Raw genomic sequence first — 111,138 nt, 5'->3', positions numbered from 1 at the left:
GTTCGCCACCTTGCACCTGTCCGTCTCGGACGCCACCGGTGACAGCGCCATCTTCGAATACATAGACGGCGAGTTGAGGATCCACCACGATCGCGAGTATCAGGTGATGACGAACTCCCCGCCGTTCGACCAGCAACTCCCACTCGAGGCGTACTGGTCGGAGATCGGCGGTACAGTCATGTTACCGGGAACGAATCGCCCGGCCGATAGATTTGTCCGCGCAAGTTTTTATGTGGGTTCGATTCCTCAAACCGAGGATCGCCGAACCGCAACAGCGAGTGTCTTCGGCGCGATCCGCAACGTCTCCGTACCCTACGGAATCAGTACGCCGGACGAACCCCATATCTCTTCGACACGTTGGCGCACCGTTGCCGATCACCGGGACCGACGCTACTACTTCGAGTCGGCGCTCTCACCGAATGTCTTCTGGCTAGACCTCGACAACATCGACTTTGCCGCCGATTCCAGCGTTCGATCACTGGCGCTCGGTGAGCATCAGGCGAACGTCTTTGCGGGGAATGTTGACGACGATCTCGTCGAGACCGAGCCATTCGAGTTTCTTGGTGTCCCCGTTTCACCAGGAGGATCATAGTTTCTCGAGTTGACATCCTCCCCGCGCTAAAGCGCGAGGCTTTCGCCTCGAATTTCCCGTAATCTCCAGCGAGTGCGTCCGATCAGTGGGAGTTGCGGAAGGCCACTCCTAGATAAAAATAAACGAGCAGTCAACTGGGGCACGTGCACGGAGCGATACGGTCGGGAACCAATCATTGTACTCTCGGCTGAACGATGGTACACCGATCGGTGATACATCGTCTTCTCCGACCGTATGAATCGGTGGCCTCGGCACTCATAGGGATCGTCACAAAGCGGTGCCACCCGCTCTCGGATCGGTACGTATCGTCATCGGCCATCTGCAACTACACGCAACGAACAAAAGATGGTTGTGGTTGTGTACTTCCGATCGATCGCCCAGCAACAACATACGATAAAAATACCATCCACGCACACAGAGATTCATATCAAATACGGCCGCTTATGCCCAAAATACGTACGTAGAACAGCCAGACCTATCGAATTTGGTGAATCACGACTATGGCGATCAAACCGAAATAGGTCACTTGTGAACACCCATGACTGATCGACACGAGACCAAAATCACGGCCGAACAGCTGTCACACGAAGTGATTGATACCGAAGTGGTTGCGACGACACTCATTGAGCAAACATTAGTCGCTCGTCAAATCGTCGGTGCCGATGTTGCAGCGATCGGCAACCAGCCACCAGTTGACCGCCAAGCGGAGGAACAGAGCTATGAGGCGCACGAACACCGCGGGATGGGTGCTGCATCTCATATCGAGGATGAACAGAGACATCGCGAAATGGGCGCAGAAACCCACAGCGAGAGAGGGCAAGAGGATCAAGGGATGGATGCGGGAGCACACACCGAATCAGATTCAGGTGTTGATCCGGCGAAACCACTATTCGAAGAGCCGTCGGGAAATTATCCGGTGACAGAGCCACCTGATTCAGGCAGCGGTAGTGGTCCGGCGGACCGACCAGAGACGACCGCTGATGGGATTGCGCTCGATCGACCAACGATCGATATTGCAGCTCAAATTACGCTTGACGTTGACGAAACGGTGCAGCTCCAAACTGAATTAACGGAACAAACAGTGGTTGAGACGACAATCTCACCAAGAGCAGCAGACGGTCCTGAATCAGGCTATGATGAGATCGAGGATACAGAGCTGGATGCGATCGGACGCATGGTTGTCGAAGCAATGCTAGAGATCGAAACACCGGATGAAAAGGCCGTAACAGATGCGCTTAGGACCGTTGAACGGGTCTCGCCGGGGCAGCTCCGAACCACGCTTGTTGAAACACGAGTCGTCGAAACTGAACAGATCGAACACCGACAGATTCTGGCCGAGGTGTTGGAAAACGAACTCCAAAGCAGTACAACAATTGGAACACGAACAAAAGCACGCAAAGACCCTGTTGCAGGCGAGAGGGAAACAGCCGAAGGCGCTGATCAGACGCATGAGCTAACAATCAATGATTCGACTGTGGGAAAAACAGTCATGTCCGCTGGCTCTGCGATCGGTACCGTCACCGCAGTCGAAGCAGAAGCACTTGTAGTTGACCCGCAGCCGACGATCGCAACACGGATCAAATCAATGTTAGACTGGGGCGAAACGGATGACGAGTATCGGGTTGGGCGTGCAGATATCCTCAAAGTGACTGACGATACAGTCGAGATTCAAGAGCCGAACGGAGAATAATTTGATCAGTCTGCGGCTGTTTCGGGTGCAATCAAACCGATCGCCTGATTATGTGTATCCATTAGATTCACAAGTTGGCGATCGCAGGTTGTCGAAAATAACTGCTGGACGCGATCGCTTGCAGGTGTTGGGTCGCTCGGACTGTACTCTGGTGTCGGTTCAACGGTCGACTGTGTCTGTGAATGGGTGCTCATCGTAGCGGTGAGAGGATCTCAAAAAGCGGTGCTGCGGATTGGAAGAGTTAGGCTACGATGGATACTACAAACATGATAGTTCATCCAACAGTCCAATATATAATAAAAGTTAATGATAAATCAAAGATTGCCGAGTGTGAGCAACTAGCTGTCGTTCCGACAGACTGTATTTCCAAGCGCACTGTGTATTGAAGCCGAACGGACACGAACACGGTGATATGACTTTTGAGCTCTCGGACTTTCCGTACACCTACACGATCGGGATGACCGATCGCGAGCGCGATGAAAAGCTCTCAGCGGAGTCTGTTGGTGTTCTTGGGTTGGCAGCAGAGAATACTGCCTACTGCGTCCCTGTCGGATATCATTACGGCGACGACCGACTGATTATTCGACTCCTCTTTGGCCCACAAAGCAAGAAGCGAGGGTATTTAGATAAAACAGAGACTGCAATGTTTGTTGTATACGGACACGAGGGCCCCAGAGATTCTTGGAGTATCATTGTCCGGGGATCACTCACACGCATCCCCGATAGTACGTTTTCGATCGCAGAATGTCGATCGATGTTCGGACCAGTTCGGCTCTTTGGTGAAAACGTTGATGAGGCAACTGTTGAACTGTACGAGCTTCAGCCGACGTCAATTGTCGGTCGTCGGACGTAACACCCCACTACGGTTTGTTTTCGATCCGTTCCCGTGCTGCTGCGACTAACAGTGGTAAGAAAATCGTCGCATCACCGGTTATTGTTGCGTTTCGAGCATCTTTTTCGAGTTTCCCCCACGATCGCGCCTCATCGAGCGTTGCGCCGGAGAGCCCACCTGTTGAGACAGGATCCATCGTAATCTGTACCGCATAATCGTACGCATCGGGACTGACGAGCATCGTCTGGAGAGTGAAATTCTTTGGGACGCCACCGCCCACAAGCAAACACCCAGCCCGATCGGCATAGTACGCCATGTCGGTCAATGCGGTCATATCACCGAGTGCGTCTAGTGTTAGTCCAGACGTCTGTGAGTACATCCATGCCTGCAATCCAAGTACGGAATCCTGCACTGCTGGACAGTAAATCGGAACATCACACTCATACGCTGCAGCAGCAATCCCAGCATCCTCTTTGATCCCTTCGTGTTCGTTTATTTCGCTATTTGCACGTCCAAGCTCAGCACACAACTCCGCAATGCTCACACTCTCCTGTTCTGCAAGCGGTGGAAACACCGCTTCACGAAGATGGCTCTCAAACAGTGCAAAATGCTCCTGTGGCAAGTATACGTTGTAGATCCGATCGACCTCCTCATCACGAAGGGATTCATCAAACTCTCTGTCGTTCATTTCCGGATTGTGATGACGACCGTGGTGGTGTTTCCCACCGATCGCTTCGATCGAATCATGTGTGAGGTTTGCGCCTGTGGTGATCAATGCATCAACGTATCCATCACGGATGAGGTCTGACACAATTCGACGCATGCCGGTTGGAACCATCGCACCCGCAAGCGACAGGAAAATCGTACACTCGTCATCTGCAAGCATGTCCGCATAAATATCCGCAGCTTCATGGACTGCTGCAGCCCCAATCCCTGCATGCCCATACTGTTCAATTAGCTCTGCAACGGTCATGCCAGCGTGAACGCGGCTGTGTCCGATCGGGTTGTGATCAAACTCTATCCGCTCCGGTGGTTCGTACTCGAACTCCTCGTCATCGTGGTCACTCATACTCGGTTTCCGTCGGCGATCGGTTTTAACGATCCGAAATAGTTCGACTATCCTCCACTCACAGGTGGGAACAGCGCAAGCTCATCATCCGGTTCGATCGAGGTCTCCAACCCAGATAGCGAGTGAATGTTTGTTCCGTTGATGAGGAGATTGATATGGTCATGCAGCTCTCCATCTGCAACAAGCACCTCATCACTCAGTGATGGATGCCGTTCGAGTAGCGCATCCAATGCGTCACCAACGGTTGCATCCGAATCGATCGCGAGTGAAATGGTCCGCTCTCCTGCAATCTCTGCGAGGTTAGCGAAGAGTTTCCATTGCATGTGTGTTGACAGTCCGCGCGTTCTCAAGAGCGTTGTGCCCGTGACTGCTGCGACGACTTCAGTCGTGGGCTTTCTCTTCGAATCTCTGTAATGGATCCGCAACGGGAGTACGCTTAGTCAGCAGGTTCGGCTTGCACTTCCGGCTGTTCAGCCGCTGGCTTTGGTGTCGTTGCAGCCTCTTCGAGCCGTCGAAGGACGGCCGGGCGGCCGATCGCATACACCGTTTCATTTCCGGAAAAGACTCGATCACGAGCAGGTAACGCTTCAAGCGTCCCATCTGCGGATCGGACGGCAATGATAATTGCGTCTGTCATGGATAGGGTTTCATCCGTGAGTAGACTTTCTGGGGACACCTCAACCGAAGCGATTGTTTCATCAACGCTTCGCAGAAGGGTGGCAAACTCCCGATCAGGACGTGGTGTTTCCGGGAGCGTCACCAATCGGTAGCTTTGGGATGGATCCACTGTTTCGATATCATTTTCATCGATCGCAATCGTCGAGATATCGCCAGAGACGCTTCGAAGCTCGCCAGATACCACAAGTTCTGGGCCCTCAGCAGCCGTCCACAGCTGTACCAGGTCCCCTGCTGCCGCGTTGTTTGGTGGGTCTGCAGTGACCGCAATTGCAACTGTGCCTGGCGCAAGTGTTGGTCCCACACCGGCCATTCGTGAACCAACCGCTAAGTAGTCAATCTGTCCGTCATCAGTGAGATCAACATCAACATAGCCAACCGCGTAATCTTCTTTAATTCGATCAACAATCCGTTCTCGAAGCTCTTCAACAGTTAATCGCCGTGGGAAATGGAATCGCTTGCCGGCCATCTCGGTTTTTGTCTCTTTCGAGACTGGGTCGTAGCTATCCATGTCTTCAATCTCCGTTGGAAGGGTAACCATTGTTGTCCGACCAACCGATCGAACAACTTTGCCCATTTCTCCTTCAATGTCTCGAAGCCCTCGAATTGCAAACACATCCACTGCGATTCGGTCCCCCAGCCGCTGTCCAACTGGTGCACCTGCTGTCGCCACACCGAGTGCTACCACATTGAAAAGTACCACTTCGATTCTAAATAGGTCAACAGCACCTTCTCCAACCACTACACCAAGAGATGCGGTGTTAATGTAGAGTGCAACAACTGCAACGCCGATCAGAATTGCAATCCCCTCTGGCACCTCCTCACGGAAATACCACCGATAGATAACCGCAATTACTCCAGCACCGAATACTGAGAGGATACTATAAATAACGAGCGTGATCATTGCAACAAGCGGATCGGAGAATGTAACACCGGACTGTCCAAGGATCAATTCGGTCTCAATCATGCTGCTGCCTCCGTGAATGATCGGAGATCATCTTGGGTGCCAATCACATAGAGATCATCACCGGCACTGAGTGGCTGTGATCCGCTTGGCGTTACCTGCCAGCGTTCGTGTTTCGCAGCGATGATGACAACACGGTATGTTTCTCTAACTCGGTTTTCTCCGATTGTCGTGCCATCTAACGGGCCACCAGCAACCACGGTCACTTTTTTCAATCTCGCACCAGCCTGCCGTAGGATCGTCGCGAGTTCAAACTCCCGCCTTGTTCCTCGAGAAAGCACAATAACCGTCCCACGTTCGGACTGCAACAGTGTTTTTGCTGCTGACCGAGGGACCGCAACCGTTATTCGGCCTTCTCCTCCTGTTGTGAGCGGTTGAGTAGCTCCACTGGCACTGTCTGTCCCCCCATCCGTCTGTACATCTGTGGTTGCGGTGGCCTCCGCTTCTTTTTCTTTATCCTTCTTTTTTTCACCGGATTTCGCTGCGATTAACTCACCAGCAATTGACCCATTTTTTGTGAGTATTTGAACGTGCTCACCACGAGCCAATCCACCTGGAATAACTGCACTGATTGAGACTGCACGTTTGCCTTTTGGGACCCGTTTTGAGGTGCTTCCAGCCGGTGGAGCTGCTGAAACCGTTGCCTTCGCATCTGTTGTAATATTTGCAGACACATCTGCGAGGTCTAATTCTGATCGGAGTCGGTCAGCAAACCGTGTTTCAAGCTCTTCGATCGGGATATCTGCAGGAAACGTCCACTCCCCTTCTTTGATCGCAGTCCGATCTGCGGTGGTAAGTGGTGGGTAGCCTTCCAAGTCACCAATTTCACCAATAACGGTTACACGTACTTGGTTTCGTCCACCAACAAGCTCGACCACATCTGTATTGAGTGTTCGATCGCGAAACTTTCGAAGCGAAATCTTTCGCGGGACGTTTGCACCAAGTTTGTCACCTTGCGAGTGTGCGTACAGCGAGAGCATCAACACAACAATAATTGCCGTAACGACTGCAACGGCATTCTCTGAGGTCTGGATATTCTCGTCAGCAAGTGCCATCAGCCCACCATTGACTCCTGCAATTGCTAATGCTAGAACAACAACACCAAGCCCAGGAATCGTTACACCCGTAAAATACTTGAATACAAATCCGAGCAGTCCAGCGATCACTGCCGGAATGATTCCGGTCAGCACACCAAGATAGATGCCCAAGAGAATCTCAAACGGAAGCGCCATACTATCCTGCTTTGTGCCTCCTCTACTATACAGTTACCGCAACCGACACAACCCACTGCATCAACAGGGTATAATCCCGCGGTATATATAGGAGCGATAGACAATAGCAGATAGATGGCGTGGAGTAAAGAGTGGGTAACTGTTCGTGCGTCAGTTTTATTGACATTTGCAGTTGCACTGCTCTCAATCATTGTTGGGCTCATACACATCTCAACCGGTGGTATTGATGGCGCGCTCGCAGACTACGTTCCAGATGTTGTTCGACGGACCGTTGGATTCACAGGGACAATTACCGGATTCACAATGCTTGGCAGTGCGTACGCACTCAAAAACCGATATCGTGTTGGGTGGTACGCAACTGCAGTGTTGCTCCCGATCACAGCACTTCAGGGTGCGCTGCAGGTGTCACCATTCTCTGTTCCACTGATCGTTCTCTCTGTTGTTTCTGCACCGGCGCTGATATACAACCGAGACCGTTTTGATCGTACCTTTTCGCCGTCAGCGACCCAGTTGGCCGCAGGGGTTGCGCTTGGAACGGCGATCGGATACGGAACAATCGGCTCCTATGCGCTTCGCGATGAATTTGAAGGTGTGGTCTCGATTACGGATGCATTTTATTATACTGTCGTCACCGCAAGTACGGTTGGCTACGGTGACATCTATCCAATAACGGAACTTGGACGACTCTTTGGCCTCTCTGTACTGTTGTTGAACGTTGCTGCCTTCGCTGTCGCACTTGGTGTGTTGCTCACGCCCGCGATCGAAGCACAGCTCTCGAAAGCCCTTGGACGTATGACCGAAAGCCAATTTAACCTCCTTGACGAACATATCCTCCTCTTGGGTGATGGGGATCTGACGGAACCGATTATTCAAAATATTGACGAAGAGACTGATGTCGCGATTATCACAACCGATGAGGCTCGTGCACGACGACTCAGCGAACGAGGCTATCCTGTGCTAACAGCGGATCCAAGCGACGAAGAGCCGCTGCAGAAAGCAGGCATTGAAAATGCCCGTGCGGCAATCGCTGCGACAAATAACGATGCCCACGATGCATTAGCAATTCTTACTGCAAGACAGCTCAATCCAGAGATCCACATCCTTGCCGCAGCAACCCAGCGTGAAAATGTTGCGAAACTCCGTCGCGCAGGTGCCGACCGAGTCATCAGCCCAGCCCTTATTGGTGGTCGATTGCTGGCGAACTCTGCGGTTGGAAAACGGGATGCTGAAGACGCGTCGGATCAGTTACTGGGCGAAAAATAGATCGAACGATTACAGTGACGCAGCCGCTGAAAGCGTAATTGCGATCGCCCGCTCGACATTGTTCTTTGCTTTCTCAGGTAGCTCATCATCGCTGTCCGCGCCTTTTTGTGTCCCTTCAACAAGATTTCCATCAACGGTACAGATTGCTCCTGCACGCATTCCTTTTCTCCGAGCGAGGGCAAACACAGCAGCGGCTTCCATCTCGATCGCAAGCAGATTGGCTGCTTCCCAGTCTTGGACAAACTCCTCGGATTCATTGTAGAATGCATCGTCCGAAACGATCGGTCCAACGTGAACATCCTCATCGTTCTCTTCCGCTGCATCAACAAGTGCAGTTAGCACGTCATAATCTGGAACAGCAGGGTAGACTTCCGACTCATACCGTTTTGAGGTTCCCTCTTCTTTTGCCGCGCCAGTGGCGACAACCATGTCACCGATCTCCATTCCGTTCTGAAGCGCCCCGGTGGTTCCACAACGGATTACGGTTTCAACACCAACTGCGTGTAGCTCTTCAACTGCGATTGCTGCAGATGGGCAGCCAATACCGGTCGAACAAATCGTCAGATCCGTTCCCTCATACGTTGCATTAACAATCTTGTACTCGCGATTCTCCGAGATTGTTACTGGGTTTTCACACTGCGCTGCAATTCGATCGACGCGTCCTGGATCGCCCGGAATGATTGCAATCTCGTGTACGTCACCCTCCTCGATGAGTAGATGCGGCTGTTTTGCCATATACAATTCCACAGCCGAGAGCATGAAAAACCGTCCGATCGACATCCCACAACGGTCGTGCGCTAACTTGCGACGACAACTGCAAGCAGCGGGACAACAACGACGATTGTTGTGCCAAAGACGAGTGACGATCGGAGCCACTGTCCACGTACCGCGGTAGATTGCTCTTCGTAAATTCGCCCCCCTGCCCGTGGGAGGACAAGATGCGCGAAGAATACATAAATAAAGATGACAACAAGCGTACTCGCGAGGAGGTGCGCCAATATGTCTATACCAGCAACAGTTACTGATGCGACTGACGGAACGCCAATACCGATGACCGTCGCAACAACCGCATAGAGAATACCTGCAAGGAGTCCTGCAGCGTGATGTGCGATCACAGCATCCCGAAACGGAACGGTATCTGCAGATCGGCCGGTGAGAATTCCAGCTGCAACGTACGCTGGCGTGAACCCATCCGCCCGATGGCTCATTGGCCAGTTCATTACGGCGGCGGCAATAAGCCCGGAGATCGCTCCGAGACCGATCGTCTCAGCTCCGATCAATCCAATCATACACGAGTCACTTCCTATAGTGGCTTACAATTCGGGTTACATAAACATTCGTCGGACATGACCAGTCAGTACAGTGGACTATATCCCGGCAGTTGCAGCAAATAAGAGGAGGTTGTGAACTGCAGGCCCAAGCCCGACTGCAGCAATAAACCCAAGCAGCAGCCGCCCTTCCGTTGGTTCTTCATCAACATACTCTGCCATGAGCGCAACGACACCGCAGACGATGATGACTTTTACAATAATGAACAGCCACCCTGCACCGATGAACTCCGCAGTTGGGAGCGAGTCAGCAAACAGAATAATCTCTCTGGAGAGTGGAGTTCGCTCACCGAATCCAAGGATATCGATTCCAACCGTCGTAGAGACCGCATCAAGTACATGCCCAAACACCGCAAGGAGCCCAACTACCCCGGTGACTGCTGCATCTGATGGGCGGATTCGTTTAAATAGGGCCCAAACACCTGCTGTGACGGGGATAGATGCGATCGCGGCAACTGTCGGCCAAAATAGCTCGAGTGAGGCTTGCTGTGCACCAATATAAACGATCGCACCAACAAGCGGAAGCAATACGACCGCACCAACACCGCCCAAAATGAACGGCAGCTGTTCTTCGGTACTTCTTTTATTGCTGATAATCCACACCGCCCCCGCGATCGCAGCGGTGCTCAGATACACTGCTGGAGTCCCACCCAATGGCTCCAACACTGCTGGAAGCCCACCGATCACGAACAGTACGTGGCCTGCTGCACCTACTGAGATCCATGGTACGAGTGCGAGAATCTGTGCTTCTTCGACCGTCGGTTTGGCCTGAAATAATCCATACCCAACGGCTGCAAGTGCGGCAAGCAATCCGATCAAGTATGGCAGCGGTGGGAGTGCAAACCCATCCGGCAACAGGGACGGAAACTGCAAAACAAGCATCTCCAGAACAGAGAAGTCCATAGCTCAACTGGTGCGTGGGCGGAGTGAAAACGTTACGGAACCTCGATCTGTGATCGTTTCTAACCATCAACGACTATAGGTATGGTGATGCAAGGTCGGGTATGGACCAACAAACGCTTGCACCGATGATTGACCATACCGTGCTCGGGCCAGAGACGACGATCGACGATGTGAAGCACGTGCTCGATGCGGCGATCGAGTACGGAATGAACGTCTGTATCCCACCATGCTACGTCGCAGAGGCAGCCGAGTACGCACCGGAGACGACGATCGCAACCGTCGTCGGATTCCCCCACGGACAAAATGCGCCGACAACAAAACAACAAGAAGCGGTCGTTGCATGGAAAGCCGGGGCTGATGAGGTTGATATGGTGATTAATATTGGACGGCTCAAATCAGGTGCAGGTGACGCGGTTGAATCCGAAATCGCGGAAGTCGTTGCAGCAGTCCCGATCCCGGTGAAAGTCATTATTGAAACGCCATTGCTCACTGACGAAGAGAAGCACCGTGCGTGTAGTGCAGTTCAATCAGCGGACGCAGCGATGGTAAAGACAGCAACTGGATTTGCGGATTCATCGGGCTACGAAGGAACCACGGGTGGCGCAACGGTTGCAGATGTTGAGCTCATGTCGGCGTATCTCCCGGTCAAAGCAAGCGGTGGCATTGGAAGCTACGAGGACGCAATCGCAATGATTGAGGCTGGTGCGGAACGAATTGGTGCTTCAAGCGGCGTCTCAATTGTCACCGGTGCACCGGAGTAACGTGAATCACCGGCGAATCAACTAGACGAGATCGACCGTCGAATCATCTATGCAGTCATGGATGATGCAAGGCATGCGTCGCCTCCCGACCTTGCAAACGAGCTGGATGTTACTGCTGCAACAATCCGGAATCGGATTACAAACCTCGAAGCTGAGCAAATTATCACTGGGTACCACGCAGCAATAGATTTTGAGGCTGCAGACGGTAGCCTTACAAACATCTATCTCTGTAATGCGCCAATTGCAGAACGAGAGTCGTTTGGATCCAAAGTAAAGGCTGTGCCAGGAGTCATCAATGTCCGTGAACTAATGACTGGCCGGCGAAATCTCCACGTCTTGGCGATCGGTGAAGATATTCACGATCTCCGACGGATTGCACGAGCTATCTCAAGTTTGGGAATCGAAATTGAGGATGAAGAGCTCGTCCAATCGGAAACCTCGCTCCCGTATGCACCATACGGACCAGATAAACGCGAGCGGCATATTGATGTGGTGAACGAAGTTGAATCCTCCGTGCTATTTGCAGAGCGCCCACAGAAACAGTCGCTTCTCGATCGACTGTTTGGCTGAGCGGTTACGCACACCGCACCTACTTCGTGCTAGTGTGTCCCTCATCGGCGGACAGGATGTGATCGTGTCTGCGGTATGTGAAAGTTGAGCATAGCGACGATCGGACCGTCGTCCTTTTGCTCACGCATCCGTAAACAGCAATAACTGAATGGCCACGTATCATATCGAGACGTACGGCTGTACGTCAAATCAGGGTGAAAGTCGCCAGATCGAGCAGGCGCTCCGCGAGGGCGGACACTACCCTGCACCAAGTCTCGACGAGGCCGACGTCGCTATTTTAAATACCTGTACAGTGGTCGAAAAAACCGAGCGGAACATGCTTTCTCGTGCCAAAGAGCTCGAGGGAGAGACAACTGACCTCATTGTAACCGGCTGTATGGCGCTCGCACAGGGTGACGAGTTCACAAATGCAGGTGTTGATGCGCAAGTTCTTCATTGGGACGAGGTGCCAGAGGCAGTCCTCAACGGCGAATGCCCAACGGTCACGCCGGATACGGAACCCATCTTGGACGGTGTCATAGGAATTTTGCCGATCGCTCGCGGCTGTATGTCGAACTGTTCGTACTGTATCACCAAGTTTGCAACTGGCCGGGTTGATTCGCCATCGGTCGAGGAGAATGTCCGAAAGGCACGCGCACTCGTCCACGCCGGTGCCAAAGAGATCCGAATCACCGGGCAGGATACCGGTGTCTACGGATGGGATAACGGCGACAGAAAGCTCCCGGAACTGCTCGATCGGATCTGCTCGGAGATTGATGGCGAGTTCAGAGTTCGGCTTGGAATGGCTAACCCGGGAGGTATCCATGGGATTCACGAGGAGTTGGTGGACGTGTTCGATCGACATGAAAAACTCTACAATTTCATCCACCTTCCGGTCCAATCCGGGAGCGATGACGTACTTGCGGAGATGCGCAGACAACATCGCGTTGAAAAATTCAAAGAGATTGTTGACACGTTTAACGCCGAGCTTGATTACTGGACGCTATCGACGGATTTCATTGTCGGATTCCCAACAGAGACAGACGCGGATCATGAACAGTCGATGGAGCTGCTTGCGGAGGTTCGTCCCGAAAAAATCAATGTGACACGGTTTTCGAAGCGTCCGGGGACCGATGCAGCCAACATGAAAGGGCTCGGAGGTACACTCAAAAAGGAGCGATCAAAAGCGATGTCCTCGCTGAAGATGGAGGTTGTCGCAGCTGCCTACGAGTCGATGATTGGAACCACCCAAGATGTGCTTGTTGTGCAAGATGGGGTAGGAGATTCTGTTAAATGCCGAGATGGCGCGTATCGACAGATTATCGTCCAGAACGCCTCGGAGTATGGCCTCTCACCCGGTGATTTCTGTACGCTAGAGGTGACGAGCCATCAAACGGTCTATGCGTTTGGAACGCCCGTTTCTCTCAACTAATCCCGGTGTGAAGGAGTGCAGTTTTAGCGTCGTGACACCAAAGAACCTGTAGATGGGTCGTCGTGAACTGCTCGTTGATATCCTCCTGCCGGTTACCGTTGCAATCCTTCTTATCGGTGTACTTGTTGGTGTAACCGGAACATGGCCACCGATGGTTGCGGTTGAAAGCGGGAGTATGGAGCCAAATGCAAACACTGGCGATCTGATTATTGTCTCCTCACTCGATCGGTTTGATGGTGATGCGGAGACACATGGCATTGTCACTGAGGAAGAAGCCAAAAATAATGGACATGAGCGGATCGGCTCACATGGCGACGTAATTGTGTTTACACCGCCGGAATGGACCGCGTCACCAATTTTTCATCGAGCCGCATTCTATGTAACTGCAGGTGAAGACTGGACCGATCGGGCGGATCCAACACTGATTCCAACAACCGACTGTGATGAGCTTCGAAACTGTCCCGCTCCAAATGATGGCTACATTACGCATGGCGATAACAATAGTCGGTATGACCAGGTGAGTGGAACGGCTCCGCCTGTCAAACCGGAGTGGATCGAAGCAAAAGGCCAGGCTCGAATTCCAAAAATTGGATGGCTCAGGCTAGTCCTTGCGGGGTAGTGTTATTCCGCAGCCGAGGGTTCAGAAGCCGTATCTGAACGGTTCGTTGTTGTGCTTTCTTGTCGGGTTTCTTCCAAGGTGACTGCATGCGTCGCAGCATTTTGGAGTGCATCCGATCGACCATGGGCACCCGGTGCAATCGCGAACGTCTTGATTCCGTGTGCGTTGGCAATCTCAAGTAGCGGCTTGAAATCGGTGTCTCGAGATGCGATCGCAAGCATCGAGGTGTTCCCACTGAGTGCGATCTCAGTTGCATCAACCGCAAGTTTCACGTCAACATCACCGCTCGTAACAATGACCTCATAGCCTCGTGCTTCTGCGGCTTGTATCAAGCCGGGGGTCGCATGCTCATCAACATAGAGACGCGTCGTCACCAAGTGTCCGCGCGCTTTTGCTGCCTCCCGGACATCGTCGAGATCAACATCAAACTCATCACGGAGAATATTTGGCCCATCAACAAACAACGCAACGCCCGTTCGATTGGGCTGACCATCGTGGTCTACATCCATAGAGTGGCTTCTGCGATCAAACCGTATTAGGTTGCTGGTTTATTATCCAAGCAGCCAAAATTCCCCGTTAGGTACCTCCTAACGGTCTGTATGAACTACATACTTTTGTGGTATTCACTGTTACTGATAAGTGGCACATGACAGCGACGTCCGATACAACTGCACGACAATGCTTGGTTGATCAACCGATGAACCAACATGGATACATTTCGCTCTCCCTGCCCACAACGGGTGAAACGTTCCATATTGTCGAGTACAAAGACAACAAAACACAAACACAACTGGAGACTGCCCACTCCGGTTGTGCAGTGTTTGTTGTTCTAGACCGGATTGGCTGTCGCGCAGAAACATGGCGTGCTCGATCGGTTGAGCTCCTATCTGAGTACGCCATGGAATCCTGCGAAGATAGTGAAAGCCGTTCTATCACACCCACGTGATTTAGCTTCCACTCTCACCACCCTGCCCAACTCAGTGGTAGTACGGCTCTACCATGTGCCACTTTTCAGACCCATGCACGCGTGTGCGCTGCTGATTCTGAGGGGGATCATATGGGTTCTGTCAACACACAACAGTCACAATGATATTCGAGCATGTGTAATTGAGACACCTCATTTCCGATGAAATATGCAGTGGTATGTATATTGTTTGTGAGTGACTGGCTTCGGGATGAGAAAACATTACTTACTACAACGAGAGGTGAGTGTATGGCTCGACGGAAACCACCGCTGTACACCGTTCATGACGAACGTGGTGCAAAATTCACCGACTTTGGTGGCTGGGAGATGCCAGTCACTTTTGATTCGATCCGAACAGAGCACGACGCAGTGCGCGAATCTGTCGGGATTTTTGATGTCTCGCACATGAGCGAGATTGATGTCTCCGGCCCAGATGCAACTGAACTCATGCAGCGACTGACGACAAATGATGTTGCGGCACTTTCACCAGGAACTTCTCAGTACGCATGTATCACCGATGATTCCGGAATCATCCTCGATGATACGGTGGTCTATCGACTCGATGATACTGAAGATGGACCAGTGTACCGGTTTATCCCAAATGCGGGCCACGATGGACAGATGACCGATCGCTGGGCCTCTCATAGAGATGAGTGGTCACTAACTGCGACCGTCGACAACGTTACAACGGAGTGGGCGATGTATGCAGTGCAAGGGCCTGACTCGGAACCGCTCGTTTCTGACGCCGCGGGTGAATCCGTGGCGGATCTTTCACGGTTTTCTGCAGGCGAGTATACGATCGCAGAAACAACCTGTCTCGTTGCACGAACAGGATACACTGGTGAGGACGGATTTGAAGTGCTTTGTCCAACTGCCGATGCAGAGGCAGTCTGGAATGCACTCGATTGTCAACCATGTGGATTAGGTGCCCGTGATACGCTTCGAACTGAAATGGGATATCTTCTCTCAGGACAGGATTTCCATGTCGATACTGAGCCACGGAACCCGTATGAAGCAGGTGTTGGATTCACCGTGAAACTTGACACGCCATTTGTTGGACGCGACGCGCTTGCTGAAATCAACAAAACCGGCACAACCCAACGATTTACTGGTGTTATGCTGACCGAGCGGGGTGTTCCTCGATCGGGGTACACTGTCACGACAACCGACGGTGATGAGATCGGACAGCTCACCAGCGGAACAATGAGTCCAACACTCAGTGAACCGATCGGACTTGGCTATCTCAACCGGGAGGTTGCGGATGGGGATACAGTACATGTCCTTGTTCGTGGAGAACCCAAAGAGGCCACTGTTCAGACACCACCATTTATCACTACATAATCACCGATATTACCATACAACAATCAATCATGAGCTTTGACGTACCTGAAGACCGGAACTACTTGGAATCGCACGAATGGACAACGCTTGAAGAAGACACCGTCACTGTCGGTATCACCGACTTTGCGCAGGATGAACTGGGTGACGTTGTCTTTGTTGAACTCCCATCAGAAGGGGATACAGTCACTGCTGGGGATACGTTTGGGGTTATTGAGAGCATCAAAGCAGTCTCAGACCTCTATGCCCCTGTGAGTGGAGAGGTAACCGCAGTTAACGAGGCGCTGTTTGACCAGCCGGAGCTTGTCAACGATGACCCGTTCGGCGATGGATGGATGCTTAAAATCAACGTCTCAGACGATGATACCTCTGATTCGCTGCTCACTGCTGCAGAGTACGCAGACCAGATTGCGTAACCAACTCCCTCAGGTTAATTCGGATTGCACGCGATGACCACCAGACACAAACGATGACAAACGGACATACAGACGGAAGCCCATTTGCACCACACACAGACGAAGAGACCGCCGAAATGCTGGACATTCTTGGTGTCGAACAGGAGGCGGATCTGTTCGATATTCCTGGAGATGTCGCATTTGATGGCAAACTCGGGATCGATTCCCGAACCGAACAAGAGATACGAACCGAACTCTCACGGCTATTTGGCCGGAACGACGAGCTGGTTGAGTTCATGGGTCGTGGCCACTACGCACACTACGTTCCCTCAATTGTCAACCACCTCTCCCTTCGAGCGGAGTTTCTGACAAGCTATACGCAGTACCAACCGGAGATCACCCAAGGGTTTCTCCAAGTGCTGTTCGAGTATCAATCGATGCTTGTCGAACTCACTGGCTTACCAATCGCAAACTGCTCGATGTACGATGCAGCAACAAGCTTGGCGGAAGCATCGCTGTTAGCAAATCGCGTTCGATCGACAAGCGGTGATACCGTACTTGTGCCAGAACAGCTTCGAAGCGGAAAGCGATCGGTACTGGAGAACTACGTCGCTGGCGTCGATATGCAGATTGAAACCTACGCAATGGATGATGGAAACGCATCCATCGAGGACATTCAGTCCGTTGTCGGCGATGAGACGGTTGCAATCTATGCAGAGAACCCAACGCTTCGTGGGACGATTGAAGAGTCGCTCTCCGAGATTGGGGCGATTGCACACGAAAATGATGCGCTCTTTATTCTCGGATCCGATCTTGTTGCACTGTCATTGCTTCAAGAGCCGAAATCAGTCGGTGCAGACGTTGTCGTTGGCGAAGCAGGCGTGTTGGGACTTGGAAGCAGCTACGGGATGGGACTTGGTATTTTTGCGACAAAAGAGGAGTTCCTTCGGCAAGTTCCCGGCAGGTTAGTCGGTGTGAGTGAAGATGCTGATGACAGGCGCGCATACACACTCACCTTGCAGACACGTGAACAACACATCCGAAAGGAACGAGCAACGTCGAACATCTGTACCAACCAGGCATGGGTGGCGCTTCGGACCGCGATTCACACCGCATGGCTCGGCCCAGATGGATTGGTTTCACTTGCAGAAGACAGCGTCACGAATGCAGCGTCGCTTGCGTCGGATATCGATGAGATTAGCGGCTACCGTGCACCAGTCCACGATCGACACCACTTCCGTGAGTTTGTTGTCCGCACCGACCAGCCAGCAACCGCGATCGCAAGCGATCTCGAAGCTGAAGGCTTTGCAGTCCATGTCGTTGGTGAGCATGAACTACAGGTCTGTATTACTGATGTGAATGTACACGCAGCCGACGAGTTAGTGGCTGCATTTTTGGAGGTGAGACAATGATCTACGAGCAGGCACGCTACACGGAAGGCGAGGACAAACACGAACCGCTCCTCTCAGAGAAGGATGACACAACGATCAACGTCGGGGGTGATGATTCCCCACTTCCAGACTCACTCACTCGTGATGAGCTATCTTTGCCTGCGCTTTCGGAGCCGGAAATTGCCCGCCACTATACCCGTCTCTCGCAGATGAACTGGAGCATCGAAAGCGGGCCATACCCGCTTGGCTCCTGTACGATGAAGTATAACCCGAAGTTTACCGAAGATATTGCGGCAGATCCGAGCGCGGCGATTCATCCGGACCGACGCGCGGAAACTGCACAAGGAAATTTGGGGATGCTCTATGGACTACAGGAGTTCCTTGGAACGATCGGTGGAATGGATGCGGTGACGCTCCAGCCACCTGCTGGTGCTGCCGGTGAGTTTACGGGAATTCTTGTTGCAAAAGCATATCATGAGGCACATGGCAACGACAAAAGCGAAGTGATTATTCCGGCTTCTGCACACGGAACAAACTTTGCGACCGCCGCGATGGCGGGATACGAGGTTGTTGAGCTCCCGTCTGCAGAAGACGGTCGGGTTGACGTGGATGCATTGGAGGCGGCAGTTTCCGAAGACACTGCAGCGCTCATGCTCACGAATCCAAATACAGTCGGCCTATTTGAGCGTGATATCGTCGAAATTGCAGAGATGGTACACGACGTTGGTGGATTGCTCTACTACGATGGCGCAAATCTCAATGCACTCCTCGGCCGGGGTCGGCCGGGCGATATGGGATTCGATATTATGCACTACAACGTGCATAAAACGTTTGCAACACCACACGGTGGCGGCGGTCCTGGCGCGGGCCCAGTCGGGGTTGTCGAGAAACTCGCACCGTACCTTCCATCGCCACAGGTAGAACAAACCGACAATGGATTCGAGCTGTTTGAGCCAGAGCAGTCAATCGGTAAGGTTCATGGGTTTTCGGGTAACTGGCTTGTGTTGATCAAAGCGTACGCCTACATTGCCCGACTTGGTGACGAAGGGTTGCTTGATGCGAGTGCGAAAGCAGTACTTAATGCGAACTACCTCGCTTCACAGATCGACCTAGAAGTACCATACGGCCCATTCCATCATGAATTTGCAGCCACCGCAGGCGATCGGGATGCAGCAGATCTTGCAAAGCGAATGCTTGATTTCGGTGTTCATCCACCGACAACAAAATGGCCGGAAATGGTTCCAGAAGCGATGTTAACCGAGCCAACTGAAATTGAGAATCAGGCATCGCTTGATGATCTTGCAGAGGCATTTAATATCGCGTTTGGTGATAGCGAAGATGCAATACAGCAGGCACCGTCACGGACCACCGCAAAGCGAATAGATCAGGCAAGTGCAGCACGTAACCCTCGGCTCTCATGGCACCGATTGAAGTGAGATTGGATATACTCTGACATATACGTCATTTGTTGAATTTAGTTTCCTATTTCTCACGGAGCCCAGATCAAAGACAAATCTTATATGATCGTGTCAATAATCACCGATTGTCGGGTTGCAAACGTGAACCACGACAACCAAACAACGTGGAAAGAGGCACCTACTAATTGAGACAGGAAATTGTCTGCTGCTTTTCATTTTGATTTTAGTTCCCAAAGGCAAATACTACTATACTGTAGGGAATCAAAGACACATTATAGTTCAATGTCAGTAACTCTTGACGCGAAAGATATCCGTATTCTCCGTGCGATCGCGATCGAAGAAACAACAAGCACAGATCGTATCCACGAAGTGACCGACATTCCAAAATCAACGGTTCACTATCGATTGACGAATATGCGTGAGGCCGGTGTATTCAAAAACGATCTGTATGAAATCGATTACCAAACAGCCGGTCTTGAAATTGTACTGATTTCGGAGGTCTGGGCTGAGTACGGAAAGGGGTATCATACAGTTGTCGGAGACAAACTTGCAGAGGTTGAGGGAGTCAACAATGTGTATTTCACAATGGGTGAAACAGATTTTATTGTTATCGCCAGATTACCGGGTAGGGATCACGTTGAATCCTTAATTACGAATTTCGAGTCAATTCCAGAGATTCAACGAACAAGCTCAAAGTTTGTCATCACAACTATCAAAGATACTGAAAGTGCAACGGTGTTACGAGATTACAGTGAGGAGACGTTGTTTGCAGCTCACGGAATTGATCCAGCAAATAGCGAGTAGGGTACGGTACGATCGGCTATTCAGTCCAGTGCAGTTGTGATCGCATCACAAATAATGTCCGCACCAACCTCTGCTTGTGTTTCGGTGATAACTAACGGTGGAATTAATCGAAGTACATTCCCATTTCGGCCAGCACTCCAAACGAGCACTCCATTTTTATAGCTGGTTTTCTGGATCGTTTTGATAATCTCCTTGTCAGGTGCTCCAGCCGCATCAACAAACTCGACACCGATAAACAGCCCTTCCCCTCGGACTTCGATAATCCGATCGGTCTCTGCTGCAATTTCACGGAATCGATCGCGGAGATACCTGCCAACTGAATCTGCGTGTGCCAACAGGTTATGATTCTCGATGTACTCGATCGCTTTGATTCCACCCACCATTGCTGGGACGTTGCCACGGAATGTTCCAATGTGCCCGCCCGGACCCCAAGTGTCGAACTTTTCGTGATACAACATCGCGCCAATTGGCAGCCCGGTTCCACCAAGTGCTTTTGCCATGGTGACTGCATCCGGTGTTACGCCAAAGTGGTCGGAGCCGAACCACTCACCGGTTCGACCGAGTCCAGTTTGGATCTCATCTGCGATTAACAGTGCATCATTGTCGTCTGCAATATCACGAAGTCCTTTCATGAATCCTTTCGGTGGAACGACAACACCGCCTTCACCCTGAATCGGCTCAACCCAAATACCGGCTGGTGATTCATGACCGCTGTATGGGTCTTCGAATTTCCGTTGGACGGCATCGAGTGCGGTTGCACAGCCAGTATTTTGACAACAGTCCTCTGCTGGACAGAACCCTCCAATGTCGCCTTGTAGCTGCGGATCACGTGCTGGATACGGATATGGAACGTGTACGACATCCGGAAGCATCGGTGCGTAGCCTTCTTTGTATTTTTTGCCTGCGGTAAGGCTGAGTGCACCTGCTGTCGCACCGTGGTATGCACCCTCAAATGCAAGCATCCCATGACGACCGGTGTTATGTTTTGCAAGCTTTATTGACCCTTCAATCGCATCACTGCCGCTTGGCCCACCAAACACAACATTGCTTGCCCCTTTGAGGTCACCTGGCGCAATCTCTCTGAGCTTCTCAATCAGCTCGATTCGAGGTTCTGTTGGAAAGTCAATCGTGTGAACCACCTTGTCCATCTGTTCATGAACTGCATCCATGACGTAGGGGTTCGCGTGACCAACATTCAGTACGCCAATTCCGCCGAAAAAGTCCAAAAAGACGTTTCCGTCTACGTCCTTGATCGTTGCACCCTTTGCCTCGTCAATCCCGATCGGAATCCGTTTTGGATATGCAACTGCACTGCTGTCGACTGCCTCCTGTCGTGCGAGTAGCGATTCGGAGTTTGGTCCGGGCACTTTCGTTACGCTTGGCGTCTCAGCAAAATGTAGTTCGTCAATCGATGGTCCATGTCCCATGAATCGGTAGAACGTAGCACGAGTCAATAGTAATTTCGATTGGTTTCACTATCAGAATAAATGTTGAACACAAAATAATATTTAGTGGGGATATTGTATTTAATTTGTATTATATTGCTACTGGTCGAAACAGCGGTATCTATGTGACTGAGCAGCTAGCTTCCACTGAGAGGAGGATTTAGTACTGTTGCTCACGCACGATATGTATGCGCCGCCGTCAGTTTGGAAAGCGATGTGTTGCCATTAGCCTTACCGGAGTTTCTATTGGAACGATGGGTGTTGCAGAACAACCGCCAAAATCCTCGAGCCGGTCGGTAGCGGAGCTACAGGCACTTGCAAGAGAAGATATCGACCAACTCAGCGATGCGGAGATTGATACGATTGTGCGTTCTCATGATGGGCCATGTCAATGTCCAGTCTGTCTATCGTCATTCAGAGCCCCACCCTAGGTTTGGTCTGTGATGAACGCTTCATTTGCATACATCTCTGCCAGTTCGTAGACTCCCTCAAGCGTTGTAACACCAAACTCTTCAAGCGCTAACGCTGCGGGAAGCGGGATTTCTTCAAATCTGTCGATCGCCTCTGGAACCTCCTCAAGCGGAATGCTTTGTTCGGGCTTGACTGTCGTTTCACGTGCCGTTTCAACATCGACAAGCCAGCCACGGTACACCAAGTGATAGACACCGACCGATCGGAGCGTTGCAATTTCCATCATCCGCCCGAAGTCCACACCCTGTAGCGTGCTCTGTCGCATCGCTAGCTCGATCATATCAATAAGTCCGTCATACAGTGCGCGATCACCGATCATTCCTGACTCAGTGACAAGCTCATCGAATATCAATTCAAGATCACGCCAGTCGAGGTACACCAAGACTGAAAAATCAAGAATTGCATTTCGGATTCGCCGCCGAATTCGCTGTCGTTTCTTACGCTCAGCAGCGTTTGTCTTCGGAGATGACTCACCGAGAAGATACGCGCGGTCCGAATGAGTCAACATTCCTTGTGGTCGTCGATCGCTCATATTAGATTACCGTGACAGTATTTGTATACGCTATCTAAAAAATTTGACTACTACTATTCGATTACGGCCCAAATAGCCAATTAAAGGCCCAAAAGAAACGTATAGAATAGTCAAATTTCATATGATAAAAGATAATTTTAAATACAGATGTGTTAATCGGTGGATATGATCTCACAGCTGCTAACCGTGACACTACTCATCCATATTATTGCGGGTGCCGCTGCACTGCTCTCCGGGTTTGTTGCAATCGCCACCACAAAAGGTGCGAAGAGACATCTTCAGTCGGGGTGGATCTATGTCCGATCGATGGCGATTGTTGTGGTGACCGCTATTCCGATCGCACTTTTTGATTCGAACTGGTTTTTGTTTACGATCGCCATTTTTTCTGGTTATCTCGTCTTTACTGGCGATCGAGTCCTCTCCAGAAAGCGACCTGAACCCGGTGTTGCTGCCCCAATAGATTGGGCCGGACATGGACTCATGGCAGTTACTGGGGGTGGAATGATTGCATTTGGTGGGTGGGGATACCTTTCTGGCACGCTATCGCTTGGGCCTGCACTGATCGTCTTTGGACTCATTGGACTGGTACTCGCAGTCCGTGAGATACACGAAATACGAAACCCACCTGTGGATCGAATGCAATGGTTCTACAAACACATCGGGTTCATGGGTGGTGGCTACATTGCAACGGTGACTGCATCAATCACGGTTAACCTTACCGTGGTTCCACCGTTGCTTCGGTGGGTTGGACCAACAGTTATTGGCATCCCACTCATCATGTACGCGGTCCGAAAATACGAAACACAGTTTACACCATCTCGGGCAGAGTCTGCTGCCGACTAGGCGCTGGCGTTAGCCAACAATATCGTTCTCGAAGTATGCGGTGATTTCTTCGTCTGTATACCCTGTCTCGGTGAGTATTTCAGTTGTGTGCTCGCCAAGCAGTGGTGGATGTTTCCTGATCGAAGCCGGTGTTTTCGAAAACTGCATCGGCACGCCAACCATCTGTAACGAGTCAATACAGGGGTGTGAAACGGTTTGTATCATTCGGCGTGCCTGCAGTTGCTCATGTGCAAACACATCTGCCATCGTATTCACATTGCTTGCTGGAACGCCATGCTGGGTCAGTTTCTCAATGACGGTCTCCGTGTTTTGGGTTGCAAATACGTCAGCAATGATTGCATCCAACGCCTCTCGGTTCCGTACCCGTTTTTCGTTTGTCTCAAACCGATCGTCATCGATGAGATCTTCTCGATCGATCGCTACACAGAACTTCGGCCACAGGTTTGCAGACGGTACTGCAACAATAACATGTCCATCAGCAGTCTCAACACCCTGGTATGGGGCGATCGTTGGATGCTTGCTTCCCATCCGAGTTGGCGACTCCCCTGTGGCAGCATAATTTGAAGCCATATACGTCATCCATGCGACAAGCACATCTAACAGCGCAATATCAAGCTTCTGTCCACGTCCGTTACCGAGTTCACGTTCAAGCAGTGCTGCCACTATTGATTGTGTTGCATAATGACCTGCACCAATATCTGCGATTGCAACCCCAACCCGAACTGGTGGGCGCTCATCCTCCCCAGTAATACTCATCAGTCCGGACTCCGCTTGCATAATGAGATCGTAGGCAGGATGGTCCTTCTTTGGTCCCCACTCACCATATCCTGAAATCGAACAGTAGACAAGCGATGGGTTCAGCTCACGTACCGTCTTATATCCGAGATTCCACTGCTCTGGCTTTCCGGTACGAAAATTTTCAACAAAGACATCTGCATCCGAAACAAGCTCTCGAACAAGCTCGCGCCCTTTTTGATCCGCGAGGTTGACCGCGATCGATCGTTTATTTCGGTTGATACTGACGTAGTATGCGCTCTCACCGCTGTCTTCAAACGTCGGTGGGTGCCAGCCACGAGTTTGATCACCGGTCTCCGGACGCTCTATTTTGATTACATCTGCACCGAGATCACCGAGCTGCATCGTGCAAAACGGCCCCGAAAGGACGCGGCTTGCATCAATAACCGTGATGCCACTAAGTGGCCCGTCACTCTGTTCGGGGTGCTGGGCTTCACCGGTCATCTGTGCCTTTCGTATGCATGGGTTATTCGAATGCCGCGATTCCAGTGAGATCTTGCCCAAGTACTAACGTGTGAATGTCATGCGTCCCCTCATAGGTGTAGACCGTCTCTAAGTTTGCCATATGCCGCATTGGAGAGTAATCTGCGGTGATTCCGTTGCCGCCGAGCATTTCTCGTGCAATCCGTGACTGATCTCGAGCCATTCGGACGTTATTCCGTTTTGCCATCGAGACATGCTGTGGCGTCATCTCGCCGCGCTCTTTTAATTCCGACAGCCGATATGCTAACAGCTGTGCGGTTGTGATCTGTGTCGCCATCTCTGCAAGTTTCTCTTGTTGCAGTTGGAAGCGAGCAATCGGCCCACCGAACTGCTCTCGATCGGTCGCGTACTCACGGGCAGTCTCAAAACAGTCACGCGCTGCGCCAACTGCACCCCACGCAATACCAAATCGTGCCTGTGTGAGACATGAAAGTGGACCTTTCATCCCACTCACACCTGGGAGCATATTTTCTTTCGGGATGTGGACGTTCTGAAGCCCAATTTCACCTGTGATTGAGGCTCGCAGCGAGAGTTTCTCATCAATCTTATTTGTGGAGACTCCATCTCGATCGGTTTCTACGAGGAATCCACGGACCGGGGTGTTCTCTGCAGACCGATCGCGCGCCCACACAACCGCGACGTCTGCAATCGGTGAGTTCGTGATCCATGTTTTCGAGCCGTTGAGCACGTACTCATTACCCGCTTTTGTCGCATACGTCTCCATTGCAGACGGATTTGAGCCGTGCTCCGGTTCTGTGAGGCCAAAGCAGCCAATCGTTTCGCCGGTTCCCATCTCCGGGAGCCACTGTTCTTTCTGTTCGTCGGAGCCATACGCATAAATTGGGTACATCACAAGCGCTCCCTGCACGCTTGCCATCGATCGCAGTCCGGAATCGCCCGCTTCTAACTCCTGCATCAACAGCCCGTATGCAGTTTCACTTAGTCCCGGCAGTCCGTAGCCGTCCAAGTTTGGTGCGTAAAATCCTAGCTCACCAAGTTTCGGGATAAGCTCTGTTGGAAATGTCCCGTCGATATAGTGCTCGCCAACGATCGGTTTGAACTCTTTTTCAACGAACTCCCGTGCAGTATCACGGACCATTCGTTCCTCCGAATCAAGGTCTGCTTCGAGACCAACATAATCGAGCATGATAGTCGAGAGTTTTTGCTTGCCGATATTAAGGTTTGTGGGCGATAGAGGGGCTGAAACGGATGATATCTATAGTATTGGGACGACATAGGTTCCGTGAAGCGGAACACAGTGTACGTGGTGATGACCGGGGCCATATATTGACGATCGAAATCGCGCTTTTATCATTCTACACGTTAATTTGTTCCGCAAGACGGAACAGTGAAAACGCTGCTGCTCGAGGAGTGTGTATGAATGGCGATCGAGACCGAGAGCTAATCCAATCAGATGAAACGCTGTTTGCGATTATTGACGCGCTCAAACAATCCGATGGAGTGGGTGTCTCACAGGTTGCGTCGGCTGTTGGCGTTTCAAAAAGCACTGCCCACAGACACCTCTCGACGCTTTTGAAACACCAGTACGTTGTTCGAACAGCCTCAGGGTATCGACTTGGACTTCGATTTCTTGATTTGGGTGGGCACGTTCGCGAACAATATCCCTCGTTCGCGGATGTCGAGCCGAAAGTTACAGAACTCGCAGAGACCACTGGGGAACTTGCACAGTTTATTGCCCCGGAACATGGAAAGGGTATCTTTGTTTTTCGTCGGACTGGGGAGAAAGCGGTTCGAACCGAAGCCCGCGTGGGTAAACGTGTATTTCTTCATCATACGGCGGCTGGAAAAGCAACACTTGCGGCGATGTCTGATGAAACTGTTTCAGAAATTATTGATCGGTGGGGGCTCCCCGCGAAAACGGATGCTACGACAACGGATCGAGATGCGCTCTTTTCAGAGCTTAATCTGATTCGAGACCGTGGCTTTGCGATCGATGCCGATGAGCATCTGACTGGACTGTGGTCGGTCGGCTGTCCTGTGATGGCAACGGACGATCGCGTGCTTGGTGGGATCAGCGTCGCTGGGCCTCGCCATCGGATGAAAGATGCCGGTATTGAGTCTGCACTGCCCGAGTTGCTCCAAGCGATCGCCTCTGAGATCGAGCTCAATATTACGTACCGATAATGCACTATTTGATATTGCGTTATGTAGTTTATGTGTTGGTGTTCCATCCTGCCTAACTGGTGCTTTCCTCGAGTCTCGTAGGTAATCGATTAAATTTGGTTGTAAATGGAGTGACCTTCGAGACGATGCAGACAGAGACTTGAGTCTGGGGGTTTGCACACAAAAGAGCCTCTGGAGCACGTTCGAGACGACGGTCCAAATAAACAATTCGAGTCTGTCATGCTACATTTCGATTGAGATGGGCAGTCCAACACGGAGTCTTCTCTTTGGTCATCCCCTCTCGTAACTCAGCGTGCGCTATCACTACGACCCGGCAGGTGATGTGAACTGGATAGATTGAGGGCCGAGATCGGCAGTCGACAAACTATTGTGAAAAATAGGCGTGTACGTGGGTTATGCCGTTGAGCTGTCGATGCCGTTGATTTTGATAAATCCGTAGTCACATTCGGTACAACGCCATTTGGTTTTCTCGCCAAGGTGAAGCATGGTGCTTGCTGCACGGTAGAATGTCTGATCGCCCTCACACTTTGGACACGCGTGTTCGATCTCAAGGCTCATACTCCGCACTCTGTGGTCAGCCATGTTTAAGATGTTGATTTTCACTGTTGAATTTCACAAATATAAACTACATGCTGCAATATTAATTTCTAGTCATCCCACGATCGGTGCTTACATACAATATCCACGCATGAATGCGTGCATGGACTTTCCATTTGTAACTGAAGTTCCCCTTCGATTTCGCGATTTAGACACGATGGGTCATGTAAATAATGCAGTCTACGTTACGTTGCTCGAACAAGCCAGAACTGATTTTGTGCGTGACGTGCTTAATCTTGGGTTGGATGAGGTCGATTCAGTTGTTGCATCGCTGTCGATCGACTATCTCTCACCGATTCAACTCAGTGACACGGTTACAGTCGGTATTGCAATTGGTGACTTGGGTCGATCGAGTATCCCAATGCGGTATGAGATTCACGCAGGCGATCGGCTTGCAGCAACTGCAGAAACAACGTTGGTCACATTCGATAGCAGTACACAATCTTCCGCCCCGATACCACCGTCTTGGAGGGAGGCAATTGAGCCATATCAAGTGACCGAATAGACAGGCGAAGCTACTTGCCGTCGTATCACGAAGGATGTGTATGTCGATTACACTGTATGCACTCGACGGCTGTCCCTTCTGTGTCAAAGTCCACGATGCGCTCGAAGCAAACGAGATTGAGTATGAAACAGTCTGGACCGAGGCGATGCACTCCGATCGAAACGAAGTCAAACGAGTGAGTGGACAGCGTGGCGTCCCGGTCCTTGTTGATGAAGATCGTGGTGTCACAATGGCAGAAAGCGAAAAGATTCTCGAATACATCGACCAAACACTCGCACAATGAAGATATATACCGGACGAGGGGACGAGGGGCTTACTGATCTCAGAGATATGTCCCGCGTCTCAAAGACAAGTCCTCGAATCGAAGCATACGGTACTGTTGACGAGGCCAATGCATTGATCGGTAGGATACGACCAAGTGGCTACGACGATGTTGACGCATGGTTAGAAACAATACAGAACCACCTTCATATTATTCAGGCTGATTTTGCAAACCCGGATCCTGACCCCGATGACCCACAGCTTGAGCCAAAACACGTTTCGGTACTTGAGGACATGATCGATACCGCGGATGAAGAGTTGGAACCGCTTCGGTCGTTCATCCTCCCTGGTGGGAGTACAGCTGGTGCATCGCTTCATCATGCTCGAGCAGTCGTCCGCCGCGCTGAGCGTCGATCAGTTGAACTTGCGACAACGGACCCAATTAACGAGGAAGCGGTGGTCTATCTTAATCGGTTGTCTGATGCATTATTTACGCTTGGACGCCTCGTGAACCAACGCGATGGTGTTCCAGAGGAAGCGCCATCTTACTGACTTCGATCATCTCTTTTCACTATTTGTTCACCATATGATATCACGTAGTCTACTCACCATTATGTTGTACAATACCCAACACAAAGGTTATATTTGTTGTCTGCGTAAGGACGGATATGAACAAGCACTTCAAAGATGCGCGTTACTACGTTGGTCGAGCAGCAGGACATCTCAAAGCAGGACTCCGTGAAGAGCTCTCACCGATCGAACATCGTGTTCGTGGCATTGTTGGTCGCGAGAAAGAACCTGAAAAAAGCCGGCTTGAGCAGATTCAAGCAGATCTCAAAGAGATTGAAGCTCGTGCAGAGGGCGAAGCGCGCGATGCGATCGCTACCGCACGCGATCGGATTCAAACCTACCGGAACAACGAAGCGACGGACGATGAACAGTCCACAGAACGTCCCGTTGCGTGAATCACTTCGGGGTATTCTCTTTGCACTCTGTAAAACTCACTAAACAAGACAATTCTTAAGTTCGTTCTCGGGGTATTGGATAGTACGATCGGGTTGCTGGTCTAGCCTGGTTATGACGTCGCCTTCACACGGCGAAGCTCCCAAGTTCGAATCTTGGGCAACCCATACGAATTACGCACGGTTTCTAACTGTTGATATGTTGTACGCTTACCGCTTCTATCGACAGAGCGTCGATTTTATGGGGGTCTGTTGGAACCTTCGATTTGAATGAACCCAACATCCTCACTGTTGCGGGTCGCCTCCGTCTGCGTTTGTACACATTCGAAGCAGGTCTTGATATCCAAATAGATCCCAAATTTAGTCTGTCGGAATCCGATGTTAGACAGAAATCCGGCGAATAATCAGCTGATCAGAACTACCTATAATCGGTCTCAGTAGAACTCCACTCTTCTGATTGTTTTATTTACGCCACACGTTTTGATTACCATGTCGCCGCAGTGTAGCGAAACTATGGAGTCTCATTTTTACGGATGAATACTATCGACAGGAACACATAGCTTACAGAATGTAATGCCGCCCTGGTATCTCACTCACCCCAAGTTTGTCCGGAGACCTGACAACCCACCATTGAGAGTTACCGACGCCCGCAGTAGAACCCACATCACAGATGGGTTGTCATTCATAAATATAATAATTAATTATTACTATCCAGCTGTGGCAAAATGTAGCATGAGCACTGATGAACGCAATCAGTCGACCGACGCCCACCATCATGAACATCACACAGTAAAGGGCCCGGGGTATCCAACGCCCGCAGCGATGCGCACCGAGTCCGAACGCGAGAAGACTGCCTTTGTTATGGGCGTTCGTGTCGGGATGGACGTCGATAAACCAGACTTCGTTGGCGTCGTCGATGTCGACCCGGATTCGGAGACGTACAGCGAACTGATCAATACCGTCGAGATGCCAAACAAGGGCGACGAACTCCACCACTTCGGCTGGAATACCTGTTCTTCTTCCTGTCACGCCGAGGGGCTGGTCCGGGATCATCTGATCGTCCCCGGCCAGCGCTCCTCGCGCATTCATATCATCGACACCTCCGACCCACGCGATCCGACAATCGAGAAGGTGATCGAACCGGAGGAGGTATTTGAGCAGGATCTCTCGGCACCACACACTGTCCACTGCGTTCCCGGCGGGAAGATCGTCATCAGTATGCTTGGAAACGCTAACGGTGAACTTCCTGGAGGATTTCTCCAACTCGATCAAGACGACTTCTCCATCGATGGCCACTGGGAGGTCGATCGTGGCGATATGGAGATGAACTACGATTACTGGTATCAGCCCCGGCATGGCGTGATGCTGTCGACGGAGTGGGCGGCGCCGGAAACGTACTACCCAGGCTTTGATTTGGACGATGTTGAGGCAGGCAAGTATGGCAACAGCATCCACGTCTGGGACTGGGAGACCAAAGAACACCAGCAGACACTAACCTTCGGCGAGGAGGGGCTTATCCCGCTCGAGATTCGGATGCCACACAACCCCGAGGAGACTGAGGGGTACGTTGGCGCTGCACTCTCGTCGAACATCCTCCGGTTCTGGGAGGCTGAAGACGGACGCTGGGAGTGGGAGAAAGTCATCGATGTTGCGGATCGCGAACATCCTGACTGGGACATGCCTGTGCCGGGACTGGTGACAGACATCCTCCTGTCGCTCGACGACCAGTACATGTTCTTTTCAAACTGGCTCCATGGCGACGTGCGGATGTACGACATTAGCGACACTGGGAACCCACGGTTAGTCGATCAGTGCTGGGTTGGGGGCAACTTTGCGGAGCGCCAGAGTATCGGCGGCCACGATGTCCGTGGCGCACCCCAGATGCTCCAGCTCTCCCGTGATGGTCGACGGCTCTACTGGACTACATCCTTGTTCTCCTCGTGGGACAACCAGTTTTACCCCGAAATCGGCGAAAAAGGATCGGTAATGATGAAAGCGGACGTATATCCTGAAGAGGGTCGGATGGAACTCGACGAGGAATTTGTGGTCGATTTCGGAGACGCCCCTGGCGGCCCCGCCCGCGCCCATGAAATTCGTTGGCCTGGTGGGGACTGCACCAGCGACGTTTGGCAATAAACAGCGATGTCTCACGAAGTTACTCTAGAATGGCGCGACGGGCGAGAAGCGACCGTCAACGTTCGAAAGGCTGAGACAGTCACCGACGCGACCGAACGTGCAGGTCTTGGCATTCCCTATGGCTGCCTGTACGGTGCCTGCGCCACATGCACCGGACGCTTGCTGGAGGGTGGACTTGTCCACGTGAAACGAGCGCGAGGATTAAAACCGCAACACCGACAAGACGGCTACGTCCTACTCTGTGTGGCCGAACCGAGGTCTGACTGCCGGATTGAGGTAGGCGCAGAGGTCCAAGCTGATCTTGTACCGAATCCGTGGAAATGAGTGCGGTGGGTTTGCCTTTCTTCAGAGGCCAGGATGTAATTGTGCCATTCACAGACCTCCAACCCGGATGCCACGGGGTCGGACAGAAATTAAACATCCAGCTTGATCACGTCTCACGAGCTATTTTACGCTGAGTTAGTTTACTCTTCAAGAATCGTCAATAACCGAGAAGTTCCTCAGCTGGCATGTTATTTTTGAGTGGTAGAAGCGGTCGATACGTTGTTTGCGTGTCTGAAGCCATTTCTCAGGGGATTTCTGAGAGTACCCTACCGGGCGTGACTGTCGACTCAGGCTCTTAACCTCCACAACTCGCTGTATCTTAGCGTTTCTCTGAGCAGATCTCTGATTAGCACGAACACGGATATGGCTTTGCCCCTCAAATCGGCTTATTCAGACCGTACCTTACTACTCAAAACGTAACAGACTCACCATCTTCTGGAACAGTGATATCATCTACTGATTTCCGCAGTTGTTCGCGAGTGAGTAGACAGTGGTTAATCGCTTCCATATGGACGACCACAAGTGTCCCAGTAGCAATATCACGAACCGCAGCAATATCGTCTATACCCATCGTGATCGGCTCTCCGTAGTTAAATCGGGCTTCTCCACCGTTGAGAGCAATCATGTCTGGAGTAAATTGAGATATTGTTCGTTCGACTGCATCGTACCAGACTGTATCTCCCGCGAGATAGATCGTCCGATCGGCTTCAAAAACAAAGCCAGAAACAGGTCCCATCTGTTTGGCCAGATCTCCGTGCCCGTGTTGCCCTGGTGTTCGATAGATTGTCACTCCTCGGAACGATATGTTGTCGCTGACTGGCCGTACGTCAGTGAAGCCATCGTGCACAAATTCAGTTTCATCTTCGGGTTGACAAAATAGCGGGACTTTGCTGTCAAGTTCTTCCTTTGCTCTCTCGTCGAAGTGATCCACGTGACGGTGAGTAACCACCACCGCATCATACGACAGTTCCATGTCTGGCAGTGGGACAAGCGGATTTCTCCGATCGTTCGGTGTATCCTCTATTGGCGGTAGTTGCTCAGGTGGCGCAAATAATGGATCAACGAGGAATGTGGTCTCGCCGACCGTCAAAAAAACAGTTGCATTCCGTAGAAGATGCACACCGCTGGTAGAACCTGGTTTCATATACTACGTTTTGTGAGGAGTAAAATGGCTGTTACTGTTCAAAAAGCGCGACAGTGTACCCGAATCAATGTTTGAAATCGTTGTTAAAACTATGACCAATGGCCACATTTTTCCCCAGATAATTGTCACCAAATAATGTCGTTCAAACAACTATTATATACTAGGGGAAACCCCAACTCTGATAACTGAATGGGCTAACACATAGCTGCGCACCGTGTGTGCGCCAGAGAGGGAGCACGTCTAGACAACAACACTCCCTCTCAAAGCGGCTCCCAACGGGAGCAACTAGCCTATAAACTACCGGCCTACATTAATGCCGGGGATGAACTACCCTGTCTCATCTGTTGTGCCTCTCTTTGATCCCGTGGGGGCTCTTTTCACTATACTATAGAGTATACCGAAGTGAACGCTCAAACACATTCTAGCGCAGGGTTTCAGAGTGGGCGGCTACAAAAGAAAAAATATTGCCCTTCGTTGGAGTCTATGGTACACAACGAAGACATCTCGAGGATACGTCTTCGCGCAAAAATCGGCGCTACTGCTTTTCTTCAACAACGTATCCATCAGCACCGATCGAAACGGATGCGTTTGGATTCGTTGATAGCTCGCCCAGATACTGTGCTGAGACGACACCAATTGATTCAAGCGGATAGACAACGCGCTCGATCGAGCCACTGATCAAATCGAAGCGGCTTGAGAACGGTTCGATCGTATTTTTCAGACTGAATGTACGCATACCTAATACTTAGGCTGTAAGACAAAAACCGTTGCGAGAACCGCGACAACACCCCACAGAGACAGTTTGTAGCATGAGTTAACAGACAATGTGTCACAAATAACATGTGTTATTGTACCATGATGTTCGTCGGCTTGATCCATCCTGTCACGCAACAGACCACATCCTCAAGAACCTCCCAACCTAACAGGTATGTAATGCCAACCACAACTGGCTATCTCAACCACGAACTTCCGTATGTACAGTTTGGTAATGGACCAAAACCACTGGTTGTACTTCCCGGGGCGAGTGACGCATTTACCGGTCCGATCGACGGGCTGAAATCTTGGTTTTTAAACTGGCATTTCCGTCGGTTCACCGACAGCTTCACCGTCTACTATATTCGCCGCCCGTCTGAGATGGCAGAGGGGTACACAATCGAAGAGATGGCTGACGCGTATGCAGATGCAATCGCAGACCGGTTCGCTGAGCCGGTTGCCGTCTATGGCCTCTCTATGGGTGGCTGTATTGCACAGCTCCTTGCTGCAGAACACCCCGAAATTGTTGATCGGCTTGTGCTTGGTGTCTCTGGCTGCCGAATTACAGAGCAAGGCACCGCGATTGCGAAGCGATGGGCCGAATTTGCGGAGGCACACAACTGGGAGGCGATCTACGAAGAAAGCATTGATGTGACATACAGTGGTTGGCGACAATCGCTCTATGGGGCTTTAGCGTCACTTCCAGCGGATGTAACAGTGTCAGTTCCACCAATCCCATCCGATGTCGTAGTCACGATGAACGCCCTTGCAGACATTGACGTGTGCGATCGGCTCACGGATATTGATGCACCAACTCTTGTAATTGGTGGCGACGAAGATGTGTTCTTTGACGAACAGACGCTGCGTGAAACTGCAGATTCAATTCCAAATGCTCGACTGTATCTATTCCGCCGGCACGGACACGGCGTATTTGATGAAGAAAAACGACCATTCGATCGCACAGTACGCGCGTTTCTCACAGAAACACTCTGATCAATAAAACTGATTGAGCTATATTATCTGTCCTGATGCAAGCAGCCCTGCATCAATCAAGAGTAGTACTGAGAGCACTGCCGCAATAACAAAGATCGGCCGTGACTGTTCGATCGCGGAATCAACACCATCATCTTCCGCACCGGATTCTAGGCGTGCACCACCAATCTCGACGACAGCGGTCAGAATGAACCATAGTACCAACATTGTGAGTACGAGATGGCCTCGGCCGGTCCCAAAGAGCGAATCTGCAGTATAGCGGGTTCCTGCCATGTGTCCACCGGTTGCAACGAACACCACGGCCCCAATTCGAGTGAGCCATCGAAGTTTTGTTACCATCGATACCAACGCAACACGCCCGATCGTCCCTGCTGTGGTTGCGGGTAACACTGCGCCCACAAAAAAGAGGATGCTTCCCGTCCACACACCAGCGAAGATGGTGTGCAACGACCACATGACGATGTCAACTGTAGACATTACTGCGCTATTTGTCCTGATAGGTGATAGTTCCATACGTCATCGCCACAAGGGAGATACCAAACTGTTTCAGCGACTACCGTCCAGTTAGTGCTTCACTCGCTGGTGCAAACGAGATTGGTGTTCCAAGGTCTGCGTCAACCGCTTTTGTATACAGCATATGTGCTGCAGCAACAGTTTCGATGCCTGTCCCCCCGCTGTCAAAAATGGTGATCTCATCTTTAGATTGTCGGCCAGGAGCAGTTCCTGCAACGAGGTCACCTAAATCGCCGTGAATGTGTTCTTCTGTGATGAGACCGTGCTCCAGTGCAGCAATAAATGAGCCGGCGTCTTTTGTCGCTCGATCGGCGATATCGGGGACATACGTCGCGTTTGCGATCGTCTCTGGATCTAGTTCGTTCTTGGCTGGATTATATTGTCCCATCGCTGTGATGTGCGTCCCTGGTTCAATGTCTCCGGCTGAAATAACTGGTGACGACGCATTTGTTGCGGTTACGATAATATCTGCACCCGTCACTGCGTCTGCACTGGATTCGACTGGCTCGATCGACAGTCCAAGCTCATCTCCAAGCTCCTCGGCAAACGCGATTCGGTTCTCCCGTGTTGGTGAAAACACGCGGACAGAGTCAAGTTCACGGACTGTTTCGATCGCTTTGAGCTGCCCACGTGCTTGGGCACCACTGCCAATAATTGCGAGCACGGATGCATCTTCGCGTGCAAGGAAATCAACCCCAACCGCGCCTGCGGCACCGGTTTTGTACGGGTTCATGCTTGCCCCATCAAGGAGTGCAAGCGGTTCACCAGACTCTGCATCAAAAAGTGGTGTCATAAACCATGCATCATGCTCGCCGAACCCAGCACTGTACATGTATCCGCCCATTGCCCCTGTTTCCGGTAAGATTGCCGCGTACGTGGTGAACATCCCCGGTGGATCGCGATTGATCAGTTTTGTCCGTGGTTCGGCGGCACCGCCTTCACCATACTGTCTGTATCCCTCACGAACTGCATCTACGTACTCACTCGGCGTTGCAAGTCCTGCGAGCTCATTACTTTGGAGAAAAAGTGTCTCAGTCATGTCTCTACGGATACAACGATCGATTTCGTAAAAAATCTGCAGGTATTGAACGGAGAGCCGATTATTCAGCGTTTAGACCCTGGGTCGGAGCCGCACTCTGTGGCATGGTTGTTGCGGTGTCCGTCATTGGTTGTGGGTTCGAGACTGGAACATTGACGAACACTGCGTGGCCAATAATGGCAATTGCCACGGCAGCTCCTACGGGCACGGCAAGCGTCAAAGGCAAGCCGATCACGCTGAGCATTGCGGTAATTCCAATCAGCGACACCGGGATAAGCCCGAGCACGTAGTCATAGTATCCAGTCATAATACATTCTATACTATGGGGACATGCTATATAATTCTTTCCCGTGCATCATGGGTACGGTTTGTATATGCACTGAGATGGTTCTGTATAAGTTATGAGTGGCTAATACATTTTCAGGCCCTCTATCGCGTGAATACAGCCATTTCAAAATAGATATTATCCAGTAATCCAAATTACCAACCATGATATTCATATACGTGTCTATTGAGTAGTAAATAGGGTAGAGTTCAATGATACCGCATATCACGATCCTCGAGTGGTGTGACGAAACTGCTGCGTAATATAAATCACATGTCGCTGCGAGCATGCGTGGCTCCTCATATAGACTCGCCTGTTTCGGTGTCCTCTGCTTCTTCTGCAGGACAAGCGCTAATCGCTAGTATTCCGGCCGGTCATGGTCCACCCATTCCTCGCGCAATAGGCCATATACGATCGTATCTCGGTATGCACTATCGACAAATCGTTCCTTTCGTACTCTTCCTTCGATACTGAATCCGAGTGACTCTAAGAGCCGTTTCGACGCATCATTGAAATCGTACGCAACGGCCCCAACCGCTGGCACACTCTGTGCTCGAAACACGTGCGAGATGGTGAGTGCAACTGCGGCCGTCCCCAACCCCTCGTTCTGTCGGTGTGGGCTGATCCAATACGTTAGTTCTGGCCGACGCCAACTAGCATCCGCGACAGTAACGACACCGATCGGTGTCGGCTCTACATCAGCAGTTGCCTCGTCTTCTGTTGGCTGTTCGGTGATGATAAATCGGTCTGTCTCATCGTCATCGATCCACTCACGAAGTTGCGGACGAGTTTTTATTGGAGCCCCAAGCGGATACCGTACTGCAGGATTTGTGTACGCCTGCTGTAAGAATTCGATATCTTCTGACTCAAGCGTTCGGAGCGCAACACGGTCGGTTGCCTCAACGATCGGACCTGGCATACGCTCTGGTTCAGAGCCTGTAACAAAAATATCCCGAAACAGCAGATGATTAGCCGGTGATTTTAAAGAATCCCCATCGCCAGACACCGATGAGCGCACCGATCAAGACCAACGTGATCGCCACAAAGACCGGTGCTAACCCACCGGGGAACAATGATGTCCACCGAAGCGCAAAGCCAACCAAGGCTGCAAGCACCCACGCCCGAATCCCAAGTGGGATCGCTGCTTTTGCGGACTCGGCCGCACCAGCGGAGTACGCACCAATGAGCGGGAACGCAACAAGCCAACCAATAACAAATGGTGCATACACCATCGCCATGTACCCCGGATCGCCGAATGTATTGTGATCGACCATTCCATACGTGAGGACCGCAATAATCGCAAGCAGGTCCCCGATCGCAAGCGGAAGCGCATTGGCTTCAATGCGCCCCTCAAGTGCCGTCGGAATCGCAAGCATAGTTGCACATTTGCTCGATGGGTAAAGACCCTCGTGGTTCTGCGCTTCCTTAGTTATGTGTTGACAACACACCCACGAGTGTGTAGCCAAGCCGGTCAGACCGCGTTGAGACGGTCAGACCGCGATCGGAAACGAGTTGTGAGAGGGTATCTGGCTTGTAGAATTGCGAGTTCATCTGAAAGAGGCGCTCTCCAGTTTTAATAAGCCATCCAAGTGCTCGCGATGGGTCAAACTCACGAATGACGAGGACACCGCCCGGGCGGAGTATCCGAGTGCACTCGTCAAGGACCATCGACTGCTCCGGCATGTGATGGAATGCGTCGACAATAATCACCGCATCAACACTCGCGTTAGGTAAGGGAAGCCTTCGGGCATCGCTGAGCGCACATGCAAAGCCGCGGTCGCGTGCACGCGACAACATCCCAATAGAGATATCGACAACCAGCGGTTCACTGACCTCGCTTTTGACCGCGAGCGTCGCTCGACCACTTCCACCACCAAGATCAACGAGTCGATCGATCGGTCGCTCAGCTTTCTGTAGCCCGGTCGAAATTGCAGTTCGATCGGCGTCAGGCATTACGAGATCATACAGCCGAGCGAAGCGAGTGAAAAACTGAATATCGCCGGGGCCATGCATACAATAATAACAACAGCCAGAGCGAAAAAGACAGGGTGTTGAATGGTGTGAGTTTGCTATGGAGTGTGTCACGCTTGGATGGCCGTCGGATTCCGTCTCAATTCGGCTTGATTACCGGCTCTTTAGCTATGCCGGAAAATTTATTCCAACGAATACTGGAAAGGCAGTGATTCGAAGCCCGGATGCCAAACAGTCGATTCCAGACGATATTCCTGCGGTACCCCCAAGTGTAGACCCGTCTGTGTTCGACCACTCGGTCATCGCTGCGGTTGCATTCAATGCTGACCGAACCGATCCATCCCGACTGTGGATTCGGTATGTGACTGTTCGATCCGATCGGCGGGGCCAAGCGCTTGGCCCACGGCTCATCATGCATGTTCTCTCCGAAGCCGCAACTCATGGTTATCAAATAGCTGTGATCGCCGTGAATAATCCATTCGCGTATCATGCACTCCACAAAGCAGGGTTCGCATTCACGGGCGATGAGACCGGGCTTGCTGAGGTAGTACTTGAACGCCCGATCGACAAGCCAGCAAAACAGACAACACGGCTCTACCAACGCGGACTCGATCGCTATCGTGCCCGAGGCAACCTCTCACAACAAGAACGCGCATTTCTCAAATCCAAGCGAAATCAAGGGCTGCCAGCACTGGTGGAGCAGTGAACAAAAACGGGAACTTAACCACGAGTCAACACTGAAAGCAGATATGGGAAATTCGGACCTCCGATCGCTGGCTTCGATTTCGGAGATACCATTTAGTGAACTTGAGGGAAGCGTTGTCGCGGTTGATGCGCATAACTGGCTGTATCGATACCTCACAACAACGGTAAAGTGGACAAATGACGAAATCTACACGACCGAAAGCGGGGACGAGGTTGCAAATCTGATCGGGGTTGTACAAGGGCTTCCAAAGTTCTTCGAGCACGACATGGTTCCGATTTTCGTCTTTGACGGTGGCGTCACCGAACTCAAGGATGACGAGGTAGAGCGCCGCCGTGAACAACGCCGTGATGCTGAAAAACAGCTCGAAGAAGCCAAAGAGCGCGGCGATTCGGTCGCTGCAGCGAGGCTTGAGGCACGAACGCAACGACTGACAGACGTTATCCAGACTACCACGCGCGAACTGTTTGATATTCTGGACGTCCCATACGTTGAGGCGCCTGCGGAGGGGGAAGCACAGGCAGCGTATATGAATCGGATCGGCGATGTGGATTATGTTGGGAGCGAAGACTACGACACGTTGCTCTTTGGGGCACCTCGGACCCTCCGGCAAATCACAAGCAAAGGGAACCCTGAGCTAATGGACCTCGATAAAACACTAACAAAACACGACATCACGTACGAGCAGTTGGTCGACGTCGGTATCCTCTGTGGAACGGATTTCAACGACGGGGTACGAGGAATCGGTCCAAAAACAGCGATCAAACTCATCACAGCACATGGCGACCTGTTTTCAGTGCTTGAGGCACGCGGTAAGCATGTTCCACACGCCGATCGAATCCGCGAGCTCTTTTTTAATCCACCGGTGACAGATAACTACGAGATCGAAACAGCGATTACTCCAGACGTTGCTGCAGCAAGAACATACGTGACCGAACAGTGGGAAATAGATGCTTCGGAGGTTGCACGTGGATTTGAACGAATTGAGTCCTCGATCGTTCAAACCGGATTAGATAACTGGGGCTAATACGGGCACAGATCTCAATCAGTTCAAAATATGAGTGACGCTCACTGAACAGCCACTATTCACTTTTCGGACGATCCGAAGTTGGTCTGCTGTTGAACGATCAATTTCAAAAATCATAAACTGCACAACCAGGCGACCCGATGGAAGAGTTGCCCGAACCATCGGGCCTGTCGTCGAAATGACAACATACGGCGGTGCAGACACTGGCTGTGCAGGGAGTGGTTCCCCAATATGCGTACACAGGTCAGTCAGCACAGAGACAAGTGCTGTGCGAACACCAGCACGATCAAAGACAGTCGTTAGCTGCGATGAAACTGAATTCCGATCGGTGGTGTATCGATCGCCATCTACCGACTCAGGCCACATGGATGCGGTTGCATCAGCACAGTGGCCGATTCTTTCGATCGTTTCTGCGTGTTCAGTTTCACACCGACGCTTGACCCGGGCTTCGATCGAAGACATTACTTCTGGTTGCACTGGCCACTCCTAAATGCGTCCCGTTTTTGCCGATCGATACCTGAAGATATGTATGGACGTTTCAGAAATTGAATCACTGATTGAGGATGGCATTGAAGATGCAGAGGCGACAGTTTCGCGCCCGCGAAGCTATGACAAAAACTACGAAGACTCGCACTTTGCGGCCGTCGTTGTTTCACCAGCATTTGACGGAAAATCCCTTGTTCAACAACACCAACTCGTCTATGATTCGCTCGGTGAGAAAATGACAAACGAAGTTCATGCGCTTGAAATTAAGACGTACACGCCTGAGGAGTACGCTGAACTCGAAGAGTAAGATCGATGACCGAGCAGTCGCCGTATCGATCACTGCCATATGTAGAAGACCAGATCGATCGAATTCTTTGGTTTTATACACCTGAGCAGTCGATCAACTCGTTCACCGCAGAGCGTGATGAACGAACGGGTCAGGTGACGCATCCAACTCGCTCACATCTTGTCGCGGCAAGCCGGTTTGTTATCAACTGTGCGAGGGCGACAGAGATCCGTGACCGAACGACGTGGGAGCCGCTAACCGCGGATGCACTCCAGATGCTTCATACGACCCATTACGATGCTGATGCAAACGGATACGATTGGATCGTCACGGAGGATGAACGCGATCGACGCCGATCGCCATACGGACACGCGTTTGTGGTTTCTGCGATCGCACACGCACACACCGTTGGCGTCTCCGGAGCGGCGGACCAGCTTACAAACGCGATTGATATCTTTGAGACCGGATTTTTTGAGCCAGCACAGCGGCTCTTTCGGAGGGAACGCGATGCTGAATGGTCGCCGATTGAAGCCTATCGTGGACAGAACGCGAACATGCACGCGTGTGAAACGTATCTTGCGGCATACGATGCGACAGACGACCCATCATATCTCTCTCGTGCGGTGGCGATCGCAAAGCAGCTAACGGTTGAGTTAGCTGCCGAAACAGATGGTCGAATCTGGGAACACTACACCGAAGAGTGGGAACACGACTTTTCGTACAACCGGTCGAATCCTCGGGATCAGTTCCGGCCGTGGGGATACCAGCCCGGTCATCATCTTGAGTGGGCAAAACTCCTCGCACAGATTGATTCGTATTGCAGTGAGACCGATGCGGTGGCTGCACCGTGGGCGATCGATCGCGCAACAGCGCTTTTCGCGTGGGCGACAACCTACGGGTGGGATGACTCCGATGGCGGCTTCTATTATACGATCGATCAAGACAACGAGCCAATTGTCACCGATACCTACGGTTGGACAGTGGCAGAAGCGATCGGTGCGGCCGCGTGGTTGCATCGACAGACAGGCGCGCCGCACTACGCGGTGTGGTACGATCGATTCTGGACGTATGCAGACGCGTATCTACGAGCTCCACACGGAAATTGGTATGAGCGTGTAAGTCGATCGAATGCGTGGGTAGAACCAACAGATGGGCCGGCGGTCGAACCTGGCTACCATCCGATCGGTGCGTGTGCAGATGGTCTCCACATGGTTGTCGAGTAGCCCCCACGTGAACACGCCGCTCGCAAACCTTATCAATCAGGATGGTGTGCATTTAGATGCAATGTCTAAAGGTACAGTCGGTTTCTTCAATGACACCGGCGGCTATGGTTTCATCGAGACCGACGACTCGGACGACGACGTTTTCTTCCACATGGAAGATGTTGGCGGACCCGACCTCGAGGAAGGACAGGAAGTTGAATTCGAAATTGAGCAGGCCGACAAAGGCCCGCGCGCAACTAACGTCACCCGGCTGTAATTCCCGAGAGGGTTCGACCGCGGTACGGTTTTTATTCCCAGCCATTGTGGCTGGGTACTATTTATTGCATAACTGAGCGGTCGCCATCACTGAAAACCCTACTCAGATTTGAGTAGCAACTGCCGGCAACGATCACAGGATCGATGGGTTTTACGCCCATCTCGTCCCTCAACTGCAACTATGAGCGAGGAGAACTATCGCGTTGAGTCGGACAGCCTCGGAGAGATGCAGGTGCCTTCGGATGCGTACTGGGGAGCGCAGACACAGCGCGCCGTCGAGAACTTCCCAATTTCGGGAATAACCTTCAGTCGGCGCTTCATCCGCGCACTGGGTATTGTCAAGAAAGGTGCAGCACAAGCGAACAACGAACTCGGATTGCTAGCGGACGACATTGCGGATGCAATCGTCCAAGCCGCAGATGAGGTTATTGCGGGCGAGCTTGACGATCAGTTCCCAGTTGATGTCTTCCAGACTGGCTCTGGGACATCTTCGAACATGAATGCGAACGAGGTAATCGCAAACCGTGCTGCAGAAATTACCGGTGCCAAAATTGGCGATCGTGTTGTTCACCCGAATGATCACGTCAATTACGGACAGTCCTCAAACGATGTCATTCCAACCGCAATGCACGTTGCGTCACTGGAGGCAGTGGAAAAAGACCTGATTCCATCCCTCGAGTCGCTGCATTCGGAACTCGAAGCCAAAGAAGCGGAATTTGACGGTGTGGTCAAAACCGGGCGAACACACCTGCAGGATGCAACCCCAGTTCGGCTTGGCCAAGAGTTCGGCGGCTACCGGGCACAGGTTGAGAAAGGGATCAAACGTGCAACCGATGTCCAGTACCATCTCCGCGAACTCGCACTCGGGGGAACCGCAACTGGAACCGGACTCAATACACACCCTGAGTTCCCCGGGCTTGCTGCAGAGTACATCTCCGAAGAGGCTGGAACGCAGTTCCGAGAAGCAGATAATCACTTTGAGGCACAGTCCGCCCACGACGCGATGGCAGAGGCTCACGGTGCGCTTCGGACGATCGCCGGCTCGCTGAACAAGATGGCAAACGACCTTCGTCTCCTTGCATCCGGTCCGCGAAACGGACTTGGAGAGATCGAACAGCCGGAGAACCAACCAGGCTCGTCGATCATGCCCGGGAAAATCAACCCTGTTGTTGCGGAGTCGGTGAACCAAGTTCACAAACAGGTCATTGGAAATGACGCAGCCGTCACTGCGGGTGCCGCACGTGGGGAACTCGATCTGAACCTCTACAAGCCAGTACTTGCGCACAACTTCTTGCAATCGGCCGAGATTCTCTCAAACGCAGCAGCTGTCTTCGGGGAGCGATTCGTCGCTAAACTCGAAGCAAACGAAGAGTACTGTGCAGAACAGGTCGAACAGAGCATGGCGCTTGCAACTGCGCTCAACCCTGCGATCGGCTATGACAACGCAGCAAAGGTCGCAAAACAGGCGCTCGCAGAAAACAAGACGGTTCGAGACGTTGCGATTGATGAGGGGTATCTGACTGCCGAAGAAGCAGATGAAGTCCTCGATCCCGAAGCGATGACGTATCGTGGCATCCTCGGATCGGATAACTAACCGACGTACTGCAGTTTTATTTTCATTATTTCGGCTCTGTTGAAATCCTCATCTCCAGACATAAAGTATGGTGAAACAGCTGATAACTGAAGAATGCATATTGAACGAGCGAAGTTTCTTTTTCTGCTTTACCGCACTTATGACAGATGGTTGTAGAACGTACCATTAACATCGTGATCGGATTTGTAATTGTGGTTGTCGGATCGTACGTCGGTACAAAAATGGCACTCAACACTTTTTGATCGAAATTTCAACGCCTCCAAAGCTGGTCAATCTGCTCCGACACATTCCACACCGGACGACAAGGATCGCTAAGTACATTCCCTACACTTGCCACATCCGGTCAAAATGTCTCACTTCCTAAGGATTTCAACCGAGCCATTATTTGATAAACTGTTCAGATTGTCTGAAAATCAGAAAACGGTATTTTGAAGCCATATGGCGGAGAATCTCAGATTATGGCTCTACTTCGAACCCGTGGGAGAGACCTGCTTCGTTGTCGAACATGTGGTGCAACATTCCCTGAGGGGCAGGCAACCCGCGACGGATGGCACTACGAGTGCCCTGAGGCGGATTGTACTGCGAACGGAATTGGAGACGGACTTCGGCGCATTAAATAACATCACGTTCTGGCAAGCATTCGTATCTGTATCCTTTTTACGCCTCGCAATCTCACATTCGCACAATGAGTACGTCCGAGTATGATTATGAGTCACTCGGCTTGATTGCAGGACTTGAAATCCACCAACAGTTGGATACTGCAACAAAGCTATTCTGTGACTCACCGACGACGATCCGGGAACCAGACGAGGCCGATCGAACGCTCACCCGCTATCTGCATCCCACAAAGAGTGAACTTGGCGAACTGGATGATGCCGCACTTGAGGAGAGTCGTGTCGACCGCGAGTTCGAGTATCTCGCGTACGATACAACCTGTCTGGTCGAAGAGGATGACGAACCACCAACCGAGATCGACAGTGAGGCGCTCTCGGTTGCGATGCAGATCGCCTCGCTGCTCGATATGAGCGTTGTCGATCAGGTACATGTCATGCGAAAGCTTGTCATTGATGGGTCGAATACATCGGGATTCCAGCGGACAGTGCTGCTCGGTCAGGAGGGACAGATCGAGACAAGCGATGGGCCGGTCTCAATTGTTGATCTCATGCTCGAAGAAGAAAGCGCCCAGCGAGTTGAAGAGCGAGATGAGGGGGTGCTCTACAGTCTCGATCGGCTTGGAATCCCACTCGTGGAGATCGGAACGGGACCGGATATCACAAGCCCACAGCAAGCGAAAGAAGCCGCCCAAGAGATCGGCATGTTGCTCCGATCGACAGGCGCAGTCAAGCGCGGACTAGGCACAATTCGACAGGATGTGAACGTCTCGATCGCAGACGGTGCACGCGTCGAGATTAAAGGTGTTCAGGATCTCGCAACGATCGACGAACTGGTCGAGTTTGAAGTACAACGCCAAGCAGAGTTGGTTGAGATCGCAACGGAACTGACCGAAAGCGGTGCGTCAGTAGGCGAAACGGTTGATGTCACCGACATCTTCGAAGATACCGATTCGGGTGTTATTGGTGGTGCACTCTCATCGGGTGGCAGTGTAATGGCAGTACCACTGTTTGAATTTGATGGCGATGTTGGCCGCGAAATTCAGCCAGACCGAAGGCTTGGAACTGAGTTTTCGGATCATGCAAAACGCCACGGTGCAGGCGGTATCTTCCATACGGACGAGCTCCCTGCCTATGGTGTCACCGCCGAAGAGGTTACTGCACTTCGAGACAAGGTTGGAGCCGGTAACGATGACGCAGTTGCAATCGTCGCTGCTGAGACAGAGACCGCCGAACTCTCGATTGAAGCGGTCAAAGCACGCGCAGAGACCGCGCTTGAAGGCGTTCCAGAAGAGACGCGGGGTGCGAACGACGACGGGACGACCCGATATCTTCGCCCACTACCGGGTGCCGCACGGATGTATCCGGAGACAGATGTCCCACCTGTTGAGCCGGACCCAAGCGAGGTTCCAACACCAGAACTACTCACCGAGAAGGTCGATCGGTACCAAGACGAGTTGGGTCTCGATGCAGGGCTTGCAGAGCAGGTTGCGTTTGGCCGGCGAATGCCGCTTTTTGAGGATGCGATCGCTGCAGGCATTGATGCAACCCTCGCTGCAACGGTACTTGAGAGCACGCTAACAGAACTCCGCCGTGATGGCGTGTCCGTTGAGACCCTCACGGAAGACCATCTACTCTCCGTTCTGTTCCTTGTTGATGATGGTGAACTGGCTCGTGAAGGGCTCAACGATGTCCTTGCAGAACTTGCGTCCAACCCTGACCTTACCGCGGAAGAGGCGATCGAAGAAGCAGGGCTCGCCGGTGTTGGTGATGATGAGGTACGAGAGATCATTGCAGGCGTTGTCGAGCGCAACGCCGAACAGGTTGCAGATGAGGGAATGGCCGCATTCTCCGGGCTGATGGGAGAGTGTATGGCAGAGTTGCGTGGGAAAGCAGACGGTGAAACTGTGAGTTCGGTTCTTCGTGAAGAGATTGGCAAACGAAGCTAACTGACCTAACCGAGTCTACTGGTTTCCAACGCGGCTTTCATCTAACTCATCAAGTAGCGTTTCAAGACTGTAGCTCTGAAGTGCTCTGTGTGTGTCTTTCAGTGGCGAAATAACGAACGTCGAGTTTGTTCGTTCCACCTCCTCTATCTCTTCGAACTGGCGGATGAGCCGTTCAACCATCTTTCTCCCCGTTAGCCGAGCAACTGCAATGAAATCCGTCTCACCCATGGTGAAAAACACCTGCGTAACGCCTTCGATCGCCTCAATCTGCTCGCCTAATTCTTCATATGAACCGCTGTAATCAACTAAGATTTCTACAATAACGGTGACGCCAATGCCAAATTTCTCTAAATCAATATCGTAGAGGTCATTCTTGAGCACTCCTTCCTCTTTGAGGTTCGAAAGACGATAGTGGATCGTTGAAATTGGTATTCCGGTTTCTTCGTGTAGTTTTTCAGGGCTCCCCGTTTCAAGATCAGAGATAGCCTTCAGCAGTGTGATATCCCGTTCGTCCATGCGTTCTATACGCTATTGTGTCTGTTATCCGTATTAATCCTCCACTTTTGGTGTTGTCTCTAAGAGATCTGCAATAACCTACTTCTGACTCTAAACAATCATACATAACAGGCTATTTTGACCACCCTCGTGAAATTAGCTGTAGTAAACTATAACACAACCTAATTCTTCTGTAGAAATATACAATGATATCTCGATCGTTGATAGCTGATCGGACTGGGGTACTGTTCATTCTGTTATCACTGTTTTGGGGGACCTCGTTTGTTGCGATTGAAGCGGGACTCGCATACTTTCCACCGCTCGTCTTTGCAGGGATTCGATATGCGATCGCCGGTGCAATTCTCCTTATATATGCAGTGTACATCTCGACTCGGTGGCTTCCTCAAACGCCAAAAGAGTGGCTCTCTGTCTCGGTCTCTGGTGTTTTGATTGTGGGTGCATATCACGGGCTACTCTACCTCGGTGAGCTCTACGTCTCCGGTGCAATCGCTGCAGTCATCGTGAGTCTCACGCCCGTTTTGACTGTGCTTCTTGCAAGCGTTATGCTGCCAGCTGAACGGCTGACACCGATTCAACTCGGTGGTGTACTCCTCGGGCTGATTGGTGTCGTTGTTATCATTAATCCAGATCCAGGGATGGTGTTTGACGCAAGCACGATCGGCATTGTTTTGATATTTTTTGGGGCACTTTCATGGGCAATCGGCTCTGTCCTTATCAAGCCGCTTGATACGACACTTCCACTGCTGGCGCTGATCTCGTGGGCGATGCTCATTGGAGCCACCTCCTTGTTCGTTGGTGCAGCTATTCGTGGTGAGACAGTTACGGCGATCGAGTGGTCCCAAACTGCAATTATTTCGCTTACGTACCTCACAGTTATTTCGGGTGTGATTGCGTTCTTTATTTACTTTGAACTGCACGATCGGGTTGGTGCAACACAGATCAATCTCGTGAGCTATCTAGAGCCGGTGGTTGCGATCGGAATGAGTTGGCTCCTGCTTGGTTCGGTCATTGACTCAACGGTGGTTGTCGGCTTTACTGCTGTTTTTGCTGGGTTTGCACTCGTAAAATACGAGTTCATTTCAGAGATCACCACACAGTTGGCCAGAAACAGCATCGATAGCCTCTGAGACGATTTTTCTACGTGGGGTGTGAGTAGTACATAATGGTTCGATATTTTGAAGACATTGCTGTTGACGAAACTGGTGTATATGGCTCATACGAGGTTACGCTCGAAGAGTTGGTCTCGTTTGCCGAGCAGTATGACCCACAGTGGTTTCATACCGATCCCGATCGGGCCGCCGAAGAGTCGATGTACGGCAGTGTCATTGCGAGCGGATGGCATACGGCATCGATAACAATGCGACTGCTCGTTGAAGGGTTCCTTAATGAGATTGCAACACTCGGTGCAAAAGGTGTCGATGAGCTTCGATGGTACAAACCAGTTCGACCAGGTGATACGCTTCGGGTCCGAAACACAATTCTTGAAACGTACAAAGAGACCGAACATCGTGGCCTCATTCACGCCAAAACCGAGACGCTCAATCAGGATGATAACGTAGTATTTTCAATGATCGGGCTTGTGATGGTTAGCCGACAAACAACTGACTGAAAAACGCCACACGCCACCGTGGTGAGGCCTCACACGCCTGCAACACATTGAAAGCGCTTTTATGGGGTCACGCCGAATTCAGTTTTACAGCCTATTCGGGGTTGATGATGCTTTGTGCCATTAGGGACCAACCACTGGCGCAAACGTGCGAGCCCACGAGTAGGAGAAGGTGAACAACCATGGCAGTTTACGTAGATTACGAAATTCCAGCCGACCTCGCAGAGCGAGCCCTTGAGGCCCTCGAGGTCGCACGAGACACAGGTAGTGTAAAGAAAGGAACAAACGAGACGACGAAATCAGTCGAGCGCGGCAACGCACAGCTCGTCTTCGTCGCAGAGGACGTCTCCCCGGAGGAGATCGTCATGCATCTTCCAGAGCTCGCCGAAGAGAAAGGCATTCCAGTTGTCTTCGTCGAGACACAGGACGATGTTGGCCACGCAGCCGGTCTTGAAGTCGGCAGCGCGGCAGCGGCAATCGTCGACGCTGGTGAGGCATCCTCGGATGTCGAAGACATCAGTGAGAAGGTCGAGGAACTCCGGTAATCCACCATGAGCGCAGAGGACAACAACGGCGATTCGACGGCTGCAGAGGTCATCGAGATCGTCGGCAAGACCGGGATGCACGGCGAGGCCATGCAGGTCAAATGCCGTATCCGTGAAGGCTCGAATCAGGGTCGGATTATCACCCGAAACGTGCTTGGGCCTGTCCGAGAAGGAGATGTGCTCCAACTCCGAGAGACCCAACGTGATGCAGACTCCATTGGAGGAAGATAATGGTCGAAACACGCACCTGCGATTATTCAGGCGAGGAGATCGAGCCCGGAACGGGCACGATGTACGTCAAAACGGACGGAACGATCCTCCACTTCAAGGACTCAAAAGCAGAAAAGAACTATCTGCTCGGCCGTGAGGCACGAGACCTTGAGTGGACCGAAGCAGGACGCAGACAGCGCGGTAAAGGTGGAGATCGATGAGCCACCACGACGAGCGTACGTTCGTGATGGTCAAACCGGATGGTGTCCAGCGCGGACTCATCGGTGACATCGTCTCACGCTTCGAACAGCGCGGTCTCAAACTTGTCGGTGCAAAACTCATGCAGATCGACGAGGAGCTTGCCCACGACCATTACGGCGAGCACAAAGACAAGCCGTTCTTTGACGGTCTTGTTGAGTTCATCACCTCCGGACCAGTCTTTGCAATGGTCTGGGAAGGCGCTGACGCAACCCGTCAGGTCCGCGGTATGATGGGCGAAACCGATCCAGCCGACTCCGCACCAGGAACAATCCGCGGTGACTTCGGTTTGGATCTCGGTCACAACGTCATCCACGGCTCGGATCACGAGGACGAGGGTGCAAACGAACGCGAGATCGACCTCTTCTTTGATGAGGATGAACTCGTTGATTACGATCTCTCGAACGCAGTCTGGGTTTACGAAGACGCTGGCGACCACTAAGGTTAGCCACACCAGTTTCGTTTCACCCGGTTTATTCTCTCTTGTTTTATTGCGATCGCTTGTGACCTGCAGGTATGTCTAACGACCCCGATCGAACACGCCGAGGGCTTCTTGCAGCGATCGTTGGTGGTGTCACCGCTGGTGGGGTGCTCTCTCCGATTCGGAGCTATCTTGATGGATTTGCCCCGCTCTCCGGTGGCGTGTGGGATGAAACACAATCGGATCGGCGCACCCTACAGGGGCCACACGGTGCAGCGACCGTTCGAACGGATGGGTACGGCGTGCCGCATATCTCCGCCGATAGCGAGGCGGCAGCATACTATGCAACTGGGTACGTGCAGGCGGCCGATCGGTTGTTTCAACTCGATCTTCAGCGCAGACAGATGCGCGGACAGCTCTCAGAAGTGGTTGGTCCGGATACCGTTTCGTCTGATGAGTTCTACCTCAAGATGTGTTTTGACGATGCAGCGTCAGCAACATGGAACGCACTCGAAGGAACGCGCGTTGGGGAGCTCATACAAGCATACGTGGATGGTGTCAACGCACGAATTTCGGAAGGGAAGCTTCCGCCGGAGTTTGGACTACTCGGATTCGAGCCTCGACCGTGGACGCCGGCAGATACGCTGTTGATGGAGAAGCAGATCTCGTGGACGCTCACAGGCTCATTTCGAACCCTTCGGAAAGCTCTCGTTGCAGAGACGCTTGGCACTGCCGCTGCCGATGAGCTCTATCCCGATCGGCTCGATCACGATGCACCAATTCTACGAAATGGAACGGATAGGCCGGCGGGAGCGCAGTCGATCGGCGCATCGAAGACCAACACACACCAACTGGACGCCGCGCTTGTCAACCGGCTTTCAGAATTTGAGTCACCACCTGGAATCGGTTCAAACAGCTGGATCGTCTCCGGAGAACATACCGAAAGTGGCGAACCAATTTTGGCGAACGATCCACATCTGTTGTTGCAAGCACCGCCGATCTGGTATGAGCAACACATTGAAACAGGCGATATCAATGTTCGGGGAGTGACGTTTCCCGGCGTTCCGTTCGTCATTATCGGCGCGACAGAAACCGCATCGTGGGGATTCACAAACGCTGGTGCGGACGTCATCGACTTTTATACATACGAGTCAGATGGTGACGAGTACCGATACCGAGACGGGTGGCGATCGTATGAAACAGAAGAGCGGCGGCTTCGAGTTGCCGGAGCTACCGATCGGACAGTAACCAGACGGCGGACCGTTCACGGGCCGATTATCGAGGAGCATGGAAGCGAGGTTGCGGTTGCATGGACCGGATTTGGTGCAACTCGGACGACCGAAGCAATCCACGAGTACACACACAGCGACGAGATGGACTCATTCTTGCAGGCAACATCAAAATTTGATCTCCCAACACAGTGTTTAGTGTATGCGGATACGGATGGAAACACGTTTCACTACGTTACTGGACGCGTGCCAATCCGACAAACGGATGGCGAACCTGTAGCTGGGAATCAAATTTTTGACGGGTCTATAGGAGAGGGGGAGTGGGATGGATACCGACCATTTGATCGGCCAAACTGGGATGGCTCCGGGTTCATTCCGTTCGAGGAGATGCCTCATGTGATCAATCCGGAAGCGATCGGGACCGCAAACCAACGAATCATTGACGACTCCGAGTATCCGTACTACTTTGCAGAGTCATACAGTGCGCCATATCGTGGCATCCGGCTGTATGAGATGCTCGACGAACGCATCGATAGTGACCAACCGGTAACACCCGCATTTATGCGTGAGATGCACCGCGATACGGTTGATCTTCGTGTCCAACAGTTCGTTCCCATGCTATCTACGACGGTTTCTGAAGAATCACCACTCAGAGAGCATATTACACTGCTTGAGAACTGGGATGGACGCATGGACAGAACTGAAGAAGCTGCATTACTCTTTGATTATTTCATCCGATCGTATCGCGAGTTGCTCTTTTCGGAGCAGTTAGCAGAGATTGGACTCCCCGAATCATATCCCACTGATTGGGTTATTGCAGGATTAGATCCCGAGAGCGAGTGGTTCGATGACCGATCGAGAGCGGAACTGTTGGAGGCTGCGCTTCAAACTGCAGTCGATCGGCTTACATCCGAATCAGCAGCAGTGTATGGCGATGTAAATACCACTGGGGAGATGACGCATCCGTTTGGCCTCTCGTTTTTGAACTATCCCTCATACCCAACGGATGGCTCACCAGCGACGCTGATGAACTATCGCCGAACCGATGTTGCTGGGAGCAGTTGGCGGATGATCTGGTCTCCTGACGGAACTGCAGAAGCGATTGCCCCGGGCGGAAACTCCGGTCGGTACTTTTCTGCACACTACCACGATCAGCTTAAACAGTGGGCAGATGGCGAATACAAGCCGTTGTCGCTGACACAGGATGGAGATGTGCGGTTCCAGTTCGGGGGTGAACAATGACACAGTTCGATCGGATTGTTGCAGCAACGCTTCTGACAATTGCAGGGGTTGGAATGGCGAGTGCCCATTGGCTTGGTATTATATTCGGTGCGGCGCTCCTTGCGCAGCTTGGTCGGTCGGTTCGCGAAGGTGTGCTGTTAGGAGTTGGGTTTGGTATCCTCATTGCGGTCGCATTTGTCGGACAGGTCGTCATAAACGGTCATTTCGATCGACTCCTTGCGATGGATATCCTTGCACTGCTTCCGATCGTAATTGCAGTTGGTGGTGGCCTTATTGGTGGTCTGACTAGAGGAGTTCGTTGATCCGTCAGATTGAGGTCATGTTTTATTACCTTGCCACGCGAACGCAAATGGCATGGCTGGAATAACCTACGAAGACTTCCTCGATCTATCGTACACGCCAACTGAGACAGACCTCGTCTGTCAGTTCTCCATTGTCCCCGCCGAAGAGATGGATATGGAAGCTGCTGCAAGCCGAGTTGCTTCCGAGAGCTCCAACGGAACGTGGGCTGCGCTCACCGTGGGTGATGATTTCACCGATCTCAGCGCAACCGCGTTTGCGATTGATGGCAACGAAATTAGCGTCGCGTATCCTGCGGACCTGTTTGAGAAGGATAACATGCCCCAGATTCTCTCCTGCATCGCAGGCAATATTATGGGGATGAAAGCAGTTGAGCGGATTCGGCTCAAGGATTGTGAGTGGCCAGAAGCGATCGTCTCCTCGTTTGATGGGCCAACATTTGGGTCGGCTGTTCGAAACGAGATATTTGATGCTGGGGAGCGGCCAATCACTGCCACAGTCCCCAAACCAAAAGTCGGGCTTTCGACAGATCGGCACGTCGAAGTTGGGTATGAGGCGTGGACTGGTGGGATTGATCTGCTCAAAGATGACGAAAACCTCACCGATCAGGCGTTTAATCCGTTTCACGATCGGCTCACAGAGAGCTTTGCTGCACGCGATCGGGCTGAAGACGAAACCGGCGAGAAGAAGTCGTACCTGATCAACGTTACTGCAGATACGAACACGATGCTCGAGCGGATTGATATGGTCAATGAAGTCGGCGGCGAGTACGTGATGGTTGACGTGATCACTACTGGTTGGGGTGCGGTGCAACCGGTTCAAAAACGATGTGCGGAGCTTGGGCTTGCAATTCATGCCCACCGTGCAATGCACGCGGCGTTCGATCGGCTTCCGGATCACGGCATCTCAATGCGCGTTCTTGCACAGGTGAGCCGACTCTGTGGTGTTGATCAGCTACATACGGGAACTGCAGACCTCGGAAAGCTCGCTAACGAAGATACCGTTGGCATCAACGAGTGGCTCTATGGAGAACTCTATGGAATGAACGATGTTCTTCCAATGGCATCAGGTGGTCTCCATCCGGGATTAGTTCCTGAAGTAATCAACCGATGTGGAACAAACATTGGTATCCAAGCCGGTGGTGGGATCCACGGGCACCCTGATGGGACTCACGCAGGGGCGAAAGCGTTTCGTCAGGCAGTTGACGCGTCAGTTGCAGGTGTGTCGCTTGAAGAGTATGCGACAGATCATCCAGAGTTAGCGGTCGCTGTTGAAAAGTGGGGAACTGAAACGCCGCGATAAGACTGGTCACTCACCGATCGGCTCTTTGATCTTGTGCTGAAGAAGCGACTCTATACGTGTATACGAAAGCTCCGCACGTGCTGTCGGCTTTTTTGCGGTGACCGCACCACACGCATTTGCGACCGCAAGCGGCAATTCATATGCATCCACAGCGGTTGGTAGCTTCGGCTTTGGAGATGAGTGAGACAAAAGGGTTGAGAGAAATCCGGCTGCAAACGCATCCCCGGAGCCAGTTGTATCAACCACGTCAATGTCGAATCCTGAATGTGTTTGCTCTCCGGTTGGCGTGTGTATGAGTGCCCCATCCTCGCCACGTTTGATAACCACAATATGGTCATCAGATACCGCATCAATCGAGCTAACATCTAACTCTGCGGCCTCATGTTGATTCAAAAAGAGTATGTCACAGGCGGCGATCGTCGCCGAAAAGTCTCGATCGCCAACACGACGACCCGGGTCGAAACTCACAGTGACATGATACTTGTGGGCAGCTTCCGCAAGCGCTGCTGCCACAGCGGGCTCTTGGCTCGTAAGATGCAGGTGGTCGATCGAATCGAACACATCCTCTCCAAGCGATCGGGCGCTAAACGCCTCGTTTGCACCGTCGTTTGCAAGTACCATCACATCACCCGCTGCATCAACAATGAGGTACTTCACCGAGGTCTGTTTGTCCGCATGAACCTGCACATGTGTTGTGTCAACACCGGCTCGATCGAGTTCTTGTAATGCCATTGAGCCGGCATCATCTCCCCCAACGCTTCCATACACGGCTGCGGAATGCCCTAAATTGACTAATGCAACCGCAACGTTTGCCGCGCTGCCGCCACCAGACTGGACGAGCTGCTCAATGAGCACCTCTCCATCCGGATCTGGAAGTGCAGTAACGTGCATTGTTACATCCCAGTTGATATGCCCAGCCGAGAGAATCCGTGGTACAGTCATGGCTCAACCCATGGCTCATCGACGCCGTCACCAAACAGTTCGCGCATTAAGATCACAATACTCTCTGGTGGAAACTGTCCCCGCTCGGTTACAATTGCATCGACATACCGCGGTGGAGTCACATCAAATGCCGGATTCTCGATTTGGGGATCGCCGATCGCCGCGCGTTCACCTTCTGTAATCACCTCTGTTTCTGCACGCTGTTCGATCTCTACGGTGTGACCGGTCATTGTTTCCGGATGGAGTTTCAGTGTCTGTGCAGCGACCATAATCGGAGTCCCGCGATCGCGGGCATTGACTGCAAGTCCGCTTGTTCCAATCTTATTGATGACGCTCCCATCTGCTGCGATGCTATCTGCACCAACAAGGACGTGATCAACCGTATTCAGATAGCGTCGAGCAGCGCTATCAACGATCAATGTTACATCTACGCCCATCTCAGTCAGTTCCCGTGCAGTGATATGTCCTTGATTTCGTGGCCGAGTCTCTTTGACGATCGCAGTGATCTCTTTTCCCTGTAAAACCGCCGTTTCGACACAGGCGATCGCATCCGTCGAATGACAATGTGTCATTACCGTGTCCCCATTTTTGAGCCGATTTGCACCGACACGACCGAGATCTTCCTGTGCGTGCTCGAGATGCATAATAAACTCATCAACACTTGCGGCAACGGCCGATCGCTGCTCAGGTATCGTCTCACCATCGATTCGTCGAAGGACATACCGGAGTGCGTTTGGGAGACTAACAGCAGTTGGCCGCGTCTCGTGTAATGTCCGTCCAGCCGCACGCAGTGTCGCTCGAAACGAGTGCGGCGTCTCATAGTCAGGCTCGACGGCCTGTGTCTTCAGGGCTGTCGCTGCAGCTTTTGCGATCGGGGCTGCGCCGCGGGTCTCCATAGTCTCAATCTCATGAGCGGTTTGTGTGACCGCGGTGTGGAGGGAGACGGATGTCATACCGTTCTTCTACTCAGTCAAAGTACAAGCACCTTGGGGTCAGATAGGTCAAAAAAGAAACCTGACACCTATTTTGGGATTAGTCTGCGAGCGGAACTGGCGTCTCGAGGTCGATCTCGCCAGCATCAAGCTCTTTTTCAACTTCTCGTGCTGCTTTCACCATATTCTCCATCTTGCCGTATGCTATCTCTCGTGGGAGGAGTTTCAATCCACAGTCGGGTGAGATCGTTAGTTTCTCCGGTGGCACAACTTTCAGCCCTTGGAGGATGTTCTTTTTGATCTCTTCGACTGGCTCAACTTCCGCGGTGTGTGCGTCTACAACACCGAGTGCAAGATCCGGTCCAAACTCAGGTTCGGTGAATACATCAATCTGTTCGTAGTTGCCGTTACAGAGCTCAACATCGAACTCATCAATTGGGAAGTCGTTGATTTCTGGGTAGATACGTGAGTAATCCCCGTAACAAACGTGTAGTCCAATTCGAATATCCTCATCAATGCCTGCAACAATCCGATCGAGGCACTCACCAACAATCGCATGATCATCCGGCGTCGTTGCAAGTGCCGGCTCGTCGATCTGGATGTACTTTGCGCCTGCCTCAACCAACTTTTCGATCTCGATATTGACAAGATCCGCAAGCTCGTATGCAAGCTCTTCTTCAGTTTCGTATGCTTCGTTGAATGACCAGTTTGCAAGCGTGTATGGGCCTGTGATCGGGACCTTCACTGGTTTCGAGGCAACGTCACGAGTGAACTCAAACTCATCGACAAGCCATGGCTCATCGTATTCAACTGTATCGGAGACTGATGGTTTGTCGAAGTAGTTGTGTCCCCACACTTTTACTGGGCCGTTGAACTCATACCCATCAATTCTGTGTGCAAAGAACTCAACCATCTCGTTTCGACGCATTTCTCCGTCAACAACGGTGTCAAGTCCAGCACGCTCGTGTTCTGCTGTGATCACACGGCAAGCATCGTCATGGGCTTCGTGGAGATGCTCATGGGTAAACTTTGACTCTGCATCTTCTGCAAGATCGTCTGCACGGTTGAGCCATTTTGGCTTTGGGTAGCTTCCGACAACCGTGGTCAGAAGGAAGTGTTCGTTTTCGTGATTCTCAGGGCGAAACTGCTCTCTGTTTTCGGCTGGTCGGCTCATGCGGTTACCTCCTCTAGTTCGATTTCTGCGGCCGCAGCAACGGCAGCGAGCTTTTCAAGATGTTTGTTCACTGGGAGATAGAACGGCTCAGTGTTCGTCGAGAGATAGAGCCGATCGAACTCTTGGGCAGGAAGCTTGTTCTGGACCCATGAGACTCGCTCTGCGAGCGTTTCTGGGGACTCAACGAGGGTATTCAATCCATTCGAAATACCAAGTCCAGCAGCAGTCTTGGTCCCGTATTCGTTGATGTTGTACAGCGTCTGCTCGCGATCGCCAGCGACAATATCAAATCCAATGGCTTCAATGTCTGCATCCATCAGGTGCGCGTACACCTTCTCCGAAAGCGCACCGAAGTACGTCTGAACAACAACGTCAGCATCGGTTGCGGCGGCAACGGTATCGATCGCCTCGCTTGCTCGGGCATCAAGCCCATCGCCAGGAGCGTTCTCAACAAGCGACGGCTCAAGCAGATAGAGCGTTTCATGCGCTGGGAAGGCCTCCACTTCGGCAGCGAGGAACTCCGAAACAGCGTCGAGGAACGATTCCTCATCACCGTAGTACTCGTCGGTTGCAAGGTCAAACAAGGAGTACGGACCAGGGAGGGTTGCCTGTAGCGATGCATCAGAATCGGCCTCTGCAAGCGCTGCTGCTGCAGCATCGAGTTCGGATGCGACGTCACCGGAGAACGTCAGTTCGCCCGTGACTTGTGGGTCGCGATAGAAGTTGTTGTTATCGTAGTATCGAACGATCCCGCCGGTTTCAACGTTCTCATGGACTGTTAGCGGGTGTGCAAGCATGTCATCCCATCGGAGCTGTCCTTCCGAAATCCGATCGAGACCTGCCTCAACCTGCTCAGTAATTACTTGGGTTCGATACTCATCATAGACGGCAACAATCTCGTCGGACTCGTTCCCAGATATCAGATCGCCTTTCTGATGTCCTTTGAGGTCCGAGAGACGCTGCTTCGCCGGATCCGGGAGCGGAAACAGTCCCGGTGTAGTGGCGACTCGTTCTGTCATCAGTACGGGGTTAGTGATGATGGTGCTTAATATTTGCTAATGTAGAATATTACCCTCAAGAATATCTTGTGAGTTTTAAAACGAATAGCGTTTCAAATGGGAATGACTGTTCGTGGATCGATTCAACAGTGAGTCCGTTTTCTGCGGCGATCGATTCCACCGCTTCGTAGCCTGTGAGGCTACTAATCAAGAGATATCCGGAACCGGATGCTGAAAGCACCCGTGACAGACCAGTGAGAAATGGAACGACAAGACGACGACCATCCGGTCCACCGGAGAGTGCATGTTCCATCCAGTCATCCCACTCCTCGTCAGGGTCTGTCGGGAGATATGGCGGATTAAACAACACCGCATCGAACGCATTGTCCACAAAGGGGCCGAACATATCTGCACGAATCGATTGTACTCCACGATCGGCCGCAGCACGACAGGCGTGTGGATTAATATCGCTTGCAGTTACCGATGCACCGGTTTCTGCTGCTATTTGTGCTGCAACCCACCCCGATCCGGTTCCAATCTCATGGACACGATCGGACTGGCGCACCGCTTTGCAGACCGCTTTCGCAAGTAGTGCTGAATCTTCCGCTGGCTGATACACTTGTGTCTCTTGGCCTCTGCGCTCTGCGAGTCGTTCTTTTGAGTTCTCTGTCATTGTTCGCCACCGTGTGGTGATGTTTCGATTGGCCCCTGTCTCTTCTCATCTGGCTCTGTCTCACGGTCTGCTTCGGCATTTGATGTCTGTTCGGTGAGTCTGAACCCGCCTGCTTCGTTGCGAGCCATCAACTCCCGCTGTGGGAACGGAATCTTGATTCCGTTCGTTTCGAATGCCGATCGAATCGCGCTAATGACTGCTGTTTGGGTCTTCACTCGTCGTCGGGACGTTGGGTTAGTGATCCAGAATCGAACGCCCAACACGATCGCAGAGTCGTCAAACCGTTTGTGGATCACCTGTGGCTCGGGTCGATCGAGAACCCGATCGACAGTTTCGGCTGCGTCTTTTGCAACCTGTGCTGCACGGTCTGGATCCACATCATAATCAATACCAACTTCGACCTCAGTTCGGAGTCGCCCCCTTCTGGTTCGGTTAACAATTGGTGTTCCACTGACGACATCGTTCGGAATCATCACGTACTCGCCGTCGAAAGATTGGATTCGCGTATTAACAATCGTGATGTCAGTCACCGTTCCCTCATTCTCTCCAATTACAACCCAGTCACCAACCTCAAATGGACGAGAGAACATGAGCACAAACCCAGCAAGTACTGCACCTAACGTCTGTCGTGCGGCCATTCCGACGACAATCCCTAAGAACCCAGCACCAACGAATAGTCCACCTAAATTGTCAGTAAAAAGGCCCAAAACAATCAACCCTGAGACGGTATAGATGCCAACCTGCACCGATCGGTGCAGCATCTCTCGCTCATGCTGGCCGATTGCGTCCTGCTCTTTTGCCACCTCTTTGATGATTTGTCCAAGGAAATCGGTCAGTGCGTAGGCACCACCGAGAACGATGATTGAGAGGATGATGTTTGCAACCTGCGCACCAAGGTCAAGGCCCTCAGACGCCTGTTGCAGCGCTGGACTCAACCCCCACGTTGCAATAAGAACGAATACACCGCTTGCCGTCACTCCAGCAATCAGCGTCGACACGAGGAGGTTTGTCATTGAACTTAAATCGCCCTCCTTGCTTCGGCGAAGCCGTTTGACCCCTCGCTTGATTAGAAAGACACCCACAACAACAGCAATCGTAATCAGTATTCGATCGATGGTGATTGTGACGTCTCCAACTGATTGGAGTGCAACAAGCATTGTCTCTTACTCCTCGGGTTGTGCGTCAAACCCGTGTTCAATTGCAACGTTTGCAAGCGCTGCAAAGCCGGCAGGATCGAGCGATCCTGCCCGGAGCCGAAGCACATCCTCATCTGCCGCCGCAACAACTGCATCCGGATCAGAAAGCCCGGAGATGTGTGGTGTATTTCGGATCCCGTTTCGAATCGTCTTCCGTCGTTGGGTGAAGATTGCTTTGACAAAATCAAAAAAGAACTGCTCATCTGTCACATCATACTCTGGCGTCCGGGGCGTTGCCCGAACGATCGCACTCTGTACTGCTGGCTGGGGGTCGAATGCGGTCCGAGGGACATGCTCGGTGATTTCTACCTCCGCGTAGTGTTGTGTACTCACAGAAAGCCGCCCATAGTCGCTGGTTCCAGATACTGCAACCATCCGCTCTGCGAACTCCTGTTGGAACATGAGCACAAGCGGAATCGAAAGCGGGAGCAGACGGAACGTGATTGCGCTTGAGACGCTATATGGAAGATTTGCAACACACGCAGTCAGATCGTCTGGATAGTCAACTTCGAGTGCATCTCCTTCGATAACAGAGAGTCGGCCAGCGTCGATCGCCTCTGAAAACTCACGCCGAAGATGCGCTGCGAATATCTCATCCTGTTCGATGACCGTTACGCGATCGGCAACTGCAAGCAATCGATCTGTAAGCACGCCTGGTCCGCCACCAATTTCAAGAATATGAGATACGTCAGTATCGTCTGGGAGATAGCCGGGAATGCGATCGACAACCCGATCATCGATCAAAAAGTGCTGATCAAAATCCGGGTTTCCGTACGCGCCTGCACGGCGAATCAATTGATCTGGGTCGCGCGTGCCGTGCGTCTGTTCAACTGGCGCGTCTGGCTCGTTCATTGCCCGCGATTATCGGGGAACGCGGGTAAACGTCTCGTTTTTGTATGTGTTATGCTAGCAGCTACCGTTTTTCTTGTGGGCGGACAAACGCTCGATATTTGAGGTCGTCATCACGAAGCTCTTCGAGGATTCGCTCCGCAAGAATCTCTTTCGGTCGGTGGAGCCCGGAGACACGCTCTGAAAGCTGTTCAAAACTCTCGAATGGCCCGCGTTTCCGCTGATCAAGGATGTTGTTTCTGAGCTTTTTTCCAATCCCTGGGAGGAGATTTAGCTGATGAAGCCGAAGCGTGATTGGCTGTGCGTTGTTGTAGAAATCAACAAACCGCTGCTCATCGGTTTCGATGATATCTGTAATTGCATACTCAAGCTCCGACCGAGCACCACCGGAGATGTTATCGTACGTGATGGTTTTATATCGGGATACAACATCAGGATCGGGCTCAGGAGAGACTTGCACGTAATCACCGATCGAGACATCTGCATCGCTGGTCAATGAAAGCTCATACAGGGTGAACGAATCCACACCGAGGGCATACGCAAGTGAGGACTTCTGGTACTGTGGACGGTCGTCATCTGCACGACCGTGTGGGAAATAATCCAGAACGAGGGCGTCGCTCGTCACTGTCGAGTCATCGTCGCCAGCGTCCGTGGGGGGAGACATACCCACTCATACGTGTAGGGGATACTTAAAAACAAGCCTGACACGACAACAGTTACGCCGAACTGATGGCCGCTCCGTCAGGCGTATTTGGCGACAATATCCAAAATCTCATCCAGTTCGTCACCATCAAGCGCGTATCGCTCTTTAGCAAATACCGAACGGAGCTCTGTTCGATCGTTTGGGAGGAGGTCCGCAATTTTGTGTGCGGTTGCGTCATTCACTTTCTCAAGTTCTGACAGCTCAGACACAAGCTCACGGGACTCTTCTGGCTCGAGGTTCGCAAATCGGTTGACGTGTTCGATCGCACGGGCAAGCTCGTAGCGAAGCTCACGCTCCTCGTCAGCCGCTCGTTCCATCTCGACTTCCGAAAGGAGCTCTTTCGCTTCCGAGATAGTCAAGTACTCTTCGCTGATCTTCTCTTTGAAGATCGTCATATTACTGTTGTGCGCGAAGGTGTGCTGGGCGTGCGATGACTGTCTTCTGTTTGCCACCGTCGTTGATTGAGACGAGGAACGCACGGCCTTGTTTGCCAACAACCTCACCAGTGTGGCCGTTAAATCGTGGGTGGAAACGGCCTTCTGGGACGCTTGGGTCGAGTTTGAGGTGAACTTTCTGTCCCTCGTCGTACTCCTGAATTGCACGCTGTGGTGGGGACATCCCTCGTTCTCGTGGATGGTTACTGAGCTTTCCTCGGGTTCCTTTCATTGGGCCATTTGAACTCGGCATAGTCGTGAAGATGAATACTTGCGGTCAGACTATAAATGGTACGTTCCAGAGCCGCCACGGTACTTTGTCACACGGACTGTTGTGTGGCTGCCTCATTATCGGTTGGGAATGCTGTTACGCCAGGGAGTCTAAGTGTTACCGTCGTCCCTGTTTGGGTCGAATCAAACGAGATATCGCCACCAAGCATGGTTACGCCCCATTTTATCGCCCACAGGCCGAGCCGACTCCCGTGTTCTAACGCGGTTTCTGTCTCATTTTCGATTGCTTGTATCTCATGTGCTGGGATTCCCGGGCCTGTATCTGCAATTGAGAGCGTAACAGTCCCATCTGTCCGATCGAGCCCCGCAACGGTGACTATCACGGTTGGATTTGTGCCAGGATCATGGACCAGCCCGTTTTCGACGAGGTTCTCAAATACAAGTGAGAGAAGCTGTTCGTTCGCTTCAATACAAAGCTCGTTTGGAACGCGTATATCAACAGTCCATGTTGGCTCCGACCGAGTTACATTCGCTGCGGTTTCTGCAAGCAGGTTTTCTATGTATATTTCGGTGGGGGCGCTTGTACTACCGAGTGCATCAGCAGCAGCCTGTGCCTTTTCACCAAGCTCGATGAGCTCTTTTGCTTTTCGATCGATTGTTTCGGAATAGCGGGTCTTGCTTTGTCCATCAGTAAGCAGGTCTGCCATCCCCACAATGACATTGAGATCATTTCTGAGATTGTGTCGAAGGATACGATTTAATACTTCTAACCGCTGTTTTCGTTGTCGTTCTTCAGTTACATCTTGTAACACAAGTGTATAGCCGACGATCGATTCGCCAGAAGCATACAGCGGTTTTGAGGTAACCGCAAACTCGTGTCTACGGCCAGCAATTCGAACGGCAACTGTCTGTTCTGGCTGTGTCTGGTCGATCGTCTCGCCGGTATAATACTCCCCAATGTGGTGTGAGAGTATGTGGCCTTTTTCTGTTTGCAGGAGATCTTCCGCGGCTTCATTGAGCGTCACGACACGACCATCTTGATCAACGATCACAACGGGGTTCCCTAAATCATCGATCGCTGCCCGCTCCCCGGCACGTCGTGTTGCGGGATGAAAATCAAACATGTCCGATTGGACGAACGCATATGTATCAAATATCACGTGGGGCAAAAACAGTGCAGGCGTGAGGTTGAGCGCTGGTGTGGGTCCAAAATCAAATGTCCAGAGTAGATAGCCGATCGAGGGTGGGACTGCGCTTAATCCCACTGCGATCGCCTCTCTCCGATACAACGGCCCGTAGCTGATAATCGTGTCCAACAGAAACAGCGTTCCAATGGTAATGAGCGATGCAGCATAAAAGAAAATACCATACAAGAGTGGCCCACGCTCAAACAGTACGCCACTCAGTCCAGTTGCGGAGACAACAGTAAACTCAGAGAGTAACAAATTGTGCACCGGGTCCGTGGCTGTAAGGACTGTCATCCCAACTGCAATCACCACTACCGGCCAAGACCATCGAAGTGATAAATACTGTACTCGGCCAGTATATCCGAGGGCAAACGCCAAATAGAGTGTTGCAATCCAGACCGCAGAGACCCATGCAATCACTTCCACAATATATCGAATCGTAGGATCGAAGGTGAGATAGCCAATAGCGTAGCTGGTTAACAGAATAAATTGGACAATAAACACACCAATAAACCAGTTGGCACCGGGTCGATCGCGGACGGTCCAGATCCACCGGAACAACAATACTGTCCCCACGACTGCTCCCGCAATCGTCCCCAAATGAATCCAGCCGACAAACGAGACCATACTGCAACTATCTCATAATGAGATCAGTAATGTTTCGGTCTCGTACACAACACCGGAAGGAAAACAGTCATCTTGGCTCCACAACGTTGCTGTAGTATGCAGAACGATTCTCGGATCGAAACACGCGCGATTCACGCCGGCCAAGATCCTGAGGCCGAAAGCGGAGCGCTCATGACACCGATCTATGCAAACTCAACGTACAAACAGGATCAGCCAGGCGAACACCGTGGATATGAGTACTCACGAACGGGCAATCCAACACGAACCGACCTCGAAACAAATCTTGCATCGCTCGAAGGCGGAGCGTACGGTCGCTGTTTTTCTTCAGGGATGGGTGCAATTAACACCGTACTCAATCTGCTCTCTGCAGGTGATCATGTCGTTGCTGGAAACGATGTCTACGGTGGAACGCACCGAATCTTGACCCAGGTGTACGAACAGTACGATCTCGAATGTGATTTTGTCGATACCACAGATCATGCGGCAGTCGAAGCAGCAATGCAGCCAAACACCGAGCTTGTCTGGGTTGAGACGCCAACAAACCCACTTATGAACGTCAACGACGTTAGTGCGCTAGCGTCGATCGCACACGAACACGATGCGCTGTGTGCCGTTGACAATACCTTTGCCACACCATACCTTCAACGACCGCTTGAACACGGTGCAGACATCGTGAGCCACTCGCTGACAAAGTACCTTGGTGGTCACTCCGATGTAATCGGTGGCGCGCTTATTGTGGATGATGAAGAGCTTGACGCAGAGATCGGGTTCTATCAAAACAGCGTTGGCGCAACACCAGGGCCATTCGACTGTTTCCTCGTCCTTCGCGGCACAAAGACGCTCCCAGTTCGTATGGATCGTCACTGTGAGAACACTGCTGAGCTTGCGGCATGGCTTGCTGCTCACGATTCAGTGTCGAAAGTGTACTATCCCGGACTCGAGTCACATCCACAGCATGAACTTGCAGCCGAACAGATGGATGGCTTTGGTGGGATGTTGTCCTTTGAGTTCGATGGCACACTTGAACAGGCAAGTACGGTCGTCTCTGAGACGGACGTGTTTACGCTTGCAGAAAGTCTGGGCGGTGTTGAGAGCCTCATCGAACAGCCTGCAGCAATGACACACGCTGCAATTCCAAAGGATGAGCGCCTTGCAGCCGGGCTCACTGATGGACTCATCCGTGTCAGCGTTGGACTTGAACACATTGATGATATGAAAGCTGATCTGCAAGCAGCATTTGACGCGGCGACCGAATAATACGACAACGGAACCACTTTTGAACAACTACCTGCTATCGTCGAATAAGCTCTGATAGCTTCTGTCGAATACTATCGTCGTTTCCAAGCTTGAGGTAGTACGCATTCCCGCCGTCCTCGTAGTAGTTGTCAATTCGACGGCGGATTTTGAATCCCAGATGTTCGTAGAACCCGAGCGCATTCTCGTTCGTCGACCGGGCATGGCAGGTGACCGATCGGTACTCATCGGCGATCGCTGCAATAAGTTGTTCACCATAGCCACGCCCACGCGTACTTGGAGACACTGCCAAAAAGAGAATATACCCGTCGCGTCGAACTGATGCAAACGCGACCAACGTCGTGTTTTCAAAAATAAGATGTGCTGTTGAACGTCGATATGCGTCCGTAAAAAACCCGCGCTGTTGTCGAAGAACCCCCTCTGTTTGACGGATGTCCTCTTTGAGAGCCCACGCCTCTGCAACGTATTTGGCCTCCCCGGGTGGATCAATCCGTGTTTCGACGTTGATACTCACTATTACGCAACTATGTCGCCATGAGGTAATAACTCCACCGTCGCGTCGGCTGAAATATCGCTTAAGACGTCTCAGGTAGACTCTATTTTTGTGAGCTATACGCTTCGATCGCATACCGCAGATGTTGCTGTTGAAGCAACGGCTGACTCGATTGGTGAGCTCTTTGCAGCGATTGCAGACGGACTCACCGAAGCGATGTGTGAGTGGTATCCAGAAAATGGTGAACGATTTACGATCACATGTACCGCAGAACGTCTTGAAGGGCTCCTCTATGATTATTTGGACCAACTGATCTACGAACGGGATGTGCGAGAGGTGCTCCCTGTTGAACATCACGCAGTCGTTACTGAGCACCCAGAAGCGGGAACAGACGAGCAATGGACAATTACCGCAACCGCCAGAGGAGTCCCGTTTGCGGACGTGGTCGCACGCGACATAAAAGCAGTAACATATTCTGAGATGACAGTTGAAGAGCGAGCAGCTGGCTGGTATGGGTACGTTGTGTTTGATGTATAATCAGGAGTATACCGACATAATACTCATTCAGTAGGCGACCGGACTTCATGAGTATGACTGACACAGTTGAATATAACGGCATTACACTCCACAAGCAATCAGAGTACGTGTGGGAGATCACACAGACTGGAGAGATGCGATCGCCAGCCCGTGTGTTTGCGAGTGAGAAACTCCTCTCAGAGATTGGTGATGACGATACACTCCAACAACTCGTGAACGCAACACACCTCCCCGGGATTACGAAATATGCGATCTGTATGCCTGATGGACATCAAGGATACGGGTTCCCTGTTGGTGGTGTTGGTGCAATGGATACAACAGATGGCTGTATCTCACCTGGTGCCGTTGGGTTTGATATTAACTGTGGCGTCCGAATGATGCGAACAAATCTCTCGTATTCCGACGTGGAGGGTCGTGAAAAAGCGCTCGTCAATCGGCTTTTTGAGACAATCCCCTCTGGGCTTGGGGGTGGAGGTGTTATTAGCGGCGATCGAAAAACCGTTGAAGCGATCCTCACGGATGGTATGAAGTGGGCGCTTGCAAACGGATATGCAACGCCGGACGATCTCTCTCACTGTGAGGATGGGGGATGGCGACCTGATGCTGCACCAGAACACGTTTCCGAGAAGGCAAAAAACCGAGGCGAAAAACAGATTGGCAGTCTCGGCTCAGGAAACCACTTTTTAGAGGTTCAACGGGTGACAGATATCTACCGGGATGATGTCGCAGCCGCTTTTGGGCTCCAGCCCGAGCAAATCGTTGTTTTAATTCACTGTGGAAGCCGGGGGCTTGGTCATCAGATCTGTTCGGATTACGTTCGGAAGATTGAGAAAGGCCATCCCGAACTGCTTGCCGCGTTGCCCGATAAAGAGCTCGCTGCAGCACCCGCTGGAAGCGAACTCGCAACGGCATACTACGGTGCGATGTGTGCGGCGATCAACTTTGCGTGGGTGAACAGACAAGTAATCATGCACCAGACACGGCAGGTATTTGCCGAGATATTCGATCAGTCACCGCAAGCCCTTGAGATGGAATTACTGTACGACGTCGCACACAATATCGCAAAAAAGGAGGTTCATACCGTCAATGGTCGCGATCGAGAGCTCTATGTCCACAGAAAAGGGGCAACGCGTGCATTTCCTGCCGGTCGAAAAGAGGTACCAGAGGCATACCGTACAGTTGGTCAACCCATCATTATCCCCGGAAGCATGGGTACGGGAAGCTACATCCTCCGTGGTGGAGAGAATTCGCTTGCACTGAGTTTTGGCTCAACTGCACATGGCGCAGGCCGTGTCATGAGCCGAACACAAGCGAAAAAACAGTTCTGGGGCGAAACAGTGAGAGACGAACTCGAAGAGACACAGCACGTCTACGTCAAGGCACAAAGCGGTGCAACCGTTGCAGAAGAGGCTCCGGGTGTCTACAAAGACGTTGATGAGGTTGTCCGTGTCTCTGATGCACTCGGTATCGGAGATACGGTTGCACGAACGTTTCCGGTCTGTAATATCAAAGGGTAAACGTTCGCTTTGATTACCAGAATCCACCGCCACTGAACCCGTCTGGCCCACGAGGTGATGGTGGGGTAGTGTCATTTCCAATCTGCACGTGCTCAGATGGCTTTCGTGGATCGATCTCGACCCCATTCTCAAACCGGACAAAGCTCAGATAGAACCGTTCGCCACAGCCGTCTCCATCGACTGCCGTCCCATCTTCGCCGCAATGAAACACAACACCGTCTCCGTCTTCAATCGACTCCGAAGGTGTTGCATACTCCCAGCCCGCAAACGGATATGGTGTCACCGCCTTATCTGCGAGGTAGCCATCCCGTTCGAGTTCGACGATCGTCTCACAGTGTGGACAGTAGTACCGAACCGGAAATCCCATACACTGAGTTGGGTGTCTGGCTGTTTAGAGATGTTGCCCATTACAGCTGTGCAAGCGCCCATCCGGCTCGTTTTCGGACAACCGATCGAGGGTCGTTCTGTTGCACCGCTTGTAATGCGTCTCGTGACTCTATTGCTTGACAGTAGCCAAGTGCCCAACACGCATGCACTCGGCATGGTGTCCACTCATCGTCAAGTAGCGTGGTAAATCGCGGCACGTATGGGGTAATTCGAGTTGGTTTGATCTCTGCAACCCGTGCAAGCGTCCCTGTGGCATTCGACCGAACACCTGAATCAGTGTCTGTCAACAATGGGGCAACCTCTGCGGTGTACGGTGCAACATCGGTTGGATACTCCTGTGCAATATCTCCCAAGATACCGACTGCATTGCCACGTAACTCTGCCTCCTCAACGTCGAGTAAGTCCAACACGAGCGGGACGATCGGTGTTGCCGCTGCAGGATACACCGATGTTACTCGACCAAGGGCGGTGGTGCCGCTAATTCGGTAACGCGTATCTTCCGTTGTCAGACTGTCACAAAGCGTGGGGACGATCGGTCGAACTGCATCTGGATAGCTTCGTGCAATCCGGCCAATTGTCGCAAGCGCTTGTCGCCCGACTCTGGTTGGGGTATCAGAAATAACCGATTCAAGTTTGGGGAGTGCCGAAAGCGCCGCATGAGGGTTTGTATCTGCGATAAACATGAGATATCGAGTCCCAGCAGCATCCAATAGTTCGCTCCCGGATCCAAGCTGTTCTTGGACCTCATCTGCAAGGTGTGCAACCGCGTCTGGGTAGCACTCAGCGATGTGAGCAATCGATTTGACTGCAAAGATCCGCGTTGGCTGTTCATCTGTAAAGAGCGATCGGACCTCAGAGAGAACACTGAGACCGATCATCGGCTCTTCGCTGACAATTGACTCAAGCGCCCGGACGGCTCCGTATCGAACCGCTGAATCTGTAGATGATAAGAGCGCGTGGAGTTCATTTCTGTCAACAACTCGCGGGGCGGCGCGTGCGAGCGATCGGACTCGGGCAACGCGATCGTGCTCTGTCCCTGTCGTTGGAACGGGTGGCGCACGATCTTGATCGAGCACACAGATGGATTCAGTAGTTGCAACTGTGAAGTGGATCTGTGTTGGATCCGTGGTCACGGTCGTGGCGCCGAACGTTGGTGGTGCTGTGAGTCCGACCTGTTCTGGGTGTAATCGCGTTGGTCCAACAACCGGCGGGAGTATCTTCCCGTCGTGTTGTTCTATTTGATAATAAACGCCAGAGTGGAACTGATCAAAAAACCGAGCCAACACATCAGCATCCGCTGGTTCGATTCTAATTCGCTGCGGCGCACTTCTGGGACCCGGTGCAAACCATTGAATTGGCTCTCCGTGATCGGTGTAGTGTCTCTCAACAAATTCCGTGAATGTCTCCGTACCAACTGCGTCACGAGCGACCACATTTCGGCCCTGATCAGTGAACTCCCAACCGCTGACGCCAGCAATAGTAATAGCCCTTGGGAGCGATGCTGAGGGATCATCCGGGGTAGCCTGTCGCTGGCAGGATTCACAGAGCAGGTTTGGATGCGGGCGCACCGCTTTTCGAGCGGACAGCGTTGCTGTACAGATGCTGCAGTGAGAAGAGCCAACCGTAGCTGTCCCGCCCATCGTATCTGTCGATATACAGGGCCTACCATCGCATAAGCATTTGTACCAAACATCCCGGAACGTCTTTGCTTTGGGCACCACGATATGAGGTATGATCGACGAGACGGTTGCACAAATTAGTGAGATGCAAACGCACAGTTCCTCTGCTGTTGCAGTAAATGCCGCTCGTGCACTCTCTGAGCTGCTTGAGCGAGAATATATGTCCGTCGAAGAGTTTGAGCGTGATCTGGAACAGAATGCAGGGATCCTCCGACGGGCAAACACCTCTCATGCATCACTCCACAATGTCATGCGTGAGATTGAGCGGTCGGTCGTCGACAGAGCAAACAGCGTTGATGCGGCAAAAACACTCACAAAAGAGACAATCGAGCAAGTAGTTGGAGATATTGAAACAGGAAAACGAGAAGCCGCGTCACGTGCTGCAGAGCTATTTGGCCCCGATGAGACGTTTCTCACACACGATTTTTCCTCAACGGTGCTTGAAGCGGTCGAAACCGCTGCACAGGGCGGTTCGCACATTACTGCGTACGTCACTGAAGCACGCCCACGGTTCATTGGTCGACGAACTGCACGAATGCTTGCCGCGATGGATCGGGTTGAAACGCACCTGTGTGTCGATAGTGCAGCGGGCCACTATCTCTCCAAATGTGATCGCGTGCTTGTTGGGATGGACTGTATCGTTAATGAGACACTTCACAATCGCGTTGGGACGTTCCAGATTACGACCGCGGCAAACGAACTTGGTGTACCTGTTGTCGTTGTTGGTTCTGGTGTGAAGATCATCGACGATGGGTTTGTGTTTGAGAACCAGTATCGGTCAGGGTCAGAAGTAATGTTAGAACCGATCGAAGAGATCATTCTTGAGAACCCTGCGTATGATGCAACGCCGCTTGAGCTCGTCGACTACGTCGTTACTGATAACGGTATCAGAGAGTACTGAGTCATTACTCGCCACCCATCCGTCGTTGACGATAGAGGTCTGCAATCACGAACGACCCAAGTGCAAAGATGAGAAACACCATTACCTCTGGGCCCGGTTCAAGCAACCCAAACGAGACAAAAATACTGATTAAAATGAGAGCCAACACTGCAACACCAGCCATCCGGAGCATATTCACGGGCATAGTTCATCGATACTCCCGGAGAAAAAAACGCTTTCGACGCCTACGGTAGCGAAATCCACTCACCAGCCGAATCTGATTGTTCGATCGCATCTAACACGACCTGTACATCGTATGCGGTTGCAAATGACGGCTCGAATGGGCCGCCGCCTGCGACCGCAGAGAGGAACTCGTAGTTCTCGTGAACAAACGTGTGTTCCCAGCCGAGAACATGGCCTGGTGGCCACCATGCATCGACATATGGATCGTCTTCATCCGTCACAAGAACAGTCTCGTACCCGCGATTAGTACCTGTTAGTACCGAAAGTTCATTGAGTCGCTCAAGTGAGAACTTGAGGCTCCCCTCTGAGCCGTGAATCTCAATCGTATGGTCATTTTTGTGTCCAGTTGCAAAGCGCGAGGCTTCAAGCGAGCCGACTGCCCCGTTCTCGAATTCTATCTGCGCAGTGTAGGCGTCGTCGACGGTCACTGGCCGATGTTCCTTGATGGTTCCGTCGGTACCATACACCGGTCGCTCATCGACGAATGTCTGGAGCTGTCCAGAGAGCCGATCGATCTCTCCGGTGTGCTCACAAACGAGGAATCTGATTAGATCGACCGTGTGTGCACCGAGGTCGCCAAGTGCGCCGGAGCCAGCACGTTCGTTGTCCATTCGCCATGCCCACGGTGCCTCCGGATCAACCAGCCAGTCTTGAAGATATCGGCCGCGAACATGGTGAATGTCACCGAGTTCACCAGCATCAATCAGCTGCTTTGCATACCTGATCGCTGGAACGAATCGATAGTTGAACGCGCAGCCAGCTGGGACCTCTGCGTTGGCAGCGGCATCCCGCATCCGTGCAGCATCCGCAAGTGTCGGTGCAAGCGGTTTTTCACAGAAGACAGGCACGCCTGCGTCAAGTGCTGCGATCGAGGGCTCCGCATGAACGTGGTTTGGTCCCAGATTGTAGAAGACGTCCACGTCATCTATCACCGTTTCCCAATCAGTTGCGGTCTGTTCAAACCCAAACTGATCGGCTGCGTCCGCAAGTGCATCCTCATCTCGGCCGATCAAGGTATGACGGCGAACATTCGGTGCGTCAGGGAAGAACATCGGCAAGCGCGCAAGCGCGTTCGCGTGTGCTTTTCCCATAAACCGATACCCCAAAACGCCAATGTCAAGTGTTTCAGTGTCACTCATTCCTTTTCTCCGTTATTCAGCCCAATATGCATCGCCCGGTTCGGTCGTAAACACGGCGCGTTCTAACACAGCAACTGCTTTTTCAAGCCCCTCGCGTGAGGAAGTAAGCGAGTCCTCGTGCTCGATCGAGAGGGCCCCTTCATACCCAACCATCCGAAGCGTCGATACCACATCTTTCCAGTGCGCTTCGTCGTGTCCATAGCCGATCGATCGGAAGAGCCACGATCGATTCGGTTCGTCAGTGTAGTCCGTTGTATCGAGTACGCCCTTCTCACGGCTGTTTGCGTCGTACACTTTCGTATCCTTCGCGTGGACGTGATGAATCGCATCCTCCGCTCCAAGGAACCGAATGGCATCGATCACATCGATGCCTTGCCAATATAGATGTGATGGATCGAAGTTTGCACCGATTCGATTGTTTGTTTCCGTGCGGAGTTTCATCATCCCATGTGGCTCATACACGAGCATATTCGGATGCATTTCGATCGCAACGTCGACATCGTGCTCATCAGCGTACGCTGCAAGGTCGCTCCAATACTCGATGGCGATCTCCCACTGGTACTCATGCGCATCTTTGTGCTCGGTTGGCCACGGGGCTGTGATCCAGTTTGGAACCGAATCATCGGGTCCCCCAGCCGGGAGTCCAGAAAAGCATGTAACCGTGTTTACATCAAGCTGTGCCGCGAGGTCGATCGCTTCGCGGAGTTCCGTATCTGCAGTAGTAGCACGCTCTTCGTCCGGGTGCAGTGGATTGTTGTGTGTTGCAAGCGCACTAATCGTCAGCCCATGTGACTTGCATAATTCGTGTAGCGTTGCCTGTAGTTCCTCATTGTCAAGGTACGCGGCTCGGTCGAGATGCTCTTCACCCGGCCAACCACCAACACCAAGCTCAACAGCACCAACACCGATCGAAGACAGGTAGTCGAATGCATCCTCGATCGATTGATTCCCCAACGGGACGGTGAGTACACCAATCTGCATACGTTGATATATTACTACGGTGTGAATAAAAGTTCAGGAAAGACCCTGATTATGTCTTACTCAAGTTGGACCGCACGGCCAGTTTCAGACGATCGATAGATGCCGTCCATGACCCGTTGCACACTCAGTGCCTGTTCGACCGTATTCCGTGCTGGTGTTTCACCTGTCGAGACGTGTTCTAGGAAGTACGTCTGCTCAGCTTTGTGTGTGTCATTGCTCCGCGTTTCGATCGAAGAATCGCTGAGGTGGTCGCCCCCATGTTTGGCTGCCTCATAGATGGTAAGCTCATGGCTGGCTCGATCGTAGTGTGCACCAGCCTCAGTTCCTCGCAGCACGAATTCGTTGTTTGATGGTCGGTTTGTTGCCCACGCAACTTCCAGTGAGATTGTCTTGTCATCTGCAGTTCGAATGAATGCGCTTGCGGAGTCATCAACATCAAACCCTTCTGCACCGGCATCTTCGCCCCACATTTCGACAAACGTGTAGTCTTCGCGGTTTCCAAACTCCGATCGGGTAACACCTGATACCTCAACAACGTCAGGGAAATCAAGGAAGTACAGCGCGAGGTCGATCGCGTGAACACCAATATCGATCACTGAACCGCCACCAGCGACCGCTTTTGAGGTAAACCAGGATCCACGCCCCGGAACACCCCGGCGACGGATGTAGTTCGCCTCAATGTGGGTAAGTTCGCCAAATCGGCCATCCTGTTGGTACTGCTTAATTACCTCAACTGGGTTTCCGAATCGGTTGTTGAAGCCAACCATACAAAACCCCTCTGCCTCATGGGCGACGTCTGCGATCCGCTCTGCACTCTCGAGCGTATGTGCAAGCGGCTTTTCGAGCATCACATCAAGCCCTGCTTCAAGTGCCGAAACCGCATACTCTTCGTGGAATCTGTTTGGTGTCGTAATGAGTACCGCATCACACACTGTGTACAGCTCTTCAGCATCCGCATACGCTGGTACATCAAACCGCTCGGTAAATCGTTCTCGTGCCCCATCACTAATATCGACGCCACCTGCGAGCGTTACAGCCTGTTCTTTGAGTCGCTCTGCGTGGTGGTGCCCGATCCCACCGAGACCAACAATCCCAACCCGTACCGATGAATCGATCGACATTAGTTGAGGATTCACTACTACTGTTGTTAAATCTCACGTTCTATTATGTTCAGGAAAAACAACCGGTTATAACGAGATAAGGAGATGACGTTAGTCGTCAGTTCCGACTTCTGCGTCTGCACCCGCTGTGCTTGTCGCGCCTGTATCGGTGATTTCGTGGGTGAGCGCTTTGCCACCTGCAGTGTCGAATAAGTGAATTTTGCTTCGATCGAGGACAACCTCAATCTCTTGATCTTCTTCAATCTCGGTGTCTGGATCAACACTGATCAACAGCTGTCCAGGAAGCTGTGCATCAGTCATTGATGAGGTTGCATCCTCGTCGAATGTGAGATATGCGAAGATTTCGTTCCCCATCGGCTCAAGGACATCTGTGGTTGCGGTAAGCGGAACCGTTGGATCGGCTGCCTCTCGGCTATTGTTGGCAAGATAGACATCTTCCGGCCGAACGCCGAGCGTCACATCTTTGCCTCGACCCAAGTTGTAGTCAGATGGATTGAAAGAGACCTTTACATCATCGGATGTAAATCCGGAGCCTGCAACCTCACCCTCGACAAAGTTCATCGATGGAGAGCCAATGAATCCTGCGACAAACAGGTTTGCTGGTTCGTTGTAACAGACCAGGGGTGGATCTATCTGCTGGAGCTGTCCAGCATTGATGACTGCAATCCGATCGCTCATCGTCATCGCTTCTGCTTGGTCGTGTGTAACGTAGATGATAGTCGTATCCAGCTCTTTGTGGAGCCGCTGTAGCTCAGTGCGCATGTGGACGCGGAGCTTTGCATCAAGATTTGCAAGCGGCTCATCCATCAAGAACACATCCGGATTTCGGACGATCGCACGTGCAATCGCAACACGCTGTCGCTGTCCACCGGACATCTCATCCGGCATCCGCTCCATCATCCCATTAAGTTGGACAACTTCTGCTGCCTTTTCGACGCGGCGATCGATCTCTGATTTATCATATTTTCGGAGTCGGAGACCGAAGCTGATGTTGTCGTAGACATCCATGTGTGGGAACAGTGCGATGTTCTGAAACACCATGGAAATTCCACGATCCTTCGGTGGGAGATCGGTGACATCTCGCTCACCAATCATAACCGTTCCTGAGGTTGGCTTTGTCAGCCCTGCGATCGTTTCCATAGTGGTCGATTTTCCACACCCCGACGGTCCAACAAAGGTGACAAACTCACCATGTTTGATGTCGAGATTCATGTCATCGACTGCCGTTACGTCTTCGTACTGTTTTACGATATTTTCGAGTTTAACGTCTGCCATGATTATTCCTTAAGTGCTCCTGCGGTAAGACCGCTTACAATCTTTTCCTGTGCGACAACCACAAGGATCGCTACGGGAAGTACCCCGACAATACTTGCAGCTGCCATGAGGTTGTACAGCTCTTGATACTGCCCCTGGTAGCCGAGAATACCCTCGACGATCGGTGCCCAGTTCTCTGCACCGGGGTCGGTCATCAACGAGGAGAAGAAGTACTCGTTGTACACCGCAATAAAGGTCAACACACCCGCAGTTGCCACACCGGGCGCAGATAGCGGGATAATCACACGGAAGAGCGCGCCAAGCCGCGTTGTCCCTTCAATTCGTGCTGCATCTTCCAAACCGTCTGGAATCTGTGCATAGAATGTTGTCAGAATAAAGATTGATAACGGTAAGAACAACGCACTGAACGGGATAATCATTGCATACGGCGTGTTGTAGAGGCTCCCATCGCTCATCACCGGCTGTAACACCGCAAAGTTACGGTTGAAAAGCTGGTTGAGCGGGAGGAAGAACGCTGCAGGTGGGAAGAACGAAACAACAAGCACGAGCAGCATTAGTGGGCTCTTTCCCTTGAATCGCAGCCGACCGAACACATAGCCAGCAAGACTCGAGACAACCAACACAATAACCGTCGTGACTGTTGCAATCACGAAGCTATTGAACATATATCGGTGGAACGGGAGCCGCTCAAAAATCTCAACGAAAGCCCCCGGATTTGTTCCCATCGTCAGATCACCGGCAAGCAACAGCGTCGGGTCAAACGTTGCTGGTGCGAGGACAATATTCTGTAAACTTCCATCAGGTGTCAGTGCCACCATAAGCAGCCAGTAGAACGGGAAGAGCGTTGTGACGAGGAAGAAGATCATGGCGGTGTAGAACATCGCCTTGTACGCTCGTTTTGGATTTTTGATTGATCGTGCTGCCCACGCTTCAAACGGACCACGATCTAACTCCGGTTCGTCCTCTTTGTTGGTCCCAATCTGTTGGGTATCTGTTTCTGTTGCCATTAGAAGTACCCTCCATCGGAGTCAGCAAAGAACAGCAGATAGATCGAAATAAACGCGCCAATCACGACTGCAGTGAAGAACGCGGCTGCTGCTGCAATACCGAACTGTCTCGTTGCGAAAACTGCATCAACAACAACACACGTCAGCGATGGTACTGTCGAACAGCCTGCGGTTGCGTCGATGATGCCGTACACACGCATTGCGTCCATTGTCCGGAACAACATCGCGACAATAAGCGCTGGCAGCACCAGCGGTAGTGTGATCATTTTGAATCGCTGCCATGGTGATGCTCCAGACACTTTTGCGACGTCGTAGAGGCTTCGATCGACACTCTGCAATCCAGCAAGGATTAAAAGCGCCATGAACGCCGATGTTTTCCAAACATCAGCGACCAAGACGATAATAAACGAATCTCGACTGTTTGCTAACGGAGTCGATCCAAAGATCCCTAACGCTTGCATCAGCTCAGAACCGAATCCAACGGTTGGCTGGAACAAGAGATAGAAGATCATTGCTTGAATGACAACCGGAATTGCCCATGGGATAATAATTGCAACACGAACCCATCGGCGGCCTTTGAACTCTTTATCGAGTACAAGCGCCTGACCGAATCCGATCAATGTCTCAAGCAGGACACTGACGATCGCGAACGTAATCGTCACAAAAAGCGCCTGTCTGAAAAACGGCGAGCCGAGTTCAATGAACGGGAACGCTGCAGTAAACCCAACATCTAATACTTGTCTTGAAATCAATGCACTTCCAGTGAGTAGGTCAATATAGTTCTCAAGCCCGATTGTTGGCTCAGTCCCACGCGCACCTTCGACAATAAACGAGAGCCGAAGTGTATCTAGCAGTGGGTAGAACGCAACGAGCGTGATGAAAAAGAACGCAGGTACCAAAAGCAGGTACGCGTATGCCGCCTCACTGAGGTTCTCCATCCAGTTGACTACACTTGATAATGGGCCACCGCTCCCAGTGTCCATATCCATTGCAGCCGTGTCTTGGTCAGTTGCCATGCCTTAGTGTACCAAAATAGTATGATTTTTCGTGGACTTTACTCTTCGGTCTGCTCAAGGAAGTTTGCGAGGTTACTCATTCCTTCCTCAGGTGAACTCGTCTGTGTGTATACGTCGTGAACTTCCTGATAGACAAACTGTGCCTGCTGTGGCCACACGTCCGTCACTGGGCGAGCAACCGTCGTCTCACCAGCGTACTCAAGTGTATCAACGTACCGGCCAATCGTTCCGAGTTCGTCACGGTCTGCATCTTCCATCACGGAGACAATTGGTGGAATATTTCCATTCAGTTCGAAGACCCGTTGCATTACGCTCTCATCTGCGAACGCTTCAAGCACTGCAAGCGTGTCCTCAATATTGTCTCCGTTTGGATTGACTGCAAGGTTCCAGCCACCGAGTGCTGCGCGGCTGCCACCGAGTCCATCATACTCCGATTCACTCTCTTCGATACCGTATGGGAGCGGCATCGTTCCGAGGTCTTCACCGAATGCATCATCTTCACCATTAATGACAACTGAGTATGGCCAGTTACGGTGGAACACAGCGTTACCATCCGTGAATGGTGCACGGGCCTCCTCCTCTCGCCACTGTAGAATTGCTTCCGGGGCGATCTGCTCGTAGCCTGCTGCGGCGTGTTCGTCATCTTGACCGTGAATCATTGCGCGCATTGCACGGAGCGTCTCAAGCACCGGTTCCTCTTCGACGGTGACCGGTCGATCGCCGACTGGGCCGAATAGATTCTCGACGCCACCAAAGAATGCGCCACCGAAGCTCGACATCGTCTCGTTGAATGTACAACAGGCGAGCCCCTCGTATGGTGCTGCCTGTGTCGTGAATGCGTAGTCGACATCGTCTTCGTTTTGACTCTGAACATCGGCTGCAATCTCGGAGAACTCCTGCCACGAGACTGGTGTGGTATCCCAGCCAGACGTATCGTAGCCGGCATCCTCAACGAGATCACGTCTGTACTGCATGACCGGGAAGTCCGGGAAGAACGGTAGACCATAAAGATCGCCCGTCTCTGGATCTTCGGAGGTGTCAATCGTTGATGGGAGGTACTCGCTTCGAACCTTATCGAGAATGTCGCTCGAAAGGTTCTCTTCAAGATTGAGCAACTGATCGCGCACGATGAACGGAATCGTCCATCCACTGTCCATCATGAAGATGTCAGGACTCGATCGACCTGCCTCAAGCGCGGAGGTGTACTGGTCGCGGCGACTGTCCGTTTCGAAGTCACCGGCCTGCATTGCGATTTCGATGTCGTTATCCAAGCCGGCGTCCCAAAGCGCCTCTTGAATATCGTCTTCGATCTCTGTGAGATCAGCATCTGCAGAGATGACGATCGCATCTGATGGTGCGTCCTCAACTCCGTCTACCTCACCGTTACCATTCCCATTGCCGTTGCCGTTACCGTCGCCACCAAGACAGCCAGCAAGACCAACCGTAATTCCTGATGCACCGGCTGCTTGGACAAAGCGGCGCCGTGAGACACCAGTTCGGCTCGATTTTTTGTGTGAGTCAGTATTGACCATTACAATTAGGTGTGTTTGTATACATCAATATATAACTTTGGATGACTTACTACAGCTGTTGTAGTAAATTCTACTACTACACTAGTAGGGAATAGCAGAATCGTCTACGTAATGAATATGGGTCTACAATTCTGTCCGGAAAAACGTTATTTTTGTCCCGATTTGTGTCTCGTTGCAAGTCCAACAAGATGTGGCGCTTCGACGCAGATAATGGACTCCACAGCAAGCGTAACTGCACTTTTACTGCCCGGAAGGACAAATACGGGGGTATCGCGGGCAATCCCCGCCGCTGCCCGCGTTGATACCGTTCGAACACCAATTTCTTCGAATGAAAGATATCGGAATGCTTCGCCAAATCCAGGTAGCTCCCGATCGAGGCGCGTACGCACTGCATCCGGTGTCACATCATCGATCGTCGGCCCTGTCCCACCAGTAGTGATAACAAGGTCAACAATTGGGTCATCCAATAACGGATCAAGCGCCTGTTGGATCGATTCGGTACGATCTGGAACAAGCGCTCGATTAACAACACGGTGATTTTCAGCTTGCAGAATCGCTATAATCCGATCGCCACTCGGATCTGCGCTCTCCGCAGCGTTCGCGTGTCGAGATGATGACACCGTAATAATACCAACCTGTAACGGCCGGACAATCGCATGCCCGTGCTCATCCGTTGTCCGCCGAACGGGTGCAGTGGTTTCAGTTAGCGTCTTTTCAGGAGGTGTTACAGTCAGATTGAGTCGTGGTTTTCGTGTCATCGCTGTTTAGTATGGATTTGACTGGTCTGCTTCGTCTTGTGTCGTAAAGGACGCTTTTTTGGCCGTTGCAAACTGCAAACCGTCTATTGTTGTCAGCTGTTCCCACTCGGTGTCGGTTACAAGACAGGCATCGAGTCGATCCTGTATTGGTTTTCGATCAAGAGCGATTCCAAGCAGCGCAAATCGTTGCTCTCTATCACCATGTTCATCATGCCACTCGATCTCCGGCTGTGCACGACGATACTGTGCTTGACGTTTTTCCGGGAGGCTTGCGATCCAGCGGCCGGTCTCCGACACTGTTGCCTGATTTCCAACCACATCAAGCATATATGCCGTTTCGGAATCGTGAGCCAACCACACAAGCCCCTTCCCACGGACGATTGTCTGTGGGAGCGTGTTGAGGAACGACGCAAATCGATCTGGATAAAATGGCCGTCGCACACAGTACGATAGCTCGGAAATTCCATATACTTCCGGAGGGTGTGCATGATTGTGGTCGTGTTCGTGGTCATGGCTGTGCTCATGTGATTCCGTGTTGGAGGTCTGTGCGGACGCAGACTCGCTGTCTGTCGTTGAGCGCTCCTCATCCCGAGCGAGCGCCTGCTTCCATCCTGCTTGTATCGGTGCCGTTCCTGCATCAAATCCACCGGCTTCAAGAACTGTTGCTGGCTCGATCATCCCATACGTCGTCCACTGTTTTTTTGCAGTTGGTGCGAGCAGGCGACAGAGCTTTTCAACACGCTCTGCGGTCGTCTCATCAACCAGATCACGCTTGTTCAAAATGAGTTGGTTTCCGCACTCAATCTGTTCGATCGTCAGATTTGACAGCGGTCGAGGCTTTCCCGATTGCTGCTCTTGTTGTTGTGGTTTTTGCTCCGTTTCCGAGAATGTATCACTCAGACGAGGTGCATCGACAACAGTCACGACGTTTGTAAGCTCAAACAGCGTAGCAATGGTCGTATTTCCCAGAAAGAGGCCAGCGATCGGCTCCGGCTCGGAGATTCCGGATGCCTCAATAATGAGGTGGTCAAACTCACACGTGTGCGCAAGCGCGTACAGTTCATCACGGAGCACTCCTTGCAACCCACAGCAAATACAGCCGTCCGAAAGCTCAGTAACTGTTGATTCACCGCTTACAAGTTCCGTCTGGACTGACACACGTTCTGCATCAATATTCAGCGACGCAACATCGTTGATAACGACTGCAAGCTTTTGGTCGGTTTCGGTGAGTAGGTAGTTTAGTAGCGTCGTTTTTCCTGCGCCGAGGCTTCCGGTAAGGATTGTTGCAGGTCGCTGTGGTGGCTGGTCGTCGGATGGATCGTGTTCAGACACGGCTACGTATCTGCAAGTGCGAGTTCGCGTTGTTCTGGCGGTGCAAACGGATCCGGATACGCGTCCCACTCCTCTTGGAACTCCTCGTCACTGACGAGTGCTGTATCTAACTGTTCAATGAGATCCGTTTTATTGAAGTCTCGGCCAATAAAGACGAGTTGAATTCCGCGGTCACCCCACGTCTCATCCCACTCTTTTTTGATCTGTGGTCGTGCGGCAAAGTATCGTTCTTGTTGCTCCGGTGGCAGCGTTGCGATCCATTGTCCAGTCGGTCCAGCCCGTACCGATTTTCCTGCTTTGTCCAGTCCCATTGCGACATCCTCTCTTCCAGCTGACCAAAAGAATCCTTTTGCGCGGATAATCCCATCGGGAAGTGTCGCAAGAATATTATCGATTCGTGCAGGATGGAACGGCCGATCGCGTCGATACGTGAATGAAACAACACCATGTTCCGCCATTGCATCTTCGTGGTGGTGGCCTTCCTGTAGTTCATGCATCCATCCTGCTGATTGGCTCGCCTCATCAAAATCAAACCGGCCGGTTTCGAGAATCTCACTTGGGTCCAGTGCTCCATGTTCCGTACGGACAATTGATGCACGCGGTTGGAGGGTTTGGAGGACTGCCTCGATCTCATCAAGTGCTGCATCAGGAACAAGATCACACTTGTTCAGTACCAACACATCACAGAATTCGATCTGGTCCATAAGAACTGCTTCCGGCACTCGATCATCGTGATCTGCGACAACATCCTCATCAGTGAGCGCAGCGCCGGATTCGAAGCCATCCCACATACTGTACGCATCAATGACGCTGACCATCGTATCCAGCTTGTACACGCCTGTCGGGTCAAACGAGGCATCTTCGAAGCCAAGTGCAAACGTCTGTGCCACCGGAATTGGCTCGGAGATCCCTGATGATTCAACTAACAGATACGAAAAATCACGATTTGCTGCAAGCTCGCCGAGTCGCTCAAGCATGTCTCCGCGAAGCCGACAACAGATACATCCGTTTGAGAGTTCAATAATCTCTTCGTCCGACTGCGTTAGCTCGGACTGTTGTTCAACAAGCTCCGCGTCAATGTTGACATCGCCCATGTCATTGACCACAACTGCTGCGTTGAGTTCCGTTTCCGTCCGAAGAATGTGGTTTAGTACCGTTGTTTTCCCAGCGCCGAGGCTTCCGCTTAGCACCGTGACTGGAATTAGATCTGATGCAGTCTCCATACACTATGTTATGAAATCAAGACGTTAAAATAATAGTTATTACGAATTGTGTTATTTTGAATAATAAAATCTTACTCGCTACAGATCAATCGTGGTGCATGGCAGTTGTAAGCGTCTCAATGCCTGATAACTTACTTGAGGCAGTAGACACGTATGCAGAACAGCAGGGATACAGTGGTCGGAGCGAAATCATACGAGCCGGAGTCCGTTCAGTACTCTCGGATTCTCCCTCTGCCCGCAATTCGGAGGTCAGGCTCGTTACGATTGTTGCATTGTTCGAGTACGGGGATGCAAAGGTCGAACGACAGATCGCTTCGACCTGCCATCGCTATCCTGAACTGGTCATTGCAGACACACACGGACACATTGATGGTTGCTGTTTCGAACTGATTGCAGTGTACGGATCCGGTGACGATCGGGCCCACTTTATTCAACAGCTTCGCTCAATCTCAGGTATGCTTGCTGTTGAACGCGCTGCAACCGGGGTTACTGGATCGATCGCACTCTCAACAGCGCTTGGAGTTGACACTAACAGTGGATAGCGTCTTACCGAAGCAACAGCACTTTGACCTGTCCGACTGCGTCAAAATCTTTGAGCCGGTAGACAAGCGATCGGATACGTGTTGCGTCTCCTCTGCAAAATATGGTCTCTAAACACCACTCACCCTCATGCGAGTGGCTGGTGGTCAAAATTACATCTTGAAAATCGTGTTGGGTGTCATGCAGCGCTTCAATCACGGCACTATGTTCATAGTCAAACGCAAGCACTGCAGCAACATCCCCGGTGACCATCTCAAGATCCTGGTGCGATTCAATATACTCCTGCATCGCTTCACGAGCAGCACGCGATCGAGAGTCATAGCCCTCTTTTTGCCATGTTTCATCAAACGAACTCAAAAGCTCATCTGGAATGTTGAAACTAGTTCGCATACTTATTAATGAGTAGATCAGAAATCATAATCCTTGTCATGTGGGTAAGCGTGTTACACAACTTTACTATCGGTGCTAACAGCGTTTATGAGCCAGTATGCCCCAATTACTGATGCAATGTGCCACTGTTTCGAATCCATCGACGAACTGTCCGCTGAAGAACGAGACGAAATCGTTGCGTCCCACACCGAAGACGAACTCCGCGCAGAGTGCACCCCAGAAGAGCTCAAAACGCTCGGCGTTGCCGCATAACGTCGCTCACCTCTTTTCGATAACGCTCAAGCCGATTGAGCGATAGCTACGTGTATGTCGATTCTTGATACGATTCGCCGACCTGAATACACGGGTGAGAACCGTTGTAATCAGTGCACGATTGCCAATAGTGTGATACTTGCGTCGATCATTGTTGTTGTTTCTCGCCGATCGAAACGGCTTGCACTACTTAGTGCGTCTATCGGTGCGGCGTTGATCTGGTTCCGTGGGTATTTTGTTCCATACACACCCGCCTTTGCGCCGAAAATTGCAGCGACGCTTCCATTCTCGTTCGATCACGAAGAACAGACAGAGCCATCGGACTCCATTGGCGGTGACACCACTCCGGATGCCGTGCTCGACGCACTGTTTGAGGCTGGCGTGCTCACTGATGATGGGCAGCTGTATTTGTCAGAGACGTTTGAACGGACGTGGTACGATCGAATGCAGTCGCTCCGAACGAAATCTGATGAATCGGTTGCCGCCGCCGCTGCTGCTGCCGCACCATTTGAGGCAGAGAGCGGTGTCTACGGAAATCGGCTACTCGTTGCAGGGCCACACGATTTATGGCTCTCTCGATCGGTGGCAATCGCTGAAACCGCAGCAATCAATGCGCTTGTCGAATCCGGTGTCGATCGTCGAACCGCTGCAGGTGCTGTTCGGCCACTCCGGATGTTTCTCGAAACGTGTCCCGCGTGTGGTGGCCCTGTTTCCGAGACGATGTATCGAAACTGTTGTGGCGGAACACGCGGTGTCTATGACCGGCCGGAGCGAACAGTATTGGCATGCGAAGCGTGTGACGCGCTGCTGTTTGAGTTTGACGACAAAAATACGGAGTGAGACTATGCTATGTGTCGCTTGGTGTCGGCGGTTCGTTGCGACCAATCCGAATCTCTTGGCCCTCAATATCCTCAAGCGCAGCAACTAATCCACCAACTTCGACTCGCCCATTCGCGGTTTCAACCGTGAGCGATGCAACTTCTTCAGTATCTTGGAAGGCAACATCAACGACTTTCCCTTGAATAACGGTTGGCTTCCCAGTCTCAATGTCTCGTCCTTCAACCGTTGCGTAAAACTCACCACCTAGCTCTCGGATATCCTTGACCGCGCGACGGATCGATGCATACCGCCGTGGGAACGGCCGTTCTTTTCCGTCCGCAATAAGCGTCTCTGCTGTTGTCCAAAGCACGGTTCCAAAGAAGCCAGAGACGAGGAATCCAAGTGCCGATCGGTTGAAGATCACACCGTATCGATCCTGATCGTCGCGGAGAGCATCTTGGGTTGCATAGATTGAGTACTCACCATCTGCAACTGCAAGTACGGGTGTCGTAATTCCGCGGCGAGCACGGGCGATCGTTGCCACAGATAAATAATCAAACTCTGCAGGATCTGGGGCACGGCTCGCTGGTGTCACAAGAAGCTCAATACTCACTCCCTGCTCAATTTTTGTCTCCATCTGTGGAGCAAACCGTCGGAGGAGATCAGGAGTCAACGACAATGCAAGTTCGTACTCCGCGTTGTCGATGATCTCTTCGATATAGCGCAGGATTGTCGACCGGGATTTGACCAGTGAAACTGCCTCTGTATCACGAGCAGGGGCAGTGTATCGGGCACCGAGTTCGTCAACCATCTCAACAAATGAGGACTGGATATCTCCAAATGAGTCCTCTGGATCAACAGCAACAATTTTCATTGGTCGGGATTCACGAAGTTCGACTAATCCGCGATCGGAGAGGCTACGGACGGTATCGTACACACGGGGCTGTGGAATGTCTGTAGAGTCTGCGATTTCACTCGCAGTGAGTTCACCGTGCTCGAGGACTGCGAGATATGCATCAATCTCATACTCACCAAGATTAAATCGCTCACCGACTCGTTCAAGCGTTTGCCGAAGTTCGTCTGCCATATTGATACAATTCACCTACAACATAATAAATTTACTAAATCTCGAGTTGCACACCATTCCGAAACGTAGTTGTAATGTGTACGATGCAAACTACATGTACATTCGATCTTCAGGGAGATCTACTTCTGGCTGCTCCATTCGGTGTGCAAGTTCGTTATAATACTGTGATACCTCGGCTGCAAAAGCTTCTAACGGAGAGGCATCAATATCAAGCTCATATATTTCACTAATTGTCTCTACTAATCGGATCGCAGCCTCAACATCCGGTGTTTGTGCGTGAACAGGCGTAACAAGTAGCCCAACGCCGAGTGAAGACTCCATTCCCTGCTCGATTAGTGCCGCATTGATTCCATCAAGAAACCCATTCCCCATCGGCGGAACCTCCATATCAGTAAGTCGTCTCTGTTGGTAATCCTCAGTTGCAATGTAGTAGGTTTGGTGTCCATCAGGGCCATGTGGAATCGGAACGCCTGCAGGGATTGTAATCTCTGCAACCTGATTCTTTTCTGTCCACTCAAGAATCTCACTGCTGAGCTGTCCACCAAACGATGCGGGGACAAACAGTTCACTTACCAGAATTGTGATGTCGAAATTCGGTTTTGAGTACAACCGAATCGGGTGTCTTGGCTGTCCCTGTTCAAATGGGGTGATAGAAGGCAGCTCTTCAACTCGAATGTAGCCTTCCTCACGCAGTGAAAGATAGTCAACAAGATAGTTTGCAGCAGTTAACCCCGCAAGACCATGCGCAGAGAACCCAGTAATTAGAATCTCGCTTGGCTTCGATCGATGTTCAATCGAAAACGTCGGTCCGTTTCGGCGTTGAAATCCAAACATACCTAACGAATGTCCGATGAGGACTTAGTGATTCGGCTCCGTCGAGGACAACGCTTTTTCCCAGTCGCTGTGAGAAACGAATATGTTCGGTGTCGCCACTGTGTTGCAAAACGGGGAGTCCGCCGAAGAGACAACGCGCTCACTCCTTGAACAACTGCTTCCACAGTGGCTGCAGTTCCCCGGCCACCGGCTGATTTTTGCACTGATAATTGTTGCAATCGGGGTCTACTTTTCAAAAGTATTTGTTCGCCTTCTTGGTCGGTCTGTTGCACAACGGTTTGCAAGACAGAGTGTTGCCCAAAGCGTTCTTGGTGGCGTGCGTGGGCTCACAATCCTCTTTTCAGTGTTTATTGCGGGATCCATTTTGGGCCTCGGGCTAGATAATATCCTATTTAATTTGGCAGTGTTTTCCGCGGTTGTTGGTGTCATTCTCGCACCGATCGTCGGGAATATCATAAACGGCGTATTTGTGCTTGCAGATCAGCCCTTTGAAATCGGTGACATGATTGAGTTGGAAGATGGAACACAAGGGTTTGTTGACGATATTACTATTCGTTACACGAAAATATTCACGCTTGATAACACATTCATGGTAATCCCAAATGGGAATATCCGCGAGCGGGATGTTGCAAACTACTCCGCCGAAGATGAGCGGACGCGTATCTCTCTAGATGTACTCATCACGTACGAATCTGATGTACCGACCGCCCGGAGCATGATGGAACGAGCCGCAAGAGACATTGAGCCAGTTATTAAAGGCGGACCTGATATCCGTGTCGGCACTGCCCGCTATCCAGCAGGCCCCGCCTGTTTGATTCAACAGTATGGCGATGACGGGATTTTGCTCAGACTCCGGTATTGGGTCAGGGCACCATACAAGATCGGCTCGATACAATCGAACGTTCGTACCCGGATCGCAGAGCTATTTGAAGATGCGGATGTGGAGATGGCGTATCCACACCGCCATATCGTGTTTGATGAGACAAGTGGGTCTGCCAACGTCTCAATTACTGGCCAGCAATCCGGATCGGCCGAAGATCCTGAGCACGCAGTGGCCGATACCAGTGCAGACACACAGTGATTATGGGTATGGATGGTATGGCCGATCGAGCCGTGGTTCGAACCCCATCGATTCTGGGACTGCCGTCGCTCTGTCGCCGAAGAATGGGTCCCCCGTAAACAGCGGTTGGGCAGCTGGGAGCAACACTCTAACCGCCTCGAATCCCAGCTGTGCGATGTCGCGAGTGGTTATCCGAACTGCGTACGCTGAGAGGTCCACGTCTTCGAGTTGAGAACAGACCGCTGCTAACTCATCGGTTCCGTCTAGTTCGGGTGTGTCAAGATCGGCCGCACGAATTGCGGGCGCATCTACGTCCACAAACCGCCGCACAATTTGTGGGAATGAACCATATTTGCCGATCGCAGCCTCCTGTCGTTTGGACTGTTCTTCACCCATTGCACGCAGTTCCATCCAGTTTTGAAGCGCCTCTGAAAGCGCTGAGACGGCCGCAGAAACAGGGTCGAGGTCTGCACCAGAACCCATTGCAAAGCCCGGCCACTCGCCCGTGTCACGATGGACCGCAACTGAAACAACGGGAACATCAATATCTTGCGTATTGAGCAGTGCCGTCACCGTGAGTGATTCAGCCCGTGCTCGTTTTTCGAGTGTTATGAATCGCTCATCTTCGATCAACAGTTTGAGTGGCTCAAACGTGGAGTACCAGCCAATCATTGTCGCATCGCGTTCGATGACTTCATACAGCCCCGACAAAATGGCTTCCGTGCCAGAGTTCCCAAGTCCAAGTCCAGTCGTGATTGCCGGCTTCAATCGCCGTTCCGGTGGCGGATACCAGACACATTCTGCAGGGATCGAAACCGTCTCTTCAGTCAAAAGATCACGCCCCTCAAGCCACTTGATTGGTGTATCGGTGTCCGGCAGTTCGTACGAATCAGGTCGAACAAATCGAGAGGGTGACACTGCAGTACGAAGGTTCGACTCTGGTGCATATTGAGAGTCCGCTGTTCGGTACACACCTGCACAGTATCGCTCAAGCCCTTCTCCAAGCGCCTTCATGTACGCACGATCCCAGTCAACATCGACACCTGCTGCGAACTCTGCCGCCTGTGCATCGCTAAACGCAGTTGTATCTGCAGTCATCGAAATGTAGTATGGAACCGGAAATGACTCTCGCTCGCCAACTTGTGAGAGTATCCCGACCTTTTCATCAACTGCCTTTTCTGCACGTTCGATCGACTCTGTCACAGGCACTGTTGCTGTTGTGAGCGTTGGGACGGTCTTCGCATTGTTTGCCGATGTGCACGTGCAGTTTGGAACTGGGAGAAACGTCCGTGTCTGCCCATCGATCTCAGTAACTGTCCCTCCGGTTCGATCGCCAGTTAACAGCTCAATAAGCTGTTTTCCAGCAACTGCGCCAGCGTACCGCACGGCGCTTCGACTTCCCCGTGGGTCGTCTGTGGAACGCTCTGATGATTGCACCCGTGTTGAGAGACACTGATAACAGCCAGCGTTACGATCGAATGTAACAACCGCTGCATCGAGTGTACCCCGTACAACCCCCCCAAAGCCACCAATCTCGACGGCAACCCACCGGTTGAGAGCCGTTGTTGCGTGCTCAAACACGGCTGCCCCTGTCGGTGCAATAACGATCCCAACCGGCGTATCCGTCTCTCCAGCTGCTAGCTCTGCTGTGGTAAGTGACTGTACAGTCACATCAATGTCCCCAAGTGCCGCAGTAACTGCCTCTGTAGCCGGACCGCTCCCAACAACACCGATATTCATTACTTCCCTTTTGTATAGTGGGCGGAAAAATACGACGACTGTCTACTGTGACCGGTGGTGTTGGCAGCACCGATTGTCTCTTCTCGTATCTTCTCCACCCCTATCGTGCGATCGCCTCACGTGTTGCAGCAACGATCGCAGCCGGCTCTTTCGTAGTGAGCGTTGGCGAGAGCGTCAGTCGAAGTCGTGGCCGGCCGACGTCGATCGGAACTTTTTCTGTCTCGATAACCGCAGCATCCTCTAGCCGGGTTTTTGTCCGAGAGAACGTTGCTTTACTTGCGACGCCAACATCCTCTCCCCATTTTGAGATATCGTACAGGAGAACGTCATTTTTTGCGGCAGTGAGAAGCGAAATTACAACTTCGTCGACTGGCTCGTTTTCACCCATGCGGTCGATCGACCCAAGCATTGCATCAAAATCAGTTTGTGCAGCCGCAGAGATCTCCATTTGGAGCGTTTTCCGAACCTCACTTAGCGGTGGTGTGCGAAGCGAAAAGACAGGGGCATCCGAGATTTGTGCTTCGTAACTGGCTTGAACCGATCGAATAAAGTCCACATCTGTTGCAGCCAGTGCAGAGACTGAATCGGTGCCAGAAACGATCGCAAGGACTGCATCATCCCACAGAAGCAGCGAGTTGTCTGCAACTGTATCGAGGACATGTAACGAGAGCTGTTCTGCGGCAACCAAATCTGCCATACGGCTTGAAAAAATAAAATCGCTTGTAACTTGTTTGAGTACTGTTTCACGGGCAAGCACAGAGACATCGAGATCCGTCTCCGCTTCCGCTGCAACAGAGACCAGCGCTTCAAGAGTCTCTTTCGACGGATCAACGACCAGTAGTTCACCGTCTGCCGCTGAAACCGTTTTTTTGAGAATATCATCCACAGCCGGTTCGAGTAAATTTGATTGCATTCTGACTTAGGATAACGTAGAACACGTGCTTTAATTTTTCTCCTAAGTTTCTCAATAAATACACGAATCTATGGCAGGTAGGGTCACTGCACATAGTGGTCGCAAAACACTAAGGAACACACTTATTGTTTGGAGTTCCCCCAGATTATATATGAAGTACGAGCAGGTCCGTACTATTGATCCTGCGGTTGCAGATGCTTTGGAGGCAGAAGTGGACCGACAGCGTGAGACGCTCTCGATGATTGCAAGTGAGAACCATGTCAGCGAGGCAGTTCTCGAGGCTCAAGGGAGTGCACTAACAAACAAATATGCGGAAGGGTACCCTGGGAAGCGATACTATGCGGGCTGTGAGTACGCTGACGAGATTGAAGAACTCGCTATTGCCCGCGCCAAGGAACTGTGGGGCGCTGAACATGTTAACGTGCAACCACACTCCGGAACGCAAGCGAATATGGGCGTGTATCTTGCGATGCTGGATCCGGGTGACAAGATTCTCTCGCTTGAACTTGAGCATGGAGGTCATCTTAGCCATGGTCATCCGGCAAACTTCACTGGACAAACGTACGAGGTAGAACAGTATCAGGTAGATCCAGACACAGGATACATTGACTACGACTCCGTGGCCGAGAAAGCAGACGAGTTTACTCCGGATATCATCGTCTCCGGTTACTCTGCATACCCGCGAGAGGTCGATTTCCAGCGCATTCAGGATGTGGCTGATGCGGTCGGTGCATACCACCTCGCAGACATCGCACACATCACTGGTCTTGTCGCAGCGGGTGTTCACGCATCCCCTGTTGGTATTGCAGACTTTGTTACCGGTTCAACACACAAAACCGTCCGAGCAGGGCGTGGTGGTATTATCATGACCACAGAAGAACACGCAAGTGCGATCGACACTGCAGTGTTCCCTGGTGCCCAAGGCGGGCCGCTCATGCACAACATTGCTGGGAAAGCTGTTGGATTCAAAGAAGCACTCCAGCCGGAGTTCACAGCGTACGCCGAGCAGGTCGTTACAAACGCAAAAGTGCTCGCAGAGACGTTTGAAGACCATGGTCTCGAAGTTGTTTCAGGTGGAACAGATACCCATCTTGTGCTTGTTGATCTCCGCGAGTCGCATCCGGACCTCTCTGGTGGAACCGCAGAAGACTCCCTTGCCGCTGCAAACATTATTCTCAATGCAAACACGGTCCCCGGTGAAACCCGATCGCCGTTTGATCCATCAGGAATCCGTGCAGGGACGCCAGGACTAACAACACGTGGATTTGATGAGAACGATATCGCGGAAGTAGGAGAACTGATCTATGAGGTGGTTGACAACCACGACTCGGATGATGTGATCTACGACGTTGGAGAACGCGTCAAAGAGCTATGTGACGCAAATCCACTTTACGAATAGCGAACACAACGCGAAAAAGACCACAACGGTTATCACTTTTTTCTCGAATATACAGCTATGATTACGGGTTGGCTAGTATCTCATTTGTCTATTTATACCTCCCAGTTGGGAGGTTCGATCGATGCATAGCGGCACTGCACCGCTCTTTTCAGCATACAAAAAGCGACTACTGGCAGGTGCTGTTGTCCTCACCATTGGTTTTACACTGCTTGGAATATCGCTGTACGACATCTATGTTGATGCCATAATCCAGAACGATCCGCTTCATATCACACTCGCTGAGAACAGTCTTCCAATTCTTTTTGACCTTATTTTGCTTGCTGTTGGCTTTTCGATTGTGAGCCAGCGATGGGAACTCAAAAAAAGCATGCTGGTAGCAAAATGGACACTCGCCGGCGTTGGACTGCTAGCATCCATTACACTCTGGGTATACTTTTTCCAAACACTGCAATCAGAGGTCAAAATCGACGTGATCCTCGCACATACCACTACGATCGGTGCGGTGTTTGGAGTCGTTATCGGACTCTACAGCTATCAACAGTATGCCAGACAGACTGCGCTTGAAGCAGAGCGTGATCGTGTTGGGGCACTTTTTGAGAACAGTACAGACTGTATTGTTGAACTTGAGCAGACGGGAGATGAGTTAGTGATTATTGGGACGAATGATAGGTTCACTCGGACGTTCGGCTATGATGACACCGATACGGTTGGTAAAACACTCTCCACAATCTTTTCAGAACGCGATCGGCAGGCGTTTGAAACGCGGTATGTTACCGCAGACAACACAGACAACACCGCAATCATCAAGCGTCAAGATGCACAGGGAAATATTCGGTCATTTAGAGTGACAGCGATACCGCTTACCGAAACTGGCGATCGACTCTATTTCGTGTACACAGATCTCACGCTGCAGTACACGTATCAAGAGCGGCTTAGTAAGCTACACGGGATCACACGCTCGATCATCAGCGCAGAAACAACCGCTGATGTCGCAACAAAATGCGTGACTGCTGCCGAGTCAGTGCTTGAGTTGAAGATCACGACCGTTATGAAGCAGACCGATGGCGAGCTCGTCCCTGTCGCATGGACACCGAAAGCCGAGTCAGTATTTGATACCCTCCCAACGCTTACACAAGACAGCATTGCGTGGGATGTGTATGAGACCAAAACTGCATTCTCCACAGAAGACGTCCGAACAGACGATCGGCGGTGGAACAAAGACACAAAAATAAAGAGCGAAATGATTGCTCCCCTGGGTTCCTACGGCGTGTTGATGGTTGGATCGACGGAGAAGGGTGCGTTTTCAAGCCTTGATTTCACGCTATTTCGTGTGCTAAGTTCGAATATTGAAGCCTCGCTTTCTCGTGCAGACAGAGAAGAACAACTTCGTGCACAAGAAGCTGCACTCGAAGAACGGAACAATCGGCTTGAAACGTTTGCATCGGTTGTCTCACATGATCTCCGAAATCCGCTCAGCATCGCACAAGGATATCTTGAACTCGCACGCTCGGGTGAGCCATCCGCATTTGACCGAACACAAGATGCATTAGCTCGAATGGAAACACTCATTGGAGATTTACTGACACTTGCACGACATGGTGAGGTTGTTGCTGTCAAACAGTGCCGCGTAACCGAGGTTGCAACCAGCGCGTGGAGCACAGTCGAAACTGGTGCTGCAACCCTTTCGATCGAGTCAGAGGCAACGATCGCAGCGGACGAAAGCCTCCTCAGACAGCTCTTTGAGAATCTCTTTCGTAATGCAATCGAGCATGGAGAGTGTAAAGAAACCCCGTTAGAAGTGGTTGTTGGGTCCCTACCAGACGAGTCGGGCTTCTATGTTGCAGACTCCGGCCCTGGTATACCATCTGCCGATCGAGAGACTGTCTTTGAATACGGCTACACATCAACCTCAAACGGGACTGGATTTGGCCTCGCAATTGTGAATCAGATTGTACAAGATCATGGCTGGATGATCGAGATTACTGATGCGGACACTGGTGGGGCACGGTTTGAAATACGAACCGACTAGACCGCTGCTGGATCGCGGCTTTGCTCGTATGAGTTTATTCACATATGCGCATATATCTCAGCTTTTTCCACTAACAATACACACATCCAAGGATTAAAGTTTCAGATTGACCCAGCAGTATATATGACGACGATTATCGACGGCCGTGAGGTTGCTGCAACAGTTCGAAGCGAACTTGTCGCAAGTGTGGATACGCTGAAAGAACAGGGCGTAACACCGGGGCTTGCAACAGTGCTTATGAGTGATGATGGTGCAAGCGAGACGTATGTCTCGATGAAACAGCGAGATTGCGAAGAGGTTGGCATGAACGGCATTCATGTTGAAATCGATCCTGATGCACCAGCAAAAGAGCTCTTTGAGACAATTGCAGATCTCAACGCTGATTCGGATGTCCACGGTATCCTTGTTCAGCTTCCGGTTCCAGATCACGTTGACAAACGGGCTGTTGTCGAGGCGATCGACCCAAAGAAAGACGTCGATGGATTCCATCCAAAAAACGTCGGAAAGCTAGTTGCTGGAAACGCACAGTTCAAGCCATGTACACCACACGGCGTGCAAAAGCTACTTGAGGCGTATGATATTGAGACCGAAGGTGCTGATGCAGTTGTGATTGGCCGATCGGACATCGTCGGCAAGCCAATGGCAAACCTCCTTATTCAGAAAGGCCCGCTCGGCAACGCAACAACGACCGTGTGTCACTCTCGAACAACAGATCTGAAAGCAAAAACGGAAACCGCAGACATCGTCATCGCAGCAGTTGGTGTCCCGGAACTTGTTGATGGCTCGATGCTTAAACCAGGTGCAACGGTAATCGATGTTGGTGTCAACCGGGTCGATGCAGATACCGAGAAAGGGTACAAGCTTGTCGGTGATGTGGAATACGAGAGTGCAGAAGCTGTTGCTGGTGCAATTACTCCAGTTCCAGGTGGTGTTGGCCCGATGACCCGTGCAATGTTGCTCTACAACACGGTTGTTGCGGCAAGCGAACAGACTGAGATTGACGTTCCGCTTCCCTGAGCAGTCTGACACAAACTGTTTTCTTCGCTCAGTTGTTCTGTCAGGTGTGTTCGATGATCGATCGACTGTGCCATCCGGTCCGCCACAATATACAACCGCCGTCTCATTGGTTTCACGCGAATTGCTCCTGTTCTGTATTGTGACAACAATCCCTGTTTTAGTACTTGTCGCAATCGTCCTTGTCGCAGAAAATGAGCCGCTCTGGACATTCTGGCTTCCTGCAGTTGGGATACTTGTTCCGCTTGCTGTGTTGACACGGTTGCGACTCGTTGTTTCTGTATATGACTCCTGTCTCACCTATCGCGTGTCCCCGTGGCATCGCCGTGCCCGTGTGATCCCATTTGATTCACTGACGCACGTCGACCGACGGTATGCCCGTCCGCGTAGTCTGATTTCGCTTCGCCGAATCAATCTTGGGCGGAGTTGGATTGATTGGGACTCGGAGGAAGTTCGATATGTCCTTGCTCGCGGGATCGGCATTCGGCTCGAGCGATCGGACGGCAAAGAGATCGAGCTGTGGGTTCCAAACGGCACGGTACTTGCGGCTGAGATTGATGCAGCAAGAGCCCACCGATCGCGTTAGTGTCTGAACATGTAGAGCGCCTCATCCTGTTGGAGAATACAAAATCGAGCACCGTCATTTTCGGGGAACGTAGTGATTTGCTGGCTACTCATAAAGAGTCGGATGAACGGCTCACCGCAGGCAGGACAAGCAAGCTCCGATCGATTCGCAAAGAGTTTCGTTGTGCCAGCATCACGAAGCTGCTTGAGTTCATGCCGGTGGTCATGTAGATCAAAGCTGACAGTCATAACTGCAAGTTATTGTAACACGTCCTTGACTGTGTGGGTACTGTACCAGCCATATTATAGTTTTGAGAGCCGATCGAGTCGATTGCGTGCCGAAGCAAGCGCATCCGAATCGGCATCGAGGAGATACGCAGCGATCTCATGGGCAATCATAACGAGCGTCTCAGCAGTTTCCAACGGGATATCCCCCTCAAGCGCATCTGCGCGTTTGAGATGTGTTTGGAGCCGAGTCACTGCATCTTTGGCGTCTGCATCCGGTGTTGATTCGAGATATATATCAAGATCGCGTCGATATGCGGAGACCGCATCTGTGTAGCCTGCACCGCGAGCTGGGTGAAGCCGTTGTGGGACATCTGTATGAGTAATTCGGCTGCCTTCTGAGACTGCAGTAAACAGCTCTAACACGTACAGTTCATCAAGCTCTGTTGTCCGATGGCTTCGTGTACAGATATCTGTGGCATGAATCAGTTCATGTGTTCCGAGATACTGTTCATCTAATTCACGCAGCGTCCCACCACGGATGAAGCCTCGTTTCCGTGTGTATGATCGGAGTGTTCGCAGTAGCTCCGGTGCAACATCATTGATTGAGGTGCTGTCTGCCGCGAGCTGTTGTTTGATCGAATCAACTTCGAGCGTGACTGGTGTATCTGTGTGCTGTTTTCGTTCCTCATCAACCCCCACGCTGCGGATGCTTCCACATGCGGGACAAGCGACGCTCCCAGTGTCGTAATACGACCATTTCGTGTCACATGAATTACACTGTCGTGTCCCTCGTATCTTCATACGGTCTATACCGTTGCGATATCCAAAATCTCTCCGTCTCGTAAACAGCAGTCGTATGGCCGCTAGTTCCGTCGACTTGGACGGTTACGATCGGTATTATTTGTGTCTGCATGCAGATGTTCGCTAATGATGGCTCTTGTGAGCTGCCCAAGGAAATATCTGGCCTGCAACCGACAGCACTTCTATGAGAGATGAAACCGAGATACGTGAACAGTATGAGTTCCTCCAATCACAACTAGAAAGCGAAGAGATGAATCACGAGCGTGTCCGAATGATGTTTACGCATTATAAACGTGCGCTCGGCTGGGTACTGGAGGAAGAGCATATTTAACTAATCGGTGGTATTGATTGTTAGCTGACTTTTTGTGTCTCGATATGTTTAAGTAAATACCTCTAGTATGTTGAGTTGACGCTTCGCTTTGGAGGGCCGAAGCGTCAGCGGGGACCAATTCAGGGCGGCAAGCATCACGCGTTTTTGCGTGGCTTGCTTTCCTTTTTCGTGAAGACAAATTGTGGAGCGCAAGCTCTATACAGTAGTTGGAACCTCTGTCGTATCTGTTGAACAGCTCCTCCTTTTTTAAATTGGTTGTATCGTTACTCGATCGAAAGAGATGAGTCCTCACCAGTCTCGTCACCTTCCTTCCACTCTAGTTCGAATTCAATCGAAAGCTCTGGGTTACTACCGCCTTTTGATGTTTCGCGCTCGGCTTTTACCTCAAACGTTGGGTTCGCAGGAACTTCAAGCGTGATTGAGTCGCTGCCAGCACTCAATGTCACTGGGTCACCTGCTTCCAATTTTGTTGCAATATCTTGAAAGTAGGCCGCGATTTCTGCTCGGCTGTGTTTTGATTCGCTCTTAAACAGAACTTCTTCTGGCATACAGTATACTACTGTAGCAGTGGTTATAATCTCACCGACGATCTGGAAACTAGTTAATTCAGCAGATTATCATATCAAACCGATACTCAACATTGTATAGTTTCTTTTAATCAAACACTTATTTGGTACTCACTGAGTATACACGCTCTACTTGTGTAATACTTGATTTTCGGTTCAGTCGGTATATTTAATAGAACCTGATTATAATATGTGAAGTGACATAACCGATGCACGACTTGACAGGGTTTCAGCGAGATTTATTGTACGTGATTGCCGGCCTCGAAGAACCGCACGGGCTTGCAATTAAAGAAGAACTAGAAGAGTACTACGAAAAAGAGATTCACCACGGGAGATTATATCCAAATCTTGACACACTGGTCAGTAAAGGGCTTGTTGAAAAAGGTGAGCAGGACCGACGGACAAACAAGTACATCATGACTCGCCGTGGCCGCAGAGAGATTGAGGCTCGATCGGACTGGGAGTCACGCTACCTCGGTGCGGTTGAAAACTAGTCTAGATTGCCTGGGTCCAACAGGCCATTTATTATCCGTGTTGAGAAACGTCTTCACATATGCTTTTTTTATCCCTTCAAACTGAGACACTATTTGGGTTTACGCTTGATGGGCCGATCATCCGAATTGCGCTTGCTGCAGCGCTTGGGCTCTTTCTTGGTTTAGAACGGGAGTGGTCAGCAAAGCCAGCGGGAGTCCGAACGTTCTCACTGACCGCACTGCTTGGAGCCGTGTTTACTATTGTTGCACAAGAATTCCAGTTTGGTGAGTCGCTCCTCATTATTGGTGGGCTCTTGGTTGTTTCACTGGGTGTTCTCATTGGCGTGCAAGGTATTGTCCGAGGGACAGACCAGTCGCTCTCGCTCACAACATCTGTGTCGTTGTTGCTCGCGTATGGTGTTGGGGTTTTAGTTGCAATCGGCTACGTTCTTGCGGGCGTTACCGTCGCGGTTGTCTCTTCGACACTACTGGTGCTTAAGCGAGAGCTACACGGCTTTGCAGGAACCTTGTCACGGACAGAACTTCGATCGACGATTGAGTTTGCAATCCTTGCGTTTGTTGTGTACCCACTTCTCCCAGTCGGTGAAGTGGAGTTTCTTGGCGTGCCGTTCGAGCCACGAATTGCGTGGCTGATGGTTGTTACTGTCGCAGGCATTGGCATTGCAAACTATACGCTGATCCGAACGTACGGTGGAAAAGGAATTGCAGTTACCGGGTTTCTTGGGGGATTAGCATCCTCTGCAGCAGTTGTCGGAGCAATGCTGGATCATATAACACAAAACGAGGCTGCAGTATCGTATGGTGTCGCAGCCGTCCTGCTCGCGAATGCTGCAATGGCAACCCGAAATCTCGTGATTGCAATCGCATTCACGCTGTCAGCAGGTGGTGTTCTTTTGGGGGCTGCAATCCCACTTGGGGTGTTGATTATCGGGAGCTTCGTGATTGCAGTATTTATTGCTGATTGGCAAACGGAGGTTGAGATGGAGCTCGAAAGTCCATTCTCACTCAAAAATGCGCTTGCATTTGGCTCAGTCTTTCTATTTATTCTCGCTGGAAGTACAGTTGCTCAGGCGGAGTTTGGTGCCGCCGGACTCTTTATAAGTGCGCTTCTCTCAGGACTCATCTCTTCGGCAGGGGTGACGACCTCCGCGGTACTGTTGTATCGAAGCGAGACGATCGGGTCAGATGAAGCAATCATTACAATTTTGCTTGCAACCGCAGCGAGCATTCTTGTGAAGGTTGGTCTTGCAGTGTATGGGCCTGCTCGATTCCGAAATGAAGTTGCGTTGTGGAGCGCTGTGCTCTTGCTCGCTGCTGGCATCGCGACTGCGATCGCAGTATTCGCCTAAACCAAAAGCAAATGGTGTGTTTTATCACGCCGTTCTTACTACCTGTTATATGAACCGTGATACCACGGAACCCGTCATCAAAAACCTCCCTGGAGAGAAGGCCACACAGTGGGTCGAGACCCATCACGATGTTGCGGCACCAAGCACCTATGTCTATGATTTTGTGTGGGATCTCTCCGGAGAGGCGGAAGGTCCCTTTTGTACCGATGTAGACGGGAACATTCTAATGGATTTCACGAGCCACGTTGCTGCTGCGCCACTCGGCTATAATAATCCGAAGATAATGGATAAACTCAGGGAGTTCGATCTTGTTGACCCGCTGAAGATCGCAGGGCAGGATTTCTACGTTTCAAGTGGTCATCCCCCAGATGAGGATCCGCTCCCTGGACCAACAGGACTCATGCAACGGCTGGTCGATATCACTGACCACTACGACATGGATACGGTGTTTCTTTCCAACTCCGGTGCAGAGGCCGTCGAGAACGCGATCAAAATCAGCTATGATGCAAGCGAGGGTGGAAAATACGCGTTCACATTCGAGGGTGCATTCCACGGGCGGACACTTGGTGCATTATCACTGAACCGATCGAAGTCAGTGTACCGCCGTCACTTCCCGGAGATCTCTTCAGTGCATGATGTCCCATTCTGTGCAGATCGTAGGTGTTCGTCTGACACCTGTTCTTGTGGCTTCTTTGTTGATGGTGCGACACAACTGCGAGAAAAGCTCCATCCGAAACGCGGCCACATCAATCCAGAAGAGGTTTCCTACATGATCATGGAGCCGATTCAAGGTGAGGGAGGCTACCGATTCCCGAGCGAGACGTTCATGGATGAGATTGCCTCGATCGTCTCCGAGTACGACATTACGCTCATCGCAGATGAGATTCAGACTGGGATGGGTCGAACGGGTGAAATGTGGGGGTCCGATCACTATGCAATTGAGCCGGACGTAATCACCGCTGCGAAAGCGCTGCGAGTTGGCGCAACAATCTCTCGATCCGATGTCTTCCCAGAGGAGACGAGCCGAATCTCTTCAACATGGGGCGCTGGTGACATTATTGCCTCGCTACAGGGTGCGCTAACCATCGATGCGATCGAAGAGTATGACCTCCTGCAAAATGCAACCGTTCGTGGACAACAGTTCAAAGAGCTTCTACGAGATGCCGAACTGGATGGGGTGACTGATATTCGTGGAAAAGGGCTTATGCTTGCTGTTTCCTTCGAAAGCAAAGCGCTTCGAGACGATGTTCAGGAGGCTGCACTCAAACGTGGGTTCCTCACACTTTCGTGTGGGTACGATGTGCTTCGACTGCTTCCACCACTTGATGTCACAGCGCGAGAGATCGAGTTGGGAGCCTCGCTGCTCACGGCTGCAATCACCGACGTGAACTGATCACTTCACGAATTGGTGACGCGCTCGAAAAGAGGACAATGTATTTAATTTTGGATGAACCCCTACTGGTATGAAGAACGACTTTCGGATGTCTCGTCGATCGGTGTGTTTGTCTGCCTGTGCAGTTGGACTCACTGGGTCCGTCGCAGGCTGTCTGTCTGGACCAGCAGAAACAGAAGGTGCCGAACAGGAGGCAGACGCAGCGATCGAACTGACAGACTTAGTGCTTGTTAATGATGACGAGGTAGCACAGACGATCCATCTTCTAGTCTATCGAAATGAACAGCGCGTTCACTGGGGAACCCACGAAATCAGTGCACAGACAGATAATCGGCCTTCAATCGAACCAATTGAAGATGCAAGTCAGGGGCCCGCAAACTATTCCGTTGCCGTTCGACTTGATGAAAATACAGAGTGGGACGAATGGATGCTGAAACCTGACGATGGACAGTGTGTTGAAGCAATGATTCGGATCGGCAGAGATGGAGACCTGGGTGCATGGACAATGACCGGCGAGTGTGAGGAGTGACAATCAGTACCGCTAAACGGCACCCAGCGATACTACCGTGTAATGACTGAGGAGTCGATCGAATCGACACTTCCGGCTGATCTTACTGCTGTCCAAGACGCACTTATTGACTGGTATGAGTCCGATCATCGGTCGTACCCGTGGCGAGAAACGACGGACCCGTACGCAATTTTGGTCTCAGAGGTGATGAGCCAACAGACACAGCTCGATCGTGTTGTGAGCGCGTGGGAAGATTTCCTGGATGAGTGGCCAACTGTGGAGTCGCTTGCAGCAGCCCAACGAGGTGATGTCGTCTCGTTTTGGACCGCACACAGTCTTGGATACAATAACCGAGCAAAATACCTACACGAAGCCGCAAAACAGGTCCGAGACGACTACGACGGCGAGTTTCCGGAAACACCAACAGAGCTGCAAGATCTCATGGGTGTTGGACCGTACACAGCCAACGCAGTAGCATCATTCGCGTTCAATACCGGCGATGCGGTTGTCGATACAAACGTTAAGCGGGTTTTGTATCGAGCGTTTTCGGTGCCAGATGACGATTCGGTATTTAAAACCGCCGCAAATACGCTGCTGGCAGACGGCCGCTCGCGCGTGTGGAACAATGCCATTATGGAACTTGGCGGCGTCGCGTGTGGAAAAACACCACGGTGTGAGGAGGCTGGGTGCCCTTGGCGGCAGTGGTGTGACGCATACGAAAGTGGTGACTTTACCGCTCCCGATGTCCCAACACAGCCGATTTTCGCTGGAAGCCGGAGACAGTTTCGTGGACGTGTGATTCGGACGCTTGCGGAGTACGAACAGCTCACGCTTGATGAGCTTGGTCCACGGATTCGGGTTGATTATGGCGGTAAGTTCGGACGAGAATGGCTCTACGAACTAGTTAGCGACTTAGAATCCGATGGGTTAGTTGATATCACAAACGAAAATAGGAGTACAGAGCTTGAATCGGTTCACGTATGTCTCAAGCGTAACTGATTTTTGAGTAAGATACTTGATTTTAGTGTAAATAGATTTATATGTCGCACATGACAGTACACTGTTATGCAGTCACCCGAAGAACGGACCGTGCAGATCGTATCTGATCCTGTCAAGCGGACTGTGTTAGCTGTGCTTTCGGAGACTGAAAACGGGCTGACAGTCCATGAGCTTGCATCGCAACTGTTACGCAGTGATGCCATACCAGGGCGTTCAGAAGCACCGAATTCACCGTTTCAGTCGATGGTCGTGTCACTGCACCATCGGCATCTGCCACAGCTCGAAGACTGGGATCTGGTTGATTACGATCGATCGCAATTGACTGCGACAATCTCCGACGCAGAAGAGGAAACATGGAATGGTATTGAAGCCCTCTATTCAGCGATGACGCTCCTATCCCCCGCAGCCGAACAGACCACAATTTTGCACTCGCGTCAAGAGGTGTATGAGCATGCTCGAGCGTTGGCTGACAGGGCGATGGATGAGCTGTTTTTGTTCTACTTTTCGGATGAGTTGCTTGATGAAGCCTGTCTCCCGTATGCAAAGCGTGCGATCGATCGTGGTGTCACGTTCCATGCAGGCGTTAAAGACGAAAGTGCCCGGACGTTTTTCACCGAACAGCTCCCAGAAGCAACGGTCTGGGAGCCACAAATGGACTGGGTCGATGGTCCGATAGATGAACGTCCACAGATCAGCCGACTCGTGCTTGCCGACCGGTCACATATGGTTCTTGGTATGTGGGATGACCCAACCGCACCTGATCCATCGGAGATTGCGATCGTTGCCAGCGGCCAAAAGAATCCACTCGTTGCACTAGTTCGAGAGCTGTTGGGTCCACGAGTAACGCATCTGGATTTGCAACGACCAATCGAGTAGTCGGTCTTTTATTTCATGCGACAGATACCCACTGTATGACGGGAACGCACGTTGTTGCAGTCTGTGGAAGTCTCAGAGAACAAAGCTACACGAGAGTTGCCCTACTGCACGCGCTCGGTGGTGCTGACACAGCAGGTGCAACAACCGAACTCCTTGATCTTCGGGAGCTCACAATCCCACCACTCGATCCGGATCGAGAGAGACAACGCGACGCTTCCGTACTTAAACAGCAGCTCCGAGATGCGGACGCAATTCTTCTGGGAAGCCCAATGTATCATGGCTCATACTCTGGGGTGTTGAAAAATGCGCTCGATCACTGTGGGTTCGACGAGTTTGAGGGGAAAACCGTTGGCCTGCTCGCCGTTTCTGGTGGCTCATTTCCCTTGCCGACGCTGGAGCATCTTCGATCGATCTGTCGAGCATTCAATGCATGGGTTCTTCCACACCAAGCAGCCGTTCCTCGGGCACATGCAGCGATCACGGATGGGGAGTTTGTTGACAATTCAACTGCCGATCGTGTCGCACTGCTCGGTCAACGAGCGGTGGAGTACGCCCACATTGAGCCGGATCCAATAACCTTCGAGAGCGAACAGAACGTTGGTGCAACAAAATAGCGCGAAGAGTTAAGTTAGTAGCTACAATATCATGTTATGAGATAACATGGGACTATACAATCGGATCTTGGTCCCCACTGATGGCTCCGTCAAGGGGGAGCGCGCAATTGCACATGCAGTTACACTTGCGAAGATACACGGAGCAGCGGTGCATGCGCTGTACGTTGTTAACACTGCGAGCTACGCAGGGTTGCCGATGGAGTCTTCGTGGGAAGGTGTTGATGAGATGCTCCGGGCGGATGCGAAGGACGCAGTAGCGGTGGTAAAAGAGCTCGGAGAGTCCGCCGGTGTTCCCGTTGAAACTGCTGTCGTTGATGGAGCACCAAGCAAACAGATCGTCAAATACGCGGAGCGCGAAGGCTGTGATCTGATTGTGATGGGGACACATGGTCGTGGCGGTATCGATCGGCTCTTGTTGGGGAGTGTTGCAGAAAAGGTCGTTCGAGGATCAAACATTCCGGTCCTCACGGTGCGAGTGAGCGAGTCAGACGACCGTGTAGAAGCTGAAGCCGCTGATCTGTACTCAGCGTGACGCAGGCCGAAGATGCTCACAGTCGCCCGAGTGAACTGTTTCCCTCCCTGTATCTGTTTCAACAACGAGCGCACCTGGTGAGACAACGTCGACTGCAGTCCCCTCAATAACACCGGTTGACGTTTCCACACGTACCTCCATACCGATCGTTGCACTTCGTTCACACCACGCATCGAGGACCGTATCTAGATCAGTGCTATGCTCATGGAACGACGTAAGAACGGTTCGAGCAACGTCGCCGCGATTGATTGGCTTCGAGATTTCGGATTGAAGACTTGTTGCCGCTGCTGGAAGTGACGTTGCATCGATCGCTGCATTGATTCCAATGCCAACAATAAGCCATGAGACCCGATCGGCCTCTCCTTCCATCTCGGTTAAGATCCCACAGAGTTTGTGACCGCCACGTTCGGTTTTGCCTGCAGTCTCTGGAACAAGCACATCATTTGGCCACTTGATCGCCGCATCAACGCCGAGCGCCCTGGCTGCATCAACAACAGCAACCGCTGCTGCCAGCGTGTACAGCGGTGCGTGTGCAGGTGGCCGGTCAGGCCGCAACACAATCGTCATCCAGACACCGCCGACTGGAGAGTGAAACTCTCGGCCGAGCCGTCCGCGCCCGCCAGTTTGCTCTCCAGCAACGACAACAACGTCTGATTCGCCTTCGCCAGCAAGCTCACGCCCCCGTTTGTTTGTACTTGCTAGTGTGTCGTGGTACTCAACAGTATACGGTGCTGAGAGCCCGTACTCGATCGCCCCCGAAGATCCGTACTCGGGGACCTCAGTAATCACATACCCGTCCGATGTACTCTCGATTGCGAATCCATCACTCCGAAGTGCCTCGATCTGTTTCCAGACCGCTGCTCGTGAAATATCTGCTCTCTCAGCCAGTGTTGGCCCCGATACTGGCGCTGACGAGAGGGCAGACAGAATCATTCGACGGGTTTCGTTCATATATCTACTCGAAAGGGTACTCACAAAACCACCGCGGTTCGACGAGCGTCGGATACTAATTAGCGGAACGCCAACAGCCGCTATGGTTACGTTTCTCGCTGGGGGTACCGGAACCCCAAAACTTCTGGCCGGCGCAGCAGACGTGTTTCCTCCCGACACAGTAACTGTTGTTGGAAACACTGGTGACGATGTTGAGCTTGGTGGGCTCCTCATCTGTCCAGATCTTGACACCGTGCTGTTCGATCGCGGTGGCGTGCTCGATCGGGAGACGTGGTGGGGGATCGCAGAGGATACCCACGAAACAAATACCGAACTCTTTGCGCTTGCGGACGCAGCCGGGCTTGACGGTGGGCCTCGTTACCTTGATCCTCAACAGCAAACAACCGGTCGCGAGATTTCTCGCTGGCGACGATTCTCCGGCGTCGCGGAGTTTATGGCGATCGGCGATCGCGATCGAGCGGTCCACATCACTCGAACCAGTCTCCTCGATGAGGGAAAGACACTGACTGAGGCGACTGGGATACTTGCAGATGCGTTCGATCTCTCGGTAACGCTGCTCCCAATGAGCGATGAGCCGGTTGCAACGATGATTCACACACCAGGTAGAATACTTCACTTCCAAGAGTACTGGGTTGCTCGCCGCGGAGAGCCAACCGTTGATGATGTCGAGTATCGGGGTGCCGATGAGGCCGCGCCGACGCCTTCGGTTATGGATGCGCTCGATGCGCCCGTTGTGATTGGCCCATCAAATCCGGTTACCAGCATCGGTCCAATTCTATCGCTTCCAGGTGTCGAAACGGCTCTCTCACACGTTCCTGTTGTGGTTGTATCTCCGTTCATTGAAGATGAAGTGTTTTCGGGGCCAGCAGCATCGCTTATGCGTGGCATCGGTGTTGAGCCAAGTACGACTGGTGTTGCAGAGCTGTACCCATTCGCGGATGCATTCGTGCTTGACGCTGCAGACAACACCAAACTCGATCGACATGTTGTCAAAACAAATACCACGATCGACACTGAAGCGGACAGTAAACGTGTGGCGAACGCGGTGGCTGATGCACTTTCGGAGGTACAGTGATGTTTGACCCTCAGCTTGTCGCTGCGAGTCTCAGCGGAGAGTCAGATGCTTCGTGGGCGCAGACAACCACAGACTACTGTGGGTTCACAGTTCTTGGTGGCCTCTCAATCGACGAACAGGCCCAACGAGCATCCAAACAGCTACTCAATAGGGATCGTACCGAGTTTGTACCAGCAGATCCGATCGACTTCATTGACGCACAGCTGTCCTTGCTTTCCGAGACTCCTGTTTTGACCGGTATGAACGTCCGAAGCACAACAGTTGAGCCAGTTTCGGCTGCTGCACGAGTATGTGCAGCACATGATGCGGTTCTTGAGGTTAATGCACACTGCAGGCAGCCAGAGCTGTGTGCAGTTGGCTGTGGTGAGTCGCTCTTAGCGGATACCGATCGGCTGGTGAGCTATGTTGAAGCAGCCGTTGCTGTTGGTGCAACAGTAAGCGTGAAGATACGTGCGGAGGTCCCGTCAGTATCGTTATCTGAGACCGCAACTGCGATTGAGGAGGCTGGTGGCTCAATGATACACGTTGATGCAATGGACTCACCGGAGTCGATCGAAACAGTGGCTGCCGACACCGACCTGTTCATCATCGCTAATAACGGTGTCCGCACACCCGCGGATGTGACAGACTATTTGGACCGAGGCGCTGACGCTGTAAGCGTTGCACGGCCGACTCGAATCCCGGCCCGACTTGCACCGCTTCGAGACGCAGTCGATACATGGAGTGAGGGCGTACCTGTATGACCAAACAGATACACACACCTGTTGAACGATCACCCGCCGAAAATGCACAGCTAGCACTGCTGTTAGAGGTTGCAGGCACCCCCAAACCGGGAAATGTCGATCGACACCGCGATCTGTCCGACCTTCGATTTGAGCAGTTTCTCGCAGGTGCGGTTGGCTCACTGGCGGGGTTTCGTTTGGCTGCGTCCGGTGGCACTATTGGTGAGGCACTCCGCACGGGAGTGCAGGGAATGAGCAACCAATCTGGTGGTAACACACAGTTCGGGTGTTTGTTACTCCTTGTTCCGCTTATTACCGCGGCAACGAGGGATTCTCTCACACCAGATGGTGTCAAGACGATCGTCTCCGAGACAACGGTTTCAGACTCGATCGACTTCTACCGATCGTTCGAATACGTTGATGTCGCTGTTGATGATCCACCAACAGATGCGGATGCGCTAGATGTTCGTCGTGGAGCAGCCGCTGCAGAGACGCTCAGATCTCGAGCGCTAACCCTCTATGATATTATGGAACTCTCTGCAAACCCAGATGGCAATCGCACCGCGGACGGCAACGCCGAAGAGTGGACTACTGGTTTTTCACGGTCATTCCGTGCTGCTGAGCAGATTGCGACGGATTCGGGGCCGATCCTCGATCGGGCAGCGCGTGCGTTTCTCTCACTGCTCGCAGAGAAACCTGATACGCTAGTTGCAATAAAACACGGACGGGATGTCGCTTCGAACGTCTGCGATCGGGCGGGGGCAGTTGGGCAGGATCTAGGCGCTGCGGAGGCACTTGCAGCGGAGTTTGTCGAGGAAGGGATCAACCCCGGGACGACGGCGGACATAACTGCTGCTGCGCTGTTTATCGCGCTTGAGCGAGGTGTGGAGGTATGAAAACGAACGATCCGTCCGACTGTGGAGAACGCCCAGACGGGTGGCCCGTACCGCTTCGAGGTGTCACCGAGTCAATCGTCGCAACATACGGGCCAAACGATCGGTGGAATATGGCTGCACTTGGTTTACACGCACCAATAGCACCGGACGAGCCAGTAACCGCGACAACATGGGGGAATACCCGAACGAAACGGAATTTTCACCGGCAGAACAGTGGAGTGATTCAATTTACTGATGACCCACGTGAGTTTGTTGCTGCTGCTGCAACAATCTATGAACAGCCAGAGCCAGTGTTGGATGCGTCCCATGCGTGGGTTGCTGTTGAAGCAACCCCGATCGATCAGGGAACTGATGGTGGAACGGAGTGGATCAAATGGGAGCTACAACCTGATGTAGAGGGTGCAACGGTTCGATCGACTGTCGTTCCAACAATCAATCGTGGCTTTGGTGCAGTGATTGATGCAACTGTCGCAGCCTCCCGGCTGGATGTGCCCGCGTTTGAGACCGCCGTGTTGCTTGATCGCTTGGAGTACTTTGCAGAAACCGTGGAAAAATGTGGTGGGCCGACGGAAAAAGAGGCGTTTGATCATCTCACGGAGGTCTCGGAGTGGCGATCGTACGATCGTAAATAATCCACAGACAACTACCGTAGAGCGTGTGTATCCGACGCACACACGCGAGATGCGGAACGAATCGTTTTAGTGCGGGACAAATAAATTACCCCGTATGGCAATCAAACCGAAATATATCAAGCAGCTCGCCACCACCCTGCTTGAGCGCTACCCACAGGCGTTCAACACGGACTTTGAGACGAACAAAGAGAACGTCACACATCTCACAACGATCGAATCAAAAGGTGTCCGGAACCGCGTTGCCGGGTACATCACCCGAAAGAAAGCAGCAACAGTCTGAACAGTCGATTATTCTTACGACAGACAAACACAGTGAGCAACGCGGCTAATACACGTACTCGTCAGCCGTCAGCTGCACATAGTCCTTCTTGCGGAACGATCGCTTCCGTTTTTTATACTTGTATAGCACCTTCATCCCACTGAGTCCCGCCGTGACTTTTTTATTGAGTGATCCGAGACCGCCATCACCAAGCATATCGTTCGTCATTTTGAACGTTTTGTCCCAGTCGGCTGGGCCATACCCCCGAACCAGATCGGCGAATGTGACGTTTCTGAGCACCTCATCACCGATTGCATCTCGCCACTTATCGTTGTATGTCGAGAGATCGCCATCAGCGGCAAGTTCGCCAGCGATTGCACCGGTTCGAACCGCAACGTGATCGCCGCCTTCGTGGAATGCAGACGTTGCGCCCATCGCACCACCAGTCACTGCAATACCTGCATCAACTGGTGACTCGATCGGTTGCGTCGAAGAGATCGGATATGTTTCCGTCCCGTTTCGTTTGCCACGGTCCTCGACAAGTGGGAAATCCGTGTCAATATCGTACTCGTCGCCGTACTGCCACTCCAAGAGCCGACGGATGTATGTCTTCCCCTGTGGAATTCGTTCATCTTCCGGATGGAGCAGTGCGTACTCTCCACGGTCTTCGATTGCATCAATATCGAGACCGATCGGCATTGTCAGCCCGACACGACAGACGTGGTTATCGTTCGGGAAGACCCACGGATAGGCGGTGTGTCCCGGCATGACACCCCACCAGAATTTGATTGCGTGTTGGACCTCCTCAAACACCTCTTTCGGGAACCGCCGATACTCCTGATACGCAATATGGTTGGCTTTCGGCGAGGCAAGCCGTTCTGATGCCTTCTGTCCGTCAGGGAGAAACGTATCAAGCACACGGTTGGTGACGGTGCGCTGTGGACCGTCCGCAAGGATCAGATAGTCCGCGCCGATAAGATCTCCTGCTCCGATCGTCAGGGTATGTCGTGGATCATCACCAGTGGCGTCAAGGTCAGTCTCGACACCTTTGACCGACGCTTTGATACGATACTCTGCCCCGGCGTCTTCTGCTCTCTCGCGCATCCAATCATCAAACCCTGCACGGAAGAATGTGTAGCCAAAGTGTTCATACGATGCGTCGATTCCTGTTGATCGGAGGGTAACGGATTCGTTCGGGCCAACAAACTCTGCGCGATCAAGCGTTTGCAGCACGATTCCATCATCGAACTCATCAGGATGGATATCCATGATATCTACCCAGTAGTCGAGGATGCCAGCAGCATCGGTTGAGTCAGGGCCAAGTCGTTCTCTGTCCGCCCGCGGTACTCCCTTTTCGAAGACGACCGCGTCGGCACCGTTTGAGGCCGCAGCATGCGCTGCTGCGGTCCCGGCTGGGCCACCGCCAACGATCGCGACGTCTACGCGTTCCATACCCTGAACGGGCCGTGTTTCCCTATTAAACGCTCCGAAGCATCCCGGAGGTTACCTGATTGAAACTAAAATGGCTGCATTGATAGTCTTCGTGTCTGATACTATTGTATGGGCACGCCAGAAATTGTTGTAATGCGCCAGAAGATTCACGGACTTTCCGCAGAGACGTATGCGGCGGCGCTTCAAGAAGAGCTCCCCGAACGGGAGATTGCAATCGCAGAGACACCAACTGAAGAACAAGCGCTACTCAAAGATGCACGCATTGTAACCGGATTTACAATAAGCGAATCACAGCTTGAGCAGGCGGAGAATCTCGAACTGTTCGCGTGTATCTACGCGGGGACGGGACACCTTCCGATGGAGCTACTGAATGAGCACGATGTTGCAGTGACAAATGCATCTGGTGTGCACGGGCCGAATATCGCCGAGTATGTCATTGGGTCACTCATTATGCAAGCACGAGATTTCCCACGGGCAATGCGCCAGCAGAATGAGCACGTCTGGCGATCGTTCGAAACACGTGAGCTGCAGGATAGCACTGTTGTGATTGCCGGGCTTGGTGCGATCGGAACAGCGATCTGTGAGCGGTTGGAACCGTTTGGTGTTAAAACGGTTGGCGTTCGGTACAGCCCAGAGAAGGGCGGGCCAACTGATGAGGTGTATGGGTTTGACGAGATACATACCGCAGTTCGTGATGCGGAGTATCTTGTCCTTGCCTGTCCGCTTACGGATGCGACAGAAGGGCTCATCGACGCGGACGTGTTCTTGACGATGCCATCAAACACAGTGCTTGTCAATATCGCCCGTGGCCCGGTTGTTGATGCAGATGCACTCGTCTCTGCGCTTCGATCGAATCGAATCGCAGGCGCGGTGTTAGATGTCACCGACCCAGAGCCGCTTCCACCAGGGCATCCGCTTTGGGACTTCAACAACGTCCAGATCACACCACACAATGCAGGTCACACGCCATACTATTACGATCGGCTGAGTGAGATTCTCAAAACGAACGTGGAAGCGCTCGAAGACGGAACTGAGCTACAGAACCGAGTCAACTGACCGACCTGACTGTTCCAGAATACCTATTTTCGTTCATCAAGATAGCTGAAACAGTGAGTGTTGTTTCGCTGTTGGCGTTGGCGATCGCCTCAACCGCGGTCATCTGGAAAGGAAGCGAGCTGCTTGAGCGATCTGCTCGTCGGCTCAGTAGGCACTATGGGATACCTGCGGCAGTCCACGGGGCGGTAGTCGTCGCAATTGGATCGAGCTTTCCGGAACTGAGT

Annotated in this window: 128 protein-coding genes and 1 tRNA gene (2 of these 129 cut by a window edge); 70 read left to right on the top strand and 59 right to left on the bottom strand. The window is 51.9% G+C overall.

Annotated features, from left to right (window positions below):
- Nucleotides 1-592, top strand: the 3' portion of a protein-coding gene (locus tag AArcSt2_RS05190) for a linear amide C-N hydrolase (RefSeq protein ID WP_174654320.1). Its footprint begins 410 nt before the window's first position; 592 of the gene's 1,002 nt are visible here — the last part of the coding sequence; its start codon lies beyond the left edge, outside the window; the stop codon is at nt 590-592.
- A 538-nt stretch (nt 593-1,130) separates the two neighbouring features.
- Nucleotides 1,131-2,282, top strand: coding sequence for a hypothetical protein (locus tag AArcSt2_RS05185; protein WP_250583321.1), 1,152 nt, complete (start codon nt 1,131-1,133; stop codon nt 2,280-2,282).
- 5 nt (nt 2,283-2,287) lie between these two features.
- On the opposite strand, the gene AArcSt2_RS05180 is transcribed toward AArcSt2_RS05185, so the two are convergent.
- Nucleotides 2,288-2,476 carry a hypothetical protein gene (locus tag AArcSt2_RS05180; protein WP_174654318.1) on the bottom strand — a complete coding sequence of 63 codons (189 nt, stop codon included), beginning with the start codon at nt 2,474-2,476 and terminating at the stop codon, nt 2,288-2,290.
- 218 nt (nt 2,477-2,694) lie between these two features.
- Between AArcSt2_RS05180 and AArcSt2_RS05175 the strand changes: the two genes are divergently transcribed.
- Nucleotides 2,695-3,135, top strand: coding sequence for a pyridoxamine 5'-phosphate oxidase family protein (locus tag AArcSt2_RS05175; protein WP_250583320.1), 441 nt, complete (start codon nt 2,695-2,697; stop codon nt 3,133-3,135).
- Between the two features lie 7 nt (nt 3,136-3,142).
- Here the strand turns inward: AArcSt2_RS05175 and AArcSt2_RS05170 are convergent, their stop codons facing one another.
- From AArcSt2_RS05170 to AArcSt2_RS05155, 4 genes are all read right to left on the bottom strand, one after another.
- Entirely contained in the window at nt 3,143-4,183 is a 1,041-nt protein-coding gene (locus tag AArcSt2_RS05170; RefSeq protein ID WP_174654316.1) for a deoxyhypusine synthase, read from the bottom strand.
- Nucleotides 4,184-4,230: 47 nt separating this feature from the next.
- Nucleotides 4,231-4,506: a ubiquitin-like small modifier protein 1 gene (locus AArcSt2_RS05165; protein ID WP_174654315.1), complete on the bottom strand. Its 276-nt coding sequence runs from the start codon at nt 4,504-4,506 to the stop codon at nt 4,231-4,233.
- Nucleotides 4,507-4,619: 113 nt separating this feature from the next.
- Nucleotides 4,620-5,825, bottom strand: a complete 1,206-nt coding sequence (locus AArcSt2_RS05160; RefSeq protein WP_250583319.1) for a DUF8167 domain-containing protein — start codon at nt 5,823-5,825, stop codon at nt 4,620-4,622.
- Nucleotides 5,822-7,054, bottom strand: a complete 1,233-nt coding sequence (locus tag AArcSt2_RS05155) for a potassium channel family protein (protein WP_174654313.1) — start codon at nt 7,052-7,054, stop codon at nt 5,822-5,824. Before AArcSt2_RS05155 ends, AArcSt2_RS05160 begins: the two co-directional genes overlap by 4 nt.
- A gap of 114 nt (nt 7,055-7,168) precedes the next feature.
- Between AArcSt2_RS05155 and AArcSt2_RS05150 the strand changes: the two genes are divergently transcribed.
- Entirely contained in the window at nt 7,169-8,317 is a 1,149-nt protein-coding gene (locus tag AArcSt2_RS05150; RefSeq protein WP_250583318.1) for an NAD-binding protein, read from the top strand.
- A gap of 9 nt (nt 8,318-8,326) precedes the next feature.
- Here the strand turns inward: AArcSt2_RS05150 and AArcSt2_RS05145 are convergent, their stop codons facing one another.
- The 3 genes from AArcSt2_RS05145 to AArcSt2_RS05135 form a co-directional block, all read right to left on the bottom strand.
- The gene (locus AArcSt2_RS05145) at nt 8,327-9,052 is read right to left on the bottom strand and encodes a guanosine phosphorylase (RefSeq protein WP_250583317.1); all 726 of its coding nucleotides are present in this window, start codon (nt 9,050-9,052) and stop codon (nt 8,327-8,329) included.
- Nucleotides 9,053-9,114: 62 nt separating this feature from the next.
- Nucleotides 9,115-9,606, bottom strand: coding sequence for a hypothetical protein (locus AArcSt2_RS05140; protein ID WP_250583316.1), 492 nt, complete (start codon nt 9,604-9,606; stop codon nt 9,115-9,117).
- 78 nt (nt 9,607-9,684) lie between these two features.
- Nucleotides 9,685-10,548 (bottom strand): DUF63 family protein, encoded by an 864-nt coding sequence (locus tag AArcSt2_RS05135; protein ID WP_250583315.1) that lies wholly within the window; start codon nt 10,546-10,548, stop codon nt 9,685-9,687.
- Nucleotides 10,549-10,649: 101 nt separating this feature from the next.
- Here AArcSt2_RS05135 and deoC point away from each other — a divergent pair, with 101 nt between their 5' ends.
- The 4 genes from deoC to AArcSt2_RS05115 all read left to right on the top strand — a co-directional run bounded on the left by deoC (nt 10,650) and on the right by AArcSt2_RS05115 (nt 13,909).
- Nucleotides 10,650-11,309, top strand: a complete 660-nt coding sequence (gene deoC, locus AArcSt2_RS05130) for a deoxyribose-phosphate aldolase (protein ID WP_250583314.1) — start codon at nt 10,650-10,652, stop codon at nt 11,307-11,309.
- A gap of 30 nt (nt 11,310-11,339) precedes the next feature.
- Nucleotides 11,340-11,879 (top strand): Lrp/AsnC family transcriptional regulator, encoded by a 540-nt coding sequence (locus AArcSt2_RS05125; RefSeq protein ID WP_302928585.1) that lies wholly within the window; start codon nt 11,340-11,342, stop codon nt 11,877-11,879.
- Nucleotides 11,880-12,027: 148 nt separating this feature from the next.
- On the top strand, nt 12,028-13,290 hold the full coding sequence (locus AArcSt2_RS05120; RefSeq protein ID WP_250583312.1) for a tRNA (N(6)-L-threonylcarbamoyladenosine(37)-C(2))-methylthiotransferase: 1,263 nt from the start codon (nt 12,028-12,030) through the stop codon (nt 13,288-13,290).
- Nucleotides 13,291-13,342: 52 nt separating this feature from the next.
- Nucleotides 13,343-13,909 carry a S26 family signal peptidase gene (locus tag AArcSt2_RS05115; protein WP_174654305.1) on the top strand — a complete coding sequence of 189 codons (567 nt, stop codon included), beginning with the start codon at nt 13,343-13,345 and terminating at the stop codon, nt 13,907-13,909.
- 2 nt (nt 13,910-13,911) lie between these two features.
- On the opposite strand, the gene AArcSt2_RS05110 is transcribed toward AArcSt2_RS05115, so the two are convergent.
- On the bottom strand, nt 13,912-14,418 hold the full coding sequence (locus tag AArcSt2_RS05110) for an NYN domain-containing protein (RefSeq protein ID WP_250583311.1): 507 nt from the start codon (nt 14,416-14,418) through the stop codon (nt 13,912-13,914).
- A 137-nt stretch (nt 14,419-14,555) separates the two neighbouring features.
- Between AArcSt2_RS05110 and AArcSt2_RS05105 the strand changes: the two genes are divergently transcribed.
- From AArcSt2_RS05105 to AArcSt2_RS05080, 6 genes are all read left to right on the top strand, one after another.
- Complete coding sequence (locus AArcSt2_RS05105; RefSeq protein ID WP_250583310.1) at nt 14,556-14,855, top strand: DUF7999 family protein; 300 nt, start codon at nt 14,556-14,558, stop codon at nt 14,853-14,855.
- A gap of 267 nt (nt 14,856-15,122) precedes the next feature.
- Complete coding sequence (gene gcvT, locus AArcSt2_RS05100; protein ID WP_250583309.1) at nt 15,123-16,214, top strand: glycine cleavage system aminomethyltransferase GcvT; 1,092 nt, start codon at nt 15,123-15,125, stop codon at nt 16,212-16,214.
- A 29-nt stretch (nt 16,215-16,243) separates the two neighbouring features.
- Complete coding sequence (gene gcvH, locus AArcSt2_RS05095; protein WP_174654301.1) at nt 16,244-16,627, top strand: glycine cleavage system protein GcvH; 384 nt, start codon at nt 16,244-16,246, stop codon at nt 16,625-16,627.
- A 53-nt stretch (nt 16,628-16,680) separates the two neighbouring features.
- Nucleotides 16,681-18,018 carry an aminomethyl-transferring glycine dehydrogenase subunit GcvPA gene (gene gcvPA, locus AArcSt2_RS05090; protein WP_250583308.1) on the top strand — a complete coding sequence of 446 codons (1,338 nt, stop codon included), beginning with the start codon at nt 16,681-16,683 and terminating at the stop codon, nt 18,016-18,018.
- Nucleotides 18,015-19,433 carry an aminomethyl-transferring glycine dehydrogenase subunit GcvPB gene (gcvPB, locus tag AArcSt2_RS05085; protein WP_250583307.1) on the top strand — a complete coding sequence of 473 codons (1,419 nt, stop codon included), beginning with the start codon at nt 18,015-18,017 and terminating at the stop codon, nt 19,431-19,433. Before gcvPA ends, gcvPB begins: the two co-directional genes overlap by 4 nt.
- 264 nt (nt 19,434-19,697) lie before the next feature.
- A complete protein-coding gene (locus tag AArcSt2_RS05080) occupies nt 19,698-20,219 on the top strand; it encodes an Lrp/AsnC family transcriptional regulator (RefSeq protein ID WP_174654298.1) in 522 nt (173 codons plus the stop codon).
- A 20-nt stretch (nt 20,220-20,239) separates the two neighbouring features.
- Here AArcSt2_RS05080 and AArcSt2_RS05075 read toward each other — a convergent pair whose 3' ends face one another.
- Nucleotides 20,240-21,646 carry an aspartate aminotransferase family protein gene (locus tag AArcSt2_RS05075; protein WP_174654297.1) on the bottom strand — a complete coding sequence of 469 codons (1,407 nt, stop codon included), beginning with the start codon at nt 21,644-21,646 and terminating at the stop codon, nt 20,240-20,242.
- Between the two features lie 206 nt (nt 21,647-21,852).
- Between AArcSt2_RS05075 and AArcSt2_RS05070 the strand changes: the two genes are divergently transcribed.
- Nucleotides 21,853-22,095, top strand: coding sequence for a hypothetical protein (locus AArcSt2_RS05070; RefSeq protein ID WP_174654296.1), 243 nt, complete (start codon nt 21,853-21,855; stop codon nt 22,093-22,095).
- Here the strand turns inward: AArcSt2_RS05070 and AArcSt2_RS05065 are convergent.
- The gene (locus AArcSt2_RS05065) at nt 22,092-22,667 is read right to left on the bottom strand and encodes a DUF8102 family protein (protein ID WP_174654295.1); all 576 of its coding nucleotides are present in this window, start codon (nt 22,665-22,667) and stop codon (nt 22,092-22,094) included. The two genes, AArcSt2_RS05070 and AArcSt2_RS05065, sit on opposite strands and share 4 nt — an antisense overlap.
- Nucleotides 22,668-22,832: 165 nt before the next feature.
- On the opposite strand from AArcSt2_RS05065, the gene AArcSt2_RS05060 reads away from it, so the two are divergent.
- Nucleotides 22,833-23,510 carry a DUF2306 domain-containing protein gene (locus AArcSt2_RS05060; protein ID WP_174654294.1) on the top strand — a complete coding sequence of 226 codons (678 nt, stop codon included), beginning with the start codon at nt 22,833-22,835 and terminating at the stop codon, nt 23,508-23,510.
- Between the two features lie 9 nt (nt 23,511-23,519).
- Here AArcSt2_RS05060 and AArcSt2_RS05055 read toward each other — a convergent pair whose 3' ends face one another.
- Both AArcSt2_RS05055 and AArcSt2_RS05050 read right to left on the bottom strand, forming a co-directional pair.
- Nucleotides 23,520-24,749 carry a CaiB/BaiF CoA transferase family protein gene (locus AArcSt2_RS05055; RefSeq protein ID WP_174654293.1) on the bottom strand — a complete coding sequence of 410 codons (1,230 nt, stop codon included), beginning with the start codon at nt 24,747-24,749 and terminating at the stop codon, nt 23,520-23,522.
- Between the two features lie 22 nt (nt 24,750-24,771).
- On the bottom strand, nt 24,772-25,935 hold the full coding sequence (locus AArcSt2_RS05050) for an acyl-CoA dehydrogenase family protein (protein ID WP_250583306.1): 1,164 nt from the start codon (nt 25,933-25,935) through the stop codon (nt 24,772-24,774).
- A 230-nt stretch (nt 25,936-26,165) separates the two neighbouring features.
- Between AArcSt2_RS05050 and AArcSt2_RS05045 the strand changes: the two genes are divergently transcribed.
- The gene (locus AArcSt2_RS05045; RefSeq protein ID WP_174654291.1) at nt 26,166-26,933 is read left to right on the top strand and encodes an IclR family transcriptional regulator; all 768 of its coding nucleotides are present in this window, start codon (nt 26,166-26,168) and stop codon (nt 26,931-26,933) included.
- A gap of 393 nt (nt 26,934-27,326) precedes the next feature.
- On the opposite strand, the gene AArcSt2_RS05040 is transcribed toward AArcSt2_RS05045, so the two are convergent.
- On the bottom strand, nt 27,327-27,491 hold the full coding sequence (locus tag AArcSt2_RS05040; protein ID WP_174654290.1) for a DUF7838 family putative zinc beta-ribbon protein: 165 nt from the start codon (nt 27,489-27,491) through the stop codon (nt 27,327-27,329).
- 142 nt (nt 27,492-27,633) lie between these two features.
- On the opposite strand from AArcSt2_RS05040, the gene AArcSt2_RS05035 reads away from it, so the two are divergent.
- The 7 genes from AArcSt2_RS05035 (at nt 27,634) to AArcSt2_RS05005 (ending at nt 31,718) form a co-directional block, all read left to right on the top strand.
- Nucleotides 27,634-28,035: an acyl-CoA thioesterase gene (locus AArcSt2_RS05035; RefSeq protein ID WP_250583305.1), complete on the top strand. Its 402-nt coding sequence runs from the start codon at nt 27,634-27,636 to the stop codon at nt 28,033-28,035.
- A 40-nt stretch (nt 28,036-28,075) separates the two neighbouring features.
- Complete coding sequence (locus AArcSt2_RS05030; RefSeq protein WP_174654288.1) at nt 28,076-28,318, top strand: glutaredoxin family protein; 243 nt, start codon at nt 28,076-28,078, stop codon at nt 28,316-28,318.
- A complete protein-coding gene (locus tag AArcSt2_RS05025) occupies nt 28,315-28,848 on the top strand; it encodes a cob(I)yrinic acid a,c-diamide adenosyltransferase (protein ID WP_174654287.1) in 534 nt (177 codons plus the stop codon). Before AArcSt2_RS05030 ends, AArcSt2_RS05025 begins: the two co-directional genes overlap by 4 nt.
- A gap of 116 nt (nt 28,849-28,964) precedes the next feature.
- A complete protein-coding gene (locus tag AArcSt2_RS05020) occupies nt 28,965-29,261 on the top strand; it encodes a DUF7553 family protein (protein ID WP_174654286.1) in 297 nt (98 codons plus the stop codon).
- A 90-nt stretch (nt 29,262-29,351) separates the two neighbouring features.
- Nucleotides 29,352-29,426 (top strand) — tRNA-Val (locus tag AArcSt2_RS05015).
- Nucleotides 29,427-29,990: 564 nt separating this feature from the next.
- Nucleotides 29,991-31,394 carry a selenium-binding family protein gene (locus AArcSt2_RS05010; RefSeq protein ID WP_250583304.1) on the top strand — a complete coding sequence of 468 codons (1,404 nt, stop codon included), beginning with the start codon at nt 29,991-29,993 and terminating at the stop codon, nt 31,392-31,394.
- 6 nt (nt 31,395-31,400) lie between these two features.
- Entirely contained in the window at nt 31,401-31,718 is a 318-nt protein-coding gene (locus AArcSt2_RS05005) for a 2Fe-2S iron-sulfur cluster-binding protein (protein ID WP_250583303.1), read from the top strand.
- 409 nt (nt 31,719-32,127) lie between these two features.
- Here AArcSt2_RS05005 and AArcSt2_RS05000 read toward each other — a convergent pair whose 3' ends face one another.
- Entirely contained in the window at nt 32,128-32,862 is a 735-nt protein-coding gene (locus AArcSt2_RS05000) for an MBL fold metallo-hydrolase (RefSeq protein ID WP_250583302.1), read from the bottom strand.
- A 535-nt stretch (nt 32,863-33,397) separates the two neighbouring features.
- On the bottom strand, nt 33,398-33,598 hold the full coding sequence (locus AArcSt2_RS04995) for a hypothetical protein (RefSeq protein ID WP_174654282.1): 201 nt from the start codon (nt 33,596-33,598) through the stop codon (nt 33,398-33,400).
- Between the two features lie 197 nt (nt 33,599-33,795).
- Here AArcSt2_RS04995 and AArcSt2_RS04990 point away from each other — a divergent pair, with 197 nt between their 5' ends.
- Nucleotides 33,796-34,608: an alpha/beta fold hydrolase gene (locus AArcSt2_RS04990; RefSeq protein WP_250583301.1), complete on the top strand. Its 813-nt coding sequence runs from the start codon at nt 33,796-33,798 to the stop codon at nt 34,606-34,608.
- An 18-nt stretch (nt 34,609-34,626) separates the two neighbouring features.
- Here AArcSt2_RS04990 and AArcSt2_RS04985 read toward each other — a convergent pair whose 3' ends face one another.
- The 6 genes from AArcSt2_RS04985 to AArcSt2_RS04960 all read right to left on the bottom strand — a co-directional run bounded on the left by AArcSt2_RS04985 (nt 34,627) and on the right by AArcSt2_RS04960 (nt 38,498).
- Nucleotides 34,627-35,085, bottom strand: coding sequence for a transporter (locus tag AArcSt2_RS04985; protein ID WP_250583300.1), 459 nt, complete (start codon nt 35,083-35,085; stop codon nt 34,627-34,629).
- Between the two features lie 76 nt (nt 35,086-35,161).
- Nucleotides 35,162-36,160 carry an ornithine cyclodeaminase family protein gene (locus AArcSt2_RS04980; RefSeq protein WP_250583299.1) on the bottom strand — a complete coding sequence of 333 codons (999 nt, stop codon included), beginning with the start codon at nt 36,158-36,160 and terminating at the stop codon, nt 35,162-35,164.
- 61 nt (nt 36,161-36,221) lie between these two features.
- Nucleotides 36,222-36,467 carry a DUF8015 family protein gene (locus tag AArcSt2_RS04975; RefSeq protein ID WP_174654278.1) on the bottom strand — a complete coding sequence of 82 codons (246 nt, stop codon included), beginning with the start codon at nt 36,465-36,467 and terminating at the stop codon, nt 36,222-36,224.
- A gap of 376 nt (nt 36,468-36,843) precedes the next feature.
- Nucleotides 36,844-37,404, bottom strand: coding sequence for a GNAT family N-acetyltransferase (locus AArcSt2_RS04970; protein ID WP_250583298.1), 561 nt, complete (start codon nt 37,402-37,404; stop codon nt 36,844-36,846).
- 49 nt (nt 37,405-37,453) lie between these two features.
- Nucleotides 37,454-37,861, bottom strand: a complete 408-nt coding sequence (locus AArcSt2_RS04965) for a DUF3054 domain-containing protein (protein WP_250583297.1) — start codon at nt 37,859-37,861, stop codon at nt 37,454-37,456.
- A gap of 49 nt (nt 37,862-37,910) precedes the next feature.
- On the bottom strand, nt 37,911-38,498 hold the full coding sequence (locus AArcSt2_RS04960) for a class I SAM-dependent methyltransferase (RefSeq protein ID WP_174654275.1): 588 nt from the start codon (nt 38,496-38,498) through the stop codon (nt 37,911-37,913).
- Nucleotides 38,499-38,556: 58 nt separating this feature from the next.
- On the opposite strand from AArcSt2_RS04960, the gene AArcSt2_RS04955 reads away from it, so the two are divergent.
- Both AArcSt2_RS04955 and fen read left to right on the top strand, forming a co-directional pair.
- Nucleotides 38,557-39,162 (top strand): GNAT family N-acetyltransferase, encoded by a 606-nt coding sequence (locus AArcSt2_RS04955; protein WP_174654274.1) that lies wholly within the window; start codon nt 38,557-38,559, stop codon nt 39,160-39,162.
- A 43-nt stretch (nt 39,163-39,205) separates the two neighbouring features.
- On the top strand, nt 39,206-40,186 hold the full coding sequence (fen, locus tag AArcSt2_RS04950; protein WP_174654273.1) for a flap endonuclease-1: 981 nt from the start codon (nt 39,206-39,208) through the stop codon (nt 40,184-40,186).
- A gap of 18 nt (nt 40,187-40,204) precedes the next feature.
- On the opposite strand, the gene AArcSt2_RS04945 is transcribed toward fen, so the two are convergent.
- Entirely contained in the window at nt 40,205-40,648 is a 444-nt protein-coding gene (locus tag AArcSt2_RS04945; RefSeq protein WP_250583296.1) for a DUF7988 family protein, read from the bottom strand.
- Between the two features lie 67 nt (nt 40,649-40,715).
- Here AArcSt2_RS04945 and AArcSt2_RS04940 point away from each other — a divergent pair, with 67 nt between their 5' ends.
- The 6 genes from AArcSt2_RS04940 (at nt 40,716) to gatE (ending at nt 46,590) form a co-directional block, all read left to right on the top strand.
- Nucleotides 40,716-40,979, top strand: a complete 264-nt coding sequence (locus AArcSt2_RS04940) for a BolA family protein (RefSeq protein WP_250583295.1) — start codon at nt 40,716-40,718, stop codon at nt 40,977-40,979.
- Between the two features lie 5 nt (nt 40,980-40,984).
- Nucleotides 40,985-42,181: an AGE family epimerase/isomerase gene (locus tag AArcSt2_RS04935; RefSeq protein WP_250583294.1), complete on the top strand. Its 1,197-nt coding sequence runs from the start codon at nt 40,985-40,987 to the stop codon at nt 42,179-42,181.
- Between the two features lie 61 nt (nt 42,182-42,242).
- Complete coding sequence (locus AArcSt2_RS04930; protein ID WP_174654269.1) at nt 42,243-42,437, top strand: cold-shock protein; 195 nt, start codon at nt 42,243-42,245, stop codon at nt 42,435-42,437.
- A 180-nt stretch (nt 42,438-42,617) separates the two neighbouring features.
- The gene (locus AArcSt2_RS04925; RefSeq protein WP_174654268.1) at nt 42,618-44,030 is read left to right on the top strand and encodes a class II fumarate hydratase; all 1,413 of its coding nucleotides are present in this window, start codon (nt 42,618-42,620) and stop codon (nt 44,028-44,030) included.
- A gap of 458 nt (nt 44,031-44,488) precedes the next feature.
- Entirely contained in the window at nt 44,489-44,650 is a 162-nt protein-coding gene (locus AArcSt2_RS04920) for an HVO_2901 family zinc finger protein (protein ID WP_174654267.1), read from the top strand.
- 65 nt (nt 44,651-44,715) lie between these two features.
- A complete protein-coding gene (gene gatE / locus AArcSt2_RS04915; RefSeq protein WP_250583293.1) occupies nt 44,716-46,590 on the top strand; it encodes a Glu-tRNA(Gln) amidotransferase subunit GatE in 1,875 nt (624 codons plus the stop codon).
- Between the two features lie 15 nt (nt 46,591-46,605).
- On the opposite strand, the gene AArcSt2_RS04910 is transcribed toward gatE, so the two are convergent.
- The gene (locus AArcSt2_RS04910) at nt 46,606-47,106 is read right to left on the bottom strand and encodes an Lrp/AsnC family transcriptional regulator (protein WP_174654265.1); all 501 of its coding nucleotides are present in this window, start codon (nt 47,104-47,106) and stop codon (nt 46,606-46,608) included.
- Nucleotides 47,107-47,291: 185 nt separating this feature from the next.
- Between AArcSt2_RS04910 and AArcSt2_RS04905 the strand changes: the two genes are divergently transcribed.
- The 9 genes from AArcSt2_RS04905 (at nt 47,292) to rbcL (ending at nt 54,219) form a co-directional block, all read left to right on the top strand.
- Nucleotides 47,292-48,233: a DMT family transporter gene (locus tag AArcSt2_RS04905; protein ID WP_250583292.1), complete on the top strand. Its 942-nt coding sequence runs from the start codon at nt 47,292-47,294 to the stop codon at nt 48,231-48,233.
- A gap of 35 nt (nt 48,234-48,268) precedes the next feature.
- Complete coding sequence (locus AArcSt2_RS04900; protein WP_250583291.1) at nt 48,269-48,715, top strand: MaoC family dehydratase; 447 nt, start codon at nt 48,269-48,271, stop codon at nt 48,713-48,715.
- A gap of 179 nt (nt 48,716-48,894) precedes the next feature.
- The gene (gene rpl7ae, locus AArcSt2_RS04895; RefSeq protein ID WP_174654262.1) at nt 48,895-49,257 is read left to right on the top strand and encodes a 50S ribosomal protein L7Ae; all 363 of its coding nucleotides are present in this window, start codon (nt 48,895-48,897) and stop codon (nt 49,255-49,257) included.
- A 6-nt stretch (nt 49,258-49,263) separates the two neighbouring features.
- On the top strand, nt 49,264-49,488 hold the full coding sequence (locus tag AArcSt2_RS04890; protein WP_137198426.1) for a 30S ribosomal protein S28e: 225 nt from the start codon (nt 49,264-49,266) through the stop codon (nt 49,486-49,488).
- A complete protein-coding gene (locus tag AArcSt2_RS04885; RefSeq protein WP_174654261.1) occupies nt 49,488-49,688 on the top strand; it encodes a 50S ribosomal protein L24e in 201 nt (66 codons plus the stop codon). Before AArcSt2_RS04890 ends, AArcSt2_RS04885 begins: the two co-directional genes overlap by 1 nt.
- Nucleotides 49,685-50,167, top strand: coding sequence for a nucleoside-diphosphate kinase (gene ndk, locus AArcSt2_RS04880; protein ID WP_174654260.1), 483 nt, complete (start codon nt 49,685-49,687; stop codon nt 50,165-50,167). The genes AArcSt2_RS04885 and ndk overlap by 4 nt, the downstream gene beginning before the upstream one ends.
- Nucleotides 50,168-50,241: 74 nt before the next feature.
- Nucleotides 50,242-52,617: a penicillin acylase family protein gene (locus AArcSt2_RS04875; RefSeq protein ID WP_250583290.1), complete on the top strand. Its 2,376-nt coding sequence runs from the start codon at nt 50,242-50,244 to the stop codon at nt 52,615-52,617.
- Complete coding sequence (locus AArcSt2_RS04870) at nt 52,614-52,919, top strand: hypothetical protein (RefSeq protein WP_174654258.1); 306 nt, start codon at nt 52,614-52,616, stop codon at nt 52,917-52,919. Before AArcSt2_RS04875 ends, AArcSt2_RS04870 begins: the two co-directional genes overlap by 4 nt.
- A 52-nt stretch (nt 52,920-52,971) precedes the next feature.
- A complete protein-coding gene (gene rbcL / locus AArcSt2_RS04865) occupies nt 52,972-54,219 on the top strand; it encodes a type III ribulose-bisphosphate carboxylase (protein WP_250583289.1) in 1,248 nt (415 codons plus the stop codon).
- 6 nt (nt 54,220-54,225) lie between these two features.
- Here rbcL and AArcSt2_RS04860 read toward each other — a convergent pair whose 3' ends face one another.
- The 11 genes from AArcSt2_RS04860 to AArcSt2_RS04810 all read right to left on the bottom strand — a co-directional run bounded on the left by AArcSt2_RS04860 (nt 54,226) and on the right by AArcSt2_RS04810 (nt 64,165).
- Nucleotides 54,226-55,161, bottom strand: a complete 936-nt coding sequence (locus tag AArcSt2_RS04860) for an ATP-dependent ribose-1-phosphate kinase (RefSeq protein ID WP_250583288.1) — start codon at nt 55,159-55,161, stop codon at nt 54,226-54,228.
- Nucleotides 55,158-56,114: a ribose 1,5-bisphosphate isomerase gene (locus AArcSt2_RS04855; RefSeq protein ID WP_250583287.1), complete on the bottom strand. Its 957-nt coding sequence runs from the start codon at nt 56,112-56,114 to the stop codon at nt 55,158-55,160. The genes AArcSt2_RS04860 and AArcSt2_RS04855 overlap by 4 nt, the downstream gene beginning before the upstream one ends.
- A gap of 79 nt (nt 56,115-56,193) precedes the next feature.
- Nucleotides 56,194-57,267, bottom strand: a complete 1,074-nt coding sequence (locus AArcSt2_RS04850; protein WP_250583286.1) for a methionine synthase — start codon at nt 57,265-57,267, stop codon at nt 56,194-56,196.
- A complete protein-coding gene (locus tag AArcSt2_RS04845; RefSeq protein WP_250583285.1) occupies nt 57,264-58,286 on the bottom strand; it encodes a 5-methyltetrahydropteroyltriglutamate--homocysteine methyltransferase in 1,023 nt (340 codons plus the stop codon). Before AArcSt2_RS04845 ends, AArcSt2_RS04850 begins: the two co-directional genes overlap by 4 nt.
- A 55-nt stretch (nt 58,287-58,341) precedes the next feature.
- The gene (locus AArcSt2_RS04840; protein WP_250583284.1) at nt 58,342-58,938 is read right to left on the bottom strand and encodes a HemK2/MTQ2 family protein methyltransferase; all 597 of its coding nucleotides are present in this window, start codon (nt 58,936-58,938) and stop codon (nt 58,342-58,344) included.
- On the bottom strand, nt 58,935-60,095 hold the full coding sequence (locus tag AArcSt2_RS04835) for a mechanosensitive ion channel family protein (RefSeq protein ID WP_174654251.1): 1,161 nt from the start codon (nt 60,093-60,095) through the stop codon (nt 58,935-58,937). Before AArcSt2_RS04835 ends, AArcSt2_RS04840 begins: the two co-directional genes overlap by 4 nt.
- Nucleotides 60,096-60,101: 6 nt before the next feature.
- On the bottom strand, nt 60,102-60,986 hold the full coding sequence (locus AArcSt2_RS04830) for a 16S ribosomal RNA methyltransferase A (RefSeq protein WP_250583283.1): 885 nt from the start codon (nt 60,984-60,986) through the stop codon (nt 60,102-60,104).
- A 61-nt stretch (nt 60,987-61,047) separates the two neighbouring features.
- Nucleotides 61,048-61,647 (bottom strand): DUF655 domain-containing protein, encoded by a 600-nt coding sequence (locus tag AArcSt2_RS04825; protein WP_250583282.1) that lies wholly within the window; start codon nt 61,645-61,647, stop codon nt 61,048-61,050.
- A 77-nt stretch (nt 61,648-61,724) separates the two neighbouring features.
- Complete coding sequence (locus AArcSt2_RS04820) at nt 61,725-62,081, bottom strand: RNA polymerase Rpb4 family protein (protein WP_174654248.1); 357 nt, start codon at nt 62,079-62,081, stop codon at nt 61,725-61,727.
- 1 nt (nt 62,082) lies between these two features.
- Nucleotides 62,083-62,373, bottom strand: a complete 291-nt coding sequence (locus AArcSt2_RS04815) for a 50S ribosomal protein L21e (protein WP_174654247.1) — start codon at nt 62,371-62,373, stop codon at nt 62,083-62,085.
- A gap of 67 nt (nt 62,374-62,440) precedes the next feature.
- Nucleotides 62,441-64,165 (bottom strand): histidine kinase N-terminal 7TM domain-containing protein, encoded by a 1,725-nt coding sequence (locus AArcSt2_RS04810; protein ID WP_250583281.1) that lies wholly within the window; start codon nt 64,163-64,165, stop codon nt 62,441-62,443.
- A 96-nt stretch (nt 64,166-64,261) separates the two neighbouring features.
- On the opposite strand from AArcSt2_RS04810, the gene AArcSt2_RS04805 reads away from it, so the two are divergent.
- Nucleotides 64,262-65,422: a cystathionine gamma-synthase gene (locus tag AArcSt2_RS04805; protein ID WP_250583280.1), complete on the top strand. Its 1,161-nt coding sequence runs from the start codon at nt 64,262-64,264 to the stop codon at nt 65,420-65,422.
- Between the two features lie 34 nt (nt 65,423-65,456).
- On the opposite strand, the gene AArcSt2_RS04800 is transcribed toward AArcSt2_RS04805, so the two are convergent.
- Nucleotides 65,457-65,933, bottom strand: a complete 477-nt coding sequence (locus AArcSt2_RS04800) for a GNAT family N-acetyltransferase (RefSeq protein WP_174654244.1) — start codon at nt 65,931-65,933, stop codon at nt 65,457-65,459.
- Nucleotides 65,934-66,023: 90 nt separating this feature from the next.
- On the opposite strand from AArcSt2_RS04800, the gene AArcSt2_RS04795 reads away from it, so the two are divergent.
- Together AArcSt2_RS04795 and AArcSt2_RS04790 are read left to right on the top strand one after the other, a co-directional pair.
- Nucleotides 66,024-66,449 carry an archease gene (locus tag AArcSt2_RS04795; RefSeq protein WP_174654243.1) on the top strand — a complete coding sequence of 142 codons (426 nt, stop codon included), beginning with the start codon at nt 66,024-66,026 and terminating at the stop codon, nt 66,447-66,449.
- 47 nt (nt 66,450-66,496) lie between these two features.
- A complete protein-coding gene (locus tag AArcSt2_RS04790; protein WP_425493647.1) occupies nt 66,497-67,966 on the top strand; it encodes an RtcB family protein in 1,470 nt (489 codons plus the stop codon).
- A 13-nt stretch (nt 67,967-67,979) separates the two neighbouring features.
- Here the strand turns inward: AArcSt2_RS04790 and AArcSt2_RS04785 are convergent, their stop codons facing one another.
- Together AArcSt2_RS04785 and AArcSt2_RS04780 are read right to left on the bottom strand one after the other, a co-directional pair.
- Complete coding sequence (locus tag AArcSt2_RS04785) at nt 67,980-68,333, bottom strand: DUF7969 family protein (RefSeq protein WP_250583278.1); 354 nt, start codon at nt 68,331-68,333, stop codon at nt 67,980-67,982.
- 40 nt (nt 68,334-68,373) lie between these two features.
- Complete coding sequence (locus AArcSt2_RS04780) at nt 68,374-69,993, bottom strand: HEAT repeat domain-containing protein (RefSeq protein WP_250583277.1); 1,620 nt, start codon at nt 69,991-69,993, stop codon at nt 68,374-68,376.
- Nucleotides 69,994-70,084: 91 nt separating this feature from the next.
- Between AArcSt2_RS04780 and AArcSt2_RS04775 the strand changes: the two genes are divergently transcribed.
- Complete coding sequence (locus tag AArcSt2_RS04775) at nt 70,085-70,933, top strand: eIF2B alpha/beta/delta subunit family protein (RefSeq protein WP_250583276.1); 849 nt, start codon at nt 70,085-70,087, stop codon at nt 70,931-70,933.
- A gap of 4 nt (nt 70,934-70,937) precedes the next feature.
- On the opposite strand, the gene AArcSt2_RS04770 is transcribed toward AArcSt2_RS04775, so the two are convergent.
- The 11 genes from AArcSt2_RS04770 to AArcSt2_RS04720 all read right to left on the bottom strand — a co-directional run bounded on the left by AArcSt2_RS04770 (nt 70,938) and on the right by AArcSt2_RS04720 (nt 82,539).
- Nucleotides 70,938-71,117 carry a hypothetical protein gene (locus AArcSt2_RS04770; RefSeq protein ID WP_174654238.1) on the bottom strand — a complete coding sequence of 60 codons (180 nt, stop codon included), beginning with the start codon at nt 71,115-71,117 and terminating at the stop codon, nt 70,938-70,940.
- Between the two features lie 40 nt (nt 71,118-71,157).
- Nucleotides 71,158-72,294, bottom strand: coding sequence for a Gfo/Idh/MocA family protein (locus tag AArcSt2_RS04765; RefSeq protein WP_250583275.1), 1,137 nt, complete (start codon nt 72,292-72,294; stop codon nt 71,158-71,160).
- 12 nt (nt 72,295-72,306) lie between these two features.
- Nucleotides 72,307-73,275 carry a sugar phosphate isomerase/epimerase family protein gene (locus tag AArcSt2_RS04760; protein WP_250583274.1) on the bottom strand — a complete coding sequence of 323 codons (969 nt, stop codon included), beginning with the start codon at nt 73,273-73,275 and terminating at the stop codon, nt 72,307-72,309.
- 56 nt (nt 73,276-73,331) lie between these two features.
- Nucleotides 73,332-74,396 (bottom strand): Gfo/Idh/MocA family protein, encoded by a 1,065-nt coding sequence (locus AArcSt2_RS04755; protein WP_250583273.1) that lies wholly within the window; start codon nt 74,394-74,396, stop codon nt 73,332-73,334.
- A gap of 90 nt (nt 74,397-74,486) precedes the next feature.
- Nucleotides 74,487-75,671: an ABC transporter ATP-binding protein gene (locus tag AArcSt2_RS04750; RefSeq protein WP_250583272.1), complete on the bottom strand. Its 1,185-nt coding sequence runs from the start codon at nt 75,669-75,671 to the stop codon at nt 74,487-74,489.
- 2 nt (nt 75,672-75,673) lie between these two features.
- Nucleotides 75,674-76,678 carry a carbohydrate ABC transporter permease gene (locus AArcSt2_RS04745; RefSeq protein WP_250583271.1) on the bottom strand — a complete coding sequence of 335 codons (1,005 nt, stop codon included), beginning with the start codon at nt 76,676-76,678 and terminating at the stop codon, nt 75,674-75,676.
- Entirely contained in the window at nt 76,678-77,694 is a 1,017-nt protein-coding gene (locus AArcSt2_RS04740) for a carbohydrate ABC transporter permease (RefSeq protein WP_425493646.1), read from the bottom strand. The genes AArcSt2_RS04745 and AArcSt2_RS04740 overlap by 1 nt, the downstream gene beginning before the upstream one ends.
- Before the next feature lie 38 nt (nt 77,695-77,732).
- A complete protein-coding gene (locus tag AArcSt2_RS04735) occupies nt 77,733-79,226 on the bottom strand; it encodes an extracellular solute-binding protein (RefSeq protein ID WP_250583270.1) in 1,494 nt (497 codons plus the stop codon).
- A gap of 146 nt (nt 79,227-79,372) precedes the next feature.
- A complete protein-coding gene (locus AArcSt2_RS04730) occupies nt 79,373-79,984 on the bottom strand; it encodes a MogA/MoaB family molybdenum cofactor biosynthesis protein (RefSeq protein ID WP_250583269.1) in 612 nt (203 codons plus the stop codon).
- Nucleotides 79,985-79,990: 6 nt separating this feature from the next.
- Entirely contained in the window at nt 79,991-81,316 is a 1,326-nt protein-coding gene (locus AArcSt2_RS04725; protein WP_250583268.1) for a CobW family GTP-binding protein, read from the bottom strand.
- Nucleotides 81,317-81,318: 2 nt separating this feature from the next.
- Entirely contained in the window at nt 81,319-82,539 is a 1,221-nt protein-coding gene (locus AArcSt2_RS04720) for a GTP-binding protein (protein WP_250583267.1), read from the bottom strand.
- A gap of 98 nt (nt 82,540-82,637) precedes the next feature.
- Here AArcSt2_RS04720 and AArcSt2_RS04715 point away from each other — a divergent pair, with 98 nt between their 5' ends.
- A complete protein-coding gene (locus tag AArcSt2_RS04715; protein WP_250583266.1) occupies nt 82,638-83,081 on the top strand; it encodes a CopG family ribbon-helix-helix protein in 444 nt (147 codons plus the stop codon).
- Between the two features lie 4 nt (nt 83,082-83,085).
- On the opposite strand, the gene AArcSt2_RS04710 is transcribed toward AArcSt2_RS04715, so the two are convergent.
- A complete protein-coding gene (locus tag AArcSt2_RS04710) occupies nt 83,086-83,469 on the bottom strand; it encodes a CopG family ribbon-helix-helix protein (protein WP_174654234.1) in 384 nt (127 codons plus the stop codon).
- 87 nt (nt 83,470-83,556) lie between these two features.
- Here AArcSt2_RS04710 and AArcSt2_RS04705 point away from each other — a divergent pair, with 87 nt between their 5' ends.
- On the top strand, nt 83,557-83,721 hold the full coding sequence (locus AArcSt2_RS04705) for a hypothetical protein (protein WP_174651921.1): 165 nt from the start codon (nt 83,557-83,559) through the stop codon (nt 83,719-83,721).
- Nucleotides 83,722-83,775: 54 nt separating this feature from the next.
- Complete coding sequence (locus tag AArcSt2_RS04700) at nt 83,776-84,561, top strand: DUF8054 domain-containing protein (RefSeq protein ID WP_174654233.1); 786 nt, start codon at nt 83,776-83,778, stop codon at nt 84,559-84,561.
- A gap of 7 nt (nt 84,562-84,568) precedes the next feature.
- Here AArcSt2_RS04700 and trmB read toward each other — a convergent pair whose 3' ends face one another.
- Complete coding sequence (gene trmB, locus AArcSt2_RS04695) at nt 84,569-85,627, bottom strand: HTH-type sugar sensing transcriptional regulator TrmB (RefSeq protein ID WP_174654232.1); 1,059 nt, start codon at nt 85,625-85,627, stop codon at nt 84,569-84,571.
- Nucleotides 85,628-85,717: 90 nt separating this feature from the next.
- Complete coding sequence (locus AArcSt2_RS04690) at nt 85,718-86,461, bottom strand: proteasome assembly chaperone family protein (protein ID WP_250583265.1); 744 nt, start codon at nt 86,459-86,461, stop codon at nt 85,718-85,720.
- A gap of 82 nt (nt 86,462-86,543) precedes the next feature.
- Here AArcSt2_RS04690 and AArcSt2_RS04685 point away from each other — a divergent pair, with 82 nt between their 5' ends.
- Complete coding sequence (locus AArcSt2_RS04685) at nt 86,544-87,542, top strand: mechanosensitive ion channel family protein (RefSeq protein WP_250583264.1); 999 nt, start codon at nt 86,544-86,546, stop codon at nt 87,540-87,542.
- Here AArcSt2_RS04685 and AArcSt2_RS04680 read toward each other — a convergent pair whose 3' ends face one another.
- On the bottom strand, nt 87,543-89,261 hold the full coding sequence (locus tag AArcSt2_RS04680) for a YcaO-like family protein (RefSeq protein WP_250583263.1): 1,719 nt from the start codon (nt 89,259-89,261) through the stop codon (nt 87,543-87,545).
- Between the two features lie 100 nt (nt 89,262-89,361).
- Nucleotides 89,362-90,174 carry a transcriptional regulator TbsP gene (gene tbsP / locus AArcSt2_RS04675; RefSeq protein ID WP_250583262.1) on the bottom strand — a complete coding sequence of 271 codons (813 nt, stop codon included), beginning with the start codon at nt 90,172-90,174 and terminating at the stop codon, nt 89,362-89,364.
- 151 nt (nt 90,175-90,325) lie between these two features.
- Here tbsP and glyA point away from each other — a divergent pair, with 151 nt between their 5' ends.
- The 4 genes from glyA (at nt 90,326) to AArcSt2_RS04655 (ending at nt 95,202) form a co-directional block, all read left to right on the top strand.
- Complete coding sequence (gene glyA, locus AArcSt2_RS04670; RefSeq protein ID WP_174654227.1) at nt 90,326-91,573, top strand: serine hydroxymethyltransferase; 1,248 nt, start codon at nt 90,326-90,328, stop codon at nt 91,571-91,573.
- A 121-nt stretch (nt 91,574-91,694) separates the two neighbouring features.
- Nucleotides 91,695-93,602 carry a sensor histidine kinase gene (locus AArcSt2_RS04665; protein ID WP_174654226.1) on the top strand — a complete coding sequence of 636 codons (1,908 nt, stop codon included), beginning with the start codon at nt 91,695-91,697 and terminating at the stop codon, nt 93,600-93,602.
- A 123-nt stretch (nt 93,603-93,725) separates the two neighbouring features.
- Nucleotides 93,726-94,619 (top strand): bifunctional methylenetetrahydrofolate dehydrogenase/methenyltetrahydrofolate cyclohydrolase, encoded by an 894-nt coding sequence (locus AArcSt2_RS04660; RefSeq protein WP_174654225.1) that lies wholly within the window; start codon nt 93,726-93,728, stop codon nt 94,617-94,619.
- A gap of 46 nt (nt 94,620-94,665) precedes the next feature.
- Nucleotides 94,666-95,202 carry a hypothetical protein gene (locus tag AArcSt2_RS04655; RefSeq protein WP_174654224.1) on the top strand — a complete coding sequence of 179 codons (537 nt, stop codon included), beginning with the start codon at nt 94,666-94,668 and terminating at the stop codon, nt 95,200-95,202.
- On the opposite strand, the gene AArcSt2_RS04650 is transcribed toward AArcSt2_RS04655, so the two are convergent.
- Nucleotides 95,199-95,429 (bottom strand): DUF7385 family protein, encoded by a 231-nt coding sequence (locus tag AArcSt2_RS04650; protein ID WP_174654223.1) that lies wholly within the window; start codon nt 95,427-95,429, stop codon nt 95,199-95,201. The genes AArcSt2_RS04655 and AArcSt2_RS04650 overlap by 4 nt on opposite strands.
- Nucleotides 95,430-95,483: 54 nt before the next feature.
- Complete coding sequence (locus AArcSt2_RS04645) at nt 95,484-96,209, bottom strand: DUF7117 family protein (RefSeq protein WP_174654222.1); 726 nt, start codon at nt 96,207-96,209, stop codon at nt 95,484-95,486.
- 184 nt (nt 96,210-96,393) lie between these two features.
- Here AArcSt2_RS04645 and AArcSt2_RS04640 point away from each other — a divergent pair, with 184 nt between their 5' ends.
- Nucleotides 96,394-96,540, top strand: coding sequence for a hypothetical protein (locus AArcSt2_RS04640; RefSeq protein ID WP_174654221.1), 147 nt, complete (start codon nt 96,394-96,396; stop codon nt 96,538-96,540).
- Between the two features lie 263 nt (nt 96,541-96,803).
- On the opposite strand, the gene AArcSt2_RS04635 is transcribed toward AArcSt2_RS04640, so the two are convergent.
- Nucleotides 96,804-97,088, bottom strand: coding sequence for an amphi-Trp domain-containing protein (locus AArcSt2_RS04635; protein ID WP_174654220.1), 285 nt, complete (start codon nt 97,086-97,088; stop codon nt 96,804-96,806).
- Nucleotides 97,089-97,315: 227 nt separating this feature from the next.
- On the opposite strand from AArcSt2_RS04635, the gene AArcSt2_RS04630 reads away from it, so the two are divergent.
- The 8 genes from AArcSt2_RS04630 (at nt 97,316) to AArcSt2_RS04595 (ending at nt 103,871) form a co-directional block, all read left to right on the top strand.
- On the top strand, nt 97,316-97,600 hold the full coding sequence (locus tag AArcSt2_RS04630) for a PadR family transcriptional regulator (RefSeq protein WP_174654219.1): 285 nt from the start codon (nt 97,316-97,318) through the stop codon (nt 97,598-97,600).
- Nucleotides 97,601-97,659: 59 nt separating this feature from the next.
- Complete coding sequence (locus AArcSt2_RS04625) at nt 97,660-98,949, top strand: MgtC/SapB family protein (RefSeq protein WP_250583261.1); 1,290 nt, start codon at nt 97,660-97,662, stop codon at nt 98,947-98,949.
- Between the two features lie 49 nt (nt 98,950-98,998).
- Nucleotides 98,999-100,342 (top strand): class-III pyridoxal-phosphate-dependent aminotransferase, encoded by a 1,344-nt coding sequence (locus AArcSt2_RS04620; protein WP_174654217.1) that lies wholly within the window; start codon nt 98,999-99,001, stop codon nt 100,340-100,342.
- A gap of 70 nt (nt 100,343-100,412) precedes the next feature.
- Nucleotides 100,413-100,871, top strand: a complete 459-nt coding sequence (locus tag AArcSt2_RS04615; protein ID WP_174654216.1) for a hypothetical protein — start codon at nt 100,413-100,415, stop codon at nt 100,869-100,871.
- A gap of 42 nt (nt 100,872-100,913) precedes the next feature.
- Nucleotides 100,914-101,849 carry an HhH-GPD family protein gene (locus AArcSt2_RS04610; protein ID WP_174654215.1) on the top strand — a complete coding sequence of 312 codons (936 nt, stop codon included), beginning with the start codon at nt 100,914-100,916 and terminating at the stop codon, nt 101,847-101,849.
- Nucleotides 101,850-101,915: 66 nt separating this feature from the next.
- The gene (locus AArcSt2_RS04605) at nt 101,916-102,725 is read left to right on the top strand and encodes a DUF7344 domain-containing protein (protein WP_250583260.1); all 810 of its coding nucleotides are present in this window, start codon (nt 101,916-101,918) and stop codon (nt 102,723-102,725) included.
- A gap of 35 nt (nt 102,726-102,760) precedes the next feature.
- A complete protein-coding gene (locus AArcSt2_RS04600) occupies nt 102,761-103,339 on the top strand; it encodes an NADPH-dependent FMN reductase (RefSeq protein WP_250583259.1) in 579 nt (192 codons plus the stop codon).
- A 46-nt stretch (nt 103,340-103,385) separates the two neighbouring features.
- Complete coding sequence (locus tag AArcSt2_RS04595) at nt 103,386-103,871, top strand: universal stress protein (protein WP_174654212.1); 486 nt, start codon at nt 103,386-103,388, stop codon at nt 103,869-103,871.
- On the opposite strand, the gene AArcSt2_RS04590 is transcribed toward AArcSt2_RS04595, so the two are convergent.
- Entirely contained in the window at nt 103,863-104,822 is a 960-nt protein-coding gene (locus AArcSt2_RS04590; RefSeq protein ID WP_250583257.1) for a biotin--[acetyl-CoA-carboxylase] ligase, read from the bottom strand. The two genes, AArcSt2_RS04595 and AArcSt2_RS04590, sit on opposite strands and share 9 nt — an antisense overlap.
- Before the next feature lie 82 nt (nt 104,823-104,904).
- On the opposite strand from AArcSt2_RS04590, the gene cofD reads away from it, so the two are divergent.
- The 5 genes from cofD to AArcSt2_RS04565 all read left to right on the top strand — a co-directional run bounded on the left by cofD (nt 104,905) and on the right by AArcSt2_RS04565 (nt 108,427).
- Complete coding sequence (gene cofD / locus AArcSt2_RS04585; RefSeq protein ID WP_250583255.1) at nt 104,905-105,897, top strand: 2-phospho-L-lactate transferase; 993 nt, start codon at nt 104,905-104,907, stop codon at nt 105,895-105,897.
- Complete coding sequence (locus AArcSt2_RS04580) at nt 105,897-106,640, top strand: tRNA-dihydrouridine synthase (protein WP_250583254.1); 744 nt, start codon at nt 105,897-105,899, stop codon at nt 106,638-106,640. Before cofD ends, AArcSt2_RS04580 begins: the two co-directional genes overlap by 1 nt.
- The gene (locus tag AArcSt2_RS04575; protein WP_250583252.1) at nt 106,637-107,515 is read left to right on the top strand and encodes a triphosphoribosyl-dephospho-CoA synthase; all 879 of its coding nucleotides are present in this window, start codon (nt 106,637-106,639) and stop codon (nt 107,513-107,515) included. Before AArcSt2_RS04580 ends, AArcSt2_RS04575 begins: the two co-directional genes overlap by 4 nt.
- Entirely contained in the window at nt 107,512-108,147 is a 636-nt protein-coding gene (locus AArcSt2_RS04570) for a DUF447 domain-containing protein (RefSeq protein WP_250583250.1), read from the top strand. Before AArcSt2_RS04575 ends, AArcSt2_RS04570 begins: the two co-directional genes overlap by 4 nt.
- A 94-nt stretch (nt 108,148-108,241) precedes the next feature.
- The gene (locus AArcSt2_RS04565) at nt 108,242-108,427 is read left to right on the top strand and encodes a 30S ribosomal protein S17e (protein WP_174654206.1); all 186 of its coding nucleotides are present in this window, start codon (nt 108,242-108,244) and stop codon (nt 108,425-108,427) included.
- Between the two features lie 45 nt (nt 108,428-108,472).
- Here the strand turns inward: AArcSt2_RS04565 and AArcSt2_RS04560 are convergent, their stop codons facing one another.
- A complete protein-coding gene (locus tag AArcSt2_RS04560; protein WP_250583248.1) occupies nt 108,473-109,858 on the bottom strand; it encodes an NAD(P)/FAD-dependent oxidoreductase in 1,386 nt (461 codons plus the stop codon).
- A 108-nt stretch (nt 109,859-109,966) separates the two neighbouring features.
- Between AArcSt2_RS04560 and AArcSt2_RS04555 the strand changes: the two genes are divergently transcribed.
- Entirely contained in the window at nt 109,967-110,914 is a 948-nt protein-coding gene (locus tag AArcSt2_RS04555; protein ID WP_250583246.1) for a D-2-hydroxyacid dehydrogenase, read from the top strand.
- 53 nt (nt 110,915-110,967) lie between these two features.
- Nucleotides 110,968-111,138: the 5' end (the start) of a sodium:calcium antiporter gene (locus tag AArcSt2_RS04550; RefSeq protein WP_250583244.1), read on the top strand. Its footprint extends 834 nt past the window's final position; 171 of the gene's 1,005 nt are visible here — the first part of the coding sequence; its start codon is at nt 110,968-110,970; its stop codon lies off the right edge, out of view.

Source organism: Natronocalculus amylovorans, from assembly GCF_023638035.1.
GTDB classification, from domain to species: Archaea; Halobacteriota; Halobacteria; order Halobacteriales; family Haloferacaceae; genus Natronocalculus; species Natronocalculus amylovorans.
The sequence above is the reverse complement of the archived record's forward strand: the minus strand, read 5'-3'. Positions and strand labels throughout refer to the sequence as shown.

Coding starts and splice junctions, on each gene's coding strand:
- AArcSt2_RS05185 (WP_250583321.1), top strand. CDS start 1,131: ATGACTGATCGACACGAGACCAAAATCACGGCCGAACAGCTGTCACAC.
- AArcSt2_RS05180 (WP_174654318.1), bottom strand. CDS start 2,476: ATGAGCACCCATTCACAGACACAGTCGACCGTTGAACCGACACCAGAG.
- AArcSt2_RS05175 (WP_250583320.1), top strand. CDS start 2,695: ATGACTTTTGAGCTCTCGGACTTTCCGTACACCTACACGATCGGGATG.
- AArcSt2_RS05170 (WP_174654316.1), bottom strand. CDS start 4,183: ATGAGTGACCACGATGACGAGGAGTTCGAGTACGAACCACCGGAGCGG.
- AArcSt2_RS05165 (WP_174654315.1), bottom strand. CDS start 4,506: ATGCAATGGAAACTCTTCGCTAACCTCGCAGAGATTGCAGGAGAGCGG.
- AArcSt2_RS05160 (WP_250583319.1), bottom strand. CDS start 5,825: ATGATTGAGACCGAATTGATCCTTGGACAGTCCGGTGTTACATTCTCC.
- AArcSt2_RS05155 (WP_174654313.1), bottom strand. CDS start 7,054: ATGGCGCTTCCGTTTGAGATTCTCTTGGGCATCTATCTTGGTGTGCTG.
- AArcSt2_RS05150 (WP_250583318.1), top strand. CDS start 7,169: ATGGCGTGGAGTAAAGAGTGGGTAACTGTTCGTGCGTCAGTTTTATTG.
- AArcSt2_RS05145 (WP_250583317.1), bottom strand. CDS start 9,052: ATGGCAAAACAGCCGCATCTACTCATCGAGGAGGGTGACGTACACGAG.
- AArcSt2_RS05140 (WP_250583316.1), bottom strand. CDS start 9,606: ATGATTGGATTGATCGGAGCTGAGACGATCGGTCTCGGAGCGATCTCC.
- AArcSt2_RS05135 (WP_250583315.1), bottom strand. CDS start 10,548: ATGGACTTCTCTGTTCTGGAGATGCTTGTTTTGCAGTTTCCGTCCCTG.
- deoC (WP_250583314.1), top strand. CDS start 10,650: ATGGACCAACAAACGCTTGCACCGATGATTGACCATACCGTGCTCGGG.
- AArcSt2_RS05120 (WP_250583312.1), top strand. CDS start 12,028: ATGGCCACGTATCATATCGAGACGTACGGCTGTACGTCAAATCAGGGT.
- AArcSt2_RS05115 (WP_174654305.1), top strand. CDS start 13,343: ATGGGTCGTCGTGAACTGCTCGTTGATATCCTCCTGCCGGTTACCGTT.
- AArcSt2_RS05110 (WP_250583311.1), bottom strand. CDS start 14,418: ATGGATGTAGACCACGATGGTCAGCCCAATCGAACGGGCGTTGCGTTG.
- AArcSt2_RS05105 (WP_250583310.1), top strand. CDS start 14,556: ATGACAGCGACGTCCGATACAACTGCACGACAATGCTTGGTTGATCAA.
- gcvT (WP_250583309.1), top strand. CDS start 15,123: ATGGCTCGACGGAAACCACCGCTGTACACCGTTCATGACGAACGTGGT.
- gcvH (WP_174654301.1), top strand. CDS start 16,244: ATGAGCTTTGACGTACCTGAAGACCGGAACTACTTGGAATCGCACGAA.
- gcvPA (WP_250583308.1), top strand. CDS start 16,681: ATGACAAACGGACATACAGACGGAAGCCCATTTGCACCACACACAGAC.
- gcvPB (WP_250583307.1), top strand. CDS start 18,015: ATGATCTACGAGCAGGCACGCTACACGGAAGGCGAGGACAAACACGAA.
- AArcSt2_RS05080 (WP_174654298.1), top strand. CDS start 19,698: ATGTCAGTAACTCTTGACGCGAAAGATATCCGTATTCTCCGTGCGATC.
- AArcSt2_RS05075 (WP_174654297.1), bottom strand. CDS start 21,646: ATGGGACATGGACCATCGATTGACGAACTACATTTTGCTGAGACGCCA.
- AArcSt2_RS05070 (WP_174654296.1), top strand. CDS start 21,853: ATGCGCCGCCGTCAGTTTGGAAAGCGATGTGTTGCCATTAGCCTTACC.
- AArcSt2_RS05065 (WP_174654295.1), bottom strand. CDS start 22,667: ATGAGCGATCGACGACCACAAGGAATGTTGACTCATTCGGACCGCGCG.
- AArcSt2_RS05060 (WP_174654294.1), top strand. CDS start 22,833: ATGATCTCACAGCTGCTAACCGTGACACTACTCATCCATATTATTGCG.
- AArcSt2_RS05055 (WP_174654293.1), bottom strand. CDS start 24,749: ATGACCGGTGAAGCCCAGCACCCCGAACAGAGTGACGGGCCACTTAGT.
- AArcSt2_RS05050 (WP_250583306.1), bottom strand. CDS start 25,935: ATGCTCGATTATGTTGGTCTCGAAGCAGACCTTGATTCGGAGGAACGA.
- AArcSt2_RS05045 (WP_174654291.1), top strand. CDS start 26,166: ATGAATGGCGATCGAGACCGAGAGCTAATCCAATCAGATGAAACGCTG.
- AArcSt2_RS05040 (WP_174654290.1), bottom strand. CDS start 27,491: ATGAGCCTTGAGATCGAACACGCGTGTCCAAAGTGTGAGGGCGATCAG.
- AArcSt2_RS05035 (WP_250583305.1), top strand. CDS start 27,634: ATGGACTTTCCATTTGTAACTGAAGTTCCCCTTCGATTTCGCGATTTA.
- AArcSt2_RS05030 (WP_174654288.1), top strand. CDS start 28,076: ATGTCGATTACACTGTATGCACTCGACGGCTGTCCCTTCTGTGTCAAA.
- AArcSt2_RS05025 (WP_174654287.1), top strand. CDS start 28,315: ATGAAGATATATACCGGACGAGGGGACGAGGGGCTTACTGATCTCAGA.
- AArcSt2_RS05020 (WP_174654286.1), top strand. CDS start 28,965: ATGAACAAGCACTTCAAAGATGCGCGTTACTACGTTGGTCGAGCAGCA.
- AArcSt2_RS05010 (WP_250583304.1), top strand. CDS start 29,991: ATGAGCACTGATGAACGCAATCAGTCGACCGACGCCCACCATCATGAA.
- AArcSt2_RS05005 (WP_250583303.1), top strand. CDS start 31,401: ATGTCTCACGAAGTTACTCTAGAATGGCGCGACGGGCGAGAAGCGACC.
- AArcSt2_RS05000 (WP_250583302.1), bottom strand. CDS start 32,862: ATGAAACCAGGTTCTACCAGCGGTGTGCATCTTCTACGGAATGCAACT.
- AArcSt2_RS04995 (WP_174654282.1), bottom strand. CDS start 33,598: ATGCGTACATTCAGTCTGAAAAATACGATCGAACCGTTCTCAAGCCGC.
- AArcSt2_RS04990 (WP_250583301.1), top strand. CDS start 33,796: ATGCCAACCACAACTGGCTATCTCAACCACGAACTTCCGTATGTACAG.
- AArcSt2_RS04985 (WP_250583300.1), bottom strand. CDS start 35,085: ATGTCTACAGTTGACATCGTCATGTGGTCGTTGCACACCATCTTCGCT.
- AArcSt2_RS04980 (WP_250583299.1), bottom strand. CDS start 36,160: ATGACTGAGACACTTTTTCTCCAAAGTAATGAGCTCGCAGGACTTGCA.
- AArcSt2_RS04975 (WP_174654278.1), bottom strand. CDS start 36,467: ATGACTGGATACTATGACTACGTGCTCGGGCTTATCCCGGTGTCGCTG.
- AArcSt2_RS04970 (WP_250583298.1), bottom strand. CDS start 37,404: ATGCCAGGTCCGATCGTTGAGGCAACCGACCGTGTTGCGCTCCGAACG.
- AArcSt2_RS04965 (WP_250583297.1), bottom strand. CDS start 37,861: ATGCTTGCGATTCCGACGGCACTTGAGGGGCGCATTGAAGCCAATGCG.
- AArcSt2_RS04960 (WP_174654275.1), bottom strand. CDS start 38,498: ATGCATGGCCCCGGCGATATTCAGTTTTTCACTCGCTTCGCTCGGCTG.
- AArcSt2_RS04955 (WP_174654274.1), top strand. CDS start 38,557: ATGGAGTGTGTCACGCTTGGATGGCCGTCGGATTCCGTCTCAATTCGG.
- fen (WP_174654273.1), top strand. CDS start 39,206: ATGGGAAATTCGGACCTCCGATCGCTGGCTTCGATTTCGGAGATACCA.
- AArcSt2_RS04945 (WP_250583296.1), bottom strand. CDS start 40,648: ATGTCTTCGATCGAAGCCCGGGTCAAGCGTCGGTGTGAAACTGAACAC.
- AArcSt2_RS04940 (WP_250583295.1), top strand. CDS start 40,716: ATGGACGTTTCAGAAATTGAATCACTGATTGAGGATGGCATTGAAGAT.
- AArcSt2_RS04935 (WP_250583294.1), top strand. CDS start 40,985: ATGACCGAGCAGTCGCCGTATCGATCACTGCCATATGTAGAAGACCAG.
- AArcSt2_RS04930 (WP_174654269.1), top strand. CDS start 42,243: ATGTCTAAAGGTACAGTCGGTTTCTTCAATGACACCGGCGGCTATGGT.
- AArcSt2_RS04925 (WP_174654268.1), top strand. CDS start 42,618: ATGAGCGAGGAGAACTATCGCGTTGAGTCGGACAGCCTCGGAGAGATG.
- AArcSt2_RS04920 (WP_174654267.1), top strand. CDS start 44,489: ATGGCTCTACTTCGAACCCGTGGGAGAGACCTGCTTCGTTGTCGAACA.
- gatE (WP_250583293.1), top strand. CDS start 44,716: ATGAGTACGTCCGAGTATGATTATGAGTCACTCGGCTTGATTGCAGGA.
- AArcSt2_RS04910 (WP_174654265.1), bottom strand. CDS start 47,106: ATGGACGAACGGGATATCACACTGCTGAAGGCTATCTCTGATCTTGAA.
- AArcSt2_RS04905 (WP_250583292.1), top strand. CDS start 47,292: ATGATATCTCGATCGTTGATAGCTGATCGGACTGGGGTACTGTTCATT.
- AArcSt2_RS04900 (WP_250583291.1), top strand. CDS start 48,269: ATGGTTCGATATTTTGAAGACATTGCTGTTGACGAAACTGGTGTATAT.
- rpl7ae (WP_174654262.1), top strand. CDS start 48,895: ATGGCAGTTTACGTAGATTACGAAATTCCAGCCGACCTCGCAGAGCGA.
- AArcSt2_RS04890 (WP_137198426.1), top strand. CDS start 49,264: ATGAGCGCAGAGGACAACAACGGCGATTCGACGGCTGCAGAGGTCATC.
- AArcSt2_RS04885 (WP_174654261.1), top strand. CDS start 49,488: ATGGTCGAAACACGCACCTGCGATTATTCAGGCGAGGAGATCGAGCCC.
- ndk (WP_174654260.1), top strand. CDS start 49,685: ATGAGCCACCACGACGAGCGTACGTTCGTGATGGTCAAACCGGATGGT.
- AArcSt2_RS04875 (WP_250583290.1), top strand. CDS start 50,242: ATGTCTAACGACCCCGATCGAACACGCCGAGGGCTTCTTGCAGCGATC.
- AArcSt2_RS04870 (WP_174654258.1), top strand. CDS start 52,614: ATGACACAGTTCGATCGGATTGTTGCAGCAACGCTTCTGACAATTGCA.
- rbcL (WP_250583289.1), top strand. CDS start 52,972: ATGGCTGGAATAACCTACGAAGACTTCCTCGATCTATCGTACACGCCA.
- AArcSt2_RS04860 (WP_250583288.1), bottom strand. CDS start 55,161: ATGACTGTACCACGGATTCTCTCGGCTGGGCATATCAACTGGGATGTA.
- AArcSt2_RS04855 (WP_250583287.1), bottom strand. CDS start 56,114: ATGACATCCGTCTCCCTCCACACCGCGGTCACACAAACCGCTCATGAG.
- AArcSt2_RS04850 (WP_250583286.1), bottom strand. CDS start 57,267: ATGAGCCGACCAGCCGAAAACAGAGAGCAGTTTCGCCCTGAGAATCAC.
- AArcSt2_RS04845 (WP_250583285.1), bottom strand. CDS start 58,286: ATGACAGAACGAGTCGCCACTACACCGGGACTGTTTCCGCTCCCGGAT.
- AArcSt2_RS04840 (WP_250583284.1), bottom strand. CDS start 58,938: ATGACAGAGAACTCAAAAGAACGACTCGCAGAGCGCAGAGGCCAAGAG.
- AArcSt2_RS04835 (WP_174654251.1), bottom strand. CDS start 60,095: ATGCTTGTTGCACTCCAATCAGTTGGAGACGTCACAATCACCATCGAT.
- AArcSt2_RS04830 (WP_250583283.1), bottom strand. CDS start 60,986: ATGAACGAGCCAGACGCGCCAGTTGAACAGACGCACGGCACGCGCGAC.
- AArcSt2_RS04825 (WP_250583282.1), bottom strand. CDS start 61,647: ATGTCTCCCCCCACGGACGCTGGCGACGATGACTCGACAGTGACGAGC.
- AArcSt2_RS04820 (WP_174654248.1), bottom strand. CDS start 62,081: ATGACGATCTTCAAAGAGAAGATCAGCGAAGAGTACTTGACTATCTCG.
- AArcSt2_RS04815 (WP_174654247.1), bottom strand. CDS start 62,373: ATGCCGAGTTCAAATGGCCCAATGAAAGGAACCCGAGGAAAGCTCAGT.
- AArcSt2_RS04810 (WP_250583281.1), bottom strand. CDS start 64,165: ATGGTCTCGTTTGTCGGCTGGATTCATTTGGGGACGATTGCGGGAGCA.
- AArcSt2_RS04805 (WP_250583280.1), top strand. CDS start 64,262: ATGCAGAACGATTCTCGGATCGAAACACGCGCGATTCACGCCGGCCAA.
- AArcSt2_RS04790 (WP_425493647.1), top strand. CDS start 66,497: ATGAGTATGACTGACACAGTTGAATATAACGGCATTACACTCCACAAG.
- AArcSt2_RS04785 (WP_250583278.1), bottom strand. CDS start 68,333: ATGGGATTTCCGGTTCGGTACTACTGTCCACACTGTGAGACGATCGTC.
- AArcSt2_RS04780 (WP_250583277.1), bottom strand. CDS start 69,993: ATGGGCGGGACAGCTACGGTTGGCTCTTCTCACTGCAGCATCTGTACA.
- AArcSt2_RS04775 (WP_250583276.1), top strand. CDS start 70,085: ATGATCGACGAGACGGTTGCACAAATTAGTGAGATGCAAACGCACAGT.
- AArcSt2_RS04770 (WP_174654238.1), bottom strand. CDS start 71,117: ATGCCCGTGAATATGCTCCGGATGGCTGGTGTTGCAGTGTTGGCTCTC.
- AArcSt2_RS04765 (WP_250583275.1), bottom strand. CDS start 72,294: ATGAGTGACACTGAAACACTTGACATTGGCGTTTTGGGGTATCGGTTT.
- AArcSt2_RS04760 (WP_250583274.1), bottom strand. CDS start 73,275: ATGCAGATTGGTGTACTCACCGTCCCGTTGGGGAATCAATCGATCGAG.
- AArcSt2_RS04755 (WP_250583273.1), bottom strand. CDS start 74,396: ATGTCGATCGATTCATCGGTACGGGTTGGGATTGTTGGTCTCGGTGGG.
- AArcSt2_RS04750 (WP_250583272.1), bottom strand. CDS start 75,671: ATGGCAGACGTTAAACTCGAAAATATCGTAAAACAGTACGAAGACGTA.
- AArcSt2_RS04745 (WP_250583271.1), bottom strand. CDS start 76,678: ATGGCAACAGAAACAGATACCCAACAGATTGGGACCAACAAAGAGGAC.
- AArcSt2_RS04740 (WP_425493646.1), bottom strand. CDS start 77,694: ATGGCAACTGACCAAGACACGGCTGCAATGGATATGGACACTGGGAGC.
- AArcSt2_RS04735 (WP_250583270.1), bottom strand. CDS start 79,226: ATGGTCAATACTGACTCACACAAAAAATCGAGCCGAACTGGTGTCTCA.
- AArcSt2_RS04730 (WP_250583269.1), bottom strand. CDS start 79,984: ATGACACGAAAACCACGACTCAATCTGACTGTAACACCTCCTGAAAAG.
- AArcSt2_RS04720 (WP_250583267.1), bottom strand. CDS start 82,539: ATGGAGACTGCATCAGATCTAATTCCAGTCACGGTGCTAAGCGGAAGC.
- AArcSt2_RS04715 (WP_250583266.1), top strand. CDS start 82,638: ATGGCAGTTGTAAGCGTCTCAATGCCTGATAACTTACTTGAGGCAGTA.
- AArcSt2_RS04710 (WP_174654234.1), bottom strand. CDS start 83,469: ATGCGAACTAGTTTCAACATTCCAGATGAGCTTTTGAGTTCGTTTGAT.
- AArcSt2_RS04705 (WP_174651921.1), top strand. CDS start 83,557: ATGAGCCAGTATGCCCCAATTACTGATGCAATGTGCCACTGTTTCGAA.
- AArcSt2_RS04700 (WP_174654233.1), top strand. CDS start 83,776: ATGTCGATTCTTGATACGATTCGCCGACCTGAATACACGGGTGAGAAC.
- trmB (WP_174654232.1), bottom strand. CDS start 85,627: ATGGCAGACGAACTTCGGCAAACGCTTGAACGAGTCGGTGAGCGATTT.
- AArcSt2_RS04690 (WP_250583265.1), bottom strand. CDS start 86,461: ATGTTTGGATTTCAACGCCGAAACGGACCGACGTTTTCGATTGAACAT.
- AArcSt2_RS04685 (WP_250583264.1), top strand. CDS start 86,544: ATGTTCGGTGTCGCCACTGTGTTGCAAAACGGGGAGTCCGCCGAAGAG.
- AArcSt2_RS04680 (WP_250583263.1), bottom strand. CDS start 89,261: ATGAATATCGGTGTTGTTGGGAGCGGTCCGGCTACAGAGGCAGTTACT.
- tbsP (WP_250583262.1), bottom strand. CDS start 90,174: ATGCAATCAAATTTACTCGAACCGGCTGTGGATGATATTCTCAAAAAA.
- glyA (WP_174654227.1), top strand. CDS start 90,326: ATGAAGTACGAGCAGGTCCGTACTATTGATCCTGCGGTTGCAGATGCT.
- AArcSt2_RS04665 (WP_174654226.1), top strand. CDS start 91,695: ATGCATAGCGGCACTGCACCGCTCTTTTCAGCATACAAAAAGCGACTA.
- AArcSt2_RS04660 (WP_174654225.1), top strand. CDS start 93,726: ATGACGACGATTATCGACGGCCGTGAGGTTGCTGCAACAGTTCGAAGC.
- AArcSt2_RS04650 (WP_174654223.1), bottom strand. CDS start 95,429: ATGACTGTCAGCTTTGATCTACATGACCACCGGCATGAACTCAAGCAG.
- AArcSt2_RS04645 (WP_174654222.1), bottom strand. CDS start 96,209: ATGAAGATACGAGGGACACGACAGTGTAATTCATGTGACACGAAATGG.
- AArcSt2_RS04640 (WP_174654221.1), top strand. CDS start 96,394: ATGAGAGATGAAACCGAGATACGTGAACAGTATGAGTTCCTCCAATCA.
- AArcSt2_RS04635 (WP_174654220.1), bottom strand. CDS start 97,088: ATGCCAGAAGAAGTTCTGTTTAAGAGCGAATCAAAACACAGCCGAGCA.
- AArcSt2_RS04630 (WP_174654219.1), top strand. CDS start 97,316: ATGCACGACTTGACAGGGTTTCAGCGAGATTTATTGTACGTGATTGCC.
- AArcSt2_RS04625 (WP_250583261.1), top strand. CDS start 97,660: ATGCTTTTTTTATCCCTTCAAACTGAGACACTATTTGGGTTTACGCTT.
- AArcSt2_RS04620 (WP_174654217.1), top strand. CDS start 98,999: ATGAACCGTGATACCACGGAACCCGTCATCAAAAACCTCCCTGGAGAG.
- AArcSt2_RS04615 (WP_174654216.1), top strand. CDS start 100,413: ATGAAGAACGACTTTCGGATGTCTCGTCGATCGGTGTGTTTGTCTGCC.
- AArcSt2_RS04610 (WP_174654215.1), top strand. CDS start 100,914: ATGACTGAGGAGTCGATCGAATCGACACTTCCGGCTGATCTTACTGCT.
- AArcSt2_RS04605 (WP_250583260.1), top strand. CDS start 101,916: ATGCAGTCACCCGAAGAACGGACCGTGCAGATCGTATCTGATCCTGTC.
- AArcSt2_RS04600 (WP_250583259.1), top strand. CDS start 102,761: ATGACGGGAACGCACGTTGTTGCAGTCTGTGGAAGTCTCAGAGAACAA.
- AArcSt2_RS04595 (WP_174654212.1), top strand. CDS start 103,386: ATGGGACTATACAATCGGATCTTGGTCCCCACTGATGGCTCCGTCAAG.
- AArcSt2_RS04590 (WP_250583257.1), bottom strand. CDS start 104,822: ATGAACGAAACCCGTCGAATGATTCTGTCTGCCCTCTCGTCAGCGCCA.
- cofD (WP_250583255.1), top strand. CDS start 104,905: ATGGTTACGTTTCTCGCTGGGGGTACCGGAACCCCAAAACTTCTGGCC.
- AArcSt2_RS04580 (WP_250583254.1), top strand. CDS start 105,897: ATGTTTGACCCTCAGCTTGTCGCTGCGAGTCTCAGCGGAGAGTCAGAT.
- AArcSt2_RS04575 (WP_250583252.1), top strand. CDS start 106,637: ATGACCAAACAGATACACACACCTGTTGAACGATCACCCGCCGAAAAT.
- AArcSt2_RS04570 (WP_250583250.1), top strand. CDS start 107,512: ATGAAAACGAACGATCCGTCCGACTGTGGAGAACGCCCAGACGGGTGG.
- AArcSt2_RS04565 (WP_174654206.1), top strand. CDS start 108,242: ATGGCAATCAAACCGAAATATATCAAGCAGCTCGCCACCACCCTGCTT.
- AArcSt2_RS04560 (WP_250583248.1), bottom strand. CDS start 109,858: ATGGAACGCGTAGACGTCGCGATCGTTGGCGGTGGCCCAGCCGGGACC.
- AArcSt2_RS04555 (WP_250583246.1), top strand. CDS start 109,967: ATGGGCACGCCAGAAATTGTTGTAATGCGCCAGAAGATTCACGGACTT.